Source organism: Pseudomonas lactucae (assembly GCF_036688725.1).
Classification (GTDB): domain Bacteria; phylum Pseudomonadota; class Gammaproteobacteria; order Pseudomonadales; family Pseudomonadaceae; genus Aquipseudomonas; species Aquipseudomonas lactucae.
Genome location: NZ_JAQQPT010000016.1, coordinates 1 through 114931, shown reverse-complemented (window position 1 = coordinate 114931; position 114931 = coordinate 1). Strand labels below are relative to the sequence as shown.

The window sequence follows — 114931 nt, the reverse complement described above, 5'->3', positions numbered from 1 at the left end:
TTCCCGGTTTATCGCTGAGCGCGGTTTTGGAGTAATGACTATGCAACGCTACTCGGGCTTCGGCCTCTTCAAGCACTCCCTCAGCCATCACGAAAACTGGCAGAAGATGTGGCGCACGCCGACCCCGAAAAAGGTCTACGACGTGGTCATCGTCGGCGGTGGCGGGCATGGTCTGGCGACCGCTTACTACCTGGCCAAAGAACACGGCATCACCAACGTCGCGGTGGTCGAGAAAGGCTGGTTGGGCGGCGGTAACACCGCGCGCAACACCACCATCGTGCGTTCCAACTACCTGTGGGACGAGTCGGCGCACCTGTACGAACACGCGATGAAACTGTGGGAAGGCCTGTCCCAGGACCTGAACTACAACGTGATGTTCTCCCAGCGTGGCGTGTACAACCTGTGCCACACCCTGCAGGACATCCGTGATTCCGAGCGCCGCGTGAGCGCCAACCGCCTCAACGGCGTGGACGGCGAACTGCTCAACGCCCAGCAAGTGGCCGATGAGATTCCGTACCTGGACTGCTCGAAGAACACCCGCTACCCGGTGCTCGGCGCCACTGTGCAACGGCGCGGCGGCGTGGCCCGTCACGATGCCGTGGCCTGGGGCTTTGCCCGCGCCGCTGACGCACTCGGCGTGGACTTGATCCAGCAGACCGAAGTGATCGGCTTCCGTAAGGAAAACGGCGTGTGCATCGGTGTGGAAACCAACAAGGGCTTTATCGGCGCCAAGCGCGTCGGTGTGGTGACCGCCGGTAACTCCGGGCACATGGCTTCGCTGGCGGGCTTTCGCCTGCCGATCGAATCCCACCCGCTGCAAGCGTTGGTGTCGGAGCCGATCAAGCCGATCATCGACAGCGTGATCATGTCCAACGCCGTGCACGGCTACATCAGCCAGTCCGACAAGGGCGACCTGGTGATCGGTGCCGGTATCGACGGCTACAACGGCTACGGCCAGCGTGGCTCGTACCCGGTGATCGAACACACCATTCAGGCCATCGTCGAGATGTTCCCCGTGTTGTCGCGGGTGCGCATGAACCGCCAGTGGGGCGGCATCGTCGACACCACGCCGGACGCCTGCCCGATCATCTCCAAGACGCCGGTACCGAACATGTTCTTCAACTGCGGTTGGGGCACCGGTGGCTTCAAGGCCACCCCAGGCTCAGGCAACGTGTTTGCCGCCAGCCTCGCCAAGGGTGAAATGCACCCATTGGCCGCACCTTTCTCCATCGACCGTTTCCACAACGGTGCGTTGATCGATGAACATGGCGCTGCGGCTGTCGCCCACTAACAGGAGAAATACCTCATGTTGCATATCTTCTGTCCTCACTGTGGCGAACTGCGCTCCGAAGAGGAATTCCACGCGTCCGGCCAAGCGCATATCCCGCGCCCGCTGGACCCGAATGCCTGCACCGACGAGCAGTGGGGCGACTACATGTTTTTTCGCGATAACCCGCGCGGCCTGCACCACGAGCTGTGGATTCACGCCGCCGGTTGCCGCCAGTACTTCAACGCGACACGCGACACCGTGACCTACGAAATTCTTGAAACCTACAAGATCGGTGAGAAGCCTCAGTTCACCGCCAAGGCCTCTGGAGACAAGGTATGAGCCAGATCAATCGCCTGTCCAACGGTGGCCGGATCGACCGTAATAAAGTGCTGACTTTCAGCTTCAATGGCCAGAGCTACAAAGGCTTTGAAGGCGATACCCTGGCCGCAGCCCTGCTGGCCAACGGCGTCGACATCATCGGTCGCAGCTTCAAATACTCGCGCCCACGTGGCATCTTCGCCGCCGGCGCCGAAGAGCCGAACGCCGTGCTGCAGATCGGCGCTACCGAAGCCACGCAAATCCCTAACGTGCGCGCCACCCAACAGGCGCTGTACCAAGGCCTGGTCGCCACCAGCACCAACGGCTGGCCGAGCGTCAACAACGACATGATGGGGATTCTCGGCAAGGTTGGCGGCAAGCTGATGCCGCCCGGTTTCTACTACAAAACCTTCATGTACCCGCAATCGTTCTGGATGACCTACGAGAAGTACATCCGCAAGGCGGCGGGCCTTGGCCGTTCGCCGACCGAGAACGACCCGGACACCTACGACAACTTCAACCGTCACTGCGACGTGCTCATTGTCGGCGCAGGCCCTGCCGGCCTGGCCGCTGCACTGGCCGCTGCGCGCAGCGGTGCCCGCGTGATCCTGGCCGATGAGCAGGAAGAATTCGGCGGTTCCTTGCTCGATTCGCGCGAAAGCCTCGACGGCAAACCGGCCACCGAATGGGTTGCCGGCGTTATCGCCGAGCTCAAAGCCCTGCCGGACGTGGTGCTGCTGCCCCGCGCCACCGTCAACGGCTACCACGACCATAACTTCCTGACCATTCACGAGCGCCTCACCGATCACCTCGGTGACCGTGCGCCGATCGGCGTGGTGCGTCAGCGCATCCACCGTGTGCGCGCCAAACGCGTGGTGCTGGCCACCGGTGCGTGCGAACGTCCGCTGGTGTACGGCAACAACGACGTGCCGGGCAACATGCTGGCCGGTGCGGTCTCGACTTACGTGCGTCGCTACGGCGTGGCGCCGGGTAAAAAACTGGTGCTGTCGACCAACAACGACCACGCCTACCGCGTTGCGCTGGACTGGCTGGATGCCGGCCTGCAAGTGGTGGCCGTGGCCGATGTGCGCCACAACCCACGCGGCGCGCTGGTGGAAGAAGCCCGTGCCAAAGGTATTCGCATCCTCACCGGCAGCGCTGTGGTCGAGGCCCGTGGCACCAAGCGTGTGACCGCTGCGCGTATCGCCGCGATTGACGTCAAAGCGCATAAAGTCACCAGCCCCGGCGAGTGGCTGGACTGCGACCTGGTCGCCAGCTCCGGCGGCTACAGCCCGGTGGTCCACTTGGCCTCGCACCTGGGCGGCAAGCCGACCTGGCGTGAAGACATCCTCGGTTTCGTACCGGGTGAAGCGCCGCAGAAACGCGTGTGCGTCGGTGGTATCAATGGCGTCTACGGCCTTGGCGATTCCCTGGCCGATGGTTTTGAAGGCGGCGTGCGCGCGGCCAGCGAAGCCGGTTTTGCCCCGGTGGAAGGCACCCTGCCAAAGGCCTTGAGCCGTCTGGAAGAGCCGACACTGGCCATTTACCAAGTGCCGCACGACAAGCCGACTGCGCGGGCGCCGAAGCAATTCGTCGACCTGCAGAACGACGTCACCGCTGCCGCCATCGAACTGGCGACCCGCGAAGGTTTCGAGTCGGTCGAGCACGTCAAACGCTACACCGCGCTGGGCTTCGGTACCGACCAGGGCAAGCTGGGCAACGTCAACGGCCTGGCGATTGCCGCCCGTTCGCTGAACGTGACCATCCCGCAGATGGGCACCACCATGTTCCGTCCCAACTACACGCCGGTGACCTTCGGCGCGGTAGCGGGCCGTCACTGTGGGCACATCTTCGAACCGGTACGCTACACCGCGCTGCAAGCCTGGCACGTGAAGAACGGCGCCGAGTTTGAAGACGTCGGCCAGTGGAAACGCCCGTGGTACTTCCCACGCAACGGTGAAGACCTGCACGCCGCGGTCAAACGCGAATGCCTGGCGGTGCGCGACAGCGTCGGCCTGCTGGATGCGTCGACCCTCGGCAAGATCGACATTCAGGGCCCGGATGCCCGTGAGTTCCTAAACCGCATCTACACCAACGCCTGGACCAAGCTCGATGTGGGCAAGGCGCGCTACGGCCTGATGTGCAAGGAAGACGGCATGGTCTTCGACGACGGCGTCACCGCCTGCCTCGCCGACAACCACTTCCTGATGACCACCACCACCGGCGGCGCCGCCCGTGTGCTGCAGTGGCTGGAAATCTACCAACAGACCGAATGGCCGGACCTCAAGGTGTACTTCACCTCGGTCACCGACCACTGGGCGACCATGACCCTGTCCGGCCCCAACAGCCGCAAGCTGCTGAGTGAGGTCACCGACATCGACCTGGACAAGGACGGCTTCCCGTTCATGACCTGGAAAGAAGGCTTGGTGGGCGGTGTTCCGGCGCGGGTGTTCCGTATCTCGTTTACCGGTGAGCTGTCGTATGAGGTCAACGTGCAGGCCGACTACGCCATGGGCGTGCTGGAAAAAATCGTCGAGGCCGGCAAGAAATACAACCTGACCCCGTACGGCACCGAAACCATGCACGTACTGCGGGCCGAGAAGGGCTTCATCATCGTCGGCCAGGACACCGACGGCTCGATGACCCCGGACGACCTGAACATGGGGTGGTGCGTTGGCCGTACCAAACCGTTCTCGTGGATCGGCTGGCGCGGGATGAACCGTGAAGACTGCGTGCGTGAAGAGCGTAAGCAACTGGTGGGCTTGAAGCCGATCGATCCAACCGTGTGGCTGCCGGAAGGCGCGCAGCTGGTGTTCGATCCGAAGCAGAGCATTCCGATGAAGATGGTCGGCCACGTCACCTCCAGCTATGCGCACAACTCCCTGGGCTATTCGTTTGCCATGGGCGTGGTGAAGGGCGGCTTGAAGCGTATCGGCGAGCGGGTGTTCTCACCGCAGGCGGATGGCAGCGTGATCGAGGCGGAGATTGTGTCTTCGGTGTTCTTTGACCCGAAAGGTGATCGCCAGAACATCTGACACCTGATCGTTCCCACGCTCCGCGTGGGAATGCATCCCGGGACGCTCTGCGTCCCAAGAGCGGACGCAGAGCGTCCAAAGCGGCATTCCCACGCAGAGCGTGGGAACGATCAATTTAAGACACAGGTGCTTTATGACAGCAGCCAATGTTTACCAACAACGCCCCACCACCGGCGCCAAGGCCGAGTCGTCGCTGCACCATGCCGACCTCGCCAGCCTGGTCGGCAAGGGTCGCAAGAACGCCGGCGTGACCGTGCGGGAAAAGAAACTCCTCGGCCACCTGACCATTCGTGGCGATGGCCACGATGCCGCGTTCGCCGCCGGTGTGCACAAGGCCCTGGGCATCGAACTGCCTGGCGCCCTGAGCGTGATCGTCAAAGGTGAAACCAGCCTGCAATGGCTCGGCCCGGACGAGTGGCTGCTCATCGTCCCAAGCGGTGAAGAATTCGCCGCCGAGCAGAACCTGCGTGCCGCGCTGGGCGATTTGCATATCCAGATCGTCAATGTCAGCGGCGGCCAGCAGATCCTCGAACTGAGCGGCCCGAACGTGCGCGACGTGCTGATGAAGTCCACCAGCTACGACGTGCACCCCAACAACTTCCCGGTGGGCAAGGCGGTGGGCACGGTGTTCGCCAAGTCGCAACTGGTGATCCGCCACACCGCCGAAGACACCTGGGAACTGCTGATCCGTCGCAGCTTCTCGGATTACTGGTGGTTGTGGTTGCAAGACGCCTCGGCCGAGTTCGGCCTGAGCGTTCAAGCCTGAGGAATCGCCGATGAGCCGCGCACCCGATACATGGATTTTGACCGCCGACTGCCCCAGCGTGCTCGGCACGGTGGACGCGGTTACCCGCTACCTGTTCGAGCAGGGTTGCTACGTCACCGAACACCACTCGTTCGATGACCGCCTCTCGGGCCGGTTTTTCATTCGCGTGGAGTTTCGTCAGCCCGACGGCTTCGACGAGCAGGCATTCCGCGCTGGCCTGGCCGCGCGCGGTGAAGCCTTTGGCATGATCTTCGAGCTGACGGCGCCGAACTACCGGCCAAAAGTGGTGATCATGGTCTCCAAGGCTGATCACTGCCTCAACGACCTGCTGTACCGCCAGCGCATCGGCCAGCTGTCGATGGACGTGGTCGCGGTGGTGTCCAACCACCCCGATCTGAAGCCGTTGGCCGACTGGCACCAGATTCCCTACTACCATTTCCCGCTGGACCCCAACGACAAGCCGTCCCAGGAGCGTCAAGTGTGGCAAGTGGTGGAAGACACCGGCGCTGAACTGGTGATCCTTGCGCGCTACATGCAAGTGCTGTCGCCTGAGTTGTGCCGCAAGCTCGACGGCAAGGCCATCAACATCCATCACTCGTTGCTGCCGGGGTTCAAGGGCGCCAAGCCGTATCACCAGGCGTACAACAAGGGCGTGAAACTGGTGGGCGCCACGGCGCATTACATCAACAACGATCTGGACGAAGGCCCGATCATCGCCCAGGGCGTGGAAGTGGTGGATCACAGCCACTATCCCGAGGATCTGATTGCCAAGGGGCGTGATATTGAAGGGCTGACCTTGGCGCGGGCGGTGGGGTATCACATTGAGCGGCGGGTGTTTTTGAATGCCAACAGGACGGTGGTGCTCTGACTGACGCCATCGGGAGCAAGTCCCCTCCCACAGTTGATTGGGTTCACACAGTCAAAATGTGGGAGGGGGCTTGCTCCCGATGAGGCCCTCACAATCAACACAGAAAACAGCATCTGTACCCGAGCACTTAAATGCGCTGCCCACCCAAAGGGGGCAACGCAGTTCCATAAAAACAACAGCGAGGTGAAAGCATGTCTGGTAATCGTGGTGTCGTGTATCTCGGCAACGGCAAGGTCGAAGTACAGAAAATCGACTATCCCAAAATGCAGGACCCCCGTGGCAGGAAGATCGAGCACGGCGTCATCCTGCGCGTGGTCTCCACCAACATCTGCGGCTCCGACCAACACATGGTGCGCGGCCGTACCACTGCCCAGACCGGCCTGGTGCTCGGTCACGAGATCACCGGTGAAGTGATCGAGAAGGGCAGCGACGTCGAAAACCTGAAAATCGGCGACCTGGTTTCGGTACCGTTCAACGTGGCGTGCGGCCGCTGCCGTTCGTGCAAAGAGCAACACACCGGCGTATGCCTCACCGTTAACCCGGCCCGTGCCGGTGGTGCCTACGGCTATGTCGACATGGGCGACTGGACCGGCGGCCAGGCCGAATACGTGCTGGTGCCGTATGCCGACTTCAACCTGCTCAAGCTGCCGGACCGCGACAAGGCCATGGAAAAAATCCGTGACCTGACCTGCCTCTCCGACATTCTCCCAACCGGCTACCACGGCGCCGTGACGGCCGGCGTCGGCCCAGGCAGCACCGTGTACATCGCCGGCGCCGGCCCGGTCGGCCTGGCCGCTGCCGCATCCGCACGCCTGCTCGGCGCGGCGGTGGTGATCATCGGCGACGTCAACCCGATCCGCCTGGCCCACGCCAAGGCCCAGGGTTTCGAAATTGCCGACCTGTCCACCGACACCCCGCTGCACGAACAGATCGCCGCATTGCTCGGCGAGCCGGAAGTGGACTGCGCCGTCGACTGCGTAGGCTTTGAAGCACGCGGCCACGGTCACGACGGCGTCAAGGCCGAAGCCCCGGCCACCGTGCTCAACTCGCTGATGGGCGTGGTGCGCGTGGCGGGCAAGATCGGTATCCCCGGCCTGTACGTCACCGAAGATCCAGGTGCCGTCGACGCCGCCGCCAAAATGGGCAGCCTGAGCATCCGCTTTGGCTTGGGTTGGGCTAAATCCCACAGCTTCCACACCGGGCAGACGCCAGTGATGAAGTACAACCGCCAACTGATGCAGGCGATCATGTGGGACCGTATCAACATTGCCGAAATCGTCGGTGTGCAGGTGATCAGCCTGGATGACGCGCCGCGTGGGTATGGCGAGTTCGATGCGGGTGTGCCGAAGAAGTTTGTGATTGATCCGCACAAACTGTTCAGCGCGGCGTAACGCGCTGGGTGTCAATGAAAGGGGCGGCCTGCGGGTCGCCCTTTTTGCGTCGGGTGTTTAAGCCTGCAAGCACGATAGCTGCATCTGTCCGCCCTGAGCAAACCCCCTCCCACATAGGTTTTGTAGTGTTTGGAGAGGCCCGGAACAATGTGCCGGCTATCCAGTCCAACGCCTGCTTTCGCCCTATACCCAGAGGTTGTCCCCATGAAGATTTCTCGCGGTTTCGCCCTTTCCTGCCTGATGAGCCTGGCTGCCACTCCGGTGTTTGCCGCAGGGTTCAGCCTTGGCGATGCGGCCAATGCCATTTCCGGCATGCAAGGGGGTAATAACAAGGCCGCTGCCGCCGCACCGTCGTCCGAGACGGCCGACCTGCTGACCGCACTGACCTCGCAACTGAATGTCACGCCCGAACAAGCCATCGGCGGTACCGGTGCCATGCTGGGGCTGGCCAAGAACCAACTGGGCGGTAACGACTATTCGCAGCTGGCCAAGAGCGTGCCGGGGTTGGACAAGCTGTCCGGCGACAACGCCCTGGGCAGCCTCGGCGCCTTGAGTGGCTTACTCGGCCAGACCGGCGGCAGCAAGACCAGCGGTCTGGACGGCTTGCTGGGTAACGTGAAGAACACCAACGATCTGAACACCGCATTCAGCGCCCTGGGCATGGACAGCGGCATGATCAGCCAGTTTGCCCCGGTGATTCTCAAGTACCTGGGCGAGCAGGGCGTGGGGGGATCGCTGTTGCAGAGTCTGGGCGGTATTTGGGGCGCCTGATTTTTTAAATGCCCGGCTCCGGCTATGAGGCCGGACTGGTTGGGTCGTAAACAGCGGTAGCATCTTTGCGGGAATCATCTGTTCGCGTTCGCCACAAAGTGGAAGGCCCTGACCGACAGCGTCGGGGGTATTCCTTACTTAATAAACGGAAGCGCTTATATGAACATTCTCGGTAATTCTGGTTTCTCCATTTATGCGAACCCGCACGGTCCGGCTACCTTGGGAAAGGAAATTGCATTGGAGTCCAAGAATTGGCTTCCAGAGCTTGCTCTTCCTATGCGTCCGGAAGATCAGTCACCGAAACAGATGCACTCTGAGGACTTTGCCCGGATGCGTCGCGTTCTAACACCGCTATCGCAAGATCAGTCACTGAATCAGATGCGCTCCAAGCACTTCACACCGATGCTGGGTGCTCCAATTCGGCCGGATAACGGCTCGCACACAGCGCTGCGCAACGAGCATCGTCTGCTGGCACCGACCGCTCCTGTTCGGCTTAATAGCCTGTTGGCCTAAGTTACTCATCAAATAGCCTCGTCATCCCCGGCAATCTTCTGCCGGGGAATCGAGGTCAAGCAGTTGCTCGATGCGCGCATCTTTCTCCTTCCAGAGCTGGTTCACCCAGTTCTGGACGGTCTGGCGAAACGCCGGATCATTTTCGTAATCCCCTTGCCATAACGCCGGGTCCAGCTCGCGGGTGCGGATATCGATGATCACCTTCGGCACCGCGCCGCTGATCAAGTCCCAGAACCCCGGAATTTTCTGCTGCGGATAAACCACGGTGACGTCGAGGATCGCGTCCAGCTGTTCACCCATTGCCGCCAGCACGAACGCTACGCCGCCAGCCTTGGGCTTGAGCAATCGTGTGAACGGTGAATCCTGCTGTTTGCGCTTGGCCTCGCTGAACCGTGTGCCTTCCAGGTAATTGACCACCGTGACCGGCTGGCGCTTGAACAGCTCGCAGGCTTGTTGGGTGATCTTCAAATCCTGGCCCGCCAGCTCCGGGTGCTTGGCCAGGAACGCCTTGGTGTAGCGCTTCATGAACGGGTAATCCAGCGCCCACCAGGCCAGCCCCAGGAAGGGCACCCAGATCAGCTCTTTTTTCAGGAAGAATTTGAAGAAGGGCGTGCGTCGGTTCAGCGCCTGGATCAGCGCCGGGATATCCACCCACGACTGGTGATTGCTGATCACCAGGTAACTCGTGTCGCTGCGCAGGTCTTCGCCGCCGCGAATATCCCACCGGGTTGGGATGCACAGGGCGAAGATCAGTTTGTCGATCTCGGCCCAGGTTTCGGCGATCCACATCACCGCCCATGACATGTAGTCGCGAGAACGACCCGGCGCCACCAGCTTGAGCAGGGCGAACACCATCAGGGGGCCGATCAGGACCAGCGTATTGAGCAACAGCAGCAGGGTAACCAGACAGCCGGTGAGCAGGCGGCGCATAAGCAACTCTTGGAAGGGTGTGGGCGGGTCATGATAAGAGAGCGGAGTCCAGAGGCCAAATCGCAAAACGCCGAACGATCTAACTAAGTGCTGCCTTTGCGGTCTAGAATCCGCCTACTTCTTTCCGAGGAAATCACTTCGTGAAACTGCTATTTGCCTCGCTCGCCCTTGCCGCCTTGCCCGTCATGGCCGCCGAACCGACCCTCTACGGTCGCTACGAATACATCCAACTGCCGGAAATCGGCGAAACCTTCAAGGCCAAGATGGACACCGGCGCGCTGACCGCTTCGCTGTCGGCCCGCGACATCGAGACCTTCACCCGTGACGGCGACGACTGGGTGCGCTTCCGCCTCGGCGGCAAGGACGCTTCCAACAAGGTCTACGAACACAAGGTGTCGCGCATCAGCAAGATCAAGAGCCGCGCCGACGAAGACGACGAAAAAGACGAAGCCAGCGTGGCCAAGCGCCCGGTGATCGACCTGGAAATGTGCCTGGGCGACGTCAAGCGCACCGTCGAGGTCAACCTCACCGACCGCAGCAGCTTCAACTACCCGCTGCTGATCGGCGCCAAGGCCCTGCGTGAATTTGGCGCAGCGGTGAACCCGGCGCGTCGCTACACTGCCGACAAACCGGACTGCTGACGGACCCCCATGCCCCACATCCTGATTGTCGAAGACGAAGCGGCGATAGCCGATACGCTGTTGTTCGCCCTGCAAGGCGAGGGCTTCACCACCACCTGGCTGACGCTCGGCCAGGCGGCGCTGGAACATCAGCGCCAGACGCCGGCCGACCTGGTCATCCTCGACATCGGCTTGCCGGACATCAGCGGCTTTGAAACCTGCAAGCAATTGCGCCGCTTCAGTGATGTGCCGGTGATGTTCCTCAGTGCGCGGGACGCTGAGATCGACCGCGTGGTGGGGCTGGAGATCGGCGCCGACGACTATGTGATCAAGCCGTTCAGCCCGCGGGAAGTGGCGGCGCGGGTGCGGGCGATCCTCAAGCGGGTTGGCCCTGGTGTGGCGCCGGCGCTGTTCCAGGTGGACCTGGAGCGCATGCAGATCAGCTATCGCGGCCAGCCCTTGAGCCTCACGCGCCATGAATTCCGCCTGCTGCAAAGCCTGCTGGAGCAACCCGAGCGTGTGTTCAGCCGCGAACAACTGCTGGACGCGGTGGGCGTGCCGGCCGATGCCGGCTACGAGCGCAATATCGACAGCCATATCAAAAGCCTGCGCAGCAAGTTACGTAGCGTGGCGGCGCAGGCCGAACCGATCCAGACCCATCGCGGCCTGGGCTACAGCTACAGCCCGAGCAACAGCTGATGCGCCTGGGGCTGCGAATTTTCCTGGTGTATGCGCTGTTTATCGGCCTGACCGGTTACTTTGTGCTCAGCACGGTGATGAAGGAAATCCGCCCCGGCGTGCGCCAGTCCACCGAAGAAACCCTGGTGGACACCGCCAACCTGCTGGCCGAAATCCTGCGCGATGACGTAAAAAACCGCACCCTCGGCCAAAGCCACTGGCCGCAGTTGCTCAAGGCCTACGGCAATCGCCAGCCGGGCGCGACCATCTGGGGCCTGCCGAAAAACCAGGTCAACCACCGTATCTACGTGACCGACGCCAAGGGCACGGTGCTGCTCGATTCCAGCGGCGAAGCGGTGGGCCAGGACTACTCCAAATGGAACGACGTGTACCTGACCCTGCGCGGCGAATACGGTGCGCGCTCGACCCGCAGCAACGCGGAGGATGCCACCTCGTCGGTGATGCACGTGGGCGCGCCGATTCGCGACAACGGCCATATCATCGGCGTGGTCACCGTGGCCAAGCCGAACAGCTCGTTGCAGCCTTACGTCGACCGCACCGAGCGGCGCCTGCTGTGGTACGGCGCCGGGTTGGTGATCCTCGGCTTGCTGCTGGGCGCGTTGCTGTCGTGGTGGTTGAGCGTGGCCTTGAGACGTCTGACGGCCTACGCCGAAGCGGTCAGCGAAGGCCGGCGTGCCGAGTTGCCGCATTACCGTGGCGGTGAGTTGAAGCAGTTATCCACAGCGGTGGAGCACATGCGCACGCAGCTGGAGGGCAAGGCCTACGTCGAACATTACGTGCACACCCTGACCCACGAATTGAAAAGCCCATTGGCGGCGATCCGTGGCGCGGCGGAGCTGTTGCAGGGCGATATGACCCGCGAACAGCAGCAGCGCTTTGTCGGCAATATCGACAGTGAGAGTGCGCGCCTGCAGCAGTTGATCGAGCGCCTGTTGAACCTGGCGCAGGTGGAACAACGCCAGGGGCTGGAAGAACAGACGAGTCTCGCGCTGGGCGCATTGGTCGATGAAGTGCTCAACGCCCAATGCGCACGCATCGAAGGCGCCGGCCTGCGTGTGGAGCAGGCGATTGCTGCGGATGTGAAGGTGTTCGGCGAACCCTTCCTGCTGCGTCAGGCCTTGGGTAATCTGCTGGACAACGCCTTGGACTTCACACCCCCCGGCGGGCTGTTGAAGTTCAGTGCACAGACGCTGCACAACGATGTGCAGGTGAGCCTGTTCAACCAGGCGGCGCCGATTCCCGACTACGCCTTGCCGCGTCTGAGTGAACGCTTTTATTCGTTGCCACGCCCGGCCAGCGGGCGCAAAAGCACGGGCCTGGGCCTCAACTTTGTCGAGGAAGTGATGAAGCTGCACGGTGGCGCGTTGCAGATCGGCAACGTGCCGGGTGGCGTGCAGGTGGTGCTGCATCTCCACACAGTCTCCACATTGCCCACATAAAACGCCCACATGCGCGCCTCACTCTCTGTCCATCAAAACAGGGAGAGACCCATGAACCGCAGCCTGCTTTTCAAACTTGGCGCGATTGCGCTGCTGATTTTGCTGTTGCTGATTCCGTTGCTGATGATCAACGGCATCATCAGCGACCGTCAGCAACTGCGCGACGGCGTACTGATGGACATCGCCCGCAGCGCAAGTTTCGCCCAGCGCCTGACCGGGCCGGTGATGGTGGTGCCGTATCGCAAGACCGTGCGTGAGTGGAAGCTCAATGAAAAGCTCAACAAGCGCTACGAGGTCACGCGTGAAGAACGCGGTCGCCTGTACTTCCTGCCGGACCGTTTTGAACTCGACGGCAAGGTGCAGACCGAACTGCGTGCACGGGGCATTTACCAGGCGCGGTTGTTTCATGCCGATAACCGCATCACGGGGCGTTTCGAACTGCCGGCGCAGTTGGGGATCACCGAAGACTTTGCCGACTACCGTTTTGAGCCGGCCTTTCTGGCGGTGGGCATCAGCGATATTCGCGGCATTGAAAACTCACTGAAACTCGAGCTGGGCAGCCAGCGGCTGGAGTTCTCGCCGGGCTCTCAAGTGGATTGGCTGGGCGAGGGCGTGCACGTGGCGCTGCCCGAGCAGGACAGCAAAAAACCGGCCGTGGTGGACTTCGCCTTCGACCTGCGCCTGCAAGGGACCGAGCAACTGCAAGTGGTGCCGGTGGGCAAGACCAGCCAGGTGTCACTGGCCTCCAACTGGCCGCACCCCAGCTTTATCGGCAACTTCCTGCCGACGCAACGTGAGATCACCGACAAGGGGTTTACGGCCAGCTGGCAGACCTCGTTCTTCTCCACCAACCTCGAACAAGCCCTGCAGACCTGCCTGGACGCGCAAGGCTGTGATGACTTCAACAACCGCAGCTTTGGCGTGAACTTCATCGACCCGGTGGACCAGTACCTCAAGAGCGACCGCGCGATCAAATACGCGCTGCTGTTTATCGCTCTGACCTTTGCCGGTTTCTTCCTGTTCGAGGTGCTCAAGAGCCTGGCGGTGCACCCGATTCAATATGCACTGGTGGGGGTGGCCCTGGCGTTTTTCTACCTGTTGCTGTTGTCGTTGTCCGAGCACCTGGGGTTTGCCTTGGCATACCTGATCTCGGCGAGTGCCTGTGTGTTGCTGATTGGTTTCTACGTGTGCCATGTGCTGCGCAGCGTGGCCCACGGCCTGGGTTTCTCGGCGGGGTTGGCGGCGTTGTATGGCTTGTTGTACGGGCTATTGAGCGCCGAGGACTACGCGTTGCTGATGGGCTCGCTGCTGCTGTTCGGCCTGCTGGGCACGGTGATGGTGCTGACGCGCAAACTGGACTGGTATGGCGTGGGCAAGCGCAAGGAGGTTGAGCCGTTGGTGTTTGATCTGGAGGCGGTGCAATGATTGGGTTGCGCGAGGATCAGCAAGAGAGGTTGCGGTTGGTGGGAAAAATTAACGCGCTATTTCCAGTGTGGCGAGAGGCTGTTGTGGTGAGTGGGGCCAGCCCGCTCACCACGGAAATCGTGTTTCACCGGGCTAAATGGGCGGCTGGGTCTGCTGCATCGAAGGCCGCTGGCTGACCTCGGCGTACCAGGCGGCAAGCTGTGGGTTGGCCAACCGCCAGTGCATGTCCGGATGGCGGAAGTCCAGGTAGCCCAAGGCGCACGCCACGCTGATGGCGGCGATGTCGAAGTGGCTGGTCAGTTCGGCGATGGCGTCCTGCTCCAGCTCGGCGAGGGTGCGGTTGATCTTGTTGCGCTGCTCGTCGAGCCACTGATCCCAGTGCTTTTGCGCCGGGCGCAGGGCGGTTTCGTAACGCACCAGCACGGCGGCGTCCATGATGCCGTCGGCCATCGAGGCCAGGGTCAGACGGCGCCAGCGCGCCGAGCCGTCACGGGGGATCAGCGGGTTACCGACGTGCTGGTGGTCGAAGTAATCGAGGATCACCCGGCTGTCGTGCAGCACCGTGCCGTCGGCCAGGCGCAGGGCGGGGATCTTGCCCACGGGGTTGCCTTGCACCACCTGGGCGTCCGGACTCACCGGGGTCGGCGTGCACGCATGCAGGGCCACACGGTCCTGCTGGCCGGTTTCGAGCAGCAGCACGCGGACTTTGCGCACAAACGGTGACGCGGGGTTGTGGAACAAGGTCATGCTGGGCGCGGACATAGGCATTCCTCAAAAATGGGCTGTGGCTAGCCTAGAGGGTTGCCGCGTGGCTGGCGAGGGGGATTGAGGTTGTTTTTGAGGGCCTCATCGGGAGCAGCCGCGCCGCTTGAACAACCCCCAAACGCCTATCACAGCAGGCACGCCCAGGCCCACCCAACTGAGCGAATCCCATAGCCCATCCCCCAGCAGCGCGGCAAACAACCCGGTGGCACTCAGCACGCCAATTCCCAGCGGCAGGCCAAACACCTTCCAGAAGTTCGACTGGCGCGGCTTCATGCCTTGCCCGCCTTGCGCCGCACGATCCACAGGTAAACGCCACTGCCGAGTACGATGATGGTCAGCCCATCCAGCAGCGCCCACAGGATCTTCATCGGCATGCCGCCGTAGTCGCCAAAGTGCAGCGGCTGGGACAGGCCCATGGCGTCCATGTACCACGGCCGTTCGGCGATGGCGGTGACGGCCAGGGTGCTGGCGTCGATCAGCACCGGGGTGAGCAAGTGCGACGTCAGGTGGGTGCTGCCTTTCATGAACACCGCATAGTGATGCTCGCTGGAAAAGCGCGTGCCGGGGAAGGCAATGAAGTCCGGCTGCATGCCGGGCGCGGCCTTGGCGGCGATGCTCAGCAAGTCGCTGGCCGGTGCGCGTTGGGTCAGCGGCGGGGCGTGTGCGTAGGGCTCGATCATGACGCTCAGGCTGTCCTGGCGCCAGGCGGCGATGATCAGGTCGGCGCAGGCGCTGATCACGCCGGTCACGCCGACCACCAACGCCCAGGTCAGCGTGACCACGCCGATCAGGTTATGCAGGTCGAGCCAGCGCAGGCGGGTGGACTTGTCCTGGCGCACAGTGGCGAACTTCAACCGGCGCATGAACGGCAGGTACAGCACCGTGCCGGAGATGATCGCGACCACGAACAGAATGCCCATGAACGCCAACAGCAACTTGCCCGGCAGCCCGGCAAACATGTCCACGTGCAGGCGCAGCAGGAACAGGGTGAAGCCGCCGTTGGCCGACGGCATTTCCACCGACTCACCGGTGCGTGCATCGAGCATGAAGGTGTGGGACGCATTCGGCTCGGTACCGGCGGTGGCGGCCATGATCGCGATCACGCCGTGCTTGTCGTCCTCATCCCAGGCCAGGTACTGCAAGGCTTCGCCGGGGCGATGGGCCTGGGCCTTGTCAACCAGTTGCTCAAGGTTGAGCGTCGGCGTGTCGTTGGGCATCTGCGCCAGTTTCGGCTCGTTGCCCAGCAGGTGGTCGATCTCGTGGTGAAACACCAGCGGTAGGCCGGTGAGGGCGAGCAACAGCAGGAACACCGTGCAGACCAGGCTGGTCCAGGTATGGACAAAGGACCAGCGGCGGATGGTTTTGCTTTTCATGTTCTAGCCTTGGCCATTTACCACTGGTAGGTGGCGCTGGCGACGACGCTGCGTTGGTCGCCGAAGTAGCAGTAGTTGCCATCGCAGGTGGACAGGTAGTCCTTGTTGAACAGGTTGGTGGCGTTCACTTTCACCGACGCGCCCTTCAGGCTGTTGTCGAGGCGGCCGAGGTCGTAATGCACTGCGCCATCGAACACCGTGTAGGCATTGGCCTTGCCCAGCCAGGTGTTGGCCTGGTCGCCGTAGGTATTGCCGGTGTAGCGGGCGCCGAAGCCGATGCCGAAGCCGTCGAGGATGCCGCTGTGCCAGGTGTAGTCGGTCCACAGCGAGGCTTGTTGGTTGGGCATCAGTTGCAGGCGGTTGCCTTGGTTGATGCCTTTTTGCACCTCGGACTTGGCCAGGGTGTACGCGGCGATGACCTTGAGGTTGTCGGTCACGTCGGACACCGCTTCCAGTTCCAGGCCTTTGACTTTCACTTCGCCGGTCTGGCTGTTGATTTGCTGGCCCCCTGGGCCGATGGTGGTCACCTGCACGTTCTTCTGGGTCAGGTCGTAGACCGCCGCGCTCAGCAGCGTATTGGAGCCGGGCGGCTGGTACTTGACGCCCATTTCCCATTGCTTGCCTTCGGTCGGTTTAAACGTGGTGAGCGCGTTTGTATCGGCATTGCTCGCCGGTTGGAACGACTCGGCATAGGACAAGTAGGGCACGAAGCCCGAGTCGAACACATAGCTGAGCGCCGCGTTGCCACTGAAGTGTTTGATGCGGTCAGTGTTGGTCGCATCGCTGTCGTTGAAGTAGGTAGTGCCCTGATGCACCCAGTCTTCCCGGCCGCCCAACGTCAAACGCCAGTTATCCAGGGCCATCTGGTCCTGTACGTAGAGGCCGGTCTGCACGGTTTTCTGGTTGTAGTCATAAAAAGGCCGGACATTGCTCGGGCGCAGGGTCGGCTGGGTGTTGATCGGGTTGAAGATATTGATGCCCGATGCAGTACCGAATATCGCCCGATAGGACGTGTCGGTACGCTGGTGATCCAGGCCCAGCAGCAGCGTGTGCAGGATGTCGCCGGTCGCGAAGTCAGCCTGGAAGTGGTTATCCACCGCAAACTGGCCGATGTCTTCGTCAACGTTGGTGGTCGAGCGGCTGATATTGCCCGCCGCGTCCGCCGGGGAGAACGCGTAGGAACCCACGGTCAACTGTTGGAACGACAGGTCCGACTTGGTATAGCGCAGGTTCTGCTTGAACTGCCACGTCTCGTTGAAGCGATGCTCGAAGGCATAGCCCAGCGCGTAGTAGGTGCGGTCGTAATATTCGTAGTCCGGGTCGCCCAGGTTCTTGTGATGGGAGATATCTCCCAATGGCGATTTGATCTTGGTGCCCTGGATCGGCAGGAACTGGCTGGTGGTGCCGGTATCGTCGCGGGTGAACTGCGACAGGAAGGTCAGCTGGGTATCAGGGTCGATATTCCAGGTCAGGCTGGGCGCGATGTTGTAGCGCTTGTTGTCGATGTGATCGACCTGGGTGCCGGCATCACGCACCACGCCGCTGAGGCCATAGAGGAACCGGCCCTCATCGTCGAGCTTGCCGGTGCTGGCAAAGTTGATCTGGCGATAGTTGTCGCTGCCGTATTGCACCTGGATGGCACTGCTCTGCTCGGCGCTGGGACGGCGGCTGACCATGTCCAACAGGCCGCCCGGCGGGGTCTGGCCGTACACCGACGAGGCCGGGCCACGCAGCAGGGCGAGGCGGTCGAGGTTCCAGGTTTCGGCTTTCGGGTTGGCGTACACACCGCGCGGCAGTGGCAGGCCGTCGAGGAACTGAGTGGGTTCGAAGCCGCGTACGCGCATCCAGTCATAACGGGTATCGCTGCCGTAGCTGGCGGAGACGATGCCGGGCATGTATTTCACCGCGTCATCCAGGTTCTGCACGTTGCGGTCCTGCATCTGCTCGCGGGTGGCGATGGAGATCGAGCGCGGCGCTTCGACCAGCGCGGTGTCGGTCTTGGTGCCGGCGGCGGTGCGTTTGGCCAGGTAGCCCTCGACCGGGCCCCAGGCACTTTCATCGCTGCCCTGGCTGGTGATATTGGTGGTGGGCAACGCCAGCGCACCTTCCGGCACCGCCACCAGGGTAAACGTCCCGGCGCTGCTCTGTTCCAGCTGCAACCCGGTGCCACGCAGTGCCTCGCGCAGCGCGCCCTGTGCATCGAACTGGCCCTGGACCGGTGCCGACGTCTTGCCCGACGCCAGCGCCGGGTTGAGGGTCAGTGCCAGGCCGGCCTGGCTGGCGATCTGGTTCAGCGTGGACGCCAGGGGCGCCGCCGGCAGGTTGTAGGCGCGCACGGTCGAGGCTTGTTCGGCGGCGAACAGCGCGGGGCTTGCCAGCGGGGCGCTGAGGGCGATGGCCACGGCTAACAGGCTGGGGCGCAACAAGGTATCTAGCGTGCGGGACATGGGCGGCTCCTGAATGGAAATATTTCTCAATTGCTTAGGTGCCGAACGAGAATTGGAAAGTGATAGGGCGGGGGAAACTATTTTTTTGTGGTGTGCTTGAGGGCCTCATCGGGGGCAAACCCAGGCACTGGAAAACCTAGGGCTTACCTTTAACCACCACCCACCACGGCGTGTGCTGCTCGATCCGCACCGGTAGGGTCGGCAGCAGGGCGTTGAGGGCCAGGGTGGTGTCGTGCAGCGGGAAGCTGCCGGTGATGCGCAGGTCGGCCACGCTTTTATCCACCCCCAGGTAACCGCTGCGGTAACGGCTGAGTTCCTCGACCACATCGCCCAGGCGGGCGTTGTCGACCACCAGCATGCCGCGGGTCCAGGCGTCGGTGGCGGGGGGGACCGCAAGCGCAGGGCCGAGGCCGTCGCTGCGCATCAGTACCTGTTGGCCTTCCTTGAACACCTGTTCCTGATGCAGCGCTTGCGGCTGCGCCGCCACCGCCGATTGCAGCACGCTCAAGCGCGTGGCGTCGTCTTCGCGCTTGACGATAAACCGCGTGCCCAGCGGCCGCAGGCTGCCATCGCGGGTCTGCACGTAAAACGGGCGCGCATCGTTGTGGCCGGTTTGGACGAGGATCTCGCCTTCCTGCAACACGATCAGCCGGCGTTTCTCATCGAAGCGCACGTCGATGGCGCTGTGGGTATTGAGGTTGATCTGCGTGCCATCAGCCAGTTTCAGCGTGCGCTGCTCGCCGGTGGCGGTGCGCTGGTCGGCCAGCCAATAGTGGATCGGCACGTAGCGTTCGCCGGCAAACAAGGCCAGACCGCACACCAACGCGATACTCGCCAGCCCGCTGCCGAGCTTGCGCACGCGTTGGCGAAGGCCTTCACGCGATTGCAACAACGCCGCCCGCGCCGGGCCCGAGGCGGCACTGAAACGCTGGTCGAGCATGCCCAGCTGGCGCCAGGCACGGGCGTGTTCTTCGTCGCTGGCCAGCCATTTGCTGAACTCTTCGCGCTCCACCGCGCTGCCGTCCCCCGAGTCGAGGGACAGCTGCCAGGCAATCGCGGCATCCAGCACGCGGGCCGACACGGGTTTGGCGCTGATGGCGCTCACGCCGGTTGGCCATACAGCGCGATATAGCACTGGCGAATGCCCTGGGCCAGGTACTGGCGCACACGGGGCACCGATACACCCAGGCGTTGGGCGATTTCGGCGTGGCCCAGGCCGTCGAGACGGCTATACAGGAAGGCGGCGCGGGCCTTGCTCGACAGCTTGCCGAGCAGGCGGTCGATGGCCTTGAGGTCTTCGAGGATCAGGTGCTGTGCTTCCGGCGAGGGATGTTCGCTTTCCGGGATCAGCATCAACTCGGTGAGGTAGGCCTGCTCCAGCGCCGCGCGCCGGAAATAGTCGAACAGCAGGCCTTTGGCGATTGCCACCAGGAACGCCCTTGGCTCGCGGGGTGCGCGCAGCTCGTCACGGCCGAGCAGGCGCATGAATGTGTCCTGGCTCAGGTCCTCGGCGCGGCTCGGGCAGGCCACATTGCGCCGCAGCCAGGCCAGCAGCCAGCCACGATGGTCGCGATACAACGCGCCAACAAGCTCACTGTGTGGGGTCTGGACCGACGACAAGGCATCACCGAATAAACAAGAGGTTTAAACTAACGAGAATTATTCGCGATTGTGTCAGAGGCGTGGGGAGGGCGCAATTGGCGTCTGTCGGGAGATGAGATTAAAACGATGGCGCTTGTTTACGCCGTTTCCATTGGCTCAAACGTGTTTGCAGCGCGTGCGGTGTGTCGATGTGCTGCTGGCGCGCGCGGCTGAACAGGATGAGCATCAGCTCGGCCGTGGCCAGGGCATCGGCGCTGGCGTGATGGCGTTCGCCCACCTGCAGCTTGAAGTGATTGATCCAATCGTCCAGCCCGGCTTCGCGGATATGCGCCTCGGGGCATAGCAGCGGGGCGATGTCGGCCACATCCAGGAACGGATGAGCCAGGCGATAACCCAGGCTGTCCTTGAGTGCGCGACCGAGCATGTGCTGATCGAACGGTGCATGGAAGGCCAGCAGTGGGCTGTCGCCGACGAACTCCATAAAGTCCAGCAAGGCCTCGACCGGATCACTGCCGGCGGCGATGGCGCTGGGGCCCAGGCCGTGGATCAGCACGCTGGGGCTGAGTTTTGTGTCGGTGCGTTGCAAGGTGCGTTCGAACAACTGGGAAAAATCCACCGCACCGTCCTCGATCACCACCGCGCCGATGGACAGCACCTGGTCGCGGTTGAGGTTCAGACCGCTGGTTTCCAGGTCCACCACCACCCAGCGCTGGGTGCGCAGCGAGCTGTCGCCCAGTGCCGCAGGGTTGGGCAGTTGTTCCAGGCGCCGTTGTTGCGCCGCGTCCAGGCGCGGTTTGGCGGCGCGCCACCAACCGAACAGGCTCACAGTTGATACCGCAGGGTCAGGCTGCTTTGCAGGCGCTGGGCCTGGCGCAGGGATTCGCGCAGGATGCGTCGGTCCAGATGATTAAGGCTGTCGGGGTCGACGCGGTTGGAATACGGCTGGTTCTCGCGGGTTTGCAACTGGTGCTGCTGCATGCGGGTTTGCTGGATAAAGTGATACGCCTCTTCATAGGCGGCGCCGTCCAGCGGTTCGATGACTTCCTTGACTACCAACTGGCGTAAGCGCTCCAGGGTGTTGTTGGCATGGATGCCATTGGCCAGGGCCAGCAGGCGCGCGCCATCCACGAACGGAGTGAGGCCCTGAACCTTGAGGTCCAGCGTGGCTTTTTCGCTGCCTTTGCGAGTCAGCACGAATTCGCGAAAACGCCCCACCGGTGGGCGTTGGCGCAAGGCGTTCTCAGCGAGCATGCGCTGGAACAACCGGTTGTCCGCGACCTGGTCCAAGATACCTTGGCGCAATTGCTCGCAACCCTGCTCGTCGCCCCATACCACGCGCAGGTCAAAATAAATGCTCGAGCCGAGCAGGTTCTCCGGCGTCGCTTCGCGGATAAACGCCGCGAAGCGCCGCGCCCATTCAGCCCGCGACAGGCATAGTTCCGGGTTGCCGGCCATGATGTTGCCCTTGCACAGGCTGAACCCGCACAGCGCCAGGCTCTGGTTGATCTGCTGCGCCAGGGGCAGCAGGCGCCCGCGAATCTCGGCGGCTTCCACCGCGTCCTTGGCTTCGAACAGAATGCCGTTGTCCTGGTCGGTGTACAGCGTTTGCTCGCGACGGCCTTCGCTGCCGAAACACAACCAACTGAACGGCACCCCTGGGTCGCCTTTTTCGGCAATGCTCAGCTCGATCACTCGGCACACGGTGTGGTCGTTGAGCAGGGTAATGATGTGGGTAATCTGGGTGGACGATGCTCCGTGGGCCAGCATTCGCTCCACCAACTGGCCGATCTCGCCACGCAGCGCCACCAGGTTGTCCACCCGCGGCGCGTTGCGGATAGTGCGGGCCAGGTGCACCAGGTCGACGCGTTGCAGGGAAAACAAGTCGCGCTCGGACACCACGCCACACAGGCGCTGGTCCCTGACCAGGCACACATGGGCGATATGCCGCTCGGTCATGGCGATGGCGGCATCGAACGCGCTGTGATCGGGGGTCAAAAAGAACGGTGCCTGGGTCATATGCGCGTCGATGGGCTGGCTGAAATCGCTGGTGCCGTCGGCCACCACCTGGCGAAGGTCGCGCAAGGTGAAAATCCCCAGGGGCGCCTTGTGCTCATCGACGATCACGATGCTGCCCACCTGCTGTTCGTGCATCAGCGTCACCGCTTCACGCAGCGGTGTGTCCGGGTTGCACGTGACCGGATGGCGCATGGCCAATTCGCCCAGGCGGGTGTTCAAGGAATACTGCGTGCCGAGGGTTTCCACGGCTTTTTGCTGCACCTGCTGGTTGACCTGATCCAGCAGGCTGCTGACGCCCCGCAGGGCAAAGTCGCGAAATGGGCTGGAGAGGGCGAACAGCTTGATGAAAGCCGGTTTGTTCAGTTGCAGGCAAAAGGTGTCTTCGGCGGCCTTGTGCTCGGTGCGCGTGGCCCGCTCACCGAGCAGCGCCGCGAGGGGAAAGCACTCGCCCGTGGTGATCTCGAAGGTGGCGTGTTCCGAATCCGGTCGCTCGCCCACCACCCGACCCTGTTTGACCACATAGAAGTGCTCCACCGGTCCGCCCGACGGTTTGAGAATGCTCTCGCCGGGGCCATAGAAGCGCAACTGGCATTGCTCCACCAGGAACGCCAGGTGTGCCTGTTCCATCTGGTTGAACGGTGGGAAGCGTTGCAGGAATTGCAGGGTGCCGTGGATGTTCTGCAACACGGCGGTTTTACCCGCCTGCGTGAAAGCATCAGCTTTACTCATAACAGTGACCGCAGTTTTTTTGTCGTTATCGTCCTGCATGGTCGACTCCCGGGCGCTGGGTGCCCATTGGACGTAAGTCTAGGTCGATGAAAAAACGCTAAAACTAGGGAAAAACCTTACAAGGCTATCGTCCAAACCCCGTAGAACGCCCACTAGGCAAACTTTCCGACGAAGTGCACATTGAACACCCTTCCGCAGATGTCTGACGAGTGCTGGGAGTGATAAGAACTGTTGAGAACCGTATGTCCGACCACGATATTTTGAGTGATGCCGAGCGCGAGGCGCTGAGCGCCGTGATGCTGGAGCCTGATTTACCGCCCCAACGTGTGTTGATTGTCGATGACGACAAGGACGCACGTGAGCTGCTGGCGGAGATCCTGGGGCTGGACGGTATTCGCTGCATGACCGCTGACAGTGGGGAGACGGCGTGGGAATTATTGTTGAAGCCCAGCAGCTCCATCGGTTTGCTGATCACCGACTTGCGCATGGCGCCGAGCAATGGTCTGGAGTTGATTCGTCGGGTGCGTGAGTCCACCCGCGCCGCACTACCGATCATCATTATGTCCGGAGATGCCGAGGCGCCGGATGTGATCGCTGCGATGCACCTAAGCGTGGTGGATTTTTTGCTCAAGCCGATTGATAGCGCGAAGTTGGCGAAGTTGGTGAAGCGGGAGCTGGGGATGGTGCAGTAGGCGCCGTTCGTCGGGACTGTCAGTTCTGACAGTTGGCGGAGAGGGGGCTGGATGTTCACTTAAGTCGAAGGTGCTGGTTCAGTACCGTGCCCAACGACCTGTGAACAGGAGCATTTCGAAATGAAAGTAACAGATGCTGATTTTCCCGAGCCGGATTCTTTAGAAAAGAGAAACGGTAAGGCAGAGTTTAGCTATAAGCACCAAAATGCCGATTACAAGTTTTCTACGGATAGAGTGACGATATGGCTGAGTCTAGCCGTGATAAGTCACGACAACGGCGACGGTGAGGTGGTCGGTATTAGCTGGAGTTTTCCACATGCACTTCGACCAGGGGACAACAGTTATCAGCTCATAGATTTCAAAAGAATCACATTTGAAGTAGCTGGGTCAGAATATACAGTGCCTCGTTCGGGGGTTATGAGTGTCAACGTCAAGGAATCTGGTGATGGACAAACGGCGGATATTAATGGAACGGTAACAGGTGCAAGGATCAGCAACGGTGTTGACGAAGTTGTTTTCAGTGGATCCTTTTCGGCAACCTATCCCTGACTTGGTTCGCCGCACAAAAAAGCCCTGATCTTGCGATCAGGGCTTTTTTGTATCTGTTGGAGCAAGCTTGCTCACGAAGAATATACAATCGCCGCGTTTATCCAGGATGCCCGCAGTATCGTCGACATTTTTCGCGAGCAAGCTCGCTCCTACAATGACAGGCCGTTTTTAGCCTTGAATTCCCGACGCCTGCGGTGCAACACCGGCTCGGTATAGCCATTGGGCTGTTTGGTCCCTTCAATCACCAGCTCCACCGCGGCCTGGAAGGCGATGTTGCTGTCGAAATCCGGTGCCAGTGGGCGGTACAGCGCGTCGCCGGCGTTCTGACGGTCCACCACCGGCGCCATGCGCTTGAGGCTTTCCATCACCTGGGCTTCGTTGACGATGCCGTGGCGCAACCAGTTGGCGATGTGCTGGCTGGAAATGCGCAGGGTGGCGCGGTCTTCCATCAGGCCGACATCGTTGATGTCCGGCACTTTCGAGCAACCCACACCCTGGTCGATCCAGCGCACCACATAACCGAGGATGCCCTGGGCGTTGTTGTCCAGCTCGTTGCGGATCTCTTCCTCGGACCAATCGGTGTTGCTGGCCAGGGGGATAGTGAGGATGTCATCCACCGAGGCGCGTTCGCGCTTGGCCAGTTCGGCCTGGCGCGCGAACACGTCGACCTTGTGGTAGTGCAGCGCGTGCAGCGCGGCAGCAGTCGGTGACGGTACCCAGGCGGTGTTGGCGCCGGCCAGCGGGTGGGCGATTTTCTGTTCGAGCATCGCCGCCATCAGGTCGGGCATCGCCCACATGCCTTTACCAATCTGTGCACGGCCTTGCAGACCGGTGCTCAAGCCGATATCGACGTTCCAGTTTTCGTAGGCGCCGATCCACTTCTCAGACTTCATGGCGGCCTTGCGCACCATCGCGCCGGCTTCCATGGAGGTGTGGATTTCGTCGCCGGTGCGGTCGAGGAAACCGGTGTTGATGAACACCACGCGCTCGCTGGCCGCCTTGATGCAGGCTTTGAGGTTGACCGTGGTGCGGCGCTCCTCGTCCATGATCCCGACCTTGAGCGTGTTGCGCGGCAGGTTCAGCACGTCTTCGATGCGCCCGAACAGCTCGTTGGTGAACGCGGCTTCTTCGGGGCCGTGCATCTTCGGCTTGACGATGTACACCGAGCCGGTGCGGCTGTTCTTGCGGCTGCTGTTGCCATTGAGGCTGTGGATCGCCGCGAGGCTGGTAAGCAGGCCGTCGAGAATACCTTCCGGGACTTCGTTGCCGTCTTTATCGAGGATCGCGTCGATGGTCATCAAATGGCCGACGTTACGCACGAACAACAGCGAGCGGCCGTGCAGCGTCACGTCCTGGCCATCCAGACCGGTGTAGACACGGTCGGGGTTCATGGTGCGGGTGAACGTCTTGCCGCCCTTGGCCACTTCTTCGGCCAGGTCGCCCTTCATCAGGCCGAGCCAGTTGCGGTAGATCACCACTTTGTCGTCGGCGTCCACGGCGGCCACGGAGTCTTCGCAGTCCATGATGGTGGTGAGCGCGGCTTCCATCAGTATGTCTTTGACCCCGGCGGCGTCGGTCTGGCCGACCGGGGTGCTGGCGTCGATCTGGAGTTCGAAGTGCAGGCCGTTGTGTTTGAACAGGATCGCAATCGGCTCGGCAGCAGGGCCCTGGAAGCCGATCAACTGGGCGTCGTCACGCAGGCCGCTGTTGCTGCCGCCCTTGAGGCTGACGATCAGCATGCCGTCGACGATCTTGTAACCGGTGGAGTCGACATGGCTGCCAGCGCTGAGCGGTGCGGCTTCGTCGAGGAAGGCGCGTGCGAAGGCGATAACCTTGTCGCCTCGCACCTTGTTATAACCCTTGCCCTTTTCGGCGCCGTCGGCTTCGCTGATGGCGTCGGTGCCATACAGCGCGTCATACAGCGAGCCCCACCGCGCATTGGAGGCGTTGAGGGCGAAGCGGGCGTTCATCACCGGTACCACCAGTTGCGGGCCGGCCATGCGCGCGATTTCGTCGTCGACGTTTTGGGTCGAGGCGAGGAAATCCGCAGCTTCTGGCAGCAGGTATCCGATGTCTTGCAGGAAGGCCTTGTAGGCCGCCGGGTCATGGGCCTGGCTCGCGTGGGTCTGGTGCCAGGTATCGATCCGCGCCTGGAAATCGTCGCGTTTGGCGAGCAGGGCTTTGTTCTTTGGGGCCAGGTCATGGATGACCTTGTCGGCGCCGGCCCAGAATTGGTCGGCAGTGATGCCGCTACCGGGAATGGCTTCGTTGTTCACGAAGTCGAACAGGACTTTGGCGACCTGCAGGCCACCGACTTGAACGTGTTCAGTCATCTCTTGCCTCACTCTGCGGAGCTTATGCGCTGTTTCAGATTTTCATTATGTAGTGCTCGGTTGGGCATACTACATGATGGCTTGCGGTTGTGAAAATTAGACTAAATACGTCGTTTAGCGACCCACTTTGGTCGTACGGTCACAGCGGAGAACCGGATGTTCTCAAAAAACTATTCGATTGTTCCAGATAAATATAAAAATGGTACACGATTTGTGTTCGTGGGCCCTCGGGTCCACCTTGTAGATTGAATTCCAGAGGGCTTCGCCATGGACCATCTTGTACTCACAATTATCGCCGCCGACAAACCCGGCCTGGTTGAACGTATCGCGCAGAACATTGCCGCCCACGGTGGCAACTGGCTGGAAAGCCGCATGGCCCATATGGCCGGGCAGTTCGCCGGGATCCTGCGGGTCAGCGTACCTGCGGAGCACCGTCAGGCGTTGGTGGGGGCGTTGGAGGACTTATCCACACACGGCATTCGCGTGCTGGTGGGTGAGGGGAGTACCGGTCAGGCCCTGGCGTCCAAGCCGATTGTGATGACCTTGGTGGGCAATGACCGCTCGGGCATCGTGCGTGAAATCACGGCGTTGTTGAGCAAGCAGGGGGTGAACCTGGAGCGTTTGAGCACCGATGTGCGGCCGGCACCGATGAGCGGTGATCCGCTGTTCACCGCCGAGGCGCTGCTGCAGGTACCGTCGACGTTGTCCCTGGATAAGTTGCAGGAATGCCTGGAAACCTTGGCCGATGACTTGATGGTAGAGCTGCACAGCGAGGAATAGTCGGCCCGCAAGGTTATGCATGGAAAACTTGCATGGGCCTGTGGATAACCTTGGGGTTGATCTCTGCAAGCCAAGCCGGCTGTGGTTTGCAGAGGTCTGTACGTTATTTGATCAGCGTTTGCGCACGGTCAGCCAGGCATCCACGCTGTAGACCACCAGGCCGGCCCAGATAAAGGCGAAGGCGAGCAGCGTGCTTGGGGCCAGGTGTTCACCGAACAACAAGACGGCCTCCAGCAACACCAGGGTCGGCGCCACGTACTGCAAGAAGCCCAGGGCCGTGTATGGCAAATGCCGCGCGGCGGCATTGAAGCACACCAGCGGGATCAGCGTCACCGGGCCAGCGGCCACCAGCCACCAGGCTTCGGACGTACTCCAGAACTCAAGCTGCGCACTGTGGGCCGTCGGATTGAACAGCAACCACGCAACGGCAATCGGCACCAGCATCCAGGTTTCTACTACCAGGCCCGGCAGGGCCTTGACCGGGGCCTGTTTGCGGATCAGGCCATAGAAGCCAAAGGTCAGCGCCAGCGCCAGCGACACCCACGGCAAGCTGCCGACCTGCCACACCTGCTGCGCCACACCCACGGCGGCCAGCCCCACCGCTACCCATTGCAAACGACGCAGGCGTTCGCCGAGGAGCAGCATGCCGAGCAGCACATTCACCAGCGGGTTGATGTAATAACCCAGGCTCGCTTCAAGCATGCGCCCGGTGTTCACCGACCACACGTAGGTCAGCCAATTGGCCGCAATCAACGATCCGCTCAAGGCCAGAATCGCCAGGCGCCTGGGGTTGTCGCGCAGCTCGCGGAACCAGCCGGGGTGCTTCCACACCATCAACAGCAAACCGCCGAACAGCGCCGACCACAGCACGCGGTGCACGATGATCTCGGCGGCGGGTACGCTGGCGATGGCTTTGAAGTAGAGCGGGAACAAGCCCCAGATGACATAGGCGCTCAGGCCCAGGATGTACCCCTTGCGGGGGTTGGCGGCGTGCATTGCAGAATCCTTGCTCGGGCAGCTGACAAAGGCGTGATTGTAAGGATATTTGTCAGTCCGTGGGACCTGCTTTGTTTCATGTGGGAGGGGGCAAGCCGCCTCCCACGCTAAAAGCCAAAGCGGTCAGAAGAGTTTCAGGGGTTCTTCGTTGAGCGCCGACAGCTGCTCGCGCAACGCCAGCACCTGATCCCCCCAATACCGCTCGCTGCCGAACCACGGAAAGCTGTGCGGAAACGCCGGGTCGTCCCAACGCCGCGCCAGCCAGGCGCTGTAGTGCATCAGGCGCAACGCGCGCAGCGGTTCGATCAGTGCCAGCTCGCGCGGGTCGAAGTCATGGAACTCCTGGTAGCCGTCCATCAGTTCCGACAATTGCCCCAGGCATTCCTGACGATCGCCGGCGAGCATCATCCACAAGTCCTGCACCGCCGGGCCCATGCGGCAGTCGTCCAGGTCGACGATATGGAACATCTCATCACGGCACATCATGTTGCCGGGGTGGCAATCGCCGTGCATGCGGATGTTCTTGTGCGGCGTGGCCTTGTACACCTCTTCCACGCGCTTGAGCAGGTCGCGGGCCACGGACTCGTAGGCCGGCAGCAGGCTCTTGGGAATGAAATTGCCTTCGAGCAGGGTGGTGAGGGAATCGTGGCCGAAGTTTTTTACGCCCAACGCTTCGCGGTGTTCGAACGGGCGGGTGGAGCCCACCGCGTGCAGGCGCCCGAGCAATTGCCCGAGGCGATAGAGCTGATCGAGATTGCCCGGCTCCGGCGCACGGCCGCCCCGCCGGGGAAACAGGGTGAAGCGGAAACCCTGGTGTTCGAACAGGCTTGCGCCGTTGTGGATAAGGGGCGCCACCACCGGCACGTCGCATTCGGCCAGTTCGAAGGTGAAGCGGTGTTCTTCGAGGATCGCCTCGTTGGTCCAGCGCTGGGGACGATAGAACTTGGCGATCAGCGGTTCGGAGTCTTCGATACCCACTTGGTAGACGCGGTTTTCGTAGCTGTTGAGCGCCAGGATGCGAGCATCACTGAGAAAACCGATGCTTTCGACGGCGTCGAGGACCAGGTCGGGGGTAAGTGTTTCAAACGGGTGGGCCATGCGAACTCCTGCGCGCAGCAGGTCGCCGCGTCCGGCCCGGTATGGTAACGCACCGGGCCAGAGATAGGTGGTGGCTGTGCTATTGCCATCGGGAGCAAGCCCCCTCCCACACTTTGATTTGTGAATACATTTCAAATGTGGGGAGGGGGCTTGCCTCCGATGAGGCCCTGTCAGGCGCCGACGACCCCGCCGTCATCCCGCCGAATCGCCATCACCGACGAACGCGGCTTGCCATTGGGCAAATGCTCCGGCCAGGTCGAACCACCGGTTTCGCCCGGATGCTGAATCCCCACGAACAGCGTCTTCTGATCCGGCGAGAAGCTGATTCCCGTGACCTCACACGCCACCGGCCCGACCATGAAGCGGCGGATTTCACCGGTGCTCGGGTCAGCGCAAAGCATCTGGTTGTTGCCCATCCCCGCAAAGTCACCCGCGTTGCTGTAGTCGCCATCGGTGAGGATCCACAGGCGCCCGGCCTTGTCGAAACCCAGGCCGTCGGGGCTGTTGAACATGTTCTGCGGGTTGATGTTGGACGAGCCGCCCTTGGGCTTGCCCGCGTGCACGCCTGGGTTGCCGGCCACCACAAACAGGTCCCAGCTGAAGTCCGCTGCGCCGTGGTCATCGGCATTGGCTTTCCAGCGCAGGATCTGGCCGTAGACGTTCTTCTCCCGTGGGTTGGGGCCGCCCACCGGCTGGCCGTCTTCGCCGCGCTTGGCATTGTTGGTCAGGGTGCAATAGACCTGGCCGTCGGTGGGGCTGACCACTATCCATTCCGGGCGGTCCATGCGCGTGGCTTTGACCACGCTGGCGGCCAGGCGCGCGTGGATCAACACTTCGGCCTGGCTGGCGAAGCCTGTGCTTGCGTCGATGCCGTTTTTGCCATGGGTCAGCTCGATCCACTGGCCTTTGCCCTTTGGATGATCGGCATCGCCGTCGCCCGCGTCGAAGATCGCCACATACAAAGTGCCGTGGTCGAGCAGGTCTTTGTTGGCCTTGGGGTTCTTGTGGTTGATCGTGTCGCGGCTGACGAACTTGTAGATGAACTCACCGCGTTCATCGTCGCCCATGTACACCACGGCGCGGCCGTCGCGGGTTTCGGCCAGCGCCGCGTTCTCGTGCTTGAAGCGGCCCAGGGCAGTGCGCTTGACCGGGGTGGATTGCGGGTCGAACGGGTCGATTTCCACCACCCAGCCATGGCGATTGAGTTCGTTGGGGTTCTTGGCCATGTCGAAGCGCGGGTCGTGCAGGTGCCAGTTGATGTCTTTGCTGGCCGCGACCACGCCGTAGCGTTTCTGCCCGGCATCGAACGCTTGTTGTGGGTTGCTGCTGCCGAAGCAGTCGGTGAAGTTCTCTTCACAGGTCAGGTAAGTGCCCCACGGCGTCTTGCCGTTGGCGCAGTTCTGGAAGGTGCCGAGGACTTTTTTGCCGGTTTTGTCGGCGCTGGTTTTCAGCCGGTCGTGGCCGGCGGCGGGGCCGCTGAGGCGGATCGGCGAGTTGCCATGAATACGCCGGTTGTAGCGCGAGTCCTGGACGAACTGCCAGGTGTCGCCCTTGCGCCGTACTTCGATCACCGACACGCCTTCGCTGGCCTGGGCCTTGTGCACGTCTTCGGCCGATTGCGGCGCGCCGCCGTGGGCGTAGAGGTAACGGTAGTTGGTGTATTCGTTGTTGATCGCCATCAGTGCGCGGTTGTCGTCGCCGGGGAAGGCGAACAGGCTCATGCCATCGTTGTTGTCGCCGAACTGCTGCTCCTGGGCCTTGGCCGTGCCGTTGCCGGACGGGTCGAACGCCGGGGCGTTCTTGTGCAGCGGCTGGCCCCAACTGATCAGCACCGAAGCGCTGTAGCCCGGCGGCAAGGTGAGGGTGTCGCTGGTGGCGGCGGCGATGCTGGTGAAACCCAACAGCGGGCTGGCGGACGCGGCGTTCACGGCCAGGGCGCTGCGGCTGAGCAGGTTGCCGCCCAGGAACATCGCGGCACCGCACAGGGCGCCGGCGCCGATAAAGCGGCGGCGGGTGAGGCCGACCATCTGTTCGAGGTCGGTGGCTTGGTTTTCTTCTAACAGGCTCATCACGGCTCCTTGCGTGCTTTTTGCGAACACCTTAAGCAGCCGCTGTGACGAAATTGTTGCGGTTTGAAGACGGGCGAGGTTTAAACCGGTGTGCCGAGCAGTACATGGCCGGGAGCGAATTGCACTCGGACCGCCACGCCATCGGCGACGCCCATGGACTTGAGTGCGTCAGGCTGGGCCAATGCGCACAAAACCTGGCCATTGGGCAGGACGATGCGCACTTCGCTGGGGCCGTCCTCGGCATCGAGAAGGGTGTCGACGGTGCCTCTCATGCAATTGTGTCCAGGTGTTGCAGTGTCATGAGGCGCGAGCAACTCCAGCCAACCGGCCTTGATCAACGCGACCACTTCAACGCCCGACTCCAGCTCCAGCCGCTGGGTGCTGTCGTGGGTGATGTGGGCATCCAGCGTCAGCCCGCCCGCCAGTTGCAGGCGGATCAGGTCGTTGCGGCCATGGCGTTCAATCGCAATGACCTGGCCGTGTAACTGGTTGCGCGCGCTGGTGCGCAACATCAGGCGACCGAGCAGGTTGAAGTCGCTGGCCGCCTCGTCCGAGCCCAGCACCTGGGCCTGCAGCACTTGCAGGCGCTGGTAGAGACGCAGTACCCGTTCACCTTCGGCCGTGAGCCTGGCACCGCCGCCGCCTTTGCCGCCGACGCTGCGTTCCACCAGGGGTTTTTGCGCCAGATTGTTCAACTCGTCGATGGCATCCCAGGCCGCCTTGTAGCTCAACCCGGCACTCTTGGCGGCGCGGGTGATGGAGCCCTGTTCGGCGATATGCGCGAGCAGGGCGATGCGCTGGGGGCGGCGAACGATATGTTGGCTGAGAGAGGGGGGTAGAGACATGGGCGCACACTGCTGTGGAATAAGTGGACGTTGCGGCTGGCGGGCATGAGAGTCAAGTGCCTGGCTTGGGCGTGCGGGCCAGGCAGTACACGTCGACTTGCCTGGCGCCGGCGTTTATCAACAGGCGCGCCAGGCTGTGGGCGGTGGCGCCAGTGGTGAGCACGTCGTCCACCAACGCGAAGTGACGGTCTTGCACCTGGGCGTCGGCCGCCAGGGCAAACGCGCCGAGCAGGTTGCGTTTGCGGGTCTTGGCGTCGAGCGCTTGCTGCGCCACGGTTTCATGGGGGCGTAATAACAGGTGTTCATCGCAGGCAATGTTCAGGTCGGCGCTGAGCCAGCGCGCCAGCATCAATGCCTGGTTATAGCCGCGTTCGCGCAGGCGTTTGCGCGCCATGGGCACCGGCAGTAATGCGTGCGGGCGGGGCAGTGACGTGTTGTCGAAGCGGTGTTGCAGGTGTTGTCCCAATAAACGCCCCAGCAGATGCCCGAGAGGCCAGCGCGCCTGATGCTTGAAGCGGCTGATGAGGCTGTCGACGGGAAAGCTGTAGGTCCAAGGGGCGACCACCTGTTTAAAGGCCGGTGGTTGCTGCTGGCATTGGCCGCAGACCAGACCGTCCATCGGCAAGGGCAGCGCACAGACCTCGCAGTGCTCCATCAGCCAGGGCAGCTCGGTTTCGCAGGCGTTGCACACCGAATCGGCCGTTTCGGTGGGCTCATCGCAGATTAAACATGTCTGTATGTTTTTTAACCAGATGTAAACTTGGTGTTTGTACTTCGGTTGACAGTGCATGAATCTTCCTTAAATATGCCGAGCATCCGTGTCGTGCCTGTGGGTATTGCCCTTCCCGCAGCGCCAGCCCAAGCATAACCAAGGAATTGCCCATGAGCGCCAGCACCACTGCCACCCTGCGTCACGATTGGTCCCTGGCCGAAGTCAAAGCACTGTTCGTGCAACCGTTCAATGACCTGTTGTTCCAGGCGCAGACTGTGCACCGCGCGCATTTCGACGCCAACCGGGTGCAGGTGTCGACCCTGCTGTCGATCAAGACCGGAGCCTGCCCGGAAGATTGCAAATATTGTCCGCAGTCGGGCCACTACAACACCGGCCTGGAAAAAGAAAAGTTGATGGAGGTGCAGAAGGTCCTCGAAGAGGCCGCCCGCGCCAAAGCCATCGGCTCGACGCGTTTCTGCATGGGCGCGGCCTGGAAGCACCCGTCGGCCAAGGACATGCCCTACGTGCTGCAGATGGTCAAAGGGGTGAAGGCCATGGGCCTGGAAACCTGCATGACCCTCGGTCGTCTCGACCAGGACCAGACCGAAGCGCTGGCCCAAGCCGGCCTCGACTACTACAACCACAACCTCGACACCTCGCCGGAGTTCTACGGCAGCATCATCACTACCCGCACCTACGGCGAGCGCCTGCAAACCCTGGCCTACGTGCGTGAGTCGGGGATGAAGATCTGTTCGGGCGGTATCCTCGGCATGGGCGAGTCCCTCGACGATCGCGCCAACCTGCTGATCCAACTGGCCAACCTGCCGGAGCACCCGGAATCGGTGCCGATCAACATGCTGGTGAAGGTTGCGGGTACGCCGTTGGAAAACGCCGAGGACATCGACCCGTTCGACTTCATCCGCATGCTGGCGGTGGCGCGCATCCTGATGCCGCAATCCCATGTGCGGCTGTCGGCCGGCCGTGAAGCGATGAACGAGCAGATGCAGGCCCTGGCGTTTTTTGCCGGCGCCAACTCAATCTTCTACGGCGACAAACTGTTGACCACGGCCAACCCGCAGGCCGACAAGGACATGCAACTGTTCGCGCGCCTGGGCATCCTGCCGGAAGCCCGTGAAGAGCACGCCGATGAAGTGCACCAGGCGGCGATCGAGCAGGCGTTGGTGGAGCAGAAGAGCAGCGAGCAGTTCTACAACGCTGTCGTTTGATTGAAATGCGCCTCCCACATTGTTGACCGAGTTAATCCTGTTAGTCCGAGGCCTGCATGTCTTTCGATCTCGCCGCGCGCCTCGCTGCCCGCCGTGCCGAACACCTTTACCGTCATCGTCCCCTGCTCCAGAGCCCCCAGGGCCCTGAAGTGGTGGTGGACGGCCAGCCGCTGTTGGCATTTTGCAGCAATGACTACCTGGGCCTGGCCAATCATCCGCAGGTGATCGAAGCCTGGCGCGCCGGTGCATCCCGTTGGGGCGTGGGCGGCGGCGCTTCGCACTTGGTGGTCGGGCACGCCACGCCGCACCATGAACTTGAAGAAGCCCTGGCCGACCTGACCGGTCGCCCGCGTGCGTTGCTGTTTACCACGGGCTACATGGCCAATTTGGGCGCGGTCACGGCATTGGTGGGGCAGGGCGATACGGTGCTGGAAGACCGCCTCAACCATGCCTCGCTGCTGGATGCCGGCTTGCTGTCGGGCGCGCGGTTCAATCGCTATCTGCATAATGACGCGGCCAGCCTGGCCAAGCGCCTGGAGAAAGCCACCGGCAACACCCTGGTGGTCACCGACGGCGTGTTCAGCATGGACGGCGATCTGGCCGACCTGCCCGCGTTGGCCCGAGAAACCAAGGCCAAAGGCGCCTGGTTGATGGTGGACGACGCCCATGGTTTCGGCCCGCTGGGGGCCAACGGCGGTGGGATCGTCGAGCATTTCGGCTTGAGCCAGAAGGACGTGCCGGTATTGGTCGGCACGCTTGGCAAGGCCTTCGGTACCGCCGGCGCGTTCGTGGCCGGCAGTGAAGAGCTGATCGAAAGCCTGATCCAGTTCGCCCGTCCCTACATTTACACCACCAGCCAACCGCCGGCGCTGGCTTGCGCCACGCTGAAAAGCCTGACGCTGTTGCGCACCGAACATTGGCGGCGCGAGCACCTCAATGGGCTGATTCGCCAATTCCGCCAGGGCGCCGAGCAGCTTGGGCTGGAACTGATGGACAGCTTCACACCGATCCAACCGATCCTGGTCGGTGACAGCGCCAGGGCCGTTCGTTTATCCCAGCGGCTACGCGAGCGCGGCCTGATGGTCACCGCGATCCGCCCACCGACCGTGCCCGCCGGCAGTGCCCGCCTGCGCGTGACCTTGACCGCGGCCCATAGCGCGGCGCAGGTGCAGTTATTGTTGAACGCATTGGAAGGGTGTTTGCAGTTGGAGCCCGCCCATGCGTGATCAACTGATACTGCTGCCCGGCTGGGGCCTTGGCATTTCGCCGCTGGAACCGTTGGTCGCCGCCTTGCAAGGCCTGGATGAACACCTGCGGGTGTGCGTGGAGCCGTTGCCCGCACTGGATTCCAGCGACCTGGAGGCATGGCTCGACGAACTCGATGCCACATTGCCGGATAACGCCTGGCTGGGCGGCTGGTCCCTTGGCGGCATGCTGGCTGGCGAGCTGGCGGCACGGCGCGGCGAGCGTTGCCGGGGCCTGCTGACCCTGGCGAGCAACCCGTGTTTTGTCGCCCGTGACGGTTGGCCGAGTGCAATGCCCGGCGAGACCTTCGAGGCGTTCCTCGCCGGTTGCCATGCCGACCCTCGGGTCACCCTCAGGCGCTTCGGACTGTTGTGTGCCAAAGGCGCCGAAGACTCGCGCGGGCTCGGGCGATTGTTGGTCAGTGGTGCGCCAGATACGTCGCCCAACCGGCTGATGGCCGGCCTTGAGCTGCTTGCGCAACTGGATACCCGCGAGGCCTTGCAGGCTTATGGGGGCCCCCAACTGCACCTGTTTGCCGGAATGGACGAGTTGGTGCCCGCCGAAGCGGCCGGCGCGCTGTTGGCTTTGCTGCCCGATGTAGAAGTCGGCCTGATTGAACAGGCCGGTCACGCTTTTCTTCTGGAGGACCCCCACGGTGTGGCGGGTGCCATACAGGCTTTTTTGCATGAGTGTGTTGATGACTGATTTATCCCTCCCCTCATTGCCAGGGGCCTTGCCGGACAAGCGCCTGGTGGCGGCGTCGTTTTCCCGTGCGGCCGCCAGTTATGACAGCGTGGCCCAGTTGCAGCGGGCAGTGGGGCATGAGTTGCTCAATCGCCTGCCAGAAGCCATTTCGCCACATCGCTGGCTGGATCTGGGGTGCGGCACGGGTTATTTCAGCCGTGTACTGGGCGGTTTTTTTCCTGTCGGCCAAGGCGTTGCGCTGGACATTGCCGAGGGTATGCTGGAGCACGCACGGCCGTTGGGTGGTGCCGAACACTTTATCGCCGGCGATGCGGAGCGCTTGCCGCTGAAGGCTGACAGCTTCGAGCTGCTCTTCTCCAGCCTGGCGGTGCAATGGTGTGCGAATTTCGACGCCGTGCTCAGCGAGGCCTTGCGCGTGTTGCAACCGGGCGGGGTATTGGCCTTTGCCAGTTTGTGCGTGGGCACCCTGGATGAACTGCGCGAGAGCTGGCGCGCCGTCGATGGCCTGGTGCACGTCAACCGCTTCCGTACCTTCGAGGCCTACCAGCACTTGTGCGCCGCCAGTGGCTTGCGCGTGGTCAGTCTGGAGCGTCAGGCCCATGTGCTGCATTTCCCGGATGTGCGCAGCCTGACCCACGAATTGAAGGCCCTCGGCGCGCATAATCTGAACCCGGGCCGCCCCGGCGGCTTGACGGGCCGCGCGCGGATTAGCGCACTGGTGCAAGCGTATGAACAGTTGCGCCAGGTCCAGGGCCTGCCGGCGACTTACCAAGTGGTGTATGCCGTATTGGAGAAACCTTTATGAGCGCCGCTTATTTCATCACCGGCACCGACACCGATGTGGGCAAGACCACCATCGCCGCCGGCCTCTTGCATGCCGCGCGTCAAGCCGGCAAAAGCACGGCGGCCGGCAAACCGGTGGCGTCCGGCTGCACGCTCACGCCCAACGGACTGCGCAACGCCGATGCGCTGGCGCTGCTGGCGCAGTGTTCGTTGCCGTTGAGTTATGCCGAGGTCAATCCAGTGGCGTTCGAGCCGGCCATCGCACCGCATTTGGCGGCGCGCGAGGCGGGGGTTGCGCTGACGGTGCAAGCGTTGCTCAAACCCATGCAGCAAATTCTGGCGCACCAGGCGGATTTCACCTTGATCGAAGGCGCCGGCGGCTGGCGCGTGCCCTTGGCGGACCAGGCCAACCTCTCGGACCTGGCCATGGCGCTCAAACTGCCGGTGATCCTGGTGGTGGGGGTGCGCCTGGGCTGCATCAGCCATGCCTTGCTCACCGCCGAAGCCATTGCGCGGGACGGTTTGCCGTTGGCGGGGTGGGTGGCCAATATCATCGACCCCAAGACCTCCCGTCTGGAAGAAAACCTCGCCACCCTCGCTGAGCGGTTGCCCGCGCCATGCCTGGGACGTGTGCCCAAACTCAAGCACGCCGGGGCTGAAGCCGTGGCGCACTACCTGCACCTGGACCGGCTTGACTGATTTTGGCTATCGCTAAGGCATAGTGCCATTAGTGTTTTTGACGGGCATTTGGCCACGATCTCTGCTTCAATCACCGTTCACGGTTCTCTAAAGGCAGGCTTAGCCATGGACATCTCTGGAAGCAGCGCGTTTTATTCGGGCCTGAATACCATTCAGTCCGGGCAGAACCGTGTCGACCAGGCCGCCGGCAAGATCGCCAGTGCCGCTACCAGCCAACCTTCGGATGCGCAGAATGACCGCTTGCAGGCGGTCAATCGCGGGCAGCCGACCAACTCCGCCAGCAATATGGTGGAACTGGCCGAAGGCAAGTTTCAGGTCGAGCTGGGCGTCAAAGTCGCCAAGGCTTCGGATGAAATGCTCGGTACTCTGATCGACACCTACGCCTGATCTGCTGGCGCTAATTAATATGTGGGAGGGGGCTTGCTCCCGATAGTATCGTGCCAGTCGACACTATCTGACTGATCCACCGCTATCGGGAGCAAGCCCTCTCCCACATGTGCCCTGTTTTAATCCGATCCCTTTCTATACACCTCTTTGATGTGGCATCCAGCCTCAGGCCTTGTTGCGCCTGGGTTGACGTGTGTCATGACAAACGGCATCTGAGCGACGCTTGACATCCCAAGGTCGTAAACGTATGTTTCAAACACCTGTTTGACCGCCACAATAAATTCCACGCGGTTGTTCATTCCAGCTACATCAGCAGAGGTTTATCGCTATGCCTGACTACAAGGCCCCCTTGCGTGATATTCGCTTCGTTCGTGACGAACTGCTCGGTTATGAAGCGCACTATCAGAGCCTGCCGGCTTGCCAGGACGCTACCCCGGACATGGTCGACGCCATCCTTGAAGAAGGCGCCAAGTTCTGTGAGCAAGTGCTGGCACCGTTGAACCGCGTGGGTGACATCGAAGGGTGTACCTGGAGTGAGTCAGGCGTTAAAACCCCTGCAGGCTTCAAAGAAGCCTACAAACAATTCGTCGAAGGCGGCTGGCCGAGCCTGGCCCACGACGTGGAGCACGGTGGTCAAGGCCTGCCGGAATCCCTGGGCCTGGCCGTGAGCGAAATGGTCGGCGAAGCCAACTGGTCGTGGGGTATGTACCCAGGCCTGTCCCACGGTGCGATGAATACCATCTCCGAGCACGGCACTCCCGAGCAGCAAGAGGCCTACCTGACCAAACTGGTGTCGGGCGAATGGACCGGCACCATGTGCCTGACCGAGCCGCACTGCGGCACCGACCTGGGCATGTTGCGCACCAAGGCTGAACCTCAGGCCGATGGTTCCTACAAAGTATCCGGCACCAAGATCTTCATCTCGGCCGGCGAACACGACATGGCCGACAACATCGTCCACATCGTACTGGCCCGCCTGCCCGATGCACCGGCCGGTACCAAAGGCATCTCGCTGTTTATCGTGCCCAAGTTCCTGCCGAATGCAGACGGTTCGATCGGCGAGCGCAACGCGGTGAGCTGTGGCTCTCTTGAACACAAGATGGGCATCCACGGCAACGCCACTTGCGTGATGAACTTCGACGCGGCCACCGGTTACCTGATCGGCCCGGCGAACAAAGGCCTGAACTGCATGTTCACCTTTATGAACACCGCTCGCCTGGGCACCGCGCTGCAAGGCCTGGCTCACGCCGAGATCGGCTTCCAGGGCGGTCTGAAATACGCTCGCGACCGCCTGCAAATGCGCTCGCTGACCGGCCCGAAAGCGCCGGACAAGGCCGCTGACCCGATCATCGTGCACCCTGACGTGCGCCGCATGCTGTTGACCATGAAAGCCTTCGCCGAAGGCAACCGTGCGATGGTGTACTTCACCGCCAAGCAAGTGGACATCGTTAAATACGGCACCGACGACGAAGCCAAGAAACAGGCCGATGGCCTGCTGGCGTTCATGACCCCGATTGCCAAGGCGTTCATGACCGAAGTCGGTTTTGAGTCGGCCAACCATGGTGTGCAGATCTACGGCGGCCACGGCTTCATCGCCGAGTGGGGCATGGAGCAGAACGTTCGCGACAGCCGCATCTCAATGTTGTACGAAGGCACCACCGGCATCCAGGCGCTCGACCTGCTCGGCCGTAAAGTGCTGATGACCCAGGGCGAAGCGCTCAAGGGCTTCACCAAGATCGTGCACAAGTTCTGCCAGGCCAACGAAGGCAACGACGCTGTCAAAGAGTTCGTCGCACCGCTGGCTGCACTGAACAAAGAATGGGGCGAGTTGACCATGAAGGTCGGCATGGCGGCCATGAAAGACCGTGAAGAAGTCGGTGCCGCTTCGGTGGATTACCTGATGTATTCCGGTTACGCCTGCCTGGCTTACTTCTGGGCCGACATGGCACGCCTGGCGGCCGAAAAACTGGCTGCCGGCACCAGCGAAGAAGCGTTCTACACCGCCAAGCTGCAGACCGCGCGCTTCTACTTCCAGCGTATCCTGCCACGTACCCGTACCCACGTGGCCACCATGCTGTCGGGCGCCGGCAACCTGATGGACATGAAAGAAGAAGACTTCGGCCTGGCTTACTAAGCCTTACCGGATAAGCTTCGAAAACCGCCGCTTCCCTTGGGGAGCGGCGTTTTTTATGGGCGATAAAAAACCGCAGTGAAGCGCTCAGGGATTGTCGGCCGCTGCCGTTACAGTAGTGGCAATGTGATACATGGCGGACAAGGTGTGCTTAACTGTCCGGGTCAAGGCACAGTGCCATCATTTTTGCGCTTCGGAGCTTTACCCTTGTCACGCGTGTCCGCCGTACGGTTCAGTCATTTTTTCCCCTCGCTGCTGCTCTTGCTGGCAGGGCTCTCGGCTGCGTACGTCAAGGATCTCAACGTTTTCTTCACCTCGCTGTTCAACGTGTTGCCGACGTTGGTGCTGTTGCTCGGCGGTTCGTATTGCGCAGTCTATCGACGCCAGCGTGAGCTGTTCTTGATGATGACGGTGTACGTCGTTTACTTCCTGCTTGATACCCAGACTGATTTCTACCGCGACAACGGCCGTGTACGCGAAGACGCGGCGGTGGTGTTCCATCTGTGTTGCCTGTTGTTGCCGGTGCTGTTCAGCATCTATGCGTTGTGGCAGGAGAAGACTCATCTGTTTCGCGACTTTGTTGCACGCGGCGCGGTGTTGCTGGCGATAGGCAGCGTGGCGCTGGCCCTTGAACAGAGTTACCCCGAAGCGGTGCTGGGCTGGCTGGCGGAGATTCGCTGGCCGGCGCTGCATGGCAGCTGGATGAACCTGATCCAACTGTCGTACCCAATGTTCCTGATCGGCTTTTTGATCCTCGCGGCACAGTACTGGTACCAGCCGCGTCCGCTGCATGCGGCGCAATTGGTGGGCTTGCTGGGGCTGTTCTGGATGTTGCCGAAAACTTTCATCCTGCCGTTCACCCTCAATATCATGTGCAGCCAGGTGATGTTGATGATCGCCGCGGGCGTGGCCCACGAGGCTTATCAAATGGCGTTTCGCGACGAACTGACCGGGTTGCCGGGGCGTCGCGCGCTCAACGAACGCATGCAACGGCTGGGGCGCAATTACGTGCTGGCGATGACCGACGTCGATCACTTCAAGCGCTTCAACGACACCCATGGTCACGATGTGGGCGACCAGGTGCTGCGCCTGGTGGCGAGCAAACTGTCCAAGGTCAGCGGTGGCGGGCGTGCCTATCGCTACGGCGGCGAGGAGTTCGCCGTGGTGTATGCCGGCAAGACCCTGGATGAGTGCATGCCGCACCTTGAGGAACTGCGCCAGATCATCGCCGATTACGCGATCAAACTGCGCAACCCGGACAATCGCCCCCAGGACGATTTCCAGGGCCGGCAGCGTCGGGCCGCCGGCGGTGCATCGAGTGTGTCGGTGACGATCAGCATCGGCGTGGCCGAACGCCAGGTGGAGCAACGCACGCCCGAAGAAGTGCTCAAGTCCGCCGACGAGGCGCTTTACGCCGCCAAGGGGGCGGGGCGTAACTGCGTGGTAGCGGCCGGGCAGACGCGGCGTGGCGCGGTGCGCATGCAGAGCGCTGCCGGTTGAGTGATGGCGCTGTATTCAGCGGTTCTACAATGATTGTTTGAGGCGCGGGCCGGCAGTAGGTTGCAAGGATCTGCTGCCGGAGACATGACCATGCCTGAGTACAAAGCTCCCCTGCGCGACATGCGCTTTCTGATCGACAACGTGTTTGATTTCCACGGCCACTACGCCGCGTTGGGTGCAACCGACGCCAGCCCGGACATGGTCAGCGCGATCCTCGAAGAAGGCGCGAAATTCTGCGAGAACGTGCTATCGCCGCTCAACCGCAGCGGCGATGAAGAAGGCTGCCATTTCGACAACGGCGTGGTCACCACGCCCAAGGGCTTCAAGGAAGCATTCGCCCAGTACGTGGAAGGCGGCTGGCATGGTGTGGCGGCAGACCCGGCCTACGGTGGCCAGGGCTTGCCGCAGTCCCTGGGCCTGGTGCTCAGCGAGATGATCGGCTCCAGCAACACCTCTTGGGGCATGTATCCGGGCCTGACCCACGGCGCGATGTCGGCGATCCACGCCCACGGCACCGTCGAGCAGAAAGACACCTACCTGAACAAGCTCACCGCCGGCGAATGGACCGGCACCATGTGCCTTACCGAAGCCCATTGCGGTACCGACCTGGGCCTGATCAAGACCCGCGCCGTGCCCCAGGCCGATGGCAGCTATGCGGTGACCGGCAGCAAGATCTTCATCTCGGCCGGCGAACACGACATGAGCGCCAACATCATCCATCTGGTGCTGGCCAAATTGCCGGATGCACCGGCGGGCACCAAGGGCATTTCCCTGTTTATCGTGCCCAAGTTCCACGCCGACTCGGGTGAGCGCAACGCGGTGCACTGTGGCGCCATCGAGCACAAGATGGGCATCAAGGCCTCAGCCACCTGTGTGCTGAACTTCGACGGCGCCAAGGGTTTTTTGATTGGCGAGGCCAACAAGGGCCTCAACTGCATGTTCACCATGATGAACCACGCCCGCCTGGGCACCGGCATGCAAGGCCTGTGCAACGGCGAGGCGAGCTTTCAGGGTGCGATCAAATACGCCAACGACCGCCTGCAAATGCGCTCGCTGACCGGCGCCAAGGCCCCGGACAAGGCTGCCGACCCGATCATCGTCCATGCGGACGTGCGCCGCATGCTGCTGACCATGAAGGCCTTCAACGAAGGCAATCGCGCACTCACGTATTTGACCGCGCAGCTGCTTGATACCGCGCACCTGAGCAGCGACGCCGGCCAACGCCAGGAGGCTGAAGACTTGCTGGCGTTCCTCACGCCGATCTGCAAAGCCTTTATGACCGAGACCGGGCTGGAGGTGACCAACCACGGCATGCAGGTCTTCGGCGGCCACGGCTACATCCGCGAGTGGGGCATGGAGCAACTGGCGCGTGATGCGCGTATCGCGCCGATCTATGAAGGCACCAATGGCATCCAGGCCCTCGACCTGCTGGGGCGCAAGGTGCTGGGCAGTCAGGGCAAGTTGCTGCGCGGGTTTACCAAAATCGTGCATAAGTTTTGCGCCGCGAATGCCGAACATGTGCAGCTCAAGTCCTACGTGGCGCAGCTCAATCAACTGAACCAGCAGTGGGGCGAACTGACCACCCAGGTCGGCATGGCTGCGATGAAGAATCCGGATGAAGTCGGCGCCGCCGCGGTGGATTACTTGATGTACAGCGGTTACATCATCCTCGCCTACCTGTGGTTGCGCATGGCAATCGCCGCGCAGGCCCACGACGATGCCGAGTTTGCCAGGGCCAAGCTGGCCACTTGTGAGTTCTATTTCAAACGCCTGCTGCCACGTACCGCCACCCACCGCGCCGCTGTCGAAGCGGGCAGCGAGTGCCTGATGAGTCTGCCTGCGGAGGCGTTTGCGTTGTAGTGACTTAAAAATACCAGCCAGTCACAAGTGGACCCTATGTGTCTGAAAAGTTGTTCGGGTACACTCGGAGCCTGTAAAACAGATCCTATCGAATCACTTTTCACGTTCTCACGAGGTTTGCCATGGCTGATTACAAAGCGCCGCTGCGTGATATGCGCTTCGTCCTCAACGAAGTGTTTGAGGTTGCCAATACGTGGGCCCAATTGCCGGCGTTGGCAGACACCGTTGACGCCGAAACTGTCGAGGCGATCCTCGAAGAAGCCGGCAAGGTCACCGCCAAATCCATCGCCCCGCTCAGCCGCGGCGGCGATGAGCAAGGTTGCCGTTGGGAAGACACGGTCGTGTTTACACCGGACGGTTTTCCACAGGCCTACACAACCTACGCTGAGGGCGGCTGGGTAGGAGTGGGCGGTGACCCGGCCTTCGGTGGCATGGGCATGCCCAAGGCTGTGTCGGCCCAGGTTGAAGAGATGATCAACTCGTCGAGTCTGGCGTTCGGCCTGTACCCGATGCTGACGTCCGGCGCCTGTGTGTCGATCGCGACGCACGCCAGCGAGGAACTCAAGGCCGCCTACCTGCCGAAGATGTACTCCGGTGAGTGGGCCGGCTCCATGTGCCTGACCGAAGCCCATGCCGGAACCGACCTGGGGATGATCCGTACCAAGGCCGAGCCGCAGGCGGACGGTTCCTACACCGTCAGCGGGACCAAGATTTTTATCACCGGTGGCGAACACGACCTCACCGAAAACATCATCCACTTGGTGTTGGCCAAACTGCCGGACGCACCGGCCGGTCCCAAGGGCATCTCGTTGTTCCTGGTGCCCAAATTCATGGTCAACGCCGATGGCAGCCTCGGTGCGCGTAACCCGGTGAGCTGTGGTTCGATCGAACACAAGATGGGCATCCAGGCGTCCGCTACCTGCGTGATGAACTTCGACGAAGCCGTGGGCTACCTGGTGGGCGAGCCGAACCGTGGGTTGGCGGCGATGTTCACCATGATGAACTACGAGCGCCTGGGGGTGGGTATCCAGGGCCTGGCGTCCGGCGAGCGTTCTTACCAGAACGCCATCGAATATGCGCGTGATCGTCTGCAAAGCCGCTCGCCAACGGGCGCTCAGGCGAAAGACAAAGCTGCCGACCCGATCATTGTGCATCCGGACGTGCGTCGCATGCTGTTGACCATGAAAGCCTCGAACGAAGGCGGCCGGGCGTTCTCCACCTACGTGGCGACGCAGCTGGACATCGCCAAGTTCAGCGACGACGCCGCCGCCCGCGAGCGTGCGGACAACCTGGTGGCGTTACTGACCCCGGTGGCCAAGGCGTTCCTGACCGACCTGGGCCTGGAAACCACCGTGCTCGGCCAGCAAGTGTTCGGCGGTCACGGCTACATCCGTGAGTGGGGCCAGGAGCAACTGGTGCGTGATGTGCGCATCACCCAGATCTACGAAGGCACCAACGGCATTCAGGCCCTGGACTTGATGGGACGCAAGATCGTCGGCAGCGGCGGTGCGTTCTATCGCTTGTTTGCCGACGAGATCCGCCAGTTCATCGCCGGTGCGGGCGCCGAGTTGGTCGAGTTCACCAAGCCGCTGAGCGCGGCGGTGGACAACCTGGACGAACTGACCGCCTGGGTGCTGGACCGCGCCAAGGCCAATCCGAATGAAATCGGCGCGGCTTCGGTCGAGTATTTGCATGCGTTTGGTTACATGGCCTATGCCTACATGTGGGCACGCATGGCCAAGGCTGCTTTGGGCAAAGAAGCCGAAGACGACTTCTACGCCAGCAAGCTGGGCACGGCGCGATTCTACTTCGCCCGTCTGTTACCGCGTATTCACTCATTGAATGCGTCGGTAAAAGCCGGTAGCGAATCGCTGTTTTTGCTGGATGAGGCGCTGTTTTAAAGGCTTGGAGGGCGTGTAAGCATTCTCTTACATGACGTACTGCTATTCGTCCTCTATCGCCACATTGGATCCATCGATAATCTACTTCACATGGACGTCGCGCAGGAAGCGCAAAGCAACAACACGGACACGTAGGATTCTGCCAGGACGGCGGAGTGAAATGGATGTCAAGGGAAACAGTCTGCAAAGCCCCGCTTCGGCGGGGTTTTCTTTTGGGCGGCGAAAAAGTCAGGCGGGCGTCGGCGGGGCATTCATCACGTCTTCGAGCAGGGTGCTCAGCAGCGCCATCGTCGCGTGCTGGCGCTGTACGTCACGGCATACCAGCCCCACTTTGAGCGGCACCCGCGGTTCACTCAAGGGTTTCCACAATAGTGACTGGCTGTTGTGCTCATCCTGGGAGCGTCCCGGCAGCACCGTGGCCAGTTTGGTCTGGGGCAGGCTGTCGAGAATCCCCACCATGGTGTTCAGTTCTGCCTGCACTTGCGGTCGTCGCCCAAGGTTGGCGAGTTGGCCTTGCCAGATCTGGCGCACTTGAAACTCTTCTCCCAGCAACAACATCGGCAGCTCGGCCGCCTGTTTCAGCGAAACTTTCTTGAATTCGCGCAGGGGATGGTCTTCGGGGATGACCACCTTCAACTCATCTTCATACAACAACACCCCATGCAGCCCTGGCTGACGTGGCGGCAGATAGCTGATGCCGATGTCCAGCGAACCGTTGAGCAACCGCCGCTCAATCTCAATACCGGTCAATTCGTAGATCTGCACCACCAGGTGCGGCTGAGCCTTGCGCACGCGCTCAAGCATTTGCGGCACCAGGCTGGTGTGCACGGTTTGCAGCACGCCGATGGCCAGGGTGCGCAACGCCTGGCCCCTGAAGTTACGCAGCGCCTCGACGGCCTGTTGCATGCCATCAATCAAGGGCAACGCGTGGTTGTACAAGGTATGGGCCGCAAGGGTCGGCAATAGTCGCTTGCTGCTGCGTTCGAACAGGCTCACATCCAGGTTCTGCTCCAACTGGCGGATCTGTTGCGACAAGGCCGGTTGGGAGATCGACAGACGTTCAGCGGCACGGCCCACATGGCCTTCTTCATATACCGCGACGAAATAACGCAGTTGCTTGAAATCCATAAGTTTTTCTTATCGAAAAAGCTGCAAAATCGAAATGGCCGTCGGCCCACCAGACGCCTAGTCTAGCGCCTATTCGCAGGGCTTACAGGGCCGGATCGGGCAATGAACAGTGTTTGGGTTGATAGCATTTACATAGGCAAGGCAAACAATCCACAGGTGGTGTTCGCACCAGGCTTGGTTGCTATCGGGGTTGATCCGTGAGCCTGTTCAGCCGGCTTCGCCCCACGCCAAGCCTGGATGATCTGGTGATGGACGCAACGGATGATGCGTCCAGTGAACCGCTGATGCCCACCGTGGCCAGGCCGCCTCAAGTCTTTTCGCGTGGCCAGGGTTCCTGGCTGTGGGACAGTGACGACCGTGCTTATCTGGACTTCAGTCAGGGTAATGGCGCGAACAGTCTCGGTCATAGCCCACAGGTATTGATCAGTGCCCTGAACCAGCAGGCACAAGCGCTGATCAACCCCGGCATGGGCCTGCATAACCGCCCCCAACTCAATCTCGTCGAGCGGTTGTGCCACCGTACCGGCAGTGACCAGGCCTATCTGCTTAACAGCGGCGCGGAAGCCTGTGAAGCGGCGATCAAGCTGGCGCGCAAATGGGGCCAACTGCATCGTGGTGGCGCATACCGCATTATCAGCGCCAGCAACGGTTGCCATGGCCGCAGCTTTGCGACGCTGGCGGCGTCGGCGCAAGCCTTGGAAAACCGCTTCGAGCCGCAATTGCCCGGTTTCAGCCACGTGCCGTTCAATGACCTGCCGGCGCTGCACGCAGCCGTCGATGCGCAAACGGTGGCCATCCTGCTCGAACCGCTTCAGGGTGTCGGCGTAATGCCCGCCACCGAGCATTACTTGAAGGGCGTCGAGCGGCTGTGCCGTGAACTGGGCATCCTGCTGATCCTTGACGAAGTGCAAACCGGTCTTGGCCGTTGCGGTACGTTGCTTGCCGAACAGCAATACGGCGTGCGCGCCGACATCATCACCCTCGGTAAAGGCCTGGGCGGCGGCGTGCCCCTGGCGGCACTGTTGGCACGCGGCAACGCATGCTGTTTTGAAGTGGGTGAGTTGGACGGCACCCATCATGGCAACGCGCTGATGGCGTCGGCCGGCGCGGCGGTACTCGACGCGGTGCTGGAACACGGCTTTCTTGAGCATGTGCGCGAGTCCGGTCTGTATCTGGGCGAAGGGCTGGCGCGCCTGGCTCATCGCTACGATCACGGCCAACTGCGTGGCCAGGGCCTGATGTGGGGCCTGACCTTGTCGGATGATTGCGCAGATGCCGTGGTAAAAGCCGCCCTGCACGAAGGCCTGATCCTCACTGCGCCGCAACCCGACTGCCTGCGCTTCACCCCGGCGCTCACCGTGAGCAAAAGCAACATCGACGAAATGCTCCTGCGCCTGGCCCGCGCGTTTTCCCGCGTGCGCACTGCGCAACTGCAATGCCGCAAGGGCATCGCCGTTTAATCTCTTATTCCTGAACCGTCTCGCGGCATACGCGGCGCCTCCAGCCTGATTATTTTGGCTGGGGGCGTTTTTTTGTCTGCTTATTACAGGATGGCGCAATGCCAGAATTCACTGAACCCTCACGAACCCCCAAGGTCGATTAGCTACACGGCTCACACGAGCCGATTTTCTGGAGCTGACCCATGGATTTCATTCGTATCATCATCGCCATTTTGCTGCCGCCACTGGGTGTGTTCCTGCAAGTAGGCTTCGGCGGCGCGTTCTGGCTGAACATTCTGCTGACCTTGTGCGGTTACTTCCCAGGCATCATCCACGCGGTGTACATCATCGCCAAGCGTTGAGGCCCTTAGCCTTTTGCGATGAGCCGTGAGTTGCGCTCATTGCGAAAGGCCAGTTGCTCGATGGTCTGGGTGGCGTGTTCGGCTTCTTCCCGCGCGTTAAGGATGATGCCGTGATGCTCGGACTTGCTGCACACCGGGTCTGCATTGCTCGCATCCCCCGTGAGCATGAAGGCCTGGCATCGGCAGCCGCCGAAGTCCTTTTCCTTTTCATCGCATGAACGGCACGGCTCGGGCATCCAGTCGTAGCCGCGAAAGCGGTTGAAGCCAAACGAGTCGTACCAGATGTATTGCATGCTGTGGTCGCGCACGTTGGGAAATTGCACCGGCATCTGTCGGGCGCCGTGACAGGGCAGGGCGGTGCCGTCCGGTGTGACTGTCAGAAAAATACTGCCCCAGCCGTTCATGCAGGCTTTAGGGCGCTCCTCGTAATAATCCGGCGTCACGAAGATCAGCTTGCACGGGTGGCCTTCGGCTTCAAGCTTGGCGCGGTATTCGTTGGTGATGCGTTCGGCGCGTACCAGTTGCTCCTGAGTGGGCAATAACCCCACACGGTTGAGCTGCGCCCAGCCGTAGAACTGGCAGGTGGCAAGTTCGACGAAGTCCGCTTCCAGCGCGATGCACAGCTCGATGATGCGGTCGATCTTGTCGATATTGTGCCGATGGGTGACGAAGTTCAGCACCATCGGGTAGCCGTGGGCTTTCACCGCACGGGCCATTTCCAGCTTTTGCGCGAAGGCTTTTTTCGAGCCGGCCAGCAGGTTGTTCACCTGTTCATCGCTGGCCTGGAAGCTGATCTGGATATGGTCCAGACCGGCCTTCTTGAAATCGCTGATTTTCTGCTCGGTCAGGCCGATGCCGGAGGTGATCAGGTTGGTGTAGAACCCCAGTTTGCGCGCCTCGGCGATCAATTCCGCGAGGTCTTGGCGCACCAGCGGCTCACCACCGGAAAAACCCAACTGCGCGGCGCCCATCTCGCGGGCTTCGCGAAAGACCTTGATCCACTGTTCGGTGCTCAGTTCCTTACCCTGCTCGGCGAAGTCCAGCGGGTTGGAACAGTACGGGCACTGCAACGGGCAGCGGTAGGTCAGCTCGGCCAGCAGCCACAGCGGCAGACCAATGGCTGGCTTTTCAGGCAAGGGTGATCCAGTGCTCAGCACGGGCGACCTCCATGAATTGCTCGATGTCGTCACCGAGCTCAGGCACACCAGGAAATTGTTTATCCAGCTCGGCGATGATCGCGGCCACGTCGCGCTCGCCATCGATCAAACCGCCGATCAACGCCGCGCTATCGTTGAGCTTGATCATGCCCTCGGGATAGAGCAGCACATGGCCTTTTTGCGCCGGCTCGTATTGATAGCGGTAGCCCGGGCGCCAGGTCGGTATTTTGCTGCGATCAAAGGTCATAGGGCGATCCCTTTATGCCAGACCCGCTGCTCGGTCACGCTGTGATAGGGCGGGCGTTTGAGTTCATAGGCCATGCTCATGGCGTCGAGCATGCTCCACAGGATGTCCAGCTTGAACTGGAGAATTTCCAGCATGCGCTCCTGGCCTTCACGGGTGGTGTAGTGCTGCAGGGTGATCGCCAGGCCGTGCTCGACATCGCGACGTGCCTGGCCCAGGCGGGTACGGAAATATTCGTAGCCGGTCGGGTCGATCCACGGATAGTGCTGCGGCCAGCTGTCGAGGCGCGACTGATGGATCTGCGGCGCGAACAGTTCGGTCAACGAGCTGCTGGCAGCCTCCTGCCAACTGGCGCGACGGGCGAAGTTGACGTAGGCATCCACCGCAAACCGCACGCCGGGCAGCACCAATTCCTGGGAACGCAGTTGGTCGGGGTCGAGGCCGACCGCCTGGCCCAGGCGCAGCCAGGCTTCGATGCCGCCGTCTTCACCGGGTGCGCCGTCATGGTCGAGCAGGCGTTGAATCCACTCACGACGAATCTCGCGGTCCGGGCAGTTGGCCAGGATCGCGGCGTCCTTCAGGGGAATGTTCACCTGGTAGTAGAAGCGGTTGGCGACCCAGCCCTGGATCTGTTCGCGGCTGGCGCGGCCTTCATACATCGCCACATGGTAGGGGTGATGGATATGGTAGAAGGCGCCCTTGGCCCGCAAGGCCGCTTCAAACTCGGCGGGCGTCAGCGGTGTGTCAGTCATTTGCGTTGCTCCTACAATTGGATGCTCATGCCGTCGTAAGCCACTTCGACATTGCGCCGTACCAGCTCCGCGCGCTCGGGGGAGTCTTCATCGAGGATAGGGTTGGTGTTGTTGATGTGGATAAGCACCTTGCGCTGCTTGGGTAGCTGCTCAAGCACTTCAAGCATGCCGCCGGGGCCGTTCTGCGCCAGGTGGCCCATTTCGCGCCCGGTGCGGGTGCCTACGCCGCGGCGCTGCATTTCATCGTCGTCCCACATTGTGCCGTCCACCAGCAGGCAATCGCTGCCGGCCATGATCTCCAGCAACGGCGCGTCGACCTTGCCCAACCCCGGTGCATAGAACAATTTGCCGCCGGTGCGCAGGTCTTCGACGATCAGGCCGATGTTGTCGCCCGGGTGAGGATCGAAGCGATGCGGCGAGTAGGGCGGTGCGGCGCTGCGCAGCGGCAGCGGGGTAAAGCGCAGGTTCGGGCAGGCCGGGATGCTGAAGCTGGCATCCAGCTCGATACGGTTCCAGGCCAGGCCGCCGTTCCAGTGGGTGAGCATGGTAAACAGCGGGAAGCCGGTGCTCAGGTCTTCATGGACCATGTCGGTGCACCACACCGGGTGCGGGCAGCCTTCGCGCAGGCTCAACAGGCCGGTGGTGTGGTCGATCTGGCTGTCCATCAGGATGATCGCGCCGATACCGGTATCGCGCAGGGCGCGGCCAGGTTGCATCGGCGCAAACCCTTGCAGTTGCGCGCGAATATCCGGGGAGGCGTTGCACAGCACCCAATTGACGCCATCATCGGAGATCGCGATAGACGACTGGGTCCGCGCCTGCGCCCGCAGGCTGCCGTCACGAAAACCTGCGCAGTTCACGCAGTTGCAATTCCACTGTGGGAAACCACCGCCGGCGGCAGAACCTAGAATCTGGACAAACATGATTGCTCCATCACGCAAAGCTCAAAACAAAAACGCCCCGGGCGAACCGAGGCGTTGTATTACCCAGCGGATTAACGGCTGGCGAAGTACATGGTGACTTCGAAGCCGATGCGCAGATCAGTGTAAGCAGGTTTGGACCAAGTCATATTCTTACTCCTACGAAGGGATGGGACGTTTACTACCAAGTAATACATATAGTCCACCTCCAGACGGAGATGTTCAGATGTGTGCGTGGGAATGTTACGCAATTCTGATCAAGTTAGCGCTGTCTTGATGGAAAAAGCCTGTTGCAGGGTTGGCAATGATCAGCCCACCGCCTTCCAGGCCTCGCCGATGGAAGGGCCATTGGCAACGCAGTGCCAGCCGCCTGCCGCGTCGTTCAATTGCCGCGCCGCGTAGTGCAGATCGTCGCGTGTACGGTTCTGGACAAGGTGTTGGAGCTGCTCCAGGTAACCCGACGGATGGCCGGCCAGGTGCGCGTGCCACAACAGTTCGGCGGCTTGGGAGGTGGGAAGCGTCTGGGCTGAAAACTGCTGCGCCAGGGCCAGGTTGCCCATGTCGTCGCTGTCTTCAATCAGCGTCGGCAAGTCGGCGAGGAACGCTCGCAGGTGATCTACGATCCCCTCCAGCGACATGGTAGGCGATTGCACACCCAACAGCAGGCCGGTTTGTCCGTTGATCTGCCGGATGCCGCTGAACACCGCATAGCCGATTTGCAGCTCTACCCGCAGGCGCTGGTAGAACGGCCCCTGCAGCCGATGAGCGAGCAGGCGCCATGAGGCTTCATCGGCCAGGGTCTGGCTTGGTGTCGGGCAAAACAGCAGCAGGGCCGCTTCGGTGGTGTCGGTTTTGACTTCATGCCACACGCGTTGGGCGCTGGCGGTTGGGGGCGCGGTTTGAAGGCGTGTGGGTTGCCCCGGCAGCCGGGCGGCAGCGGTTTTTATCAGTGCTTCACAGGCGGCGGGTAGACCCAGGCCGAGCCCGTGCCAGCGTGCAGTGCTCCATGACGCGGGCGTTGCACGGGGTTCGCAAGGGGCGCCGGTGCAGCATGCCGGTAGCGCCTTGAGCAACTCGCGGATGGCGATCATCGGGGTTGGGGGCGCAGGTGTCTCGCAGGGTTGAGCGAGGCTGTGTGCCAATGCGTCGAGCACGGCAGGCATGGGGGCGTGCAGGCCGACCATCTTGACCCACCCTTCATTACCGGCGGTATCGAATGACAATTCGACGCCAGCCTGGCGAGCATTTTCACGCAAGGTCTGATGGGCACTTTCCAGCCCGACTGGCGCCAGCGCATCAAATCGCCAGTGTACGTACAGCGCGCCTTCGTCGCTGTCGTCCGCCAGGGCCTGGCTGAAGGTCAGCGCCGACGCTTCACGCCGGCCGCGTGTGCGGTCCTGAGCAAAGGTGCGCAAGCCACGGTGGGCGCTGGTTTGGCCGCGTATCAGGCCGGCGCGCTCCTCCTCTATCGGTGGGCGCAGGAACGGGTTGTTCGGCGGCAGTTGCCATTGGTGTTCGGCGGGCGGCAGGTGCAGCGAATCGAGCACGGCCTTGAGCGCGGCCACGCCCGCTTCCGAAAGGTCTTCGCTGTCGTTTCGGGCTAATGCCAGGGCGCCCTGGACCTGTTGTTGACGAGCGTTGAGCAGGGCGAATTCTTCGCGCAGTGGCGCCCAGTCGCTGTGTGCGAAAAAGCTCAGCCAGTCGTGCAGCAGCGCCTCGATCTGTGTCGTCGATACGTCGTCGGTGTTGAGCGTAACGTCGATATCCAGCAGCGCTTGCCCGGCGAAGTGGTACAGCACCGACGCCTGCACGGCCGTGGCCAGCCCGCGTGCTTTCAGCTCGGCGAGCAGGCCGCCGGATGCCGGGGCATTGAGCCAGGTACACAGAAAATCCAATGCGTCACGCGGCGCGTCGCAGGCGATGACGTGATGCAGATACTGATCGGCGCAGTGTTGATAGCGGTGCACCTGGCCCTGCATCAATGCAGGTGGAGCAGCCTGAGGATGCAAAGGCCCGGCGGTCAGTTGCTCGCTGAACCGCCGCGCCAGGGCTTCGAGCTCTACCCGTGATTGCGGGCCGGCAAGGCTCAAGGTCATTTGCCCGCTCTGATAGAAGTGCGCGTGGAATTCCTGCAGCGCTTGCTGAAAGGCCTCACGCTCCACCGGCAGACTGTCGCGGTTGCCCGCATGAAAGCCGCGCAGCGGATGATCCGCCGCCAAGCCTTCCAGCAGCGCCACCTGCTGCTGCGCCTTGGCATCCTGGGACCAGGCGACAAATTCCGCGTGCAGCACCTCACGCTCGCGCAGTTGATCGTCCATCGCCAAACGCGGATGAGTCAGCATGTCCGCCAATCGATCCAGGCCATCGGCGAAAGTCGGCACGGGCAGTTCAAAAAAGAAGTCCGTAGTGCGCTCGCGGGTACTGGCGTTCACCTGGCCGCCATGGCGCTGCACGTAAGCCATCAACCCTTCGGCCGTAGGAAAACGCTTTGTGCCGAGAAATAATAGATGCTCAAGAAAATGCGCCAGCCCAGGCCAGGCCAATGGCACGTCGTGGCTACCGGCCGCCACCCTTAACGCTGCCGCGCAACGCTTCAAACGCGGCGCGTGACGCAGGGAAACCCGCAGACCATTGGGCAGGGTCAGATGCAAGGAGTGAGGGTAGACCGGCGCAGACATGGGCACTTCCAAAACGTAGGAAGTGGCTATGCTAACAAACCGCTGGCAAACCCGCTGGCTCAGGGCTAGTTCAGCGCTCCGTACAGCTCGGGACGGCGGTCTTGCAGGTAGTCGTTGGCGGTGCGGGCGTCGAGGATTGCTTGGCGCTCCAGCGTGCCGACAATCAAGGCTTCATCCAGGCCGGCCAAGGCGATTTGCTGGCCATTCGGCGCGGCGATACTGCTTTGCCCACAGTACTGAATCTCACCTTCGTGTCCGCAATAATTGGCGTAGGCCACGTAGCACTGGTTTTCAAAGGCCCGCGCCCGCACGGTGACGTCGGCGACAAAGTCGAACGGCACCATATTGGCGGTGGGCACCAGGATCAGTTCGGCGCCGGCCAGGGCCAGGCGCCGGGTGTTTTCCGGGAACTCCAGGTCGTAGCAGATCAGGAACCCCAGCTTCCAGCCATTGAGTGCCACCAGCGGGGCGTCATCGTCGCCGGCGCTGAACATCGTATGATCCAGGTCGCCGAACAGATGGGTCTTGCGGTAATTGCACAAGCGCTGGCCGTGGGCGTCGATCAACTGTATGGCGTTGTAGATCTGCCCATCGCCGGCGCGCTCCGGGTAGCCGTAGAGAATGGCCAGCCCGGCGTTTTGCGCGATTTCGGCAATGGCTTGCGCAGACTCCCCATCCTGCGCCTCGGCCAAGGCGCCGACCGCCTCGGCACCGATGTTGTAGCCGGTGAGGAACATTTCCGGCAGCACCAGGACATCGGCGTCGGTGGCCTCATGCGCCAATTGGTGCAGACGCTTGAGATTAGCGGCCACATCCAGCGGTAGCGGCGGGCATTGATACAGGGCGACACGCATGGCTTGGCTCCTTACTCGGGCAGGCTGATCGGCCCGATTTCATCGAATACGTCACCTGGGCCTGGGTTCTCGGCGTGAGTGCTGCCGCCGAAGTGAGTCATGATGCCCCATACGGCGTTCAGCGAAGTCTGTACTGCGCCTTCGACCCAGGCGGGCGTCCATGAAACATCGTCCCCGGCGATAAAAATCCCACGTTGTTCGGCGGGCATGTCCTTCTGCATGAAGTGCGCATACATCCGCTGGTTGTAGCGATAGTGGCCGGGCAGGGCACCTTTGAACGCGCCGAGGAAGTGCGGGTCGGCCTCCCAGGACACGGTGATCGGGTCACCGATGATGCGCGCCTTGATATCGACTTTCGGATAGATCTTTTTCAAGGCGTCGAGCGCCAGTTTCACGCGTTTATCGATAGGCTGCGGCAGCATTTTCAGTGCGTCGCTCATCCACGAATACGACAGGCAGATCACCCCCGGCTTGTCGTCACCGTTGTCGAACAGGTAAGTGCCGCGGGTCAGGCGGTCGGTGAGCGTCATGCTCATCAGGTCGCGGCCGGTTTCCGGGTCTTTGTCTTTCCAGAACGGGCGGTCGACCATCACGAAGGTTTTCGACGATTGCATGTAGCGTGTACGGTCCAGGGCCATCCACATCTTTTGCGAGAACAGGCTTTCGTCGCACTCGATCTGGGTGGTCAGCAGCCAGCTCTGGCAGGTGGTCAGTACGGCTGCGTATTCGCGGGTGTCGCCATAGTTGTCGGTCACCGCGAAACGGCCATCCGCCGCGTGGGCAATACGCTTGACCCCCGCGCGAGGCGCGCCGCTGTGCAGCGAGCTGAGGCTGGTGCCGGCCGGCCAGTGGGCGCAGCGCTCCGGTACATGGCGCCAGATGCCCATGGGTACTTGCGCCACGCCGCCGACCACCAGGTGTTGGTGGTCGTCGCAGTTGGTCATCACCACGCGAAAGATTTCCAGCATCGAGTTGGGAAAGTCGGAGTCCCAGCCACCAGTGCCGAAACCGACCTGGCCGAACACTTCACGGTGATGGAACGACAACTTTGCAAAGGCCTTGGAGGTGGCGACGAAGTCGTAGAAGGTGCGGTCGTCCCACAGCGGCACCAGCTTGTTCCAGAGTGCTTTCAGGCGCGGCACATCGCGGTCGCGGATGGCTTGCTGGATATCGCCGAACTGCGAGCCGGCTTCCAGGGCATCGGCCCAGGCGTCAGCCACTTCCTGGAACAGTGCAGGCAAGTCGGAGAGCTTTTGTGCGTAATGGGTTTCGCCTTCGAGGTCGATCACGGTGCTGCCGGAGGCCGGAGTGAGCGGGTTGGGAAACGGTTTGGTTTCCAGGCCGAGCTTGTCGACGTAGTGGTAAAACGCGGTGGACGACACCGGGAAACGCATGCCACCCAACTCGGCGATGATGCCTTCGGCGCCTTCGAAGGCCTGGGAGCGCAGACGGCCGCCCATTTTCGAGGCTTCGTACACCACAGGTTTGAGTCCCAGTTTCATCAGCTCATAGGCGGCCACCAGCCCGGCGATCCCCGCGCCGACAATCGCCACTTCCGCGCCATGGTGCTCGGCGGGAATGCTGCCGAGGCCGGCGGGGTGCTCGATCCAGTCATCGAAGGCGAACGGAAAATCCGGGCCGAAGATGGTGATGGGTTTTTTACCGTCTGCAGGGTGGCGATGGGGCTTGCTGAGTGTACTGGACGGAATGCTCATGGCTGACCTTACTGGCGACTCGACGGGGCGACCCGTTGAGTATAGGAAAAGATGGCAGCCAGTTTAGGGAGCGTTGCGTCCGTTAATAAGACGCAAACTGTCGTCGTAATGAACTGTTTTTAGTCAAAGTGACGAGATTGGCGGTCAGATTGGTTGGCCACGATCCAATTTATTGCTGAGGATGATCGAGGTGGTGGTTTTCTCCACGCCGTCGACGCTGCCGATCTGGTCCAGCAACTGATCAAGCTGCTCCGGCGAATCGGTGCGCAGCCAGGCCACATAATCGAATTCGCCGCTCACCGCGCATAACTGCTGCACCTGGGCCATGGCGCTGAGCCTGCGCAGCACTTCCTTGCCCGAACGCGCCTGGACGGTAATCCCGACATACGCCTGTAGCCCGCCATCCACCACGCGTTGCCCGAGGCGCACGCCATAACCGGTGATCACCTGGGTTTTCTCCAGGCGCGCCAGACGCGACGTCACCGTGGTGCGCGCAATGCCCAACTGTCGGGCAAGCATGGCTACGCTTTCGCGGGCGTTGATCTGCAGCGCGGCGATCAACTGACGATCAATTTCATCCAGGACAGGCAAGGGAGGCTCCGTGACGGGCGGCAATGGGCGGGCATGTTACAGGCTTGTATCGGGCAGCAGGTAATGGCTGAAGAGTCATCGCACTCAGCCATAGTCTCAACGCAAACCTCTGTCCGAAAATGGATTCGCTTACACCGACAAACGAGCGGCGATCATGAGCTTGATACAGTCTGCATGGCTAGATGGTCATGAGTGGCAAACTGGTTTGCAGCGCGGGATTCAGCAAATCAATGGAGGGGGTAGCATGGTGGATAAAAAACAGATTGAAGTGGTCAGTCAGAACGTTGAAGCGTCAATTTGGCAGGCTGCTAAATGGCTGAATAAACCGAGACGTTGCCAACGCTTTGCTGACAACTCTTTAGAAGTGTTTACTGATTTCCAAACCGATTTTTGGCGTGAAACTCATTATGGGTTCACTCGAGACAGCGGACATTTCCTGGGGATTGAGACCACTGGAGGCTTTACCGCTCAAGTCAGAGTTAACGCTGATTTTCGCGAGCTCTATGACCAAGCGGGAGTTATGGTCAGGCTCAATGAAGAGACCTGGCTCAAAGCAGGGATAGAATATAACGATGGAATGCCAATGATCAGTAGCGTGCTGACACAAGGTACGTCGGATTGGGCGCCCAGTTGCTTTTCTGGCGACCCAACCGATTTTTGGCTTCGTGTGACCGTTTCCGATGGAGTGCTGCGCTTGCAATACTCCACAGACGGCATGACTTGGCCATTGCTCAGGCTTGCTGCATTTCCAGACGCGCAACGCTATAGGGTTGGCCCTATGTGCTGCACACCGAACCGGCAAGGGTTGAGGGTAAAGTTTTCTGAGTGGTCTTTGAGCCAGCCTCTCGGGCGAGACCTGCATGATTTGAGCTAGCCAACATGCCGACCAGGTCAGTCACGCAGATGACTTGGTCGCACGGTTACGTCCGAGCGGTGTTAGGCAGTTAGTATTCTGTTGAGCCCCCACCGGGGTCCGGTGGGGGCACGAAATCACCAATGATGGATTACATTGGCAATGGTGAACAATCCGGCCAAGGTCGCTACGGACGTGCTGATGATCTGCATCAGAGGAATGTAGGGCTTAGCTTCGATGGCTAGATAAAGAGCGAGGAATTGCAGGTATTCAAACATGTTCAGTTGTTCCAGTTTGTGTAGGAACAACTCATTTACAGTTTTAAAAAACTGGGTTTGGCGAGGCGTCCGACATGACGGCGCTTGCGGCCAGTTCCATTTCATTGCGCGATGAATCGCTAGCCCGACTTCTTGCTCACGTTGTTTTAGGACGTGTCGGCAACCCGCAATCAAAGTATTGCCGATCATGGGTGACTTTCCGCGCATTGGGCAGCAGAGAACGATCTCGGGACATTTTCGTGGAGCATTCCTGGCGTAAATCTAAGGGCCTTCACAAGATTTCAATCGACGTTGATCAAACCCTTTGCGTCGCATTGAGCACGCGTGCCGACAGGCGAGAACTGTTCGGCCAAACCGTAGCTCCGTTTATCTTGAATTTTAGTCCTGGGCACATAGCGGAGGTCGTTTCGTTGAATTACCTGGGTCGGATTTTTGAGAGAAGGAAGGAAGAGGATGAGTTAAAAAACAGGCTGTTCAAAAATGAAATTGGACGAATTGTGGACGGAAGGCGGTTTTTGGCAGTTTTGAGGGCGGTGAGTTTCCAAACCGCAGAAACGCGAAAGCCGCGCAATGCGCGGCTTTGGAGTTGGTGGGCCCACACGGACTTGAACCGTGGACCAAAGGATTATGAGTCCTCTGCTCTGACCAACTGAGCTATAGGCCCTTAACAGGTCGCGGATTATAGCGATGGTTTCTCTACTGTGCTATCCGAAAAATCCTCAATGCGTCTACGAAGAAAGGAAGCTGCAAAAAGCTCGGGTGGCAGGGGCAGGCTGACGATGTAGCCTTGCATTTGCTCGCACCCTTCTGCGGCCAGGAAAGCTTGTTGCGCGGTGTTTTCCACGCCTTCGGCGATGATGGTGAATTGCATGCTGTGGCCCAGGGCGATGATGGCGCGCACGATGGCGGCGTCGTGGGGGTCATCGGGCAGGCCGCGGACGAAGGATTGGTCGATCTTCAGGAAATCCAGCGGCAGGCGTTTGAGGTAGCTGAGGGACGAGTAGCCAGTACCGAAGTCATCGATTGCCAGTTGCACCCCCAGGTGTTTGAGCTGGTGCAGCACTTCCAGGGCTTCTTCGGCCTGGCTCATGATGAAGTTTTCGGTGATCTCCAGTTGCAGGCAGCCGGGGGCCAGGTGGTAGTCGCGCAACAGCTGCTCGATGCGAGTCAGCAGGTTGGGATGGCGCAGTTGCGCCCCGGCAAGGTTGACCGATAGCGAGCCGAAGTCGTGGTGCGTGCCTTGCCAGGCGTGCAGTTGTCGACAGGCCTGCTCCAGGACCCAGTCGCCAATCTGCAGGATCATGCCGTTCTCTTCGGCCAGGGCGATGAAGTGTTCAGGCGGTACGTCGCCAAAAGTCGGGTGATGCCAGCGGATCAAGGCTTCGGCGCCAATCAGTGCCTGGGTCTTGAGGCTTCGTTTGGGTTGGTAGTAGAGGCTCAACTCGTCACGCTCGATGGCGCGACGCAGTTCGTGCTCCAGGGCGACGCGCTCCTTGGCCTGGGCGGTGAGATCACGGGTGTAGTGTTCGACCCGGTTACGGCCCTTGGCCTTGGAACGGTACATCGCGGCATCGGCATTTTTGACCAGCGTGGCGACGTCGGTGCCGTCCTGCGGGTACAGGCTGGTGCCGATGCTGGCGCTGATAAAAAACTCGTGTTCACCGGCCTGGAACGGCAGGGTGAAGCAGGCCAGCAGTTTATTGGCCAGGTACGCGGCATCATTGGCGTGTTGCAGGCCGGGCAGCAGGATGATGAATTCGTCGCCGCCCAGGCGGGCGACGGTATCGATGTCACGCAGTTGTTCCTTGAGGCGCACGGCGATGTCTTTGAGCAGCAGGTCGCCGACAGGGTGGCCGAGGCTGTCATTGATGTGCTTGAAGCGGTCCAGGTCAAGAAACAGCACCGCGCCCTGTTTACCGGTTTCCTGATGACCGTTGAGGGCGGCCTGCAGCCGGTTTTCAAACAGCGTGCGGTTGGGCAGGCCGGTCAGCGGATCGTGGTGTGCCTGATAGTCGAGGCGCGCCTGGGCTAACTTGAGGCTGGAGATGTCGGCAAACACGGCGACAAAGTGCGTGATCAATTGATCGGGGTTGCGCACGGCGCTGATGGTCAGCCAGCTGGGGTACAGCGCCCCGTTCTTGCGACGGTTGGATATCTCGCCCTGCCAATGACCCTGGGCTGTCAATTGGTGCCACATCGCTGCGTAGAACGCGCTGTCGTGCAGGCCGGAGGCGAGCAGGCGCGGGGTTTGGCCGAGGGCCTCGGCTTCGCTGTAACCGGTGATCTCGCTGAAGGCGCGGTTGACGGCGCTGATGTTTTGCCGGGTATCGGTGATCAACACGCCTTCGGCGGTGCTCTCGAAGACGGTGGCGGCCTGTTGCAGTTTTTCCTGCATCAGCTGACGTTCGGTGATATCGCGGGCAATGGTCAGCATGCAGTCGTCATCGCCGATGGGCAACGGTCGACTGGAGACTTCGCAGAGGCGGATCTGCCCGTCGGCGCGACGTATATGGCAAATGAAGTCGCGGACAAACCCGTCACGGTGCATCAGCTCCAGCATGTGTTTACGCTCGTTAAGGTCGACCCAGATACCCAGTTCCAGGGTCGATTGGTCAAGAGAGGTTGCAGCGGCGAAGCCGGTAATGCGGCTGAAACCCTCGTTGACTTCAATCAGCAGGCCATCGTGCTGACGGCTGAGCAGCAGGCCATCGGGTGATGCATGGAAGGCTTTGGCAAACTTCTCTTCGGAGGTCTGCAACTGCTGCTGGGTTTCCTTGAGCTGGGTGATATCGCGTACCACGACCACAATGGCTTCGACCGTATCGAGTTGGAACGGCGCTGCAGAGATGAGCCCGGTAAAGGCTTGACCGTTGCTGCGCAGGAAGGGCATTTCCAGGTTGTGAATACTGGTGTTCTGGACTCGCTTCAGCAATTCAGGGCCGATGCCCGGTATACCCCATATATCCAGCTCCGTGCCTTTGCGACCAATCACCTGGGCGGCCGTTAAGCCAATTTGATCTTCAAAGGCTTTATTGACCTCCAGCAGGCAGCCATCGGACAGCCGAGCAATGACCAGGATGTCCGGACACTGCTGGAACACTGAAGCAAACTTCTGCTCGGAAAGCTGCAAGGCCTCTTCGGTGCGCTTGGCTTCGCTGATATCAATCATGAGGCCGCGCAGTACCGGTTCATGACCGTGTTCGATCAGGCTGATGATGTCACGCACCCACAGGCAGCGGCCATCGGCGGTGATCACCCGGTAATCGACGCTGTGATCGCGGTTGGCGCGGGTTTCGCGATAACAATAGGTTTCGGTGCGGGTCAGGTCGGCGGGGTGAATGATGTTGCGCCAGAAGCCGGGAATCAGCCAGTGGGCGCGTGGATAGCCGAGAAGGTCCTCGGCGTGGGGCGACACGTAGCTGTAAGTGAAGTCGCTGATGCTGGCTTCCCAGGCAATGGCCGACAAGCTCTCCACCAGGCCGCGGTAGTGGTATTCACTGCTACGCAGTTCCTGTTCAAGGGCGACCCGGCGGGAAATTTCCGAGCTGAGCCGGCGATTGATCCGAATCACGATGGCCAATACGGTGCTCAACAACAGCACGGTGGGCAGGCCATACATCAACAGGTCGTTCCAGAAGGTACGGTTATCGGTGGCACTGCCTACCCAATGTTGCTGGATGGCGTCAGTTTCGGTTGGGCTCAGGTCGGCGAGGACTTTGTCCAGGATGCCCACCAGCATCTTGTCGTCCCGTGGGACACCCATCGCCAGCTGATAGCGGTAAGGCGTTTCGCCACTCACGTAGAGGCCGTCGAGCTTGAGTTCACGCAGGCTCCAGACACTGGACGCCAGGTCGCTGACCACCGCGTCGACTTCACCGGTTGCCAGGGCTTGCAGCGTCGAGCTGACATTAGGCAGCGCCACCAGATTGAGATCGGGGTGATGGGTGCGCAGCAACTCGTGGGGCGCGTAGTTTTCCACCACGGCAACTTTCAGCCCGTAAAGGTCCTTGAGGTTGCGCGGCCGTGCACCGCCTTCGTGGGCAAGAATCACCATCGGGAAGTCGATATAAGGCCGGGTGAAGGCCAGGTAATGCTGGCGTTCCGGGGTCGACATGATGCTGGGGATAAGGTTGAGCTGATTGTTTCGAGCCATTTCCAGGACCGCGCTCCAACTCGGTGACTCGACCAGCTTTATCCGCACGCCCAGGCGGTCCTGGATCAGGCGCACGTAGTCCGCCGACAAGCCGTGGTAGCGGCCATCTTCATCGCGGTATTCAAAGGGGGGCCATGAGGCATCCACCCCAAGACTCAGCTCCTGATGGTCCGTCAGCCAGCTACGCTCATCATCAGTAAGAGTCAACGCGCCAGCCGTTGCGGTCCAGGTCAGCAGCGACAGCAGTATCACGGTCGGCAATCTGGGCATAACGGTCTCGTTATGGCACGGGGAATGGTTCGAGTGTAGACGGGCATTTCAGGGGAGGGGTATTGCGGGGAGTTTTTATCTAGTGGATAGCAAAACCCCCGGCCTGGGCCGGGGGTTCTGGGATCACTCGTCGAGGAAGGAGCGCAGATGCTCGCTTCGCGTCGGGTGGCGCAACTTGCGCAACGCCTTGGCTTCGATCTGACGGATCCGCTCGCGGGTCACGTCAAACTGCTTACCGACTTCCTCAAGGGTGTGGTCGGTATTCATGTCGATGCCGAAACGCATGCGCAGTACCTTGGCTTCACGGGCAGTGAGGCCGGACAGTACGTCGCGAGTCGCTTCCTTAAGGCTCTCAACAGTGGCGACATCGATTGGCGACTGCATGGTCGAGTCTTCGATGAAGTCACCCAGGTGAGAGTCTTCGTCATCACCGATCGGGGTTTCCATGGAGATCGGCTCTTTAGCGATCTTCAATACCTTGCGGATCTTATCCTCAGGCATTTCCATGCGTTCACCCAGCTCTTCCGGGGTCGGTTCACGACCCATTTCCTGCAGCATCTGCCGGGAAATACGGTTGAGCTTGTTGATGGTCTCGATCATGTGCACCGGAATACGGATGGTGCGGGCCTGGTCGGCAATCGAGCGAGTGATCGCCTGACGGATCCACCAGGTGGCATAAGTCGAGAACTTGTAGCCGCGACGGTATTCGAACTTGTCCACCGCCTTCATCAGGCCGATGTTGCCTTCCTGGATCAGGTCGAGGAACTGCAAGCCACGGTTGGTGTACTTCTTGGCGATGGAGATCACCAGACGCAAGTTCGCTTCAACCATCTCCTTCTTCGCGCGGCGGGCCTTGGCCTCACCGATCGACATGCGGCGGTTGATGTCCTTGATCTCGGCAATCGTCAGACCGGTTTCGTTCTCAAGCGCGGTCAGCTTCTGCTGGCAACGGATGATGTCCGGCTGCAGGCGACCAATGGCTTCGGCGTACTTCGACTTGCCCTTGGCCAGCGCATCGCTCCAGCTTTCGTCAACTTCGTTGCCCGGGAACTGGCGCAGGAAGTCGGTGCGCGGCATGCGTGCATCACGCACACATAGCTGCATGATCGCCCGCTCTTGTGCACGCAGGCGCTCAAGGGCACTGCGAACGCGCTCAACCAGGCCTTCGAATTGCTTCGGGACCAGCTTGATTGGCATGAACAGCTCAGCCAGGGCCAACAGTTCGGCGATTGCCTGCTTGTTGGAGCGGCCATGCTTTTTCAGTGCCTTGCGGGTGATTTCCATTTGATCGGAAACCGCACCGAAACGCTGGGCAGCAATAATCGGGTCTGGACCGCTTTCGGCTTCTTCTTCGTCATCGGTGCTGGCTTCAGCCTCGTCGTCGTCGGAGTCGTCGTCCGCTTTCGCGGCTTTGGCATCGACAGGCGGCGGTACTTCGGCAGCAGGCGGCGCGATGCCGTCGTCCGGGTCGATATAACCGCTCAGGACGTCGGACAGGCGGCCACCTTCGGTGGTGACGCGAGTGTACTCGGAGAGAATGTGGTCAACCGTGCCAGGGAAGTGCGCGATGGCGCCCATCACTTCACGGATACCCTCTTCAATACGCTTGGCGATTTCGATCTCGCCTTCGCGCGTCAGCAACTCGACGGTACCCATTTCACGCATATACATGCGCACAGGGTCAGTCGTGCGACCGATGTCGGTCTCCACCGCGGCCAGCGCTGCAGCGGCTTCTTCAGCGGCTGCCTCGTCGGTATCGGCGTCGGCCAACATAAGGGCGTCCGCATCCGGAGCACTCTCGTGTACGGGGATCCCCATGTCATTAATCATGCGGATGATGTCTTCCACCTGCTCTGGATCTGAAATATCCTCAGGCAGGTGATCGTTGACCTCTGCGTAAGTCAGATACTTCTGCTCACGACCAAGGGTGATCAACTCTTTGATACGAGACTGCTGTTGCGCTTTTCCGGACATAACACCCTATCCACTGAAGGTCTTGGCGGGCAAAAAACAAGCCGAGGATTATACCCGAGCTATGACCTCACACGCCAGCTGAGGTCGGGTTTGATGTGCAAACGTTCTGTTTTAAGAGGTCGCGCATCTGTTTTGCTATCTGAATTTGCTCGTCAGCCGATAATCCCGGCTGCCGCGCTCTCTTGATCAGTTCATCGAGGGTCTGCGTATGCTGACCCGCGGATAACCTAGTAATGGTGTCTAAAAACTGTTGTTCAAGGTTGTCGCCGTCAATTAGCCACTCCTTTTCCGCGAGGACTTTCAACAAGCGGCCTTGCTCTGTGCCGTGCCAACGAGCCATCAGTTGAATAGAGTTTAGCTTAGGATTTTTCTGCACGGCCTCGATCAGGGCGATCAGCACTTGAGCATAACTGTTGCTTTCGTTCGCAAAATGATCGGCGCTCTCGACCTTGCCCGCCAGTTGCGGGTGATGAATAAGCGTGCGCAGCGCAATCAGCATGGGCGCTTCTACGGCAACCGGGGTGCGCGGGGCGTAGGCCTCGTCGCGATCACCACGCTTACCGTTCTTGCTCCAGGGTTTCTTATCCCACTTCTTGCCGCCGGCGCCGGGTTTCTTCGGTGTCCACTCCTGCTGAGGCGCATAGGCCTCGTGCGGTTGGTGGAAATCGGCATAGTCCGGCATGGCGTCGTAATCCATGCCGGGGTCGTAGGCTGGCGGCGCGTCCTGGGGGGCGCTGTGCACCAGCTGGCTGACCGCTTCGCCGCTTAAACCGGTAATTTCCAGCAGACGCTGGCGCATCAGGGTGCGCAGGTTGGCCCCTGGTACCTTGTCGATCAGCGGCGCGGCGAGGGTGGCCATATGGGCCTTGCCTTCGAGGGAGCGCGGGTCGGCCTCTTCGGTCAGTTGCTGGAAGAAGTAGTCTGCCAGCGGCTGCGCATGTTGGTTGATGCGCGCGCGGAATGCATCGGTGCCTTCGGCGCGCACCAGGGTATCCGGGTCTTCGCCTTCGGGCAGGAACAAAAAGCGCGCACGACGCCCGTCCTGCAGGCTCGACAGCGTCGCTTCGAGGGCGCGCCAGGCGGCGTTGCGGCCGGCCTGGTCGCCGTCGAAGCAGAACAGCACGCTGGGCACTACGCGGAACAGGCGCTTCATGTGTTCTTCGCTGGTCGCCGTGCCGAGAGTGGCGACCGCGTTACGCAGGCCTTCCTGGGCGAGGGCGATCACGTCCATATAGCCTTCGACCACGATGATTTCATCGAGGTTGCGGTTGTTTTTGCGTGCTTCGAACAGGCCGTAGAGTTCCTGGCCTTTGTGGAATACCGGGGTTTCCGGGGAGTTCAGGTACTTGGGCTTGTCGTCCCCCAATACCCTGCCGCCAAAGGCGATGATGCGCCCACGGCTGTCGCGGATCGGGAACATCACGCGGTCGCGGAAGCGGTCATAGCGCTTGCCGGTTTCAGCGTTTTCCACCAGCAGGCCGGCGTCGATCATGGCTTTTTGCTGGAGGGTGTCGCTGCTCAGGTGTTTGTACAGATTGTCCCAGCCCGGCGGGGCGAAACCCAGGCCGAAGTCACGGGCGATTTCACCGGTCAGGCCGCGGCCTTTGAGGTAGTCGACGGCGGCTTTGCGCTGTGGATGGCTTTTGAGCGCCTGGCGGTAGAAGTCGGCGGCGGCAGTCAGCAGCGGGTACAACGGCGAGTCGGTGGGTTGCCGGGGTTTATGCGGGCGACCACTTTCTTCGCGAGGGATTTCCATGCCGGCGGCTTTGGCCAGTTCCTCGACTGCCTGGGGAAAGTCCAGGTTGTCGTGGTCCATGATGAAGCCGAGGGCATTGCCACCCGCGCCGCAGCCGAAACAGTAGTAGAACTGCTTGTCGGGGCTGACGCTGAACGACGGGGTCTTTTCCTTGTGGAACGGGCAGCAGGCGGTGTAATTCTTGCCCGCTTTCTTCATTTGCACGCGTGAGCTGACAACATCGACGATGTCGGTGCGGTTCAGAAGGTCGTCAATAAAGCTCTGGGGAATTAGCCCGGCCATGGCGTTCTCGTCATCACTGCGTGTAAATGAGGGCCCGTGAAGTGCTCAGGCGCACGTATCAAGTGGCTTGACCATCAATTGTTCGCTTGAGCTGCCAGGAAGTGTATCTGCCGAATAATCGCTGACGTTAGTGCTCGTCAGCATTCGGCGAAGAAAATTTGCCCGGGAGTCCGGTCTTGGCCTATGGGCGGCCTCGGAAGCTCATCGATGGGCACAGTCGACCTGTTGATCGCCTGCTTACAGAATAAGTGTGCTCGTCAGTAGCCTTGTTAGGCTCGTCAGAAGAGACGCGCACCGCTGGCAGAAGAGCCAGTCCTGACGTGTGAAGCAGTTGTCTCGGTCGCGTGTGCGGCGTCGACGATGAAGCATCAAGCGATATCCGCAAATGCCAACAGCCCGGCTGAGGGCCGGGCTTGGCAGAAGCTTGCTACGAACGTCTGTGTATTAGTACAGACGAACGGCGCGGCGCTGTTCGCGCTGAACTTTCTTCGCGTGACGCTTAACAGCGGCTGCTGCTTTACGCTTACGCTCGGAAGTTGGCTTCTCATAAAATTCGCGGCTACGAACTTCAGCCAGAACACCGGCTTTTTCGCAGGAGCGCTTGAAACGACGCAGAGCTACGTCGAAGGGTTCGTTCTCTTTTACTTTGACGGCTGGCATCCAGAGCTACCTTCTTTCATTACCGGGATCAACGTTCTCGTCGCAAAAAATTCGCGGCTGAGGTCGTCGGTTTTTAAGGGTTGCGGATGTTAACCCCTCATTGCCCGGAATGCAAAGCCTCTGATCGAAAACCGCTGGTCGGGAGGGGGAGTGGCGACTATTATGCGCGCCTTCGAATTCAGCCTCTACAAGGCGCAAACCCATGCTAGTACTGGGACTTGAAACCTCTTGCGACGAAACCGGTGTCGCACTTTACGACAGTGAACGCGGGCTTTTGGCCGATGCACTGTTCAGTCAGATCGACCTGCACCGCGCCTATGGCGGCGTCGTGCCGGAGCTGGCCAGCCGTGATCACGTCAAGCGCATGCTGCCGTTGATTCGCCAGGTGCTGGACGATGCCGGTTGCGTTGCGACCGAGATCGACGCCATTGCCTACACTGCCGGCCCTGGACTGGTCGGAGCCCTTCTGGTTGGGGCCTCTTGCGCTCAGGCGCTGGCGTTTGCCTGGGGGATTCCGGCACTCGGCGTGCACCACATGGAGGGTCATTTACTGGCACCCATGCTGGAAAAAACACCGCCGCAGTTCCCGTTCGTCGCTTTGTTGGTTTCGGGCGGTCATACGCAGCTGGTTCAGGTCGATGGGATCGGCCACTACACGCTCCTGGGCGAATCCCTGGACGATGCTGCCGGTGAAGCCTTTGACAAGACCGCGAAGATGATGGGCCTCAATTATCCCGGTGGCCCGGAAATCGCGCGTCTCGCTGAAAGAGGCGTTGCCGGTCGTTACACCTTCCCGCGTCCGATGTGCGATCGCCCTGGCCTGATGTTCAGTTTCAGCGGCCTGAAAACCTCTGCACTCAATACCTGGCAGCACAGCGTCAGCGCCGGGGACGACAGCGAGCAAGCCCGTTGCGACATCGCACTGGCGTTCCAGCAAGCCGTGGTGGAGACTTTGACCATCAAGTGCAAGCGTGCGCTGAAACAGGCGGGCATGAAGCGCCTGGTGATTGCCGGCGGCGTCAGCGCCAACAAGGCACTGCGTGCTTCATTGGAAAAGATGCTCGGCGACATGAAGGGCGATGTGTTCTATGCGCGCCCGGAGTTCTGCACCGACAATGGCGCGATGATCGCCTATGCCGGATGCCAGCGCTTGCAGGCCGGGCAGCACGAAAGCCTGGCGATCAGCGTGCAGGCACGCTGGCCGATGGAGCAGTTGCCGCCGTTGTAAGGCGTTAGCCTGAGCCGGGCTCATCGGGGGTATTTAAAAATGCCGTTCGCGCCCGGCAAACAGGTCGCGTAGATTGCCGCGGTGGCGCCAGACGATCAGCAGTGTCAGCACGCTCATCGGCAACAGCGCCGCCGGTTCTTGCCAGGCCAGCAATGGCAGGGTAAGCGGCGTGGCGATCAGCGCCGCCAGCGAGCTGGTGCGGGTCAGGTAGAACGTCAGCAGCCAGGCGAGCACGGCCAGCAATGCCGCCGGTGGGTAGATCCCCAGGAGCATGCCGGCCGCCGTGGCGACGCCTTTGCCACCGCGGAAGCGAAAGTACAGGGGAAACAGATGGCCCAGGACGGCGCATACGCCCACCCAGGCCTGCTGTTGCAGGGTGAGGCCGGCGAGGCTGGCGATCAGCACGGGCAGCAGGCCTTTGCACAGGTCGCCCAGCAGCGTCAGGACGGCGAGCTTCTTGCCGGCCAGGCGCAACATGTTGGTGGCGCCGGCATTGCCGGAGCCACTCATTCGCGGGTCGGGGTTTCCCGTCAGGCGGCTGAGCAAAATGGCGAAGGACAGCGAGCCGAGCAGGTAGGCGAAAATCGCCAGTGACCAAAACATGCTAACTATTCCGGGCGAGGACGCCCTGATTCTAACGGGGCATTGCGCCCTTGTCGTGCTGCGGAGAAGAGCTTGGACAGAGTGTTTATCGAAGGCCTGGAAGTCGACACCGTGATCGGGGCCTACGACTGGGAGCGCGGGATTCGCCAATGCCTGCGCCTGGACCTGAGCTTCGCCTGGGACAATCGCCCGGCCGCGGCCGGTGACGACCTGACCCTGGCGCTGGATTACGCCAGCGTATCTGCGCGTATCCAGGCCTTTGCCGAGCAGTCCCAGTACCAATTGGTGGAAACCTTCGCCGAGCGCCTGGCCGAGGCCCTGATGAGTGAGTTCCAGATTCCCTGGCTGCACCTCAAGCTGACCAAGCCCGGCGCCGTGCCGGCCGCCAAGGGTGTGGGTGTGGAGATCGAGCGCGGATGTCGCTGACTCAGGTTTACCTTGGTCTCGGTAGCAATATCGAGCGCGAGCCCCATCTGCGTGCCGGCCTTGATGCGTTGGCGACCTTCTTGACGGATATGCACTGTTCGGCGGTGTTCGAAAGTCAGCCGGTGGGCATCAAGAGCGGGCCGTTCTTCAACCTGGTGGTGTCGGCCTACACTGACCTGCCGTTGATGGAGCTGGATCGTCGTCTCAAGTTCATCGAGGCCGACAATGGCCGCTATGCGCCAGATCGCAAGGGCTTGCCGCTGGATATCGACGTGCTGCTGTACGGCGAGCTGGTGGGTAATTTCGACGGCTTGATCCTGCCCAGGGCGGAGATCCTGAAGAACGCTTTTGTGCTGTGGCCGCTGTCGATGATGGTGCCTGATCGCGTGCATCCCGAGGCAGGCAAGACCATGGCTGAGCTGTGGCGTGACGCGCAGATCGATCAAGTGCTGGCGCCTGTCGCGTTTGAGTGGCAGGGCCGACAGCTGACGCCAAGCTCCCTTCTGTAGACGCGAGCTTGTTGCTCCCTCGCCACGAAGACGGTCTTCTACGGTGAGGATTGTTCCTTGTAGGCTTTCAGCGCTTTGAGCCGTTCTCGCTTGAGGGCTTCACCCAGTTGCGGGCCTTTGAAGCCTTTCTCCAGCAACGGCGCCACAGCGACCTCGCGTGCCGCCCGCGCCGCGCCGCGCAAATAATCCGCCTGTGGATAACTACGCTGCTCAAAGCCCTTGCGGCCTCGGGCGTCCATTTCGCAGGCGACCACAAACTCTTCAAAACGCTGCGGCCGGCGGTACACGTCAAAGCTCTGCAGCAACTCCAGCAATGTCGAGGCCTTGAGCTCCAGGGCGCGATGACCATGGGTGTGATATTGGCCAACCAGCAAGGCCAACTCCTGACAATCCCTCGGCACCTTGAAGCGTTCATTGATCGCTTTGATCAGTTTCAACCCCGTGTGCTCGTGGGCAATGTGCTGCGGTAACTTATCCACAGGTGTCAGGCCTTTACCCACATCGTGCAGCAGGCAGGCCCAGCGAACGGTCAGCGGCTGGTTGTGCAAGGCGGCCTGCTCCAGCACGCTCAAGGTGTGTACGCCGGTATCGATTTCGGGGTGATGAGCTTCGGGTTGTGGCACGCCGAACAGTGCATCCACTTCGGGCATCAAGGTTTTCAGCGCATGGCAATCGCGCAGGACCTGGATAAATACCTGGGGTTGATTCTCCATCAATGCCCGGGAGATTTCCTTCCAGCTACGCTCCGGCGTCAGGGCTTCCAGTTCGCCGGACTCGCTGAGTTGGCGCATCAGTTCCAGGGTTTCGGGGGCTACCGTAAAACCCAGGTGTGCATAGCGTGCGCAAAAGCGCGCAACACGCAGTACTCGTAAGGGATCTTCGGCGAACGCGGGGGAGACGTGCCGCAGTATGCGGGCTTCAAGATCGCGCTGGCCGTGGTAGGGGTCGGTCAGGGTGCCGTCATCGTCCTGCGCCATGGCGTTGATGGTCAGGTCGCGACGAATCAGGTCTTCTTCCAGGGTGACGTCGGGGCTGGCATGAAACACAAAGCCGCCATAACCCCGGCCACTCTTGCGTTCGGTGCGGGCCAAGGCGTATTCGTCACCGTTTTTCGGGTCCAGGAACACCGGGAAGTCCGCACCGACCGGCTTAAAGCCCTTGGCCAGCATTTCTTCGGTGGTGGCGCCGACGACCACGCGATCGATGTCAGTGACCGTGATGCCCAGCAAGCGGTCACGCACGGCACCGCCGACTTTATAGATTTTCATGAAAAAGCCTCCATTAGCGCCACAGGATAACGCCTGTGCCCGGTCAATGGAGGCTTTGCCGCTTCAGAGGTGAACGACGGCCAGGTCCAGGCGGCCGTAGTCGTTGTCGTTATGATCGCTGCGTGGCGGTACGTGGTGTGTCTTCATCACTTGGTCGCCTTGCAGGGTTTCCAGGTGAATGTCGAAACCCCACAGTCGGTGCAAGTGCTTGAGTACTTCCTCGGTGGATTCGCCCAGGGGTTTGCGGTCATGTTGCTGGTGACGCAGGGTCAGCGAACGGTCGCCGCGTACATCGATGCTGTAGATCTGCACGTTGGGCTCGCGGTTGCCCAGGTTGTACTGCGCCGCCAGGGTTTCGCGGATGGTGCGGTAGCCGGGCTCGTCGTGGATGGCCGGCACCACCAGGTCATCCTTGAGGTCATCGTCCAGGATGCTGAACAGCTTGAGGTCGCGGATCACCTGGGGCGACAGGTACTGCAGGATAAAACTCTCATCCTTGAAACTGCTCATGGCGAACTTGATGGTGGACAACCAGTCGCTGCCGGCGATTTCCGGGAACCAGCGGCGGTCTTCCTCGGTGGGGTGTTCGCACATGCGCCGGATATCCCGGTACATGGCAAAGCCCAGGGCGTAGGGGTTGATACCGTTGTAATACGGGCTGTCGAAGCCGGGCTGGAACACCACGCTGGTGTGAGAGGTGAGGAATTCCATCATGAAGCCGTCGGTGACCAGGCCCTCGTCATACAAATCGTTCATCAGGGTGTAGTGCCAGAACGTCGCCCAGCCTTCGTTCATCACCTGGGTCTGGCGTTGCGGGTAGAAGTATTGCGCGATCTTGCGCACGATACGCACGATTTCCCGCTGCCACGGCTCCAGCAGCGGTGCGTGTTTTTCCAGAAAATACAGGATGTTTTCCTGAGGTTCGGCGGGGAAGCGTGCATTGTCCTTGTCGCTGTTCTTGCCGGCGCGCTTGGGAATGGTGCGCCACAGGTCGTTGATCTGCTTCTGCAGGTGCTCTTCGCGTTCCTTCTGACGCAGGCGTTCTTCCTCGGCTGAGATCGGATATGGACGCTTGTAGCGGTCGACACCGTAGTTCATCAGGGCATGGCAGGAATCGAGCAGGTCTTCCACCGCATCAATGCCGTGGCGCTCTTCGCACTGCATGATGTACTGCTTGGCGAATACCAGGTAATCGATGATCGAACTGGCATCGGTCCAGGTGCGGAACAGGTAGTTGCCCTTGAAAAAGCTGTTGTGCCCATAGCAGGCGTGCGCCACCACCAGTGCCTGCATGCAGATCGTGTTTTCTTCCATCAGGTACGCGATGCACGGGTCGGAATTGATCACGATCTCGTAGGCCAGGCCCATCTGGCCGCGACTGTAGGACTTCTCGGTGCTGAGGAAGTGTTTGCCGTAGGACCAGTGGTGGTAGCCCAGGGGCATGCCAACCGAGGCGTATGCATCCATCATCTGTTCGGCGGTAATCACTTCGATCTGGTTGGGGTAAGTATCCAGTGCATAACCCGCCGCGATGCGGCTGATTTCCCGGTCATAGGCCTGGATCAGTTCAAAGGTCCACTCGGACCCGGTGGAAATGGGTTGGCGCTTAGTCTCTTTTTTGGCGGTCATGTCACTAACCTGCGCTGGAAGAGTTCACGGAAGACCGGATAGATATCGCCGGCCGAGACCAGTTGCTGCTGGGCGAACGTATCGGCAAAAGCTTCGCCGATGCGCTCGTATTCGAACCACAGGGCCTGGTGCTCACGGGGGGTAATTTCGACGTAGGTGTAATACTGCACGAACGGCATGATCTGGTTGATCAGAATGTCGCGGCAGATCGGCGAGTCGTCGTTCCAGTTGTCGCCGTCGGAGGCCTGGGCGGCGTAAATGTTCCACTCGTTGGCCGGATAACGCTCGGCCATGATCTCTTGCATGAGCTTCAGCGCGCTGGACACGATGGTGCCACCGGTCTCGCGCGAGTAGAAGAATTCCTCTTCGTCCACTTCTCGCGCGCTGGTGTGATGGCGAATGAATACGACGTCGATCTTGTCGTAGTTGCGCTTGAGGAACAGGTACAACAGGATAAAGAAGCGCTTGGCAATATCCTTGGTGGCCTGGGTCATGGAGCCGGACACGTCCATCAGGCAAAACATCACGGCCTTCGAGCTGGGGTTGGGCTGTTTGACCAGCAGGTTGTACTTAAGGTCGAAGGTGTCGAGGAACGGTACGCGGTGAATGCGCGCGCTGAGTTTCTCGATTTCCGCCTCTATTTCCTGGATATCGCCGAAGTTGTCCGGTTCTTCACGTTTCAGGCGCGCCAACTCTTCCTTGGCATCCTTCAATTTGGCGCGACTGCTGCCCGACAGAGCGATACGTCGCGCATGGGCCGAACGCAGGGTACGGATGATGTTGATGCGCGAGGGGTTGCCCTCGTTGCTGATACCGGCGCGCACGGTCTTGAAGGTGTCGGTGCCGGTCAGGTTGCGTTTGACCAGATTGGGCAGTTCCAGGTCCTCGAACATGAATTCGAGAAATTCTTCCTGGGTGATCTGGAACACGAACTCATCCATGCCTTCGCCGGAGTTACCGGCTTTGCCTGGGCCTTTACCGCCGCCACCGCCCTGGGGGCGCTGGATATGTTCGCCGGTGGTGAACTCTTTGTTGCCTGGGTGCACGACGGTCTGTTTCCCGCCTCGGCCGTGGTGCAGCACCGGTTCGTCGATGTCTCTTCCGGGAATACTGATTTGTTCGCCATGCTCCATATCGGTGATGGAGCGACGGCTGACGGCCTCTTCAACCGCCTTTTTGATGTGGTCACGGTAACGCCGCAGGAAACGCTGGCGGTTTACCGTGCTCTTGTTCTTGCCATTGAGGCGTCGGTCGATCACATAGCTCATAGGCCCCTCCGGGGAGCTTCAAGTCGTAAGCTTCAAGCTGCAAGAGAGAGCCCGCTGATGTTCGAATCAGTGGCTTTTCTCTTGCAGCTTGTCGCTGGAAGCTTGCAGCTGCTTCTCTCACTGCGATTTCCGGACCCGTAGGTACCATTCCGACAGAAGCCGTACCTGTTTGTCGGTGTAGCCACGCTCGACCATTCGTGTGACGAAGTCGTTGTGTTTTTGCTGATCCTCCTTGCTGGCCTTGGCGTTGAAGCTGATGACCGGCAGCAGATCCTCGGTGTTGGAGAACATTTTCTTCTCGATGACCACCCGCAGCTTCTCGTAGCTGAGCCAGGTAGGGTTTTTGCCGTTGTTGTTGGCACGGGCGCGCAGCACGAAGTTGACGATCTCGTTGCGGAAATCCTTAGGATTGCTGATGCCGGCCGGTTTTTCGATTTTTTCCAGCTCCTCGTTGAGGGCCACGCGATTGAGGATTTCGCCGGTTTCCGGGTCGCGGTATTCCTGGTCCTGGATCCAGAAGTCCGCATACAGCACGTAGCGGTCGAAGATGTTCTGGCCGTATTCGCTGTAGGACTCCAGGTATGCGGTCTGGATTTCCTTGCCAATGAACTCGATGTAGCGCGGCGCCAGGTATTCCTTGAGGAAGCGCAGGTAGCGCTCGCGGGTTTCGGCCTGGAATTGCTCCTGTTCGATCTGCTGTTCCAGCACATAGAGCAGGTGCACCGGGTTGGCGGCGATTTCGTGGGGATCGAAGTTGAAGACTTTGGACAGAATCTTGAACGCAAAGCGCGTCGACAGACCGTTCATGCCTTCATCAACGCCTGCCGTGTCGCGGTATTCCTGTATCGACTTGGCCTTGGGGTCGGTGTCCTTGAGGTTTTCGCCGTCGTATACGCGCATCTTCGAATAGATATTCGAGTTTTCCGGCTCTTTGAGGCGCGACAGTACGGTGAACTGCGCGAGCATCTTCAGGGTGTCGGGTGCGCAATGGGCCTTGGCCAGGGAGCTGTTGAACAGCAGTTTGTCGTAGATCTTGATCTCATCGCTGACCCGCAGGCAGTACGGCACCTTGACGATATAGATCCGGTCGATGAAGGCTTCGTTGTTCTTGTTGTTGCGGAAGGTGTGCCATTCCGATTCGTTGGAGTGAGCCAGCAGGATCCCGGTGAACGGGATCGCGCCCAGCCCTTCGGTGCTGTTGTAGTTGCCTTCCTGCGTCGCGGTGAGCAATGGGTGCAGCACCTTGATCGGTGCCTTGAACATTTCCACGAACTCCATCAGGCCCTGGTTGGCCCGGCACAGTGCGCCCGAGTAGCTGTAGGCGTCGGCGTCGTTCTGTGGGAATTCTTCGAGTTTGCGGATATCGACCTTGCCCACCAGCGCCGAAATATCCTGGTTGTTCTCATCCCCCGGCTCGGTCTTGGCCACACCGATCTGGTTGAGGATCGATGGGTACAGTTTCACCACGCGGAACTGGCTGATATCACCGCCGAACTCGGCCAGGCGTTTGGTGGCCCAAGGCGACATGATGGTGTTGAGATAGCGCCGTGGGATGCCGAAGTCTTCTTCGAGGATCGCGCCATCTTCCGTGGCGTTGAACAGGCCCAGGGGCGACTCGAACACCGGCGAGCCCTTGATCGCATAGAACGGCACTTTCTCGATCAGTTGTTTGAGTTTTTCGGCCAGGGACGATTTGCCGCCGCCGACGGGGCCGAGCAGGTAGAGGATCTGTTTCTTCTCTTCCAGGCCTTGGGCGGCGTGGCGGAAGTAGGAGACGATCTGGTCGATGCATTCTTCCATTCCGTGGAAGTCTTCAAAGGCCGGGTAGCGGCGGATCACCTTGTTGGAAAAGATTCGCGACAGGCGCGAATTGTTCGAGGTGTCTATCAGCTGCGGCTCGCCTATCGCCAGCAGCAGGCGTTCGGCGGCGGATGCGTAGGTGCTGCGGTCCTGTTTGCACAGTTCGAGATACTCTTGAAGCGTGAGTTCCTCCTGCTGTGTGGACGCGAAGCGTTGCTGGAAGTGGCTAAAAATACTCATGACGTCGTCACCTCGCTCGATACGTGGAGCCGACGCCGGATCAATCAGTCGATGCTGGCAGTCATTGACGATCGCCAATGACTGTTTTCCCCCCAGAACACCCTAAACGCTACCGATGACCCGCACGCCGGTGTACCGGCTCTCCCCTGATTTGGATGGCCTGCGCTTAAGGATAGTCGGAATCGGAGAGGGCAAGGGACGATGAGCAATTAGTTTGGCCGCGCCGTTCGTCAGAAACGGTGCGAGCCCAAGCGTCACGCGGGGTAGCGGGGTGTGAAAAAAATTATTGCGAATCGCCGGAAGAAATTTCCGCGGGATAGGTCGTACGCCACAACTCAAAACCGCCGTCCAGGCTATAGACATCAGAGAAGCCCTGGCTGATCAGGTAGGCGGCGGCGCTCTGGCTGGAGTTGCCGTGGTAGCAGGCCACGATCACCGGTGCGTCGAGGTCGGCGGCGCGGATGAAATCGGCGATGTTGACGTTGTCCAAGTGCTGGGCACCAGTGATGTGAGCGGCCGCGTAGGTCGGCTGGTCACGAATGTCGACGACTACCGCACCTCGCTCGCGCAAGGCCTGGGCTTGTTCGGGAGGGATACGTTTGAATTCGCTCATGGCGGGCTCCTATGGCTGTATGGCGGCCGGCTGTGTAGTGGGAGGGGAGGACTGGCATTGGCACCTGTGGCGCTCGCCCGTGTCGATGTTCATCAGGGTCATGGCGCCACCCCACACGCAGCCGGTGTCGAGGGCGAACACGCCGGGTTCGTCGCATTTGCCTTCCAGGGCCGCCCAGTGGCCGAAGATGATCTTCGTGTCACGGGTCTTGCGCTCCTTGTGGGCGAACCAGGGCTTGTAGCCGGGCAGGGCGGTGTCGGCACCTTCCTTGCTTTTGAGGTCCAGCTTGCCTTCGGCCGTGCAGAAGCGCATGCGCGTGAAGTAATTGGTGATGACCCGCAGGCGGGCAACGCCAGTCAGGTCGTTGTCCCATTTGACTGGCTCGTTGCCGTACATGCCGTCGAGATAGGCGGTGTACAGGCTGTCTTCGGCAAGCGCATGTTCGACTTCGGCGGCGCACTTGAGGGCTTTCTTCAACGTCCACTGCGGTGGGATGCCGGCATGGACCAGGGCCATGTTGCGGGCGTCGTCGTAATGCATGATCTTTTGTCGGCGCAGCCAGTCGAGCAAGTCGGCGTGATCGGGTGCTTCGAGGATTTCGCGCAGGGTGTCGCCCTTTTTCAGGCGCTCGATGTTATTAGCGGCCGCCAGCAGGTGCAGGTCGTGGTTGCCCAGCACGCACACCAATGAATCACGCAGGTTATACAGGTAACGCAGGGTCTGCAGGGACTCGGGGCCGCGATTGACCAGGTCACCCACCAACCACAGGCGATCATGCGCCGGGTCGAAGGCCACGCGTTCAAGCAGGCACTTGAGCGGCTCCAGGCAGCCTTGCAGGTCGCCGACTGCGTACGTCGCCATCAGTGCAGGGCCCCCGGCACGGCGAGGCGGAAAGGCTTGATGATGGCGTCGAACACTTTGCCATCAGTGGCTTTCATCTGATACGAACCTTCCATGGTGCCAACCTTGGAGGTCATGACCGTGCCGCTGCTGTAGGTATGGCTGGCGCCAACGTCGATCAGCGGTTGCTGGCCGACAACACCCGCGCCGCGCACTTCCTCTTTTTGGCCATCACCGTCGGTGATCACCCAATGGCGTGACAGCAGCTTGGCCGGCACCTGCCCGTTGTTCTTCACCGTGATGGTGTAGGCAAAGGCGAAACGGTTGTGTTCAGGTTGCGATTGGTCCGCCAGAAAGCGGGTGACGACGCTGACGTCGATCTGGTAGCGAGGATCGGACATGCAAGAGGCCTTAAAAGCAAAAGCGGAGGACAGCAGATGCGGATCAGTCTAGGCCAAGAGGTGGGCACTAAGCCAGACGTGCTGTCTGGTATGACGCAGTTCAAATGTGGGAGGGAGCAAGTCGAATCGTCGCAGCGCCCCTCCCACATCTGGATCGCGTTGTCCTTCTGCCTTATTCCGCTGCGGGCGCAGGCTGGATGGCCAACTGGTCAGCCAGGCGCACGAACGCGGCCAGGTCCAGTTGCTCGGGGCGCAGGCTGCCGTCGACGCCGGCGGCTTCGATTTCAGCGTTGCTGAGCAGGGCCTTGAGCGTGTTGCGCAGGGTCTTGCGGCGTTGGTTGAACGCCTCGCGCACCACGCGTTCCAGCAGCTTGTGATCCTTGGCCGGGTGCGGCAGTACGGCGTGGGGCACCAGGCGGACAATGGCCGAGTCGACCTTCGGCGGCGGGTTGAACGCGCCCGGGCCGACGTTGAACAGGTGTTCGACGCGGCAGTGGTACTGGACCATGATCGACAAACGGCCCCAATCACCACCGCCAGGGCCGGCGGCCAGGCGTTCCACCACTTCCTTTTGCAGCATGAAGTGCATGTCGCGGATGATCCCGGCGTTGTTCAGCAGGTGGAAAATCAGCGGCGTCGAGATGTTGTACGGCAGGTTGCCCACCACGCGCAGGCTGTTGGGCGCGGCGTTGAGGGTATTGAAGTCGAACTTCAGTGCGTCGCCCTGGTGCAGGTTGAAGTTGGATTTGCCGGCGAACTGCTGGTTGAGGATCGGGATCAGGTCCTTGTCCAGTTCAACCACGTCCAACTGACCACCGCTGGCCAGCAGACCTTGGGTCAGTGCACCCTGGCCCGGGCCGATTTCCAGCAGGCGATCTTCAGGCTTGGCATGGATGGAGCGCAGGATACGGTCGATCACGCCAGCGTCGTGCAGGAAGTTTTGCCCGAAACGCTTGCGCGCCCGGTGTTGGTAATGCTCGGTCATATACGGGTCTCGGCCATCTGATAGGCGGTTTCCAGTGCCACAAGCAGGCTGCCAGTGTCGATCTTGCCGCTGCCCGCCAGGTCCAGGGCGGTGCCATGGTCGACGGAGGTGCGGATGATCGGCAGGCCCAGTGTCACGTTGACGGCGGCGCCGAAGCCTTTGTATTTCAGCACCGGCAGCCCCTGGTCGTGGTACATCGCCAGCACTGCGTCGCAGTGCTCCAGATATTTGGGGGTAAACAGAGTGTCCGCAGGCAGTGGGCCACGCAGGTCCATGCCTTCTTGGCGCAGACGCTCCAGGGTGGGTTCGATAATGTCGATTTCTTCATGGCCCAAGTGGCCGCCTTCACCGGCGTGGGGGTTAAGCCCACAGACCAGGATGCGCGGTTGGGCGATGCCGAATTTGTGTTGCAGGTCGGCATGCAGGATGCGTGTCACACGCTCCAGCCGCTCGACGGTAATGGCGTCCGCAATGTCGCGCAGTGGCAGGTGCGTAGTCACCAGGGCGACGCGCAGGCCGCGCGTGGCCAGCATCATGACCACTTGAGCGGTGTGGGTCAGTTCGGCAAGGAATTCGGTATGGCCGGAAAAGGCGATCCCGGATTCGTTGATCACACCCTTGTGGACCGGGGCGGTGATCATGCCGGCGAAGTCGCCGTCGAGGCAGCCTTGCCCGGCGCGGGTCAGGGTTTCCAGCACAAACGCGGCATTGGCCTTGTCCAGTTGCCCGGCAACCACCTTGGCCTGCAGCGGGGTATCCCACACATACAGGCTGCCCGCCGGTGCCGGCAGGTCGGGCCAGTTGCCTGGCGCGGCGTCCAGCAGGTTGACAGCCACGCCCAACTGCGCGGCCCGCTCAAGGAGCAGGTCGCGGCTGGTAATGGCGATCAGGGGGTGTGGCTGGGGTTGCGAGGCGAGCAGCAGGCACAGGTCTGGACCAATGCCGGCCGGCTCGCCGGGTGTTACCGCGAAACGCTGGGGTTTCACTGTACTGCCTGGTCGGTGCCTGTTTGCTCGGCGCCTGGCAGCTTGTTCTCGACGTAGGCTTCGTCACGGATCTGACGCAACCAGGTCTGCAGCTCTTCGTCGTATTTGCGGTTGCGCAGTACGCTCAGTGCTTGTTGCTCGCGGGCCTGACTGGTGTTGTCAGTGGCGCGACGGCCAAGGACTTCCAGGACATGCCAGCCGTATTGAGTCTTGAACGGCTTGGACAGTACGCCTTGCGGAGTGTCAGCCATCACTTGCTGGAATTCCGGCACCAGGGCTTTCGGGTCGATCCAGTTCAGGTCGCCGCCGTTGAGGGCCGAACCCGGGTCTTCCGAGAAGCTCTTGGCCAGGGTGGCGAAGTCTTCACCGCTTTGGATGCGGTCATAGATCTTCTGGGCCAGTTCCTTGGTTTGCGCTTCGCTGCGGATTTCGCTTGGTTTGACCAGGATATGGCGCACATGCACTTCGTCTTTCAGCGAGGTCTCGCCACCACGACGTTCCAGCAGCTTCAGGATGATGAAACCACCTGGGGTGCGGGCCGGCTGGGTGATGCCACCGACTTCCATGGCGCTCAGTTCGCGGTCGAACGGAGGGGGCAGTTGAGCGGCTTTACGCCAGCCCATGTCACCGCCTTCAAGGGCGTTGTCGCTGCCGGATTGGGCGATTGCCATCTGGGCGAAATCAGCACCGGCCTTCAAGCGCTCATAGATAGCCTGGGTCTTGGCGGCGGCGGCATTGAGCTGCTCGGAGTTGGCGCTGTCCGGGGTTGGAATCAGGATATTGGCCAAGTGCAGTTCTTCGGAAAGCTGCATCTTGCCCAGGTCCGATGCCAGGAAGTTCTTCACTTCCTGCTCGGACACCTGGACCCGCTCGGCCACACGGCGCTGGCGCACACGGCTGATGATCATCTCGCGGCGGATCTGGTCACGGGCGTCTTCATAGGAAAGACCGTCGTGGGCCAGGGCGGCGCGGAATTGATCGATGCTCATGTTGTTGCGCTGGGCAATGGTGCCGACAGCCTGGTTCAGTTCTTCGTCCGAGATACGGATACCGGAACGCTCACCGATCTGCAGTTGCAGGTTTTCGACGATCAGGCGTTCGAGCACCTGTTGGTCCAGCACGCTGGTAGGCGGCACACCACCGCCACGCTTGGCGATGGTTTGCTGAACTTCCTTGACCCGCTGGTCCAGTTGGCTCTGCATGATCACGTCGTTATCGACGATGGCCACCACTTTATCCAGCTGTTGAACCGCGGCGTGTGCCGATGCGGCCCCCAGGAACAGCGCGCCCAGCACGAGCGGGCGCAGACAATCAGAAAGCTTGGTTTTCACGTTCACGATAACCTTCAATGCCTTTGTCGAGGAAGCTCTCTACCTTGGCGCCGGTCAGGCCGCCGAGTCCTTTGAGGACGATTTGGAAGAAGAGCCCGTGGTCACCCTTTTCGTTAAGCGGGGCGAGCTGGCTGTATTCGTCGTTGGCAACCCAGTAACGGTTGATGACGCGCAGTTTCCAGCAGCAGTTGTCGTACTCGAAACCACCGAAGGCTTCCAGGGTACGGTTGCGGGCGTAGTCATACTGCCAGCGTGTGATCAGGTTCCACTGTGGAATGATCGGCCACATCATCGAGAAGTCGTGTTGCTGGATTTTGTAGTAATCCTTCACGAAGTTCGGATCACCCGGCTGACCATAGTCACCACCGAACTGCCATTTACCAGTCAACTGGTTGTAGACCACCTGGTCGTTGCGATAGCGGTAACCCAGGTTGACGACCTTGTTCGGGTTGTCTTCCGGCTGGTAGTGGAACATGGCGCTGCCGGAGCGGGCGCGGTGCTCCTCGGTGTCCCAGTTGTAGTCGGCGGTCGCACGCCAGTCACGGTTGAAACGGAACTCGTATTCGAGTGCGACTGGCGATACATCTGACTGCGCATCGGCACGGTCAGCCGCCAGGATACCCGGCAGTTGCACCTCGCGGTCTTTGAAGTACACGGCCTGGCCGACGCTTACGCGCTGGCGCTCAAAGCCGTTTTCTTCGATCCAGCGACTGGTGACACCCAGGGACAGTTTGTTCTCGTCACCGATCCGGTCGGAACCGCTGAAGCGGTTGTCGCGGAACAGCGAGCTGTAGCTGAAGGTGTACTCGCTGGTATCGAAGATCGGGATATCGCTCTGGTCTTTATTCGGAACATAAAGGTAGAACGCACGCGGTTCGAGGGTCTGGCGGTAGTCTTTGCCGAACCAGTTGGTGTTGCGATCGAAATACAGGCCGCTATCGATGCTGGCAACTGGAACTGCGCGGTCCTGGGAGCTTTTGAATTCGTCTCCCGCGGCCAGCGAATTCTTGCCGATGGTATCGAGGTCGAGGTCGTACTTGGTGTAAACGTATTTCAGTTTCGGTGTGATGAAACCGTACGTTGTTTCAAGCGGAAGCGACATGCTCGGCGCCAGGTTCAGACGCGTGCCGTTTGCACGGGTCAGGCCTCTGACATTGGTATCCAGGCGAGCGGTGGTTACACCGTCTTTATCAGTGAAGTTGCCGTTCTGAAGATCCCGATCAAATCTTACCGCTTCGGTCTCATAGGCGAACTTCAGCCCGCCCGGACTGTACGGCAGCGCACCATTGAAGGTGATCTGCGGCAGCCGGTCATACGGCGTGATCTGGGAAATGGTCGCCAGCTGGTACGCCTGGACGTTCAGCCGTGCCTGATAGGAATCGCCACGATAGGTGACAGCGCCTTGCTGGTTCAGGAAATCCCGGGATTCCACACCGATCTGGTTGGTCTTCAGATCCTGGAAGTAATAAGGATCGCTGATCTCGGTATAGTCGACCAGGGTCGATACACGCGAATCCAACCCACCCTTATGCTGCCAGTTGAGCATGTACCGAGTCTTTTCATAATCGGTCTGCTTCTTGCGCTCGTCGCTGTCGTCGTTCAGGTACGCGCCGCCGAACTGGCCTTCGCTGGACTTGGTGAGGTAGCGGAATTCGCCTTCCATCAACAGGCCGCGCTTGGTCATGTATTGCGGGTACAACGTGGCGTCGTAGTTCGGCGCCAGGTTGAAGTAGTACGGTGTGGTCAGCGTGAAGCCGGTTTCGCTGCCGGTGCTGAAGCTCGGCGGCAGGAAGCCGGACTGACGACGGTCGTCGATCGGGAAATAGATGTAAGGGGTGTACAGGATCGGGATGTTCTTGATCCGCAGCGTCGCGTTGGTGGCCGTACCGAAACCGGTGGCCGGGTTCAACGTGATGTTGTTGCCCTTGAGCTGCCAGGCGTTGCTGTCTGGCTCGCAGGTGGTGTACGTACCGTCCTTGAGACGGATGATCGCGTTTTCGGCGCGCTTGGCGTACAGCGCGTTACCGCGGATACGCGACTTGTGCAGCACGTATTCGGCGTTGTCGATCTGCGCCGCACCGGTGTCCAGCTGAACCTCGGCGTGGTCGCCGACGATCAGGGCACCGTTGTCGCGCAGGCGCACGTTGCCATTGAGCTCGCCGCGGCTCTCGGCCTGGTACAGGCTCGCCTCTTCGGCTTCAAGCTGCATGCTGCCCTGGCGCATGACAACGTCACCGGCCAGGGTTGCGACTTGCTGTTCCTGCTCGTAACGAGAGGCTTTGGCACCGATGAAGGTGGGCGCATCGCTCTTGTTCGTCTTGTCGTTCATGCCAGGACGCGTCGGCTCGATGTACGCACCGCTGCAATAAGGACCGGTTTCGGCCAGCTGGGCCGCGGTCAACTTTTCGCGGGGCACCCAGTCCAAGTGGCTGTAGTCGGCGCTGCGCGAACGCAGGCCACGGCCCTTGGCGTCGGTGACCAGTGCGGTCTTGGGCTCGGCCGCGGCACTGCCACCAGCCTCGGCCTGCGCCGTGCTGTTGGCCGAGCTGACGGCAGCGCCGTCATGCACCGGGCGCGGTGGCAATGGGGCTGCGGCGGTTTTTGGCGCGCAATCCCAGGCACCCGAAGCAGAGACTGAGCAGTCATACTGTTCCGCGGCGACCACGAATGAGGTGGCGAAGGGTTGCAAGGCCAGCAGACTGCCGGTTACCAGCAACGGAAATTTTCTACGAAACGCGGGGGATTTCAATGCCATCTTATTAGTCCGGGCTTCCTGCGTGCCATCTGCCCGCGGTTTGGGCCGCACGCCTCTCGATGGTCTGAAAAAGATGCGTGATAATAAAGCATGCCCCGCTTGACGGCTAGCGCCGTCGGAGACCCTTGTAATGCCCGAGCAAGATCTACGTTTACAACAGCTGGAAGTCTGGCTGGATGAGCAGTTGCCGATCCTTTTCAACGCTCAGGACTGGGGCCCCGTACCCCCGGCCACATTGACCGCGGCCAGCAGCGACGCGAGTTTCAGGCGTTACTTCCGTTGGGAAGGGGGAGGCCGCACCTTCGTGGTGATGGACGCCCCACCCCCCCAGGAAAACTGCAAACCTTTCGTCGATATCGCATATTTACTGGCGACGTCGGGCATAAATGTTCCAAAAATTTATGCGCAAGATCTGCCGCGCGGCTTTCTTTTGCTCAATGACCTGGGCAAAAAAACCTATCTGGACGTGATCGACGAGCAAAACGCCGATCAATTGTTTGCCGACGCCATCGATGCGTTGCTCGCCTTTCAGCAACTGGCGATGGAGGCGCCGTTGCCAAGCTACGACGTGGCGCTGCTGCGCCGCGAACTGGAGCTGTTCTCCGAGTGGTACGTGCGCCGGCACCTGGGTATCGAGTTGGATACACAGCAGCAGGCCCTGTGGCAGCGCGCCAGCGAGCGGCTGATCGACAGCGCCCTGGCGCAGCCGAAGGTGCTGGTACACCGCGACTTCATGCCGCGCAACCTGATGATCAGCGAACCGAACCCCGGTGTGCTGGATTTCCAGGATGCGGTCTACGGCCCGGTCACTTATGACATCACCTGCCTGTTCAAGGACGCCTTCCTCAGTTGGCCCCAGGCCCGCGTGCGTGCGTGGCAGCGCGGTTATTGGGAGCGTGCGGCGAAACTGGGCATCCCGGTGCAGCCAGACTTCGAAGACTTCCTGCGCGCCAGCGACCTGATGGGCGTGCAGCGGCACCTCAAGGTTATCGGCATCTTCGCGCGCATTTGCCATCGCGATGGCAAGCCCCGCTACCTGGCCGATGTGCCGCGCTTCTTTGCTTATATTGAAGCGGTGTTGGCCGATCGCCCGGAGTTGAGTGAATTGGCTGAGCTGCTGAGCAGTCTGCGTCAGCCTGCAGAGGCCGTTGTATGAAGGCCATGATCCTGGCCGCCGGCAAAGGTGAGCGGATGCGTCCGCTGACCTTGCACACGCCCAAACCGCTGGTACAGGCCGGTGGCAAGCGCCTGATCGAGTATCACCTGGAGGCGCTGGCCAAGGCTGGCTTCACCGATATCGTGATCAACCACGCCTGGCTCGGCCAGCAGATCGAAAGCTACCTGGGGGATGGCGCGCAGTTTGGCGTGCGCATCCGTTATTCCCCGGAGGGCGAGCCACTGGAAACCGGCGGCGGGATCTTCCAGGCCTTGCCGTTACTGGGGGATGCGCCGTTCCTGGTGGTCAATGGCGATATCTGGACCGACTACGACTTCACCCAACTCCAGCAACCGCTGCAGGGCCTGGCTCACCTGGTGATGGTCGACAACCCGGCGCATCACCCCTCGGGCGGGGATTTCTACCTCGATCAGGGTTTGCTTCATGATGCCGCGCCCGGTGCCGATAACCTGACCTTCAGCGGCATTTCCGTGCTGGACCCCAAGTTGTTCGCGGGGTGCGGCGCGGGTGCCTTCAAGCTGGCGCCGCTCTTGCGCGATGCCATGGCGAAAGGTTTGGTAACGGGGGAACACATGGCGGGACGCTGGATTGATGTCGGCACGCTGGAGCGCCTGGCGCAAGTCGAAACCCTGCTCGCAGCGGGGCAGTAGCATGTTGTGGCCAGGGACGCTGATCGGCGCGGGGGCTGGCTTTGCCATTGCCAGTATCCCGGGGGCTTTGTTGGGTGCGCTGTTGGGGCAGGCGCTGGATCGCCGCCTGCAATTGCACAGTTGGGCGCAGTTGCGCGAGCGCCTGGGCGGGCGTGCGGCGCTGCGCAATGACGAATTGTTGTTTGTGTTGCTCGGGCGCTTGGCCAAAAGCAACGGACGGGTGGTGGATGGCCATATCCAGCAGGCGCGCCAGGAGATGCGCTCGCTGGACATGACCGAGTCGGCCCAGCGTCGTGCGATCGCAGCGTTCAACCGTGGCAAGGCCGGCTCCGACCGCATACGCAGTTACCTGCGTGTGCTCAAGGCCCAGCCCCATGCAGCGGAAGGGGTGTTACGCGCGTGCTGGCGGATGGTCTGGGCGGACGGCAGGGCGGATGACGCTGAGCGCGACCTGATCAACCTGTGGGGCAAGTGGTTGGGCTGGACGCCACAACAGCTCAAGGCGCTGGCCGCTGACTACACGCCGGAGCGCAAGCCGCTGGTCAACCGCACCGGTACTTATCAGGACGCCTTGCGCCTGCTTGGCGTGACGGCCACGACGGAGCCTTCGGCGATCAAGCGTGCCTATCGCCGCCTGCTCAGTCGTCACCACCCGGACAAGGTGGCCGGCAGTGGCGCCAGCCCCGCGCAGGTGCGTGAAGCCACCGAGCGTACCCGCGAGTTGCACAATGCCTATGCGTTGATTCGCGAACGGCGGGATTTTCGATAGCCCCACTATTTCAGGGATAACCACAATCCCGCATTGGTTGTGTGGTGTATTCGAAGCGTGCGATCAGTCTACCGTTTTCTGGGGACTCAACCACCCGCGCACCCTTCGATACAACTGCTCTTGCTCGGCAGCGCTGTCGCCGGGCAGGGTCTTCAAGGTCACCTGCTTATACCCGTCATTGTTCAAGCGCTTGGCAGCCTGGGCGCGCTCGCGCGCGTTTTTGCGTGATTGAGCGGTGTCCTGGTAGAACACGTCGGCGGTCGGCAGCTTCAGGCCGGGGGCCAGTTGTTGCACATCCGGATGCCGGCCGGTGGGTGTCTGTGCCGCGACCATGACGAACTTCTGTACCTGGGACGGTTGTTTCTCGCTCAGATAGCGCGCCGCCCACCAGGCGCCAGTGCCATGGCCGAGCAGCACCACGCTGCGTGCGCCCTGGGTCTGTGCGAACGCCACGGCGGCATCGATACGGTCGAAGATGCGCGAGGCGTCGGTCTTGTCCTGCTCCTCGGCGCCCGGCACCACGGCCGGGTCGGTGCCTTCGGCTTCAGCGCCGGCGGCCTGTTCGATCGGCTTGTCGGCGGTGCTCGCGTCCTTGCTGCTGGTATCGACGGCGGCTTTCGGCGCTTCCATGACGCGTGGCGGCAGGGTATCGACGCTGACATCCGGCAGCGACAGGCTGAGGGTGCTCCAGTTGGCGTCCGGCAATTTGTGCCGCAAAGGGCCGATTGCTTGCGGCCAGTCAGCATTTTCGCCGGCGCCCGGTACGATAATCACCACACCTTCGGGTTCGGCGCTGTTCGCCGGTTTCCACAGCGCGAGGAATGAATCGCTGCCCGCCTGCAACTGCTGTTGTTGCTGTTGCGGGATGGTGCGCTCCAGAGCGCTGGCCTCTTCCTGGCTGCGCTGGGGCAGCGGCTGGCGTTCGACGGGTTTTTCGGCGACCGGCTCAGGGGTATCGGCGGCCTGTACAGAAAAGGCGCTGGTAAATAGCAGCGACAGGCACAATGCTGGCAGTGCCGAACGGTGAAAAAAGGGCATCGTTAATTCCCGGCCAGAAATGATTCCAGCAGCCTAATGGGTTGCTCAGTATTTGTCAGTGATGTGAGACGTGGATCATGGGTTTTCGCTGTCTGCTGGTTATCGGCTGTTTGTGCGTTGCCTTGATGGCCAACGCCGCCCCCACGTCTGCGGCACCGCAGGCGCAGCTCAATGCGCAGCAGCGTGACTGGCTGGGCCGGCACCCGGAACTGCGGGTGGGCGTGGTGTTGCAGGCGCCTTATGCGCAATACGATCGCCGGCTGCAGCGCTTGTCCGGGGCGAATGTGGAGTTGATGCAATGGCTGGCCAAGGCGCTGAATATCGAGTTGACCTGGCGTAATTTTCCCAGCCAGGAGCAGTTGGAAGCCGCGGTGCGCGACGATGAAGTCGACATTGCCCCAGGTCTGCAACAAACCCCGGCCGGTCTGCGCCTGTGGTTGTTCAGCGACCCGTATATGCGTGTGCCCCAGCATATCGTCGGCATCCGCGAAGGCGCCGCCGCCGTGGAGCTGGAAAAACTCGATGACCAATCCCGCGTCGCCGTGCGCATGCCCAGCGCGGTAGCCGATTACTTGCGCAGCACTTACCCCAGCCTCAACCTGCAAGGCGTGCCCATGGAGCGCCAGGCCCTGCAATTGCTGGTCAGCGAGCAGGCGCGCTATGCCATCGTCGATGAAGCGCAACTGAGCCGCTTGTCCGGCGAAGCGGAGTTTGCCGGCTTGGCGGTGGTGGGGGATATCGGCCTGCCGCAATTGCTGCGGGTGGCCACGCGGCGGGATTGGCCGGAACTGGCCGGCATTATGGAAAGCGCGCTGCGCGCCATCCCTGCCCGCGACCTCGACCAACTGCACAGTCGCTGGCTGCAGCCAAAATACTCACGCTTATCCGAATCCAAAGGCTTTTGGCAAAACCTCAGCCTGCTGCTGGGGCTGTTGTTGCTCGCCAGCCTGGCAACGGTGTTCTGGCAGCGCCGCCAGCAACGCGTGCTGGAACACGACCTGTTGGCCGCCCGCGAAGAAAGTGCCGCCCGTGCCGCCGGTGCCGAGGCGTTGCGGCTGACGCAGTTCTCCATCGATCAAAGCACCGTCGGCATCCTGTGGGTCAACTGGGACAGCCATGTGCGCTACGCCAACCGTGCCGCTGAGAGCATGCTCGGCTACGGCCACGGCGCGCTGATCGAGCGACCCTTGGTCGACCTCGACCCCACGCTGGATATGGACCGCTGGCTCAACCTGTGGAAGCGCGCACGGGCGAGCGAAGAGGGGCCGCAGAACTTCGCCACCGATTGCCTGCGCGCCGACGGCAGCGTGCTGCCGGCCAACGTGTCGTTGAGCTTCCTGCGGTTTGCCGAGGCCGAATACCTGGTGGTCTACCTCAACGATGTCACTGAACTGCGCCGCACCCTGGCCGCCCTGTTGCAAAGTGAGGCGCAACTGCGCGAGCTTTCCGCGCACCTGGAAACCGTGCGTGAAGAAGAAAAGGCCCGCATCGCCCGCGAAGTGCACGACGAACTCGGGCAAATGCTCACAGTGCTCAAGCTGGAAACGTCCATGTGCGAACTGGCCTATGCGCAGTTGGACCCCGGCCTGCACGAACGCCTGAACAGCATGAAGCGCCTGATCGCTCAACTGTTCCAACTGGTGCGTGACGTGGCCACCGCGCTGCGCCCGCCGATTCTCGACGCCGGCATTGCCTCGGCCATCGAATGGCAAGCCCGGCGCTTTGAAGCGCGCACGCATATTCCTTGCCTGGTGCAGGTGCCGGAGAACCTGCCGGCCCTGAGCGACGCCAAGGCCATCGGCCTGTTTCGTATCCTGCAGGAGGCGCTGACCAATGTGATGCGCCATGCCCAGGCGCATACTGTGGAACTGACATTGGCCCTGGAGGGCAGCGATTTGCGCTTGACCATCAGCGACGACGGCGTGGGTTTCGTCCAGGCTGAAGGTCGCGCGGTGTCGTTTGGCCTGGTCGGTATGCGCGAGCGGGTACTGATCATGGGCGGACAATTGAGCCTGCACAGCGAGTTGGGGGAGGGCACCACCCTGAGTGTCACGGTGCCGCTGGATGCCAAACAATAAGAGGAAAGCCCTGTGATCCGCGTACTGGTAGCCGAAGACCACACCATCGTTCGTGAAGGCATCAAGCAATTGATCGGCCTGGCCAAAGACCTGCTTGTGGTGGGCGAGGCGAGCAATGGCGAACAGTTGCTGGAAACCTTGCGCCACGTGCCGTGCGAGGTGGTGTTGCTGGATATCTCGATGCCTGGCGTCAACGGCCTGGAAGCGATTGCACGAATTCGCGCGCTGAGCCACCCGCCGGCAATCCTGGTGCTGTCGATGCACGATGAAGCGCAGATGGCCGCCCGCGCGTTGAAGGTGGGCGCCGCCGGTTACGCCACCAAGGACAGCGACCCGGCATTGCTGCTCACCGCTATTCGCAAGGTCGCGGCGGGCGGGCGCTATATCGACCCGGACCTGGCTGACCGCATGGTATTTGAAGTCGGTCTCACCGATGCGCGGCCGCTGCATTCGCTGCTTTCGGAGCGCGAGTTCTCGGTGTTCGAGCGCCTGGCGCAGGGCGCCAACGTCAACGACATCGCCCAGCAACTGGCGCTGAGCAGCAAGACCATCAGCACCCACAAGGCGCGGCTGATGCAAAAGCTCAATATCACCTCGTTGGCTGAGTTGGTGAAGTACGCCATGGAGCACAGGCTTTTATAGCGGCATATCCAAAAACGACACCCCACAGAACACCGCCGGCCCCATTCTTGGCGCTTGCAGATCGCCCTTGCGGCTGCACTGTCCCGTGCCCGTCATCCGTGTAGGGCAATCCCTACCCCCAACCTTCCATCCGGCTGATGCAAATCTCTCCTGGCCCCCGATTTCCGGGGGCTCTGGCGTGGACTACGCTTGTGCCACAGCAGTCCAAAACACAAAGGTGCGGGTATGAGCGAGGTGGATTCAAATGATGTGCTGGTCAGCTTTCGTGGCGTGCAGAAGAGCTACGACGGCGAGAACCTGATCGTCAAAGACCTCAACCTGGAGATTCGCAAGGGCGAGTTCCTCACCTTGCTCGGGCCTTCAGGTTCCGGCAAGACCACCAGCCTGATGATGCTCGCCGGCTTTGAAACGCCGACCGCTGGTGAGATCCAGCTGGCGGGGCGCTCGATCAACAACGTGCCGCCGCACAAGCGCGACATCGGCATGGTGTTCCAGAACTACGCGTTGTTCCCGCACATGACCGTTTCCGAGAACCTGGCGTTCCCGCTGTCGGTGCGTGGGTTGAGCAAGACCGATATCAGCGAGCGGGTCAAGCGCGTGCTCAGCATGGTCCAGCTTGACGCCTTCGCCCAGCGCTACCCGGCGCAACTGTCCGGCGGCCAGCAACAGCGTGTGGCCCTGGCCCGTGCGCTGGTGTTCGAACCGCAGCTTGTGCTTATGGATGAACCCCTCGGCGCCCTCGACAAGCAACTGCGCGAGCACATGCAGATGGAGATCAAGCACCTGCACCAGCGCCTCGGCGTGACGGTGGTGTACGTGACCCACGACCAGGGCGAAGCCTTGACCATGTCCGACCGCGTGGCGGTGTTTCACCAGGGCGAGATCCAGCAGATCGCCCCGCCGCGCACCTTGTACGAAGAACCCAGGAACACCTTCGTGGCCAACTTCATCGGCGAGAACAACCGCCTCAACGGCCGCCTGCACAGTCACAGCGGCGAGCGCTGCGTGGTGGAGTTGGCGCGCGGCGAGAAGGTTGAAGCGCTGGCGGTGAATGTCGGCCAGCTCGGCGGCCCGGTGACGCTGTCGGTGCGTCCGGAGCGCGTCAGCCTCAACGGCTCCAGCGAAAGCTGCGTCAACCGCTTCTCCGGGAGGGTGGCGGAATTCATCTACCTGGGCGACCACGTGCGTGTGCGCCTGGAAGTCTGCGGCAAGACCGATTTTTTTGTGAAACAACCGATTGCCGAGCTGGACCCGGCCCTGGCGGTCGGCGACGTGGTACCGATTGGCTGGCAAGTCGAGCACGTTCGCGCGCTCGACCCACTTCTAGAGGCGAATTGATCGCCCCCATGGCTTCACCAACCCTGCACGTGGAGAGAACAACAATGTTGAAATCCCTTAAGTATTCAGCGCTCGCCCTCGGTTTGATGGGTGCGACACAGGCCATGGCCGGCCCGGACCTGACAGTGGTGTCTTTTGGTGGCGCGAACAAGGCGGCCCAGGTCAAGGCGTTCTACGCGCCGTGGGAAAGCGCGGGCAACGGCAAGATCGTCGCCGGCGAGTACAACGGTGAGATGGCCAAGGTCAAAGCCATGGTCGACACCAAGAGCGTGTCCTGGGACCTGGTGGAAGTGGAATCGCCGGAGCTGTCCCGTGGTTGCGACGAAGACATGTTCGAACCGCTCGACCCGAAACTGTTCGGCGACAGCGCCAACTACGTGAAGGGCGCGATCCAGCCCTGTGGCGTGGGCTTCTTCGTGTGGTCGACCGTGCTGGCGTACAACGCCGACAAACTGGCTTCCGCACCCACCAGCTGGGCGGATTTCTGGGACACCAAGAAATTCCCGGGCAAGCGCGGCCTGCGTAAAGGCGCCAAGTACACCCTGGAATTCGCTCTGATGGCCGACGGCGTAGCGCCGAAAGACGTCTACAAAGTACTGGCCGGCAAGGATGGCCAGGACCGTGCGTTCAAGAAGCTCGACGAACTCAAGCCGTCGATCCAATGGTGGGAAGCCGGCGCACAACCGCCACAGTACCTGGCCTCGGGCGACGTGGTGATGAGTTCGGCCTACAACGGCCGTATCGCCGCTGTGCAAAAGGAAAGCAACCTGAAAGTGGTGTGGAACGGCGGCATCTACGACTTCGATGCCTGGGCCATCCCTAAAGGCCTGGCCAAGGACCGTGCGGAAGCGGCGAAGAAATTCATCGCCTTCTCGGTCGCGCCGCAGCAGCAGAAGACCTACTCGGAAAACATCGCCTACGGCCCGGCCAACACCCAAGCCGTTGCGTTGCTGGCCAAGGAGATCCTCAAGGACATGCCGACCACGCCGGAAAACATCGCCAACCAGGTCCAGATCGATGTGAGCTTCTGGGCGGATAACGGCGAACAGCTCGAGCAGCGCTTCAACTCCTGGGCTGCCAAGTAACCAGCAGCACCGCTGAACCCCTGTGGGAGGGGCGGTGCGACGATTCGACTTGCTCCCGATGGCAGACTGTCAGGCAATACACAGGCTGACTGATCCACCGCTATCGGGAACAAGCCCCCTCCCACAAGGGTGTGCATTTATCTTCAATATCCGGAGTCAGCCATGGCCATCGCCGTTCCCTCGAACGAGGTCAACAGCCCCACCCTCAAGCAGCGCCTGGCGCGTGCCGAGCGGCTTAACCGCTGGAAGGCCCAGGCCTTGATTGCGCCGCTGGTGTTGTTCTTGCTGCTGGTGTTCCTGGTGCCGATCGTTGCGCTGTTGTTCAAGAGCATCGGCAACCCGGAAGTGGTGGGCGGCTTGCCGCGTACCGTGGTGGCGGTGACGGCCTGGGACGGGCGTGGCCTGCCGGGCGAGCCGGTGTACCAAGCCCTCAGTGAAGACCTGGGTGAAGCACGTAAAAACCAGACCTTGGGCGATTTGTCCAAGCGCTTGAACATGGAACTGGCCGGCTACCGCAGCCTGCTGACCAAAACCGCGCGGGCGCTGCCGTTTACCGAAGCGCCGGCCTCTTATAAAGAAGCGCTGGAAACCCTCGACGAACGTTGGGGTGACCCGGCGTACTGGCAGGCGATCCGGCGCAATACCAGCAGCCTGACGCCGTACTACCTGCTGGCGGCCGTCGATCACCGCATCGACGACCTCGGCGAAATCGCCCCGGCCACGCCCGACCAGGCGATCTACCTGGACATTTTCGCCCGCACCTTCTGGATGGGCCTGGTCATCACGGTCATCTGCCTGCTGCTGGCCTATCCCCTGGCTTACCTGCTGGCCAACCTGCCGGCGCGTAAAAGCAATTTGCTGATGATTTTGGTGTTGCTGCCGTTCTGGACCTCGATCCTGGTGCGGGTTGCCGCGTGGATCGTGCTGCTGCAATCGGGTGGCCTGATCAACAGCGCGTTGATGGGCATGGGCCTGATCGACAAGCCTCTGGAACTGGTGTTCAACCGCACCGGGGTGTACATCTCGATGGTGCATATCCTGCTGCCGTTCATGATCCTGCCGATCTACAGCGTGATGAAGGGCATCTCACCCACCTACATGCGAGCGGCGATTTCCCTGGGCTGCCACCCGTTCACCAGCTTCTGGCGCGTGTATTTCCCGCAGACGTATGCAGGCGTTGGCGCCGGTTGCCTGTTGGTGTTCATTCTGGCAATCGGCTACTACATCACCCCGGCCTTGCTGGGCAGCCCGAACGACCAGATGGTCAGCTACTTCGTGGCCTTCTATACCAACACCAGCATCAACTGGGGCATGGCGACGGCGTTGGGCGGATTGCTGCTGCTGGCGACCGTGGTGCTGTACCTGATCTACAACCGACTGGTCGGCGCCAGCCGCCTGCGCCTGAGCTGAGGAGACCTTGCGATGCTGAGCCCTTATATGTCCCCCGTGGAACGGGTGTGGTTCTACAGCTTGCGGATTCTCTGCGGCTTGATCCTGCTGTTCCTGATATTGCCCGTGCTGGTGATCATCCCGTTGTCGTTCAACAGCGGCAGTTTCCTGGTGTACCCGCTGCAGGGCTTTTCGTTGCAGTGGTACCACGATTTCTTTGCCTCGGCCGAATGGATGCGTGCGTTGAAAAACAGCATTATCGTCGCCCCGGCGGCGACGGTGCTGGCGATGGTGTTCGGCACCTTGGCGGCGATTGGCCTGACCCGTGGGAATTTCCCCGGCAAGGCGCTGGTGATGGCCCTGGTGATTTCGCCGATGGTGGTGCCGGTGGTAATCATCGGTGTTGCCAGCTACCTGTTCTTTGCGCCGCTGGGCCTGGGTAACAGCTTTTTCTCATTGATCGTAGTGCACGCGGTGTTGGGCGTGCCGTTTGTGATCATCACCGTGTCGGCGACCTTGCAGGGTTTCAACCATAATCTGGTGCGGGCGGCGGCCAGCCTGGGGGCTTCGCCCTTGACTGCGTTTCGTCGGGTGACGCTGCCGTTGATCGCACCGGGGGTGATTTCCGGGGCGCTGTTTGCATTCGCGACCTCGTTCGATGAGGTGGTGGTCACGCTGTTCCTCGCCGGCCCGGAGCAAGCGACCCTGCCACGCCAGATGTTCAGCGGTATCCGCGAGAACCTCAGCCCGACGATCGCGGCGGCGGCGACCTTACTGATCGCGTTCTCGGTGTTGCTGTTGCTGACGCTGGAGTGGTTGCGCGGCCGTAGCGAGAAACTGCGCACCGCCCAGGTTTAAAGCCAAGCCGAGATCAACATGTGGGAGGGAGCCCCCTCCCACAGGGGTTTTGTGTTGAACTGCGAAGACCATTCAGCCGCTGAATGGCAGACAACCCCAATGCATCAGCTACTCTTGTGCCAGCCCATCACAGAGAAGAGGTCGCGCACATGAGTACTTCCTCATTCAAGATCGCCCACAAACTGCTGACCGGCGCCGGCGCCATCGAGCAACTGGCCGCCGAGCTGACCCGCCTGGATGTGGACAACCCGCTCATCGTCACGGATGCGGTGCTGGTCAAATCCGGCACCGTCGCCTTGGCCCTCGAACACCTGGGCGAGCGCAGCTACGAAATCTTCGACCGCGTGCTGCCCGACCCGGAAATCGCCATCGTCGAAGACTGCATGCAGGCCTACCGCGACGGCGGGCACGACGGCCTGATCGGCCTGGGCGGCGGCAGTGCCATCGATATCGCTAAAAGCGTGGCGGCCTATGCCGGTTACCACGGTGCTCTGGCGGATTTGTTCGGTATCGATCAGGTGCCGCGCAAGGGACCACCGTTGATCGCGATTCCGACCACGGCCGGCACCGGCTCGGAAGTGACCAATGTGGCGATTCTCTCCGACAAAGTCGCGCAGTTGAAAAAAGGCATCGTCAGCGATTACCTGTTGCCGGATGTGGCGCTGATCAGCCCGCAAATGACCTTGACCTGCCCGCGCAGCGTCACCGCCGCCAGCGGCGTGGACGCGTTGGTGCATGCCGTTGAATCCTACCTGTCGCTGAACGCCTCGCCGATCACCGATGCGTTGGCTATCGGTGCGATCAAGCTGATCGCCAAGGCGCTGCCCAAGGCCTACGCCAACCCCGCCCATTTACAAGCCCGGGACGACATGGCCACCGCCAGCCTGATGGCCGGCATGGCCTTTGGTAACGCCGGGGTGGGCGCGGTGCATGCGTTGGCCTATCCGCTGGGCGGGCGTTTCAATATTGCCCACGGCGTGAGCAATGCGCTGCTGCTGCCCTACGTGATGCACTGGAACAAGCTCGCCTGTGTCGAACGCATGCAGGACATTGCCCAGGCCATGGGCGTGAATACCCTCGGGTTGAGTGTCAACGAGGCTGCCGACCGTGCGGTCGAGGCCATGACGCAACTTTGCGCCGCAGTAGAGATCCCGGCAGGCCTGCGCAGTTTCGGCATTCCCGAGGATGCGATCCCGGCCATGGCCGCTGAAGCCGCGGGGATCGATCGGCTGATGCGCAACAACCCGCGCAAGCTCAGCGTGGCGGATATCGAGAAAATCTACCGGGCCGCTTACTAGCCATTGAGCCAGCTCACGGTGCGCGCAACAAAGCATGAGGTATACAATGCGCGCCATCGTGATTTAGCTCAGAAAAGGTGCGTCATGCAGCCCTTCGTCATTGCCCCATCGATTCTCTCCGCCGATTTCGCCCGCCTGGGTGAGGAAGTGGACAACGTGTTGGCCTCCGGTGCCGATTTCGTGCACTTCGATGTCATGGACAACCACTATGTGCCCAACCTGACCATCGGCCCGATGGTCTGCGCAGCGCTGCGCAAATACGGCATCACCGCGCCGATCGACGCGCACCTGATGGTCAGCCCGGTGGACCGCATCATCGGTGATTTCATCGAGGCCGGCGCGACCTACATCACCTTCCACCCGGAAGCCTCGCTGCACGTCGACCGCACTCTGCAACTGATCCGCGAAGGCGGTTGCAAGGCGGGGCTGGTGTTCAACCCGGCCACCCCGCTGGACGTGCTCAAGTACGTGATGGACAAGGTCGACATGGTGTTGCTGATGAGCGTCAACCCCGGTTTCGGCGGGCAGAAGTTCATTCCCGGCACCCTCGACAAGCTGCGTGAAGCCCGCGCGCTGATCGATGCCTCGGGTCGCGAGATTCGCCTGGAAATCGACGGTGGGGTGAACGTCAACAATATCCGTGAAATCGCTGCCGCCGGCGCTGACACGTTTGTGGCCGGCTCGGCCATCTTCAATGCGCCGAACTACCAGGAAGTCATCGACAAGATGCGTGCCGAACTGGCTTTGGCGCGTCCATGAGCGGCTTTGAGCAGTTGTTCCCCGGCAAACTGCCACGGCTGGTGATGTTCGATCTGGACGGTACCTTGATCGACTCTGTGCCGGACCTGGCGGCGGCGGTGGACCAGATGCTGCTCAAGCTGGGGCGCCCGCCCGCGGGGCTCGAATCGGTACGCGACTGGGTCGGCAACGGCGCGCCGATGCTCGTGCGCCGGGCCCTGGCCAACCACATCGATGCCGACGGTGTCGACGAGGTGGAGGCCGAACATGCCCTGGAGTTGTTCAACGCCGCCTATGAAGGCGACCATGAGCTGACCGTGGTTTACCCCGGCGTACGTGACACCCTCAAGTGGCTGAGCAAGCAGGGCGTGGAAATGGCCCTGATCACCAACAAGCCGGAGCGCTTCGTCGCACCGCTGTTGGACCAGATGAAAATCGGCCGTTATTTCCGTTGGATCATCGGCGGCGATACCTTGCCGCAGAAGAAGCCCGACCCGGCGGCGCTGTTTTTCGTGATGAAAATGGCCAATATCCCGGCGTCCCAGTCGTTGTTCGTCGGCGATTCGCGCAGTGATGTGCTGGCGGCAAAAGCGGCGGGCGTGCAGTGCGTAGCCTTGAGCTACGGCTATAACCATGGCCGGCCGATTGCCGAGGAATCGCCGGCGCTGGTGATTGATGACCTGCGACTGCTAATCCCCGGTTGCTTGGGAGCGGGCGCTGAGATAACGTTGCCCGATACCGATCCGTCCCCTTCTGGAAATTCCATCGTGGTGGTCACTCGCAAACTCTGGATGAAAGTCATCAAGGCCCTGGCCCGCTGGCGTTGGCGCGCCTGACTGATCCTGGCCGCGCCATGCGGCACGTTTGCCTACCTGACTGTTAGACCCTCACACCACGAGGCACCTCATGATCCGCGAAGAATTCCTGCGTTTGGCCGCTGCCGGCTATAACCGTATTCCCCTGGCCTGCGAAACCCTGGCCGACTTCGACACGCCGCTGTCGATCTACCTGAAACTGGCCGACGAGCCCAATTCCTATCTGCTGGAATCGGTGCAGGGCGGCGAGAAGTGGGGCCGTTACTCGATCATCGGCCTGCCATGCCGCACGGTAATGCGGGTGCATGACCATCACGTGAGCATCACCCACGATGGCATCGAGATCGAAAGCCATGATGTAGAAGACCCGCTGGCCTTTGTCGAAACCTTCAAGGCGCGCTACAACGTGCCGACGATCCCTGGCCTGCCGCGTTTCAATGGTGGCCTGGTGGGGTATTTCGGCTACGACTGCGTGCGTTATGTGGAAAAACGCCTGGGAAAATGCCCGAACCCCGACCCACTGGGCGTGCCGGACATTCTGCTGATGGTGTCCGACGCGGTGGTGGTGTTCGACAACCTCGCCGGCAAGATGCACGCCATCGTGCTGGCCGATCCGGCTCAGGCGGATGCGTTCGAGAGCGGTCAGGCCAGCCTCGAAGCCCTGCTGGAAAAACTGCGCCAGCCGATCACCCCGCGTCGCGGCCTGGACCTCAGCCGTCCGCCGGCGGCCGACCCGATCTTTCGTTCGAGCTTTACCCAGGATGACTACGAGCGCGCCGTCGACACCATCAAGGAATATATCCTCGCTGGTGACTGCATGCAGGTGGTGCCGTCCCAGCGCATGTCCATCGACTTCAAGGCGGCGCCCATCGACCTATACCGGGCGCTGCGCTGCTTCAACCCGACGCCGTACATGTACTTCTTCAACTTTGGCGACTTCCACGTGGTGGGCAGTTCGCCGGAAGTGCTGGTGCGCGTCGAAGACAATCTGATCACCGTGCGCCCGATTGCCGGTACACGCCCACGCGGCGCGACCGAAGAAGCGGACGTGGCACTGGAAGAAGACCTGCTGAGCGACGACAAGGAAATCGCCGAGCACCTGATGCTGATCGACCTTGGCCGCAACGACACCGGGCGCGTCTCGGAAATCGGCTCGGTGAAACTGACCGAAAAGATGGTCATCGAGCGCTACTCCAACGTGATGCACATCGTGTCCAACGTCACCGGTGAGCTGAAAGCCGGCTTGACCGCGATGGACGCCTTGCGCGCCATTTTGCCGGCCGGCACCTTGTCGGGCGCGCCGAAGATCCGCGCGATGGAAATCATCGACGAACTGGAGCCGGTCAAACGCGGCGTCTACGGCGGCGCCGTGGGGTATTTCGCCTGGAACGGCAACATGGACACCGCCATTGCGATCCGCACGGCAGTGATCAAGGACGGGGAGCTGCATGTGCAGGCCGGTGGCGGGATCGTCGCCGACTCAGTGCCGGCCCTCGAATGGGAAGAAACCCTGAACAAGCGCCGCGCGATGTTCCGCGCCGTAGCGCTGGCTGAACAGACCCCCAATTCCTGAGGTTTCCCCCATGTTGCTGATGATTGATAACTACGACTCCTTTACCTACAACGTCGTGCAGTACCTGGGCGAGCTGGGTGCCGAGGTCAAGGTGGTGCGCAACGACGAACTCAGCGTGGCGCAAATTGCTGCGCTGAACCCCGAACGCATCGTGGTTTCGCCGGGCCCGTGCACGCCGACCGAGGCGGGTATTTCCCTCGAGGCTATCCAGTACTTCGCTGGCAAACTGCCGATCCTGGGCGTGTGCCTGGGCCATCAGTCCATCGGCCAGGCGTTTGGCGGTGACGTGGTGCGCGCGCGCCAGGTGATGCACGGCAAGACCAGCCCGGTGTTCCACAAGAACACGGGCGTGTTTCAAGGTCTTAACTTGCCGGTCACGGTGACCCGCTACCATTCGCTGGTAGTCAAGCGCGAAACCCTGCCTGAATGCCTGGAACTGACAGCCTGGACCCAACTGGAAGACGGCTCCGTCGACGAGATCATGGGCCTGCGTCACAAGACACTTAATATCGAAGGGGTGCAATTTCACCCCGAGTCGATCCTGACCGAGCAGGGCTACGAGCTGTTCGCCAACTTTCTCAAGCAGAGCGGCGGCACGCGCTAAGGACTTTCCATGGATATCAAGACTGCCCTGAGCCGTATCGTCGGCCATCTGGACCTGAGCACCGCTGAAATGAGCGATGTGATGCGCGAGATCATGACCGGTCAATGCACCGACGCGCAGATCGGCGCGTTCATGATGGCCATGCGCATGAAGAGCGAAAGCATCGACGAAATCGTCGGCGCCGTCTCGGTGATGCGTGAGCTGGCGGACAAAGTTGAACTCAAGACCCTCGACGGTGTGGTCGACGTGGTCGGCACCGGCGGTGACGGTGCGAATATCTTCAACGTGTCGACGGCTTCGTCCTTTGTAGTGGCGGCGGCGGGTTGCACCGTGGCCAAGCATGGTAACCGTGCGGTGTCCGGCAAGAGCGGCAGTGCCGACCTGCTGGAAGCGGCCGGCATCTACCTGAACCTGACGCCCGTGCAAGTGGCGCGTTGCATCGATAACGTCGGCATCGGCTTCATGTTTGCCCAGTCCCACCACGGCGCAATGAAGCACGCCGCCGGCCCGCGCAAAGACTTGGGCCTGCGCACCTTGTTCAACATGCTCGGCCCGCTTACGAATCCGGCCGGTGTGAAGCACCAGGTGGTGGGCGTATTCAGCCAGGCGTTGTGCCGGCCATTGGCTGAGGTGCTGCAGCGCATGGGCAGCAAGCATGTGCTGGTGGTGCACTCCAAAGACGGCCTGGACGAATTCAGTCTGGCCGCGCCGACTTTTGTGGCGGAACTGAAGGATGACCAGATCAGCGAATATTGGGTCGAGCCTGAAGACTTGGGCATGAAAAGCCAGAGCCTGCACGGTCTGGCGGTGGAAAGCCCGGCGGCGTCGCTGGAGTTGATTCGCGACGCCTTGGGGCGGCGCAAGACCGAGAACGGTCAAAAGGCTGCAGAGATGATTGTTCTCAATGCTGGCGCGGCACTTTACGCCGCCGACCATGCCTATAGTCTTAAGGAAGGTGTCGCGTTGGCCCACGATGCGCTGCACACCGGTCTGGCTCGCGAAAAGCTCGAAGAGCTGGGAGCATTCACCGCAGTATTCAAGATGGAGAATGAAGGATGAGTGTGCCGACCGTTCTGGAAAAGATCCTGGCCCGCAAGGCCGAAGAAGTCGCCGAGCGCCGTGCCCGCGTGAGCCTGGCCGAGCTTGAAACCTTGGCGAAAAGCGCCGGTGCATCGCGCGGGTTTGCCAATGCCTTGATCGCTCAGGCCAAGCTCAAGCAGCCGGCCGTTATCGCTGAGATCAAGAAGGCTTCGCCGAGCAAAGGCGTGATCCGAGAGCACTTCGTACCGGCTGAAATCGCGGCCAGCTACGAGAAGGGCGGCGCGACTTGCCTGTCCGTTTTGACCGATATCGATTTCTTCCAGGGTTCCGATCTGTTCCTGCAACAGGCTCGCGCGGCGTGCAAATTGCCGGTGATCCGCAAGGACTTCATGGTCGACCCGTATCAGATCGTTGAAGCGCGTGCCCTGGGCGCCGACTGCGTGTTGCTGATCGTCTCCGCACTGGATGACGTGAAGCTGGCCGAGCTGGCGGCCGTGGCCAAAAGCGTCGGCCTCGACGTGTTGGTGGAAGTGCATGACGGTGATGAGCTGGAACGCGCATTGAAAACCCTCGACACGCCGCTGGTGGGGGTGAACAACCGTAACCTGCACACCTTTGACGTCAGCCTGGAAACTACCCTCGACCTGTTGCCGCGTATTCCGCGCGACCGTCTGGTGATCACCGAGAGCGGCATCGTCAATCGCGCCGATGTGGAGCTGATGGAAATCAGCGGCGTGTATTCGTTCCTGGTGGGTGAGACGTTCATGCGTGCCGAGAGTCCTGGGGCAGAGCTGCAGCGCCTGTTCTTCCCGGAGCGTGGTGTGGCGGTGAGTGGTTCGACCCTCGATTGATGTGAAATGCGATCAAAATGTGGGAGGGGCGGTGCGACGATTCGACTTGCCCTCGATAGCGGTGGGTCAGTTAGCAACTTTGAACCTGACACACTGCTATCGGAGGCAAGTCGAATCGTCGCACCGCCCCTCCCGCATTTGGTTTTGTGTCTGGTCAGATAGGTAGGTGTGTGATGGCTCAGCCAGTAAGGATGACTGTTGAAGCGGGGCTTGGCGCCGAACAAGCTTTACTGACAGCCGTCTGTGCAGGCGAACAGGAATACGGCCTGCTGTTCTGGCAACCCAGCGATCAAGCCTTGGTGATGCCAAGGCGTTTGAGTCGGCTGCCGGCATTCGAAACGGCCAGCCAAGTCTCGGCCGAGGCCGGCTGGCCGGTGTTGCTAAGGGAGACCGGTGGGGAGCCGGTGCCGCAGTCGAGTGCCACGGTCAATATCGCACTGGTCTATGCGCCACCGCGCAGCGAAGGCGACCAGGGCCGCATCGAAACCGGTTACCAGCGGTTGTGCCAGCCGATCTGCGACGTGCTGATCGAATTGGGTGGCGATGCTTCTGTGGGTGAAATCGACGGCGCATTTTGCGACGGTCGCTACAACGTCAATCTCAATGGCCGCAAAATGGTCGGCACGGCCCAGCGCTGGCGGCAAAGCGGTGGCCGTCCAGTGGGGTTGGTGCATGGCGCCTTGTTGCTGGATAACGATCGCGAAGAGCTGATTGCTGCGGTCAATCGCTTCAATGAGGCTTGTGGTCTGGAGCAACGGGTTCGTGCCGACAGCCATATCGCCCTGCACGAAGCTTTCCCCGCGCCGGATGCGATCAGCCGGCTGGATACGTTGTACCGTCAGATGCTGGCCAGCTTCCTGCCGGGTTAACGGGTACCGAACACCACCATTGTCTTGCCTTTGACGTGTACCAGGTTGCGTTCTTCCAGGTCCTTGAGCACGCGGCCGACCATTTCCCGTGAACAGCCGACAATACGTCCGATTTCCTGGCGCGTAACCTTGATCTGCATGCCATCGGGGTGGGTCATGGCGTCGGGTTGCTTGCACAGTTCCAGCAGGCAGCGGGCCACGCGACCGGTGACGTCGAAGAATGCCAGGTCGCCTACCTTGCGCGTGGTGTCTCGCAGGCGTTGGGCGATCTGGCCGCTGAGGGCGTAGAGGATGTCAGGGTCTTGTTGGGCCAGTTCGCGGAATTTGGTGTAGCTGATCTCGGCCACTTCGCACTCGACTTTGGCCCGCACCCAGGCGCTGCGTTCCTGCTCTTTGCCCGCTTGTTCAAACAGCCCCAGCTCGCCGAAGAAATCCCCGGTGTTCAGGTAGGCGATGATCATCTCGCGGCCGTCTTCGTCCTCGATCAGGATGGTGACCGAGCCTTTGATAATGAAGAACAACGTTTCGGAGCGCTCGCCGGCGCAGATGATGTTGTGCTTGGCCGGATGGCGCCGACGCTGGCAGTGGGTTAACAGCTTGTCGAGATTTTTGATTTTGGGTATGGGAGTAAGAGCAACCATGGTTGTATCCCGAAAAGGCAGCGCGAAGTGGTTTGAGTTGTTGGATTCAGCGGTATCGGCATTGATACACGCTGTATAAAAGGGTGGCAATACGCCATCGATTTGGCGCCAGCTTAACAGACACATTCTGTCTCGATTAGCCAATTTTCCAGGGAAGTCCTGCTATTGATCACTTTTGTGGGAAACGCTGATGCGGGCAGGCCCTGTGCTAAGCTGGCGACCCTTTTTTAGCAGTGGAGTCTGGGCGATGAAGGCACGCATCCAATGGGCGGGCGAAGCCATGTTCCTCGGTGAATCGGGCAGCGGCCATGTAGTGGTCATGGATGGCCCGCCGGAAGCCGGTGGCCGTAACCTGGGCGTACGTCCGATGGAAATGCTCCTGCTTGGCGTAGGCGGTTGCAGCAATTTCGACGTGGTCAGCATCCTGAAGAAATCCCGTCAGGCCGTAGAAAGTTGCGAAGCGTTTCTGGAGGCCGAGCGCGCCACGGAGGATCCCAAGGTGTTCACCAAGATCCACATGCATTTCGTGGTGAAGGGCCGGGGGCTGAAAGAGGCGCAGGTCAAGCGTGCTATTGAACTGTCGGCCGAGAAGTACTGCTCGGCATCGATCATGCTTGGTGCGGCGGGTGTGGCCATCACCCATGATTACGAGATTATCGAGTTGGGCTGATGACTCATCGGCAAAGAGAAGGGCGCTTTGATAGCGCCCTTTTTTTCATCAGGTTGGGTCAGATGCGGTAGGTGCTTTTGGTCATGACCTTGGCCAGCAGGCTCATGCCAAACCTCACTGGCGCCGGGAAGCGGAAACCGCCGGCATCCAGGGCGCTTTCGGCGTGATGTTCTTCATCGATGCGCATCTGCTCAAGAATCGCCCGGGACTTTTCGTCTTCGGCCGGCAATTGTTCCAGGTGTTCATCCAGGTGTTTGCATACCTGATGTTCGGTTGCGGCGACAAAACCGAGGCTGACCTTGTCGCTGATCAAGCCTGCAACCGCGCCGATGCCGAACGACATTCCGTAAAACAGCGGGTTGAGTACGCTGGGATGGCTGCCCAGTTGGCGGATGCGTTGTTCGCACCACGCCAGGTGATCGATTTCTTCCTCGGCTGCGTGTTCCATGGCCACGCGCACTTGTGGCAGCTTGGCGGTCAGGGCCTGGCCCTGGTACAGCGCCTGGGCGCAGACTTCACCGGTATGGTTGATGCGCATCAGGCCGGCGACATGACGGGTCTCTGTCTCGCTCATCTGCGCGTCTGGCTGCACGATGGCGGGCGACGGACGGTAAGGTTGGCCGCTGAAAGGCAGCAATGTGCGCATGGCCGTGTCGGCTTGCAGCAACAGACGGTCAATTGGCGAGTAGTGACGTTGAGTAGTCATGCTGACCTCCGGAAAGAATCTCGGCGGCCAGTTTACCGCAAGAGAGGGTGAAGCGTTTGCGCTGAGTCAAGGGCACGGAGTCGCAGCACAGTGCTGCGATCCGTTTCAGAGGCCTGTCAGCCCGGCGGCCAGTTCATCTGGCGCTGACCCAGCACATGCATATGGATGTGATAGACGGTCTGGCCGCCCTTTTCATTGCAGTTCATGACGACGCGGAAACCTTCCTCGCAGCCAAGTTCAAGGGCCAGGCGCTGGGCGGTGAACAGGATGTGCCCGGCCAGTGCCTTGTCGTCTTGCGTGAGGTCATTGAGCGTACGGATCGGCTTCTTTGGGATCACCAGAAAATGCACTGGCGCCTGAGGGGCAATATCGTGGAAGGCCAGGACTTGGTCATCCTCATAGATAATCTTCGCAGGTATTTCTCTGTTGATGATCTTTGTGAACAGAGTATCCACAGCTGTTTCTCCATTATGAATGTGCTGGGTGAGTGTACTCAGGCAATCAACGTGGGCAATAGGCCTTGTTGATCGCACCGGCGATCTTGCGGGTCAGCCAGCGTGGGCTCAAGCGCGGGCTGAAGGCCAGCCAGCGGTTGCGTCGTCCGGGAATAATGATGGCTTTGTTCTTTTCCAGCGCCCGCACGGTGTACAGCGCGACTTCTTCCGGGCTCATCAGCTGCTCGCTGCGGTCGAGTTTGGCGGTGTCCATGTGCGCGGTGCCGAAGAACGCGGTGCGCGTAGGGCCAGGGCAAAGCACCGAGACCTTGATGCCACAGGTCCTCAGTTCTTCGCGCAGGCCTTCGGAGAAGTGCAGCACATAGGCCTTGCTGGCGTAGTAGCTGCTCATCCATGGGCCGGGTTGGAAGGCGGCCACCGAGGCGACATTGAGGATTTGCCCGCCGCCATGCAGCGCCATGGCATTGCCCAGGGCGTGACACATGCGGGTCAGGGCGAGGATGTTGACTTCGATCAGGTCCTGTTCGGTCATCCAGTCCTGGGCCAGGAAGGGGCCGCTGGTGCCGATACCGGCGCAGTTCACCAGCAGGTCGATCTGCCGTTCGCCTTCTTCAAGCTCCAGCAGGAACCCGGACAAGCGCAGCGGCTCGCCCAGGTCGCAGGCGCGAAACAGCACCTCGACGCCAAAGCGTTGAGTCAGTTCGAGTGCAATGCTTTCCAACTGATCACGCTGGCGGGCCACCAGAATCAAGCTGCGGCCGCGACGGGCAAGGGCTTCGGCCAAGGCCAGGCCGATGCCGCTGGAAGCACCGGTGATCAGAGCGTAACGGGTCATGCCTTTCTCCATCGCAACGCCCCCATCAATGATGAAGGCATCACGGATGGGGGCGTTTCTTTACTGTTCTTCCGGGGAGTCTACAGGTTCGGCCGCTTCGTCAGCACTTTGCGCGTCTTCTTGCTCGACGATCACGCTGGTGTCGGCGTCTTCATCGGAGGTGATGGAGCTGCTTTCGTAGCTGCTGTCCATGTTGGCTTCGAGTTGGTCGAAGTAGCCGTTCATGCCCAGCGACACTGCGATGATGAGTATTACCGGAATGAACGCCAGCCACAGGGTGGCCAATACCTTTACCGAAGTGGAGTTGCGCGGTGGCGGCGCGCCGTACTGGTTGGCGCCCGTGTTACCCGGCATCACCAGCAGCAGCAGTGGGAAAATGCTGTTCACCAGCGGTACCAGGTTCAGCAGGTACAGCCAGCCGGACCACCCGAGGTCATGCAGGCGTTGTACGCCGATTTGCACGCTCACGACGACTGCCGCGACGAACAACGCGAGACCCAGCAGCACGCCGAGAATGGTGCCTGCCGTCGGCGAAGCGGTGGCCACGGCAAAGCCAACGGTGCTGATGATGCCAGCCGCAACCAGCAGCGCAACGGTCAGTACCAGCGTCCATGCCAGGTACCGCAGGCGACCGATACGCCCGTTGATGGTGAAGACCTTGAGTTCGGCGTACTCCGGCAGGTTCTCACCCACTGCGGCACGCGGCGGTGCGTAGGGTGAGGCGGCCGGGCGTGAGAAATCCGCGGCGCCGGAATCGGTCTCGTGGGTTTCGGCCAGGCTGAATGCCACGGGTTGTTCGGCTTCGATACGCGCATCGACACCGGCGTTTCTCAACGCGGCGAGGTAGGTGTCGGCATCGGGACGGGGCAGGTCGCGTTTCAATGCAACCGGGCGGCCGGTGAAGAGTTTCTCGATTTCTTCAACGGTGCTCTTGAACAGTTCGGCCAGGTTCATCTTGGCCGTGGTGCTCTCGACACCCGGGAGCAAGGCTCCATCAAACACTATCTTGAAACGGTTGTCGCTCATGCGGGCATCCTTGTCATCTAATCAGTGGGGGAGTGCAGGCCCGCTCAAACGGCAGGTCATGCGGTGGGTTCAGCGTGGCCAACGCAACTGTGCCGCTTGCTCGCGCGCCTTGCGGTATTCGGCGTCCAGGCGGGCAACAAGTTCATCGACGCTGGGCAAATCATTTATCTCACCGACGCCCTGGCCGGCGGACCAAACGGTCTTCCAGGCCTTGGCTTCGTCATTCAACGGCTTGAGCTTGGCGCCGAAATTGACTTCGCCTTTGCCTTGCAGGGCGGCGAGATCGAAACCGGCGTTTTCCAGGCTCTGGCGCATAAAGCTTGCAGGCACGCCGGAGACAGCAGGAGTGTGCACGATGTCTGCGGCACGCGATGTGAGCAGCATCTCTTTATACGCATCTGGGGCGTGGCTTTGCGTCGTGCCGATAAAGCGCGTGCCGAAATAGGCCAGGTCCGCTCCCAGCAGTTGGGCGGCGAGTATCTCATGACCGTGGTTCAAGCAGCCGGCCAGCAGCAGGGTTTTATCGAAAAATTGGCGAATCTCCGCGACCAGCGCAAATGGGCTCCAAGTGCCGGCATGGCCACCGGCGCCCGCCGCCACGGCGATCAGACCGTCCACACCGGCTTGCGCGGCTTTTTCGGCATGCCGCCGCGTGGTGACGTCATGGAACACCAGGCCACCATAGCTGTGTACGGCGTCCACCAACTCCTTCACTGCGCCCAGGCTGGTGATGACGATGGGGACCTTGTGCTCGACGCAGATCGCCAGGTCTGCTTCCAGGCGTGGGTTGCTGTTGTGCACGATGAGGTTGACGGCGTAGGGCGCGGGGTTGTCCAACTGCGCCAGGCCCGCTTCGATTTCCTCCAGCCAGGCCTTGAAACCACTGCTTTCGCGCTGGTTAAGGGCCGGGAAGCTCCCAACCACCCCATTACGACAACAGGCAAGTACCAGTTGCGGGTTGGAAATCAGGAACATCGGCGCTGCTACCACGGGCAGGCGCAGACGTTGTTCAAGCAGAGCGGGCAGCGTCATTGGAAGTCCCCCGGATAATTGAAATTAGAACGGTTTGACCACGACCAAAATTACGATAGCCAGCAATATCAGAACCGGCACTTCATTGAACCAGCGATAAAAGACATGGCTGCGGGTGTTTTCGCCACGGGCAAAACGTTTTACCTGGGCGCCGCACATGTGGTGATAACCGATCAGCAGCACCACCAGTGTCAGCTTGGCGTGAATCCAGCCGCCCGTGCTGAAGACGCCTGGGTTAAGCGCGATCAACCAGATGCCAAACACCAGGCTGGCAAGCATCGCCGGGCCCATGATGCCGCGGTACAACTTGCGCTCCATGACGCTGAAGCGTTCCTTGCTGACGGTGTCTTCGCTTTGGGCGTGGTAGACAAACAGGCGTGGCAGGTAGAACAGCCCGGCAAACCAGCAGACGATGCTGACGATATGGAAGGCTTTGACCCATAGATAGAGCATGTTTAGTTATTCCCAGGTTCACGGTAACTGAAGATAGTAGTGGCTCATGCGTCCGTACGTCACGTTGGCGGTTGTCGCAGAACGATGCGGCCCCTATTATCGACGGCTTTCCAGTGGTTCGTTGAGGGCAGGTTTATGGTCAAGGTCGGTATCGTCGGCGGCACGGGTTACACCGGTGTCGAATTGCTGCGTCTGTTGGCTCAGCATCCGCAAGCTGAGGTGGTGGTCATCACTTCTCGATCCGAGGCCGGCCTGGCCGTGGCCGATATGTACCCGAACCTGCGAGGCCATTACGACGGCCTGGCGTTCAGCGTGCCGGACATCAAGACCCTTGGCGCCTGCGACGTAGTGTTCTTTGCCACGCCCCACGGTGTTGCCCATGCACTGGCCGGTGAGCTGCTGGCAGCCGGCACCAAGGTAATCGACCTGTCGGCGGACTTCCGTCTGCAGGACGCCGATGAATGGGCCAAATGGTACAACCAGCCTCACGGTGCGCCGCAGCTGTTGGAAGAAGCCGTGTATGGCCTGCCGGAGGTCAATCGTGAGCAAATCAAGCAGGCGCGTCTGATCGCTGTGCCGGGTTGCTATCCGACCGCAACCCAGCTGGGTTTCCTGCCGCTGCTCGAAGCGGGCCTGGCCGATACTTCGCGCTTGATCGCAGACTGCAAGTCGGGTGTCAGCGGCGCCGGCCGTGGTGCCGCGGTAGGTTCGCTGTACTCCGAAACGTCGGAAAGCATGAAAGCCTATGCGGTAAAGGGGCATCGCCATCTGCCGGAAATTCGTCAGGGCCTGCGCCGTGCTGCCGGAAAGGACGTTGGGCTGACCTTCGTACCGCACCTGACGCCAATGATTCGCGGTATTCACTCCACGCTCTACGCGACGGTGGTTGATCGCTCGGTTGATCTGCAGGCGTTGTTTGAGAAGCGCTATGCCAATGAACCGTTCGTCGACGTAATGCCGGCCGGCAGCCACCCGGAAACCCGCAGCGTGCGTGGTGCCAACGTCTGCCGGATCGCGGTACATCGTCCGCAGGACGGTGACCTGGTGGTGGTGTTGTCGGTGATCGATAACCTGGTCAAGGGCGCGTCTGGCCAGGCGGTACAGAACATGAACATTCTGTTTGGCCTGGATGAAAAGTTGGGCCTGTCCCACGCGGGCATGCTGCCTTAACGGCGGCCGCACGCCGCAAGTTGGCAATGGCAGGCTTGAAGCTTATGGCTTTAAGCTTGCCGCTGCTCCCTTAATAGTTGACCGCTTTTCTAGGAGAAGCGGATAATACCGGCCATTACGCATATGGCGGCGCTACGCCGGGAGATTATCAGCATGAGCGTTGAATCCTTCACCCCCACGGCTTTGCAATTCACCCACGGTGCTGCGCACAAGGTGAAGAGCCTGGTCGATGAAGAGGGTAATGATCGCTTGAAGCTGCGCGTATTCGTTACGGGCGGCGGTTGTTCAGGGTTTCAGTACGGTTTTACCTTCGATGAAGACGTGGCTGACGATGACACCATCGTTGAACGCGAGGGCGTCAGCCTGGTTGTGGACCCGATGAGCTTCCAATACCTGGCCGGTGCAGAGGTGGATTATCAGGAAGGTCTGGAGGGTTCGCGTTTCGTGATCAAGAACCCTAACGCCACTACCACTTGTGGTTGCGGGTCTTCGTTCTCGATCTGATCGATGGTCTGGTCCATAACCGATAGAAACGCCGCTTGGCTTTGAACAGCCAAGCGGCGTTTTGCTGTCTGGCGCTCAGGCGGGGTAGATCGCGCCCAAGATTCGCAAGCCACGTGCGCCAGTGACGCTGGGACGGTTGGCGGCGATGCCTTCCAGGCAGCAATGGGCCAGCCAGGCGAAGGCCATGGCTTCGACCCAATCCGGGTCTACGCCATACTTGGTGGTGCTGCTGACCTGGGTTGAAGGTAGCAGGGCCGCCAGGCGGTTCATCAAGGTCGTGTTATGGGCGCCGCCGCCACACACCAACAGGGTTTCGGTATGAGGCTGCGCCATTTGCAGGGACTCGACGATGGTCCGTGCGGTGAGTTCGAGCAGCGTCGCCTGAATGTCTTGAGGCTGAAAGGCTGGCAATTGGCCGAGGTGCTGTTGCAGCCATTGCAGGTTGAACACCTCTCGACCGGTGCTTTTGGGGCCTTTGGTCAAGAAAAACGGATCGCCGAGCAATGTATTGAGCAGTTGGGGCTCGACCTTGCCACTGCCTGCCCATTGACCGTCACGGTCGAAGTTCTCTCCACGCTGCAGATGAATCCAGGCGTCCAGCAGGACATTGCCTGGCCCACAGTCGAAACCTGCTACGGGCTTGCCGGTTTCGATCAGGCTGAGGTTGCTGAAACCGCCTACATTCAATACCGCGCGTTTCCCTGTGCGTTCGCCAAACAGTGCTTCATGAAACGCGGGTACCAGCGGCGCGCCTTGGCCGCCGGCGGCCACATCGCGGCTGCGGAAATCGCTGACCACGGTGATACCTGTCAGCTCGGTGAGCAGCGCCGGGTTACCGATCTGTACGGTAAACCCTAGAGAAGGCTCGTGGCGGATGGTCTGCCCATGGCTGCCGATTGCGCGAATGGCCTGGGGGTTGAGGTTTTGCTGGGCGAGCAGGGTGTGAATGCCTTGGGCCGCGAGGCGGACCCAGTGCTGCTGGGCAATTGCTGAGCGGGCTATCTCATCCGGGCCGCTGGCGCACAAGCTCAGCAGCTCGGCGCGCAGAGTATCCGGCATTGGCGTGTAGTGAGTGGCGATCAGGTTGATCGCCGAATCCTGTTCGATCAGGGCGATATCCAGGCCATCGAGGCTGGTTCCGGACATCACGCCTATATAGAGCGGCATGGCTTAACGCTTCGCCGAGGCCAGCAGGGTGGAGCGCTCCTGGTCCATGCGCGCCATCAGTGGTTGGCTTTGCTGCATGAAGCGCGCGCGTTCGGCCTTGGCGATCGGGTCGGCCATCGGCAGTTTTTGGCCCAAAGGGTCGACGTGTACGCCATTGACCTGGAATTCATAGTGCAAGTGTGGGCCGGTGGACAGGCCCGTTGTGCCGATATAACCGATCACCTGCCCCTGCTTGACGTTACCGCCGGTCTTCACGCCTTTGGCGAAGCCTTGCATATGGCCGTACAACGTACGATAGGTATTGCCGTGCTGGATGATGACGGTGTTGCCGTAACCGCCGCGACGCCCGGCCAGCAGAACCTTGCCATCACCGGCTGCCTTGATCGGCGTGCCGCGCGGGGCGGCATAGTCGACGCCTTTGTGCGCGCGGATTTTGTTCAGAATTGGATGCTTGCGACCCATGGAGAAACGCGAGCTAATACGAGCGAAGTCCACTGGCGTGCGGATGAACGCTTTGCGCATGCTATTGCCGTCGGCGGTGTAGTAGCTGCTGTTGCCTTGTTTGTTGGTGTAACGCACAGCGGTATAGGTCTTGCCGCGGTTGGTGAAGCGTGCGGAAAGAATGTTGCCGGTGCCGACCACTTTGCCGTTGGCGACTTTCTGCTCGTAGATCACATCGAATTCGTCACCCTGGCGGATGTCCTGGGCGAAGTCGATGTCGTAGCCAAACACACTGGCCATGTCCATGGTCATGTTGTGGGACAAACCGGCGCGGGCGGCCGATTGTGACAGCGAGCTATTGATCACGCCGTGGACGTAGGCAGAGCGCATGACGGGTTTAGTGGTGATGCGGTTGAAGGCAAAGCCTTTGGCGCCCCTGGTCAGGGAGATGCTTTCGAGGTCATTGACGTTGCTGTGCAGGGTATTCAGCTGGCCGTCCGGCGTCAGCTCGAACTCAAGTTTCTGGCCGTGTTTAAGCTGGGTGAATTGCTTGGCTTGCTTGTCGCTGGTCAGCACTTCGTTGACGGTTGCAGCGGGGAGGCCGACCTTCTCGAACAAGGTCGAAAGTGTATCGCCTTTTGCCACGATCACTTCGCGGTGTTGGGCATTCTTGGCGGTGTCTGCTGCGGGTTTCGGTTGGTCCTGCACGGCTTGCTGCGTGTCTTCGGGCGTGCTTTCTATCTGCGCGAACGGCGATTCAGCTGGCGCATTTGTGGCTTGTTGAGCGTCGGAAGCGTCTTGATCTTGTGTCAGTTGTTCAACCGGACTTTCCAAGTCAAGGCTGAGGGATGTTCGTTTGGCTTCTACGTCACTGGAAGGGAATACCAGGAGTGCCAGGCTGAGAAGGGCGGCGATACCACTTGCGGCGAGCAGGTGGGTCTTCGGGTAAAGCGGCGGCGCTTTAGACGGTTCGGTGGTCATAGGTAATTTGACTTTGAAGATGAAATGGAAAAGATGAATGACATGATGAAGATGAAATAACTGTATAAAATATAACCAAATCATCTGTGGCGCAAGCTCGCGAACGCTGGGCTTGCTGAACGGTGTCCGTGCGCAGGGCAAAACTTGTAATTAGTCCCTGATCTTGTATGGTTGGTTCCCTTTTGAATCTGAGCCTTGCGGGTCTGTTATGAAGTCGGTTGAAGAGCAGCTAGCGCTGATAAAACGTGGTGCGGAAGAACTGTTGGTCGAGGCCGAGCTGATCGAAAAGCTCAAGCGTGGTCAGCCCCTGCGTATCAAGGCTGGCTTTGATCCGACGGCGCCGGATCTGCACCTGGGTCATACCGTGCTTATTAATAAGCTGCGCCAATTTCAGGAGCTGGGGCATCAGGTCATCTTCCTTATAGGTGATTTCACCGGGATGATCGGTGATCCGAGTGGCAAGAGTGCCACGCGTCCGCCGCTGACCCGTGAGCAGGTGCTCGATAACGCCGAGACCTACAAGACTCAGGTGTTCAAGATTCTTGATCCGGCCAAGACCGAGGTGGCGTTCAACTCTACCTGGATGGATCAGATGGGTCCGGCGGACTTCATTCGCCTGACTTCCCAGTACACCGTTGCGCGCATGCTTGAGCGTGATGACTTCGACAAGCGCTATTCGACCAATCAGCCGATCGCCATTCATGAGTTTTTGTACCCGCTGGTTCAAGGGTATGACTCGGTGGCGTTGCGTGCCGACGTGGAGTTGGGCGGTACCGATCAGAAATTCAACCTGCTGATGGGGCGAGAGCTGCAGCGTGCGTATGGCCAGGAGGCTCAGTGCATTCTGACCATGCCGTTGCTGGAAGGGTTGGATGGCGTCAAGAAGATGTCCAAGTCCCTGGGTAACTATGTGGGGATCCAGGAGGCGCCGGGTGTGATGTACGGCAAATTGGTTTCCATTCCTGATGCGCTGATGTGGCGTTACTTCGAGCTGCTGAGTTTCCGTTCGATGGATGAGATCAATGCGCTGCGTGCTGATGTTGAAGCAGGCGCCAATCCGCGTGATGTGAAAATCAAGCTGGCCGAAGAGATTGTTGCGCGCTTCCATGGTGAAGAAGCGGCGGCGAGCGCACATCGTGCAGCGGGCAATCGCATGAAGGATGGCGAGCTGCCGGATGACCTGCCGGAAATTGAGTTGGCGGCTGCCGAGGCGATGCCTATCGCTGCTGTCCTTAATAAGGCGGGCTTGGTGAAGAACTCGGCAGTGGCGCGTGATCTGCTGGGTTCCGGCGGCGTGCGTATAGATGGTGAGGTGGTGGATCGCACCTTTATATATGAGCTGGGGGCGACCCATGTTTGTCAGGCGGGGAAGAAGGCATTTGCGCGTATTACGCTCAAATCCGAATAAGTCCTGAATTAGGTGTTGACGGCGAATTATATCTGTCTATAATTCGCCCCACTTCCGGCGCAGTCGAAACGGAAAACTCCTTGGTAAACAATGAGTTAAGTGGTTTTCGACAGCAAGTCGCTTCAGTTCATCGAAGCCAAAAGGAAGTTGAAAAAGAGGTGTTGACAGCAGCGTGTAACGCTGTAGAATTCGC

Annotated in this window: 105 protein-coding genes and 1 tRNA gene (1 of these 106 cut by a window edge); 53 read left to right on the top strand and 53 right to left on the bottom strand. The window is 60.9% G+C overall.

Going from position 1 to position 114931, the window contains the following annotated elements; translation table 11 throughout:
• From glyA to V6M90_RS19265, 9 genes are all read left to right on the top strand, one after another.
• A protein-coding gene (gene glyA / locus V6M90_RS19305) for a serine hydroxymethyltransferase (protein WP_003176547.1) crosses the window boundary here: on the top strand, positions 1-18 show its end. Its footprint begins 1236 nt before the window's first position; only the last 18 of its 1254 coding nucleotides appear in the window; its start codon lies beyond the left edge, outside the window; its stop codon occupies positions 16-18.
• A gap of 22 nt (positions 19-40) precedes the next feature.
• Positions 41-1291 carry a sarcosine oxidase subunit beta gene (locus V6M90_RS19300; protein WP_003176546.1) on the top strand — a complete coding sequence of 417 codons (1251 nt, stop codon included), beginning with the start codon at positions 41-43 and terminating at the stop codon, positions 1289-1291.
• 15 nt (positions 1292-1306) lie between these two features.
• A complete protein-coding gene (locus tag V6M90_RS19295; RefSeq protein ID WP_003176545.1) occupies positions 1307-1609 on the top strand; it encodes a sarcosine oxidase subunit delta in 303 nt (100 codons plus the stop codon).
• On the top strand, positions 1606-4623 hold the full coding sequence (locus V6M90_RS19290; protein ID WP_003176544.1) for a sarcosine oxidase subunit alpha: 3018 nt from the start codon (positions 1606-1608) through the stop codon (positions 4621-4623). Before V6M90_RS19295 ends, V6M90_RS19290 begins: the two co-directional genes overlap by 4 nt.
• A gap of 133 nt (positions 4624-4756) precedes the next feature.
• Entirely contained in the window at positions 4757-5389 is a 633-nt protein-coding gene (locus V6M90_RS19285; RefSeq protein WP_003176543.1) for a sarcosine oxidase subunit gamma, read from the top strand.
• A gap of 10 nt (positions 5390-5399) precedes the next feature.
• Positions 5400-6257, top strand: coding sequence for a formyltetrahydrofolate deformylase (gene purU / locus V6M90_RS19280; RefSeq protein ID WP_003176542.1), 858 nt, complete (start codon positions 5400-5402; stop codon positions 6255-6257).
• Positions 6258-6448: 191 nt separating this feature from the next.
• The gene (gene fdhA, locus V6M90_RS19275; protein WP_003176541.1) at positions 6449-7648 is read left to right on the top strand and encodes a formaldehyde dehydrogenase, glutathione-independent; all 1200 of its coding nucleotides are present in this window, start codon (positions 6449-6451) and stop codon (positions 7646-7648) included.
• Between the two features lie 204 nt (positions 7649-7852).
• The gene (locus tag V6M90_RS19270) at positions 7853-8419 is read left to right on the top strand and encodes a DUF2780 domain-containing protein (protein WP_042945377.1); all 567 of its coding nucleotides are present in this window, start codon (positions 7853-7855) and stop codon (positions 8417-8419) included.
• A 159-nt stretch (positions 8420-8578) separates the two neighbouring features.
• A complete protein-coding gene (locus V6M90_RS19265; protein ID WP_141062942.1) occupies positions 8579-8932 on the top strand; it encodes a hypothetical protein in 354 nt (117 codons plus the stop codon).
• Between the two features lie 21 nt (positions 8933-8953).
• On the opposite strand, the gene V6M90_RS19260 is transcribed toward V6M90_RS19265, so the two are convergent.
• Positions 8954-9862 (bottom strand): acyltransferase, encoded by a 909-nt coding sequence (locus V6M90_RS19260; RefSeq protein WP_332846964.1) that lies wholly within the window; start codon positions 9860-9862, stop codon positions 8954-8956.
• 140 nt (positions 9863-10002) lie between these two features.
• On the opposite strand from V6M90_RS19260, the gene rloA2 reads away from it, so the two are divergent.
• The 4 genes from rloA2 to creD are packed head-to-tail and all read left to right on the top strand — an operon-like array spanning position 10003 to position 14045.
• Positions 10003-10503, top strand: coding sequence for a retropepsin-like aspartic peptidase RloA2 (gene rloA2, locus V6M90_RS19255; RefSeq protein WP_078826360.1), 501 nt, complete (start codon positions 10003-10005; stop codon positions 10501-10503).
• A gap of 9 nt (positions 10504-10512) precedes the next feature.
• A complete protein-coding gene (gene creB, locus V6M90_RS19250; protein WP_332846963.1) occupies positions 10513-11181 on the top strand; it encodes a two-component system response regulator CreB in 669 nt (222 codons plus the stop codon).
• The gene (gene creC, locus V6M90_RS19245) at positions 11181-12620 is read left to right on the top strand and encodes a two-component system sensor histidine kinase CreC (protein WP_332846962.1); all 1440 of its coding nucleotides are present in this window, start codon (positions 11181-11183) and stop codon (positions 12618-12620) included. The genes creB and creC overlap by 1 nt, the downstream gene beginning before the upstream one ends.
• Before the next feature lie 51 nt (positions 12621-12671).
• On the top strand, positions 12672-14045 hold the full coding sequence (gene creD, locus V6M90_RS19240; RefSeq protein WP_003176533.1) for a cell envelope integrity protein CreD: 1374 nt from the start codon (positions 12672-12674) through the stop codon (positions 14043-14045).
• Between the two features lie 132 nt (positions 14046-14177).
• Here the strand turns inward: creD and V6M90_RS19235 are convergent, their stop codons facing one another.
• From V6M90_RS19235 to V6M90_RS19200, 8 genes are all read right to left on the bottom strand, one after another.
• Positions 14178-14807: a glutathione S-transferase N-terminal domain-containing protein gene (locus tag V6M90_RS19235; RefSeq protein WP_003176532.1), complete on the bottom strand. Its 630-nt coding sequence runs from the start codon at positions 14805-14807 to the stop codon at positions 14178-14180.
• Positions 14808-14891: 84 nt separating this feature from the next.
• A complete protein-coding gene (locus tag V6M90_RS19230; protein WP_003176531.1) occupies positions 14892-15083 on the bottom strand; it encodes a hypothetical protein in 192 nt (63 codons plus the stop codon).
• Complete coding sequence (locus V6M90_RS19225) at positions 15080-16183, bottom strand: PepSY-associated TM helix domain-containing protein (RefSeq protein ID WP_141062948.1); 1104 nt, start codon at positions 16181-16183, stop codon at positions 15080-15082. Before V6M90_RS19225 ends, V6M90_RS19230 begins: the two co-directional genes overlap by 4 nt.
• 17 nt (positions 16184-16200) lie before the next feature.
• Positions 16201-18630, bottom strand: coding sequence for a TonB-dependent siderophore receptor (locus V6M90_RS19220; protein WP_003176529.1), 2430 nt, complete (start codon positions 18628-18630; stop codon positions 16201-16203).
• 136 nt (positions 18631-18766) lie between these two features.
• Positions 18767-19735 (bottom strand): FecR family protein, encoded by a 969-nt coding sequence (locus tag V6M90_RS19215; RefSeq protein ID WP_003176528.1) that lies wholly within the window; start codon positions 19733-19735, stop codon positions 18767-18769.
• Complete coding sequence (locus V6M90_RS19210) at positions 19732-20250, bottom strand: RNA polymerase sigma factor (protein ID WP_003176527.1); 519 nt, start codon at positions 20248-20250, stop codon at positions 19732-19734. The genes V6M90_RS19215 and V6M90_RS19210 overlap by 4 nt, the downstream gene beginning before the upstream one ends.
• 100 nt (positions 20251-20350) lie before the next feature.
• On the bottom strand, positions 20351-21058 hold the full coding sequence (locus V6M90_RS19205) for a 3'-5' exonuclease (protein WP_003176526.1): 708 nt from the start codon (positions 21056-21058) through the stop codon (positions 20351-20353).
• The gene (locus V6M90_RS19200) at positions 21055-22977 is read right to left on the bottom strand and encodes a putative nucleotidyltransferase substrate binding domain-containing protein (protein WP_042945962.1); all 1923 of its coding nucleotides are present in this window, start codon (positions 22975-22977) and stop codon (positions 21055-21057) included. Before V6M90_RS19200 ends, V6M90_RS19205 begins: the two co-directional genes overlap by 4 nt.
• 242 nt (positions 22978-23219) lie before the next feature.
• Here V6M90_RS19200 and V6M90_RS19195 point away from each other — a divergent pair, with 242 nt between their 5' ends.
• Together V6M90_RS19195 and V6M90_RS19190 are read left to right on the top strand one after the other, a co-directional pair.
• Positions 23220-23669, top strand: coding sequence for a response regulator (locus V6M90_RS19195; protein ID WP_332846961.1), 450 nt, complete (start codon positions 23220-23222; stop codon positions 23667-23669).
• A gap of 120 nt (positions 23670-23789) precedes the next feature.
• Positions 23790-24218, top strand: a complete 429-nt coding sequence (locus tag V6M90_RS19190; protein ID WP_141062950.1) for a hypothetical protein — start codon at positions 23790-23792, stop codon at positions 24216-24218.
• Between the two features lie 149 nt (positions 24219-24367).
• Here the strand turns inward: V6M90_RS19190 and V6M90_RS19185 are convergent, their stop codons facing one another.
• On the bottom strand, positions 24368-26551 hold the full coding sequence (locus V6M90_RS19185; RefSeq protein ID WP_332846960.1) for a malate synthase G: 2184 nt from the start codon (positions 26549-26551) through the stop codon (positions 24368-24370).
• Between the two features lie 267 nt (positions 26552-26818).
• On the opposite strand from V6M90_RS19185, the gene V6M90_RS19180 reads away from it, so the two are divergent.
• Complete coding sequence (locus V6M90_RS19180) at positions 26819-27331, top strand: glycine cleavage system protein R (protein WP_141062952.1); 513 nt, start codon at positions 26819-26821, stop codon at positions 27329-27331.
• 111 nt (positions 27332-27442) lie between these two features.
• On the opposite strand, the gene rarD is transcribed toward V6M90_RS19180, so the two are convergent.
• From rarD to V6M90_RS19155, 5 genes are all read right to left on the bottom strand, one after another.
• Positions 27443-28327, bottom strand: coding sequence for an EamA family transporter RarD (gene rarD / locus V6M90_RS19175; RefSeq protein ID WP_003176520.1), 885 nt, complete (start codon positions 28325-28327; stop codon positions 27443-27445).
• A gap of 123 nt (positions 28328-28450) precedes the next feature.
• Positions 28451-29425, bottom strand: coding sequence for a serine/threonine protein kinase (locus V6M90_RS19170; protein ID WP_003176519.1), 975 nt, complete (start codon positions 29423-29425; stop codon positions 28451-28453).
• Positions 29426-29595: 170 nt separating this feature from the next.
• On the bottom strand, positions 29596-31494 hold the full coding sequence (locus V6M90_RS19165; protein ID WP_332846959.1) for a PhoX family protein: 1899 nt from the start codon (positions 31492-31494) through the stop codon (positions 29596-29598).
• Positions 31495-31574: 80 nt separating this feature from the next.
• A complete protein-coding gene (locus V6M90_RS19160; RefSeq protein ID WP_332846958.1) occupies positions 31575-32339 on the bottom strand; it encodes a TOBE domain-containing protein in 765 nt (254 codons plus the stop codon).
• A 52-nt stretch (positions 32340-32391) separates the two neighbouring features.
• Entirely contained in the window at positions 32392-33129 is a 738-nt protein-coding gene (locus V6M90_RS19155; RefSeq protein ID WP_003176516.1) for a ComF family protein, read from the bottom strand.
• 92 nt (positions 33130-33221) lie between these two features.
• Between V6M90_RS19155 and bioB the strand changes: the two genes are divergently transcribed.
• From bioB to V6M90_RS19105, 10 genes are all read left to right on the top strand, one after another.
• Positions 33222-34277 carry a biotin synthase BioB gene (gene bioB / locus V6M90_RS19150; RefSeq protein WP_332846957.1) on the top strand — a complete coding sequence of 352 codons (1056 nt, stop codon included), beginning with the start codon at positions 33222-33224 and terminating at the stop codon, positions 34275-34277.
• A 56-nt stretch (positions 34278-34333) separates the two neighbouring features.
• Positions 34334-35503, top strand: a complete 1170-nt coding sequence (gene bioF / locus V6M90_RS19145) for an 8-amino-7-oxononanoate synthase (RefSeq protein WP_332846956.1) — start codon at positions 34334-34336, stop codon at positions 35501-35503.
• A complete protein-coding gene (locus V6M90_RS19140; RefSeq protein ID WP_332846955.1) occupies positions 35496-36227 on the top strand; it encodes an alpha/beta fold hydrolase in 732 nt (243 codons plus the stop codon). Before bioF ends, V6M90_RS19140 begins: the two co-directional genes overlap by 8 nt.
• Complete coding sequence (bioC, locus tag V6M90_RS19135; protein WP_332846954.1) at positions 36220-37032, top strand: malonyl-ACP O-methyltransferase BioC; 813 nt, start codon at positions 36220-36222, stop codon at positions 37030-37032. The genes V6M90_RS19140 and bioC overlap by 8 nt, the downstream gene beginning before the upstream one ends.
• The gene (bioD, locus tag V6M90_RS19130; protein ID WP_332846953.1) at positions 37029-37709 is read left to right on the top strand and encodes a dethiobiotin synthase; all 681 of its coding nucleotides are present in this window, start codon (positions 37029-37031) and stop codon (positions 37707-37709) included. The genes bioC and bioD overlap by 4 nt, the downstream gene beginning before the upstream one ends.
• Before the next feature lie 105 nt (positions 37710-37814).
• On the top strand, positions 37815-38096 hold the full coding sequence (locus V6M90_RS19125) for a hypothetical protein (RefSeq protein ID WP_003176510.1): 282 nt from the start codon (positions 37815-37817) through the stop codon (positions 38094-38096).
• A 328-nt stretch (positions 38097-38424) separates the two neighbouring features.
• Positions 38425-40230 carry a phenylacyl-CoA dehydrogenase gene (locus V6M90_RS19120; RefSeq protein ID WP_003176509.1) on the top strand — a complete coding sequence of 602 codons (1806 nt, stop codon included), beginning with the start codon at positions 38425-38427 and terminating at the stop codon, positions 40228-40230.
• Positions 40231-40434: 204 nt separating this feature from the next.
• Complete coding sequence (locus V6M90_RS19115) at positions 40435-41727, top strand: GGDEF domain-containing protein (protein WP_042945372.1); 1293 nt, start codon at positions 40435-40437, stop codon at positions 41725-41727.
• Positions 41728-41817: 90 nt separating this feature from the next.
• Positions 41818-43587, top strand: a complete 1770-nt coding sequence (locus V6M90_RS19110) for an acyl-CoA dehydrogenase C-terminal domain-containing protein (RefSeq protein WP_332846952.1) — start codon at positions 41818-41820, stop codon at positions 43585-43587.
• Positions 43588-43709: 122 nt separating this feature from the next.
• Positions 43710-45488, top strand: coding sequence for an acyl-CoA dehydrogenase C-terminal domain-containing protein (locus V6M90_RS19105; protein WP_003176506.1), 1779 nt, complete (start codon positions 43710-43712; stop codon positions 45486-45488).
• Positions 45489-45716: 228 nt separating this feature from the next.
• On the opposite strand, the gene V6M90_RS19100 is transcribed toward V6M90_RS19105, so the two are convergent.
• Positions 45717-46616 (bottom strand): LysR family transcriptional regulator, encoded by a 900-nt coding sequence (locus V6M90_RS19100; protein WP_332846951.1) that lies wholly within the window; start codon positions 46614-46616, stop codon positions 45717-45719.
• A gap of 248 nt (positions 46617-46864) precedes the next feature.
• Here V6M90_RS19100 and V6M90_RS19095 point away from each other — a divergent pair, with 248 nt between their 5' ends.
• Together V6M90_RS19095 and V6M90_RS19090 are read left to right on the top strand one after the other, a co-directional pair.
• Positions 46865-48076: an aspartate aminotransferase family protein gene (locus tag V6M90_RS19095; RefSeq protein ID WP_370694865.1), complete on the top strand. Its 1212-nt coding sequence runs from the start codon at positions 46865-46867 to the stop codon at positions 48074-48076.
• Between the two features lie 182 nt (positions 48077-48258).
• Complete coding sequence (locus V6M90_RS19090; RefSeq protein ID WP_003176503.1) at positions 48259-48417, top strand: YqaE/Pmp3 family membrane protein; 159 nt, start codon at positions 48259-48261, stop codon at positions 48415-48417.
• A 5-nt stretch (positions 48418-48422) separates the two neighbouring features.
• Here the strand turns inward: V6M90_RS19090 and pqqE are convergent, their stop codons facing one another.
• The 9 genes from pqqE to V6M90_RS19045 all read right to left on the bottom strand — a co-directional run bounded on the left by pqqE (position 48423) and on the right by V6M90_RS19045 (position 57328).
• Positions 48423-49553, bottom strand: a complete 1131-nt coding sequence (pqqE, locus tag V6M90_RS19085; RefSeq protein ID WP_408637327.1) for a pyrroloquinoline quinone biosynthesis protein PqqE — start codon at positions 49551-49553, stop codon at positions 48423-48425.
• The gene (pqqD, locus tag V6M90_RS19080) at positions 49546-49821 is read right to left on the bottom strand and encodes a pyrroloquinoline quinone biosynthesis peptide chaperone PqqD (protein ID WP_003176501.1); all 276 of its coding nucleotides are present in this window, start codon (positions 49819-49821) and stop codon (positions 49546-49548) included. Before pqqD ends, pqqE begins: the two co-directional genes overlap by 8 nt.
• Entirely contained in the window at positions 49818-50570 is a 753-nt protein-coding gene (pqqC, locus tag V6M90_RS19075; RefSeq protein WP_003176500.1) for a pyrroloquinoline-quinone synthase PqqC, read from the bottom strand. The genes pqqD and pqqC overlap by 4 nt, the downstream gene beginning before the upstream one ends.
• A gap of 11 nt (positions 50571-50581) precedes the next feature.
• Positions 50582-51493, bottom strand: a complete 912-nt coding sequence (gene pqqB, locus V6M90_RS19070; protein ID WP_141062957.1) for a pyrroloquinoline quinone biosynthesis protein PqqB — start codon at positions 51491-51493, stop codon at positions 50582-50584.
• 71 nt (positions 51494-51564) lie between these two features.
• A complete protein-coding gene (gene pqqA, locus V6M90_RS19065; protein ID WP_003194766.1) occupies positions 51565-51639 on the bottom strand; it encodes a pyrroloquinoline quinone precursor peptide PqqA in 75 nt (24 codons plus the stop codon).
• Between the two features lie 159 nt (positions 51640-51798).
• On the bottom strand, positions 51799-54168 hold the full coding sequence (pqqF, locus tag V6M90_RS19060; protein WP_141062958.1) for a pyrroloquinoline quinone biosynthesis protein PqqF: 2370 nt from the start codon (positions 54166-54168) through the stop codon (positions 51799-51801).
• Between the two features lie 65 nt (positions 54169-54233).
• On the bottom strand, positions 54234-55022 hold the full coding sequence (locus V6M90_RS19055) for a carbon-nitrogen hydrolase family protein (protein ID WP_332846949.1): 789 nt from the start codon (positions 55020-55022) through the stop codon (positions 54234-54236).
• A gap of 11 nt (positions 55023-55033) precedes the next feature.
• On the bottom strand, positions 55034-56737 hold the full coding sequence (locus V6M90_RS19050; RefSeq protein ID WP_141062959.1) for a flavin monoamine oxidase family protein: 1704 nt from the start codon (positions 56735-56737) through the stop codon (positions 55034-55036).
• A 144-nt stretch (positions 56738-56881) separates the two neighbouring features.
• On the bottom strand, positions 56882-57328 hold the full coding sequence (locus tag V6M90_RS19045) for an Lrp/AsnC family transcriptional regulator (protein ID WP_078734923.1): 447 nt from the start codon (positions 57326-57328) through the stop codon (positions 56882-56884).
• Positions 57329-57623: 295 nt separating this feature from the next.
• Here V6M90_RS19045 and V6M90_RS19040 point away from each other — a divergent pair, with 295 nt between their 5' ends.
• Positions 57624-58202, top strand: coding sequence for a DUF1349 domain-containing protein (locus V6M90_RS19040; RefSeq protein ID WP_408637326.1), 579 nt, complete (start codon positions 57624-57626; stop codon positions 58200-58202).
• 116 nt (positions 58203-58318) lie between these two features.
• Here the strand turns inward: V6M90_RS19040 and V6M90_RS19035 are convergent, their stop codons facing one another.
• The 6 genes from V6M90_RS19035 to rpsU all read right to left on the bottom strand — a co-directional run bounded on the left by V6M90_RS19035 (position 58319) and on the right by rpsU (position 67554).
• Positions 58319-58648, bottom strand: a complete 330-nt coding sequence (locus tag V6M90_RS19035) for a hypothetical protein (protein ID WP_332846948.1) — start codon at positions 58646-58648, stop codon at positions 58319-58321.
• A gap of 398 nt (positions 58649-59046) precedes the next feature.
• Positions 59047-59123, bottom strand: a tRNA-Ile gene (locus V6M90_RS19030).
• A 15-nt stretch (positions 59124-59138) separates the two neighbouring features.
• Complete coding sequence (locus V6M90_RS19025) at positions 59139-62882, bottom strand: EAL domain-containing protein (RefSeq protein WP_332846947.1); 3744 nt, start codon at positions 62880-62882, stop codon at positions 59139-59141.
• Positions 62883-63005: 123 nt separating this feature from the next.
• Positions 63006-64856, bottom strand: coding sequence for an RNA polymerase sigma factor RpoD (gene rpoD / locus V6M90_RS19020; RefSeq protein ID WP_003176492.1), 1851 nt, complete (start codon positions 64854-64856; stop codon positions 63006-63008).
• A gap of 67 nt (positions 64857-64923) precedes the next feature.
• Positions 64924-66894 (bottom strand): DNA primase, encoded by a 1971-nt coding sequence (gene dnaG / locus V6M90_RS19015; protein ID WP_332846946.1) that lies wholly within the window; start codon positions 66892-66894, stop codon positions 64924-64926.
• Positions 66895-67338: 444 nt separating this feature from the next.
• Positions 67339-67554, bottom strand: a complete 216-nt coding sequence (gene rpsU / locus V6M90_RS19010; protein ID WP_002551877.1) for a 30S ribosomal protein S21 — start codon at positions 67552-67554, stop codon at positions 67339-67341.
• A 202-nt stretch (positions 67555-67756) separates the two neighbouring features.
• Between rpsU and tsaD the strand changes: the two genes are divergently transcribed.
• Entirely contained in the window at positions 67757-68782 is a 1026-nt protein-coding gene (tsaD, locus tag V6M90_RS19005) for a tRNA (adenosine(37)-N6)-threonylcarbamoyltransferase complex transferase subunit TsaD (protein WP_332846945.1), read from the top strand.
• Positions 68783-68815: 33 nt separating this feature from the next.
• Here the strand turns inward: tsaD and plsY are convergent, their stop codons facing one another.
• Positions 68816-69385 carry a glycerol-3-phosphate 1-O-acyltransferase PlsY gene (gene plsY, locus V6M90_RS19000; RefSeq protein ID WP_003176486.1) on the bottom strand — a complete coding sequence of 190 codons (570 nt, stop codon included), beginning with the start codon at positions 69383-69385 and terminating at the stop codon, positions 68816-68818.
• Between the two features lie 72 nt (positions 69386-69457).
• On the opposite strand from plsY, the gene folB reads away from it, so the two are divergent.
• The gene (gene folB, locus V6M90_RS18995; protein ID WP_003176485.1) at positions 69458-69811 is read left to right on the top strand and encodes a dihydroneopterin aldolase; all 354 of its coding nucleotides are present in this window, start codon (positions 69458-69460) and stop codon (positions 69809-69811) included.
• Positions 69802-70320, top strand: a complete 519-nt coding sequence (gene folK, locus V6M90_RS18990) for a 2-amino-4-hydroxy-6-hydroxymethyldihydropteridine diphosphokinase (RefSeq protein ID WP_003176484.1) — start codon at positions 69802-69804, stop codon at positions 70318-70320. The genes folB and folK overlap by 10 nt, the downstream gene beginning before the upstream one ends.
• A gap of 38 nt (positions 70321-70358) precedes the next feature.
• Here folK and V6M90_RS18985 read toward each other — a convergent pair whose 3' ends face one another.
• The 11 genes from V6M90_RS18985 to V6M90_RS18935 form a co-directional block, all read right to left on the bottom strand.
• Positions 70359-71588: a multifunctional CCA addition/repair protein gene (locus V6M90_RS18985; protein WP_332846944.1), complete on the bottom strand. Its 1230-nt coding sequence runs from the start codon at positions 71586-71588 to the stop codon at positions 70359-70361.
• 63 nt (positions 71589-71651) lie between these two features.
• On the bottom strand, positions 71652-73217 hold the full coding sequence (locus tag V6M90_RS18980) for a SpoVR family protein (protein ID WP_078734916.1): 1566 nt from the start codon (positions 73215-73217) through the stop codon (positions 71652-71654).
• Positions 73214-74485: a YeaH/YhbH family protein gene (locus V6M90_RS18975; RefSeq protein WP_078826310.1), complete on the bottom strand. Its 1272-nt coding sequence runs from the start codon at positions 74483-74485 to the stop codon at positions 73214-73216. The genes V6M90_RS18980 and V6M90_RS18975 overlap by 4 nt, the downstream gene beginning before the upstream one ends.
• A gap of 117 nt (positions 74486-74602) precedes the next feature.
• Complete coding sequence (locus V6M90_RS18970; RefSeq protein WP_003176479.1) at positions 74603-76525, bottom strand: PrkA family serine protein kinase; 1923 nt, start codon at positions 76523-76525, stop codon at positions 74603-74605.
• A 283-nt stretch (positions 76526-76808) separates the two neighbouring features.
• Positions 76809-77138, bottom strand: a complete 330-nt coding sequence (gene glpE, locus V6M90_RS18965) for a thiosulfate sulfurtransferase GlpE (RefSeq protein ID WP_003176478.1) — start codon at positions 77136-77138, stop codon at positions 76809-76811.
• A gap of 9 nt (positions 77139-77147) precedes the next feature.
• A complete protein-coding gene (locus V6M90_RS18960) occupies positions 77148-77999 on the bottom strand; it encodes a symmetrical bis(5'-nucleosyl)-tetraphosphatase (RefSeq protein ID WP_332846943.1) in 852 nt (283 codons plus the stop codon).
• A complete protein-coding gene (gene apaG / locus V6M90_RS18955; protein ID WP_078826307.1) occupies positions 77999-78379 on the bottom strand; it encodes a Co2+/Mg2+ efflux protein ApaG in 381 nt (126 codons plus the stop codon). Before apaG ends, V6M90_RS18960 begins: the two co-directional genes overlap by 1 nt.
• 172 nt (positions 78380-78551) lie before the next feature.
• The gene (gene rsmA, locus V6M90_RS18950; protein ID WP_003176475.1) at positions 78552-79364 is read right to left on the bottom strand and encodes a 16S rRNA (adenine(1518)-N(6)/adenine(1519)-N(6))-dimethyltransferase RsmA; all 813 of its coding nucleotides are present in this window, start codon (positions 79362-79364) and stop codon (positions 78552-78554) included.
• On the bottom strand, positions 79361-80350 hold the full coding sequence (gene pdxA, locus V6M90_RS18945; RefSeq protein ID WP_003176474.1) for a 4-hydroxythreonine-4-phosphate dehydrogenase PdxA: 990 nt from the start codon (positions 80348-80350) through the stop codon (positions 79361-79363). Before pdxA ends, rsmA begins: the two co-directional genes overlap by 4 nt.
• The gene (locus V6M90_RS18940) at positions 80347-81687 is read right to left on the bottom strand and encodes a peptidylprolyl isomerase (protein WP_042945362.1); all 1341 of its coding nucleotides are present in this window, start codon (positions 81685-81687) and stop codon (positions 80347-80349) included. The genes pdxA and V6M90_RS18940 overlap by 4 nt, the downstream gene beginning before the upstream one ends.
• Positions 81662-84436: an LPS-assembly protein LptD gene (locus tag V6M90_RS18935; RefSeq protein ID WP_003176472.1), complete on the bottom strand. Its 2775-nt coding sequence runs from the start codon at positions 84434-84436 to the stop codon at positions 81662-81664. The genes V6M90_RS18940 and V6M90_RS18935 overlap by 26 nt, the downstream gene beginning before the upstream one ends.
• A gap of 130 nt (positions 84437-84566) precedes the next feature.
• On the opposite strand from V6M90_RS18935, the gene V6M90_RS18930 reads away from it, so the two are divergent.
• From V6M90_RS18930 to V6M90_RS18920, 3 genes are read left to right on the top strand one after another with little or no spacing between them, the layout of a single operon-like run.
• Positions 84567-85592, top strand: coding sequence for an aminoglycoside phosphotransferase family protein (locus V6M90_RS18930; protein WP_332846942.1), 1026 nt, complete (start codon positions 84567-84569; stop codon positions 85590-85592).
• The gene (murU, locus tag V6M90_RS18925) at positions 85589-86263 is read left to right on the top strand and encodes an N-acetylmuramate alpha-1-phosphate uridylyltransferase MurU (RefSeq protein WP_042945360.1); all 675 of its coding nucleotides are present in this window, start codon (positions 85589-85591) and stop codon (positions 86261-86263) included. The genes V6M90_RS18930 and murU overlap by 4 nt, the downstream gene beginning before the upstream one ends.
• A 1-nt stretch (position 86264) precedes the next feature.
• A complete protein-coding gene (locus V6M90_RS18920) occupies positions 86265-87032 on the top strand; it encodes a TerB family tellurite resistance protein (protein ID WP_003176469.1) in 768 nt (255 codons plus the stop codon).
• Positions 87033-87095: 63 nt separating this feature from the next.
• Here the strand turns inward: V6M90_RS18920 and V6M90_RS18915 are convergent, their stop codons facing one another.
• A complete protein-coding gene (locus V6M90_RS18915) occupies positions 87096-88070 on the bottom strand; it encodes an alpha/beta hydrolase family protein (protein WP_003176468.1) in 975 nt (324 codons plus the stop codon).
• Positions 88071-88147: 77 nt separating this feature from the next.
• Here V6M90_RS18915 and V6M90_RS18910 point away from each other — a divergent pair, with 77 nt between their 5' ends.
• The 14 genes from V6M90_RS18910 (at position 88148) to V6M90_RS18845 (ending at position 103249) form a co-directional block, all read left to right on the top strand.
• Positions 88148-90148, top strand: coding sequence for a PAS domain-containing sensor histidine kinase (locus V6M90_RS18910; protein ID WP_003176467.1), 2001 nt, complete (start codon positions 88148-88150; stop codon positions 90146-90148).
• Positions 90149-90160: 12 nt separating this feature from the next.
• Entirely contained in the window at positions 90161-90790 is a 630-nt protein-coding gene (locus tag V6M90_RS18905; protein WP_003176466.1) for a response regulator, read from the top strand.
• 225 nt (positions 90791-91015) lie between these two features.
• The gene (locus V6M90_RS18900) at positions 91016-92128 is read left to right on the top strand and encodes an ABC transporter ATP-binding protein (protein WP_003176465.1); all 1113 of its coding nucleotides are present in this window, start codon (positions 91016-91018) and stop codon (positions 92126-92128) included.
• Between the two features lie 44 nt (positions 92129-92172).
• Positions 92173-93213: an ABC transporter substrate-binding protein gene (locus tag V6M90_RS18895; RefSeq protein ID WP_141062968.1), complete on the top strand. Its 1041-nt coding sequence runs from the start codon at positions 92173-92175 to the stop codon at positions 93211-93213.
• A 162-nt stretch (positions 93214-93375) separates the two neighbouring features.
• A complete protein-coding gene (locus V6M90_RS18890) occupies positions 93376-94623 on the top strand; it encodes an ABC transporter permease (protein WP_332846941.1) in 1248 nt (415 codons plus the stop codon).
• Positions 94624-94635: 12 nt separating this feature from the next.
• Positions 94636-95460 (top strand): ABC transporter permease, encoded by an 825-nt coding sequence (locus tag V6M90_RS18885; protein WP_003176462.1) that lies wholly within the window; start codon positions 94636-94638, stop codon positions 95458-95460.
• A 149-nt stretch (positions 95461-95609) separates the two neighbouring features.
• Positions 95610-96758, top strand: coding sequence for an iron-containing alcohol dehydrogenase (locus V6M90_RS18880; protein ID WP_003176461.1), 1149 nt, complete (start codon positions 95610-95612; stop codon positions 96756-96758).
• 84 nt (positions 96759-96842) lie between these two features.
• Positions 96843-97517, top strand: coding sequence for a ribulose-phosphate 3-epimerase (gene rpe / locus V6M90_RS18875; RefSeq protein WP_003176460.1), 675 nt, complete (start codon positions 96843-96845; stop codon positions 97515-97517).
• Positions 97514-98332 (top strand): phosphoglycolate phosphatase, encoded by an 819-nt coding sequence (locus tag V6M90_RS18870; RefSeq protein ID WP_003176459.1) that lies wholly within the window; start codon positions 97514-97516, stop codon positions 98330-98332. The genes rpe and V6M90_RS18870 overlap by 4 nt, the downstream gene beginning before the upstream one ends.
• A gap of 70 nt (positions 98333-98402) precedes the next feature.
• The gene (trpE, locus tag V6M90_RS18865; RefSeq protein ID WP_003176458.1) at positions 98403-99884 is read left to right on the top strand and encodes an anthranilate synthase component I; all 1482 of its coding nucleotides are present in this window, start codon (positions 98403-98405) and stop codon (positions 99882-99884) included.
• A 10-nt stretch (positions 99885-99894) separates the two neighbouring features.
• The gene (locus V6M90_RS18860) at positions 99895-100488 is read left to right on the top strand and encodes an aminodeoxychorismate/anthranilate synthase component II (RefSeq protein WP_003176457.1); all 594 of its coding nucleotides are present in this window, start codon (positions 99895-99897) and stop codon (positions 100486-100488) included.
• 9 nt (positions 100489-100497) lie between these two features.
• A complete protein-coding gene (gene trpD, locus V6M90_RS18855) occupies positions 100498-101547 on the top strand; it encodes an anthranilate phosphoribosyltransferase (protein WP_003176456.1) in 1050 nt (349 codons plus the stop codon).
• Positions 101544-102380: an indole-3-glycerol phosphate synthase TrpC gene (gene trpC / locus V6M90_RS18850; protein ID WP_332846940.1), complete on the top strand. Its 837-nt coding sequence runs from the start codon at positions 101544-101546 to the stop codon at positions 102378-102380. The genes trpD and trpC overlap by 4 nt, the downstream gene beginning before the upstream one ends.
• 173 nt (positions 102381-102553) lie before the next feature.
• Positions 102554-103249: a lipoate--protein ligase family protein gene (locus V6M90_RS18845; RefSeq protein ID WP_141062970.1), complete on the top strand. Its 696-nt coding sequence runs from the start codon at positions 102554-102556 to the stop codon at positions 103247-103249.
• On the opposite strand, the gene crp is transcribed toward V6M90_RS18845, so the two are convergent.
• The gene (crp, locus tag V6M90_RS18840) at positions 103246-103890 is read right to left on the bottom strand and encodes a cAMP-activated global transcriptional regulator CRP (protein ID WP_042945961.1); all 645 of its coding nucleotides are present in this window, start codon (positions 103888-103890) and stop codon (positions 103246-103248) included. The two genes, V6M90_RS18845 and crp, sit on opposite strands and share 4 nt — an antisense overlap.
• A 247-nt stretch (positions 103891-104137) precedes the next feature.
• Here crp and V6M90_RS18835 point away from each other — a divergent pair, with 247 nt between their 5' ends.
• Positions 104138-104560: an OsmC family protein gene (locus V6M90_RS18835; RefSeq protein ID WP_003176451.1), complete on the top strand. Its 423-nt coding sequence runs from the start codon at positions 104138-104140 to the stop codon at positions 104558-104560.
• A 58-nt stretch (positions 104561-104618) separates the two neighbouring features.
• On the opposite strand, the gene coq7 is transcribed toward V6M90_RS18835, so the two are convergent.
• From coq7 to hemJ, 6 genes are all read right to left on the bottom strand, one after another.
• The gene (coq7, locus tag V6M90_RS18830; RefSeq protein WP_141062971.1) at positions 104619-105266 is read right to left on the bottom strand and encodes a 2-polyprenyl-3-methyl-6-methoxy-1,4-benzoquinone monooxygenase; all 648 of its coding nucleotides are present in this window, start codon (positions 105264-105266) and stop codon (positions 104619-104621) included.
• A 116-nt stretch (positions 105267-105382) separates the two neighbouring features.
• Positions 105383-105721, bottom strand: coding sequence for a histidine triad nucleotide-binding protein (locus V6M90_RS18825; protein WP_003176449.1), 339 nt, complete (start codon positions 105719-105721; stop codon positions 105383-105385).
• 46 nt (positions 105722-105767) lie between these two features.
• On the bottom strand, positions 105768-106556 hold the full coding sequence (locus V6M90_RS18820; protein ID WP_003176448.1) for an SDR family NAD(P)-dependent oxidoreductase: 789 nt from the start codon (positions 106554-106556) through the stop codon (positions 105768-105770).
• 60 nt (positions 106557-106616) lie between these two features.
• Positions 106617-107582: a DUF805 domain-containing protein gene (locus V6M90_RS18815; RefSeq protein ID WP_332846939.1), complete on the bottom strand. Its 966-nt coding sequence runs from the start codon at positions 107580-107582 to the stop codon at positions 106617-106619.
• A gap of 69 nt (positions 107583-107651) precedes the next feature.
• Positions 107652-108614, bottom strand: a complete 963-nt coding sequence (locus tag V6M90_RS18810; RefSeq protein WP_003176446.1) for an NAD(P)H-dependent flavin oxidoreductase — start codon at positions 108612-108614, stop codon at positions 107652-107654.
• 24 nt (positions 108615-108638) lie between these two features.
• A complete protein-coding gene (hemJ, locus tag V6M90_RS18805) occupies positions 108639-109067 on the bottom strand; it encodes a protoporphyrinogen oxidase HemJ (RefSeq protein ID WP_003176445.1) in 429 nt (142 codons plus the stop codon).
• A gap of 135 nt (positions 109068-109202) precedes the next feature.
• Between hemJ and argC the strand changes: the two genes are divergently transcribed.
• Both argC and erpA read left to right on the top strand, forming a co-directional pair.
• Positions 109203-110237, top strand: coding sequence for an N-acetyl-gamma-glutamyl-phosphate reductase (gene argC, locus V6M90_RS18800; protein ID WP_078826291.1), 1035 nt, complete (start codon positions 109203-109205; stop codon positions 110235-110237).
• Positions 110238-110390: 153 nt separating this feature from the next.
• Entirely contained in the window at positions 110391-110741 is a 351-nt protein-coding gene (gene erpA, locus V6M90_RS18795; RefSeq protein WP_003176443.1) for an iron-sulfur cluster insertion protein ErpA, read from the top strand.
• Between the two features lie 75 nt (positions 110742-110816).
• Here erpA and V6M90_RS18790 read toward each other — a convergent pair whose 3' ends face one another.
• Together V6M90_RS18790 and V6M90_RS18785 are read right to left on the bottom strand one after the other, a co-directional pair.
• The gene (locus tag V6M90_RS18790) at positions 110817-111908 is read right to left on the bottom strand and encodes an anhydro-N-acetylmuramic acid kinase (RefSeq protein WP_332846938.1); all 1092 of its coding nucleotides are present in this window, start codon (positions 111906-111908) and stop codon (positions 110817-110819) included.
• Positions 111909-111911: 3 nt separating this feature from the next.
• Positions 111912-113330 (bottom strand): peptidoglycan DD-metalloendopeptidase family protein, encoded by a 1419-nt coding sequence (locus V6M90_RS18785; protein ID WP_042945356.1) that lies wholly within the window; start codon positions 113328-113330, stop codon positions 111912-111914.
• Positions 113331-113538: 208 nt separating this feature from the next.
• On the opposite strand from V6M90_RS18785, the gene tyrS reads away from it, so the two are divergent.
• A complete protein-coding gene (gene tyrS, locus V6M90_RS18780) occupies positions 113539-114738 on the top strand; it encodes a tyrosine--tRNA ligase (RefSeq protein ID WP_003176440.1) in 1200 nt (399 codons plus the stop codon).
• Positions 114739-114931: the final 193 nt, after the last annotated feature.

What these genes read in the sequence shown, in the direction of transcription:
- V6M90_RS19300 (WP_003176546.1), top strand. Translation starts at nt 41, where the DNA reads ATGCAACGCTACTCGGGCTTCGGCCTCTTCAAGCACTCCCTCAGCCAT.
- V6M90_RS19295 (WP_003176545.1), top strand. Translation starts at nt 1,307, where the DNA reads ATGTTGCATATCTTCTGTCCTCACTGTGGCGAACTGCGCTCCGAAGAG.
- V6M90_RS19290 (WP_003176544.1), top strand. Translation starts at nt 1,606, where the DNA reads ATGAGCCAGATCAATCGCCTGTCCAACGGTGGCCGGATCGACCGTAAT.
- V6M90_RS19285 (WP_003176543.1), top strand. Translation starts at nt 4,757, where the DNA reads ATGACAGCAGCCAATGTTTACCAACAACGCCCCACCACCGGCGCCAAG.
- purU (WP_003176542.1), top strand. Translation starts at nt 5,400, where the DNA reads ATGAGCCGCGCACCCGATACATGGATTTTGACCGCCGACTGCCCCAGC.
- fdhA (WP_003176541.1), top strand. Translation starts at nt 6,449, where the DNA reads ATGTCTGGTAATCGTGGTGTCGTGTATCTCGGCAACGGCAAGGTCGAA.
- V6M90_RS19270 (WP_042945377.1), top strand. Translation starts at nt 7,853, where the DNA reads ATGAAGATTTCTCGCGGTTTCGCCCTTTCCTGCCTGATGAGCCTGGCT.
- V6M90_RS19265 (WP_141062942.1), top strand. Translation starts at nt 8,579, where the DNA reads ATGAACATTCTCGGTAATTCTGGTTTCTCCATTTATGCGAACCCGCAC.
- V6M90_RS19260 (WP_332846964.1), bottom strand. Translation starts at nt 9,862, where the DNA reads ATGCGCCGCCTGCTCACCGGCTGTCTGGTTACCCTGCTGCTGTTGCTC.
- creB (WP_332846963.1), top strand. Translation starts at nt 10,513, where the DNA reads ATGCCCCACATCCTGATTGTCGAAGACGAAGCGGCGATAGCCGATACG.
- creC (WP_332846962.1), top strand. Translation starts at nt 11,181, where the DNA reads ATGCGCCTGGGGCTGCGAATTTTCCTGGTGTATGCGCTGTTTATCGGC.
- creD (WP_003176533.1), top strand. Translation starts at nt 12,672, where the DNA reads ATGAACCGCAGCCTGCTTTTCAAACTTGGCGCGATTGCGCTGCTGATT.
- V6M90_RS19235 (WP_003176532.1), bottom strand. Translation starts at nt 14,807, where the DNA reads ATGTCCGCGCCCAGCATGACCTTGTTCCACAACCCCGCGTCACCGTTT.
- V6M90_RS19230 (WP_003176531.1), bottom strand. Translation starts at nt 15,083, where the DNA reads ATGAAGCCGCGCCAGTCGAACTTCTGGAAGGTGTTTGGCCTGCCGCTG.
- V6M90_RS19225 (WP_141062948.1), bottom strand. Translation starts at nt 16,183, where the DNA reads ATGAAAAGCAAAACCATCCGCCGCTGGTCCTTTGTCCATACCTGGACC.
- V6M90_RS19220 (WP_003176529.1), bottom strand. Translation starts at nt 18,630, where the DNA reads ATGTCCCGCACGCTAGATACCTTGTTGCGCCCCAGCCTGTTAGCCGTG.
- V6M90_RS19200 (WP_042945962.1), bottom strand. Translation starts at nt 22,977, where the DNA reads ATGAGTAAAGCTGATGCTTTCACGCAGGCGGGTAAAACCGCCGTGTTG.
- V6M90_RS19195 (WP_332846961.1), top strand. Translation starts at nt 23,220, where the DNA reads ATGTCCGACCACGATATTTTGAGTGATGCCGAGCGCGAGGCGCTGAGC.
- V6M90_RS19190 (WP_141062950.1), top strand. Translation starts at nt 23,790, where the DNA reads ATGAAAGTAACAGATGCTGATTTTCCCGAGCCGGATTCTTTAGAAAAG.
- V6M90_RS19185 (WP_332846960.1), bottom strand. Translation starts at nt 26,551, where the DNA reads ATGACTGAACACGTTCAAGTCGGTGGCCTGCAGGTCGCCAAAGTCCTG.
- V6M90_RS19180 (WP_141062952.1), top strand. Translation starts at nt 26,819, where the DNA reads ATGGACCATCTTGTACTCACAATTATCGCCGCCGACAAACCCGGCCTG.
- rarD (WP_003176520.1), bottom strand. Translation starts at nt 28,327, where the DNA reads ATGCACGCCGCCAACCCCCGCAAGGGGTACATCCTGGGCCTGAGCGCC.
- V6M90_RS19170 (WP_003176519.1), bottom strand. Translation starts at nt 29,425, where the DNA reads ATGGCCCACCCGTTTGAAACACTTACCCCCGACCTGGTCCTCGACGCC.
- V6M90_RS19165 (WP_332846959.1), bottom strand. Translation starts at nt 31,494, where the DNA reads ATGAGCCTGTTAGAAGAAAACCAAGCCACCGACCTCGAACAGATGGTC.
- V6M90_RS19160 (WP_332846958.1), bottom strand. Translation starts at nt 32,339, where the DNA reads ATGTCTCTACCCCCCTCTCTCAGCCAACATATCGTTCGCCGCCCCCAG.
- V6M90_RS19155 (WP_003176516.1), bottom strand. Translation starts at nt 33,129, where the DNA reads ATGCACTGTCAACCGAAGTACAAACACCAAGTTTACATCTGGTTAAAA.
- bioB (WP_332846957.1), top strand. Translation starts at nt 33,222, where the DNA reads ATGAGCGCCAGCACCACTGCCACCCTGCGTCACGATTGGTCCCTGGCC.
- bioF (WP_332846956.1), top strand. Translation starts at nt 34,334, where the DNA reads ATGTCTTTCGATCTCGCCGCGCGCCTCGCTGCCCGCCGTGCCGAACAC.
- V6M90_RS19140 (WP_332846955.1), top strand. Translation starts at nt 35,496, where the DNA reads ATGCGTGATCAACTGATACTGCTGCCCGGCTGGGGCCTTGGCATTTCG.
- bioC (WP_332846954.1), top strand. Translation starts at nt 36,220, where the DNA reads ATGACTGATTTATCCCTCCCCTCATTGCCAGGGGCCTTGCCGGACAAG.
- bioD (WP_332846953.1), top strand. Translation starts at nt 37,029, where the DNA reads ATGAGCGCCGCTTATTTCATCACCGGCACCGACACCGATGTGGGCAAG.
- V6M90_RS19125 (WP_003176510.1), top strand. Translation starts at nt 37,815, where the DNA reads ATGGACATCTCTGGAAGCAGCGCGTTTTATTCGGGCCTGAATACCATT.
- V6M90_RS19120 (WP_003176509.1), top strand. Translation starts at nt 38,425, where the DNA reads ATGCCTGACTACAAGGCCCCCTTGCGTGATATTCGCTTCGTTCGTGAC.
- V6M90_RS19110 (WP_332846952.1), top strand. Translation starts at nt 41,818, where the DNA reads ATGCCTGAGTACAAAGCTCCCCTGCGCGACATGCGCTTTCTGATCGAC.
- V6M90_RS19105 (WP_003176506.1), top strand. Translation starts at nt 43,710, where the DNA reads ATGGCTGATTACAAAGCGCCGCTGCGTGATATGCGCTTCGTCCTCAAC.
- V6M90_RS19100 (WP_332846951.1), bottom strand. Translation starts at nt 46,616, where the DNA reads ATGGATTTCAAGCAACTGCGTTATTTCGTCGCGGTATATGAAGAAGGC.
- V6M90_RS19095 (WP_370694865.1), top strand. Translation starts at nt 46,865, where the DNA reads ATGGACGCAACGGATGATGCGTCCAGTGAACCGCTGATGCCCACCGTG.
- V6M90_RS19090 (WP_003176503.1), top strand. Translation starts at nt 48,259, where the DNA reads ATGGATTTCATTCGTATCATCATCGCCATTTTGCTGCCGCCACTGGGT.
- pqqD (WP_003176501.1), bottom strand. Translation starts at nt 49,821, where the DNA reads ATGACCTTTGATCGCAGCAAAATACCGACCTGGCGCCCGGGCTACCGC.
- pqqC (WP_003176500.1), bottom strand. Translation starts at nt 50,570, where the DNA reads ATGACTGACACACCGCTGACGCCCGCCGAGTTTGAAGCGGCCTTGCGG.
- pqqB (WP_141062957.1), bottom strand. Translation starts at nt 51,493, where the DNA reads ATGTTTGTCCAGATTCTAGGTTCTGCCGCCGGCGGTGGTTTCCCACAG.
- pqqF (WP_141062958.1), bottom strand. Translation starts at nt 54,168, where the DNA reads ATGTCTGCGCCGGTCTACCCTCACTCCTTGCATCTGACCCTGCCCAAT.
- V6M90_RS19055 (WP_332846949.1), bottom strand. Translation starts at nt 55,022, where the DNA reads ATGCGTGTCGCCCTGTATCAATGCCCGCCGCTACCGCTGGATGTGGCC.
- V6M90_RS19050 (WP_141062959.1), bottom strand. Translation starts at nt 56,737, where the DNA reads ATGAGCATTCCGTCCAGTACACTCAGCAAGCCCCATCGCCACCCTGCA.
- V6M90_RS19035 (WP_332846948.1), bottom strand. Translation starts at nt 58,648, where the DNA reads ATGATCGGCAATACTTTGATTGCGGGTTGCCGACACGTCCTAAAACAA.
- V6M90_RS19025 (WP_332846947.1), bottom strand. Translation starts at nt 62,882, where the DNA reads ATGCCCAGATTGCCGACCGTGATACTGCTGTCGCTGCTGACCTGGACC.
- rpoD (WP_003176492.1), bottom strand. Translation starts at nt 64,856, where the DNA reads ATGTCCGGAAAAGCGCAACAGCAGTCTCGTATCAAAGAGTTGATCACC.
- dnaG (WP_332846946.1), bottom strand. Translation starts at nt 66,894, where the DNA reads ATGGCCGGGCTAATTCCCCAGAGCTTTATTGACGACCTTCTGAACCGC.
- rpsU (WP_002551877.1), bottom strand. Translation starts at nt 67,554, where the DNA reads ATGCCAGCCGTCAAAGTAAAAGAGAACGAACCCTTCGACGTAGCTCTG.
- tsaD (WP_332846945.1), top strand. Translation starts at nt 67,757, where the DNA reads ATGCTAGTACTGGGACTTGAAACCTCTTGCGACGAAACCGGTGTCGCA.
- plsY (WP_003176486.1), bottom strand. Translation starts at nt 69,385, where the DNA reads ATGTTTTGGTCACTGGCGATTTTCGCCTACCTGCTCGGCTCGCTGTCC.
- folK (WP_003176484.1), top strand. Translation starts at nt 69,802, where the DNA reads ATGTCGCTGACTCAGGTTTACCTTGGTCTCGGTAGCAATATCGAGCGC.
- V6M90_RS18985 (WP_332846944.1), bottom strand. Translation starts at nt 71,588, where the DNA reads ATGAAAATCTATAAAGTCGGCGGTGCCGTGCGTGACCGCTTGCTGGGC.
- V6M90_RS18980 (WP_078734916.1), bottom strand. Translation starts at nt 73,217, where the DNA reads ATGACCGCCAAAAAAGAGACTAAGCGCCAACCCATTTCCACCGGGTCC.
- V6M90_RS18975 (WP_078826310.1), bottom strand. Translation starts at nt 74,485, where the DNA reads ATGAGCTATGTGATCGACCGACGCCTCAATGGCAAGAACAAGAGCACG.
- V6M90_RS18970 (WP_003176479.1), bottom strand. Translation starts at nt 76,525, where the DNA reads ATGAGTATTTTTAGCCACTTCCAGCAACGCTTCGCGTCCACACAGCAG.
- glpE (WP_003176478.1), bottom strand. Translation starts at nt 77,138, where the DNA reads ATGAGCGAATTCAAACGTATCCCTCCCGAACAAGCCCAGGCCTTGCGC.
- V6M90_RS18960 (WP_332846943.1), bottom strand. Translation starts at nt 77,999, where the DNA reads ATGGCGACGTACGCAGTCGGCGACCTGCAAGGCTGCCTGGAGCCGCTC.
- apaG (WP_078826307.1), bottom strand. Translation starts at nt 78,379, where the DNA reads ATGTCCGATCCTCGCTACCAGATCGACGTCAGCGTCGTCACCCGCTTT.
- rsmA (WP_003176475.1), bottom strand. Translation starts at nt 79,364, where the DNA reads ATGACCGAGCATTACCAACACCGGGCGCGCAAGCGTTTCGGGCAAAAC.
- V6M90_RS18935 (WP_003176472.1), bottom strand. Translation starts at nt 84,436, where the DNA reads ATGGCATTGAAATCCCCCGCGTTTCGTAGAAAATTTCCGTTGCTGGTA.
- V6M90_RS18930 (WP_332846942.1), top strand. Translation starts at nt 84,567, where the DNA reads ATGCCCGAGCAAGATCTACGTTTACAACAGCTGGAAGTCTGGCTGGAT.
- murU (WP_042945360.1), top strand. Translation starts at nt 85,589, where the DNA reads ATGAAGGCCATGATCCTGGCCGCCGGCAAAGGTGAGCGGATGCGTCCG.
- V6M90_RS18920 (WP_003176469.1), top strand. Translation starts at nt 86,265, where the DNA reads ATGTTGTGGCCAGGGACGCTGATCGGCGCGGGGGCTGGCTTTGCCATT.
- V6M90_RS18915 (WP_003176468.1), bottom strand. Translation starts at nt 88,070, where the DNA reads ATGCCCTTTTTTCACCGTTCGGCACTGCCAGCATTGTGCCTGTCGCTG.
- V6M90_RS18910 (WP_003176467.1), top strand. Translation starts at nt 88,148, where the DNA reads ATGGGTTTTCGCTGTCTGCTGGTTATCGGCTGTTTGTGCGTTGCCTTG.
- V6M90_RS18900 (WP_003176465.1), top strand. Translation starts at nt 91,016, where the DNA reads ATGAGCGAGGTGGATTCAAATGATGTGCTGGTCAGCTTTCGTGGCGTG.
- V6M90_RS18895 (WP_141062968.1), top strand. Translation starts at nt 92,173, where the DNA reads ATGTTGAAATCCCTTAAGTATTCAGCGCTCGCCCTCGGTTTGATGGGT.
- V6M90_RS18890 (WP_332846941.1), top strand. Translation starts at nt 93,376, where the DNA reads ATGGCCATCGCCGTTCCCTCGAACGAGGTCAACAGCCCCACCCTCAAG.
- V6M90_RS18885 (WP_003176462.1), top strand. Translation starts at nt 94,636, where the DNA reads ATGCTGAGCCCTTATATGTCCCCCGTGGAACGGGTGTGGTTCTACAGC.
- V6M90_RS18880 (WP_003176461.1), top strand. Translation starts at nt 95,610, where the DNA reads ATGAGTACTTCCTCATTCAAGATCGCCCACAAACTGCTGACCGGCGCC.
- rpe (WP_003176460.1), top strand. Translation starts at nt 96,843, where the DNA reads ATGCAGCCCTTCGTCATTGCCCCATCGATTCTCTCCGCCGATTTCGCC.
- V6M90_RS18870 (WP_003176459.1), top strand. Translation starts at nt 97,514, where the DNA reads ATGAGCGGCTTTGAGCAGTTGTTCCCCGGCAAACTGCCACGGCTGGTG.
- trpE (WP_003176458.1), top strand. Translation starts at nt 98,403, where the DNA reads ATGATCCGCGAAGAATTCCTGCGTTTGGCCGCTGCCGGCTATAACCGT.
- V6M90_RS18860 (WP_003176457.1), top strand. Translation starts at nt 99,895, where the DNA reads ATGTTGCTGATGATTGATAACTACGACTCCTTTACCTACAACGTCGTG.
- trpD (WP_003176456.1), top strand. Translation starts at nt 100,498, where the DNA reads ATGGATATCAAGACTGCCCTGAGCCGTATCGTCGGCCATCTGGACCTG.
- trpC (WP_332846940.1), top strand. Translation starts at nt 101,544, where the DNA reads ATGAGTGTGCCGACCGTTCTGGAAAAGATCCTGGCCCGCAAGGCCGAA.
- V6M90_RS18845 (WP_141062970.1), top strand. Translation starts at nt 102,554, where the DNA reads ATGGCTCAGCCAGTAAGGATGACTGTTGAAGCGGGGCTTGGCGCCGAA.
- crp (WP_042945961.1), bottom strand. Translation starts at nt 103,890, where the DNA reads ATGGTTGCTCTTACTCCCATACCCAAAATCAAAAATCTCGACAAGCTG.
- V6M90_RS18835 (WP_003176451.1), top strand. Translation starts at nt 104,138, where the DNA reads ATGAAGGCACGCATCCAATGGGCGGGCGAAGCCATGTTCCTCGGTGAA.
- coq7 (WP_141062971.1), bottom strand. Translation starts at nt 105,266, where the DNA reads ATGACTACTCAACGTCACTACTCGCCAATTGACCGTCTGTTGCTGCAA.
- V6M90_RS18820 (WP_003176448.1), bottom strand. Translation starts at nt 106,556, where the DNA reads ATGACCCGTTACGCTCTGATCACCGGTGCTTCCAGCGGCATCGGCCTG.
- V6M90_RS18815 (WP_332846939.1), bottom strand. Translation starts at nt 107,582, where the DNA reads ATGAGCGACAACCGTTTCAAGATAGTGTTTGATGGAGCCTTGCTCCCG.
- V6M90_RS18810 (WP_003176446.1), bottom strand. Translation starts at nt 108,614, where the DNA reads ATGACGCTGCCCGCTCTGCTTGAACAACGTCTGCGCCTGCCCGTGGTA.
- hemJ (WP_003176445.1), bottom strand. Translation starts at nt 109,067, where the DNA reads ATGCTCTATCTATGGGTCAAAGCCTTCCATATCGTCAGCATCGTCTGC.
- argC (WP_078826291.1), top strand. Translation starts at nt 109,203, where the DNA reads ATGGTCAAGGTCGGTATCGTCGGCGGCACGGGTTACACCGGTGTCGAA.
- erpA (WP_003176443.1), top strand. Translation starts at nt 110,391, where the DNA reads ATGAGCGTTGAATCCTTCACCCCCACGGCTTTGCAATTCACCCACGGT.
- V6M90_RS18790 (WP_332846938.1), bottom strand. Translation starts at nt 111,908, where the DNA reads ATGCCGCTCTATATAGGCGTGATGTCCGGAACCAGCCTCGATGGCCTG.
- V6M90_RS18785 (WP_042945356.1), bottom strand. Translation starts at nt 113,330, where the DNA reads ATGACCACCGAACCGTCTAAAGCGCCGCCGCTTTACCCGAAGACCCAC.
- tyrS (WP_003176440.1), top strand. Translation starts at nt 113,539, where the DNA reads ATGAAGTCGGTTGAAGAGCAGCTAGCGCTGATAAAACGTGGTGCGGAA.